Genomic DNA, 114,039 nt, shown 5'->3' on the forward strand with positions numbered 1-114,039 from the left:
AGACAAAGAGGGACGACGCCGGCCTGCGACTGGTCGCAGACGCACGACGGGCGGGGCCGGGGCCGTGCAGGGGAGTCCCCGCAGAACGACGAACAGATACCCGGGCACCACCGCGTACCGGCGGAACGTTCGTCGTTCGAGGAGACGCCCCGGAGGGGCACCGGACCCCCACCCACCGGGACAGACGCGCACCCCGCAGGGGACCCGCACCCACGGAGCGACCCGCACACCAAGCCCGTCCGGCGATTGAGGACAAAGACCCCAGCCCCGGACCGGGGCGAGGCCGAAGAACCCCGCTGCCGCCCGCCCAAGGGCCCCGCATCTCACGCCACAGGCACCCGCAGCGCGGCCAGCACCGGGAGGTGGTCGGTCGCCGCCGCCAGATCGGCGTCGGAGATCCCGGGCAGTCCGGCCGGGACCCCGCAGCCGAGCACCTCGATGCCGCCGGTGGCGAAGACGGCGTCGAGCCGCCTGTGCGGGTCGTACGACGGGAAGGTGTACTCGCCGCCCCGGGGCCGTACCGCCCAGCAGTCCTGGAGCCGCCCGGCGAGCAGCCGGAAGGCCCGCCCGCTCGGTACGTCGTTGAGGTCACCGGCCACCACCACATGGTCCACGTCCATCGCGTCCACGCTCTCCAGCAGCCGCGCCGCCTGGGCGCGGCGCTCCGTGCGATCAAGGCTCAGATGGCAGCTCAGCACGCCGATCCGGGTACCCGCGATCCGGACCACGGCGGTGGCGAAGCCCCTGCGGTGCAGTCCCGGGGTGAGCGGCAGCAGGATGTCCTCGGTGCGCTCCACCGCGGCACGCAGCGAGCAGAACAGCATGGGTCCGGCCGCGGTGGCCCCGCCGCCGAGGATGACCAGGTCGGTAGCGGCGGCGAGTCTGGCGGCCTGCTTGCGCCAGCGGAAGAAGCGCGGCGCCTCCTGGACCAGGACCAGATCGGGCGCGCAGGCACGGATGACGCGGGCCAGCGCCGCGCAGTCGTCGCGCATCGACCGGATGTTGTAGCTGAGCACCCTGACGACGGCCGAGCCGTCCTGCTCGGTACGGGAGTCGGGCAGCGACATCATGGCCATACGGTTCACGATACGGCGGACGCCCGCCGCACCCGGGAGGGGCGCGACGGGCGTCCGTCATATCCGTTGTGCCGGGCCGGATCAGCCCTGGCGGGCCAGGTCCGCCGCGCCCACGAGACCGGCCTTGCCGCCCAGTTGGGCCGCGAGCACCTGGGCGTGCGGGCGCCACTCGCCGCCGATCAGCCAGCGCCGGAACGACTTGCGGATCGGGTCGAGGACCAGTTCGCCCTCGTCCGAGACGCCGCCGCCGACGATGAAGGCCGACGGGTCGAAGAGCGAGGCGAGGTCGGCCAGTCCGGCGCCGGCCCAACGGGCCAGCTCGCGGAACGAGTCGACGGCCACCGGGCAGCCCTGCCGGGCGGCCTCGCTGATGTGCTTGCCCTCGATGCCCTCGACCGTGCCGTCGCCGAGCGCCAGCAGGATCGTGGCGTTCTCGGGGGTGGCGTTGGCGCGCTGCTTGGCGTAGCGCACGAGCGCACGGCCCGAGGCGTACTGCTCCCAGCAGCCCTGGCTGCCGCAGCCGCAGAGCAGCCCGTCCGGGACGACCCGGATGTGGCCGAACTCGGCGGCCACGCCGAAGCGTCCGCGGCGCAGCTTGTTGCCGATGATGATGCCGCCGCCGAGGCCGGTGCCGAGCGTGATGCAGATGACGTCGTCGTGGCCCTGGCCGGCGCCGAAGCGGTATTCGCCCCAGGCCGCCGCGTTGGCGTCGTTCTCGACAACCACCGGAAGGCCGACGCGCTGTTCGACCTTGTCCTTCAGCGGCTCGTGCCGCCAGTTGATGTTCGGTGCGAACAGCACCGTGGCCCGCTTGTCGTCGACGTATCCGGCCGCGCCGATGCCGACCGCCTCGACCGGGTGCCCGTCGCTCGCGCCGGACACCGCCGCGGCGATGGCGTCCACGATGCCTTCAGCCGTCGGCGGGGTCGGCACTTTGAAGGTCGAGAGGATGTGGCCCTCTTCGTCCACCACTCCTGCTGCGATCTTCGTGCCGCCGATATCGACGCCGATGGTGAGTCCCATGAATCCCTCAGTTCCGGTCGAGCCCCGCTGGGGCAACCGTACCCGAGGCGGGGCCCCGTCCTGTCGGTGCCGGTCAGTCCAGGTCGATGTGTTCCCCGGAGCCGGGCCCCTCATCGCGGGGGTCGGTGGGGTCTTCCGCCTTCTTTTCCGTGCCTGCGGGGTCCCCCGCGCCCTGGGTCCAGCGGCGTTCCTGGCCCTCGACTGCGGAGCGGTAGGCGGCGAGCAGTTCGCTGCCGGCTGCCGCGATGTGATCGAAAACGTCTGGATTGCGCTCGATGACGGGCTCGACGGCGGACTTCGCCTGCTTGATGACCTGCTGCACGGCACCCTGGGCCGCCACGCCGAACAGCGGCGTCGAGAGGGATCCGAGCTTGTCGGTCACGGCGTCGACCAGCTTGCGCAGCTCCTCGGCCGCGGACCCGGGCGGCGGGCCGTACTCGGCGCGGCGTCGGGCCTTCTCGGCGTCGAGGTCCTCGGCGCAGGCCCGTGCCCACGCGTCGTCGTCGGCGGGACGATCGGTGGCTTCACTCATGGCGGACTCCTGCGACGTGATGGGTCGGCGGACCGGCATCCGGACCCCTACCAACGACGGTACCCGAACGGTGGTACGCCGTTCAGCTCGTCCTGGGCCAGAGCGCGGGGTCCGGCGTGAAGCGGACCCGCAGCACCCCGTCCGTGAGGGCCGCGCCGGAGACGGTGCAGCGGCGCAGCGCGGACTCCAGGGGCACGATGCGGTGGAAGGGGCCGACGGTGAGCAGCAGTTCGCTGCCGCGCCGGACCAGGTGGAGGTCCTTCTTGACGGCGCCGGGAAGAGGCAGGCACCAGACGAGTACGGGGGCGGCGCCGTCTTGTCCTTCGGCGGCTCCGGCCTCCTCGGTCCACCAGGGGTCCTCGGCCCTGCCGCTGTCCCGGCTGTCCGGGGCGAGGGCCGGCGCGTCGTCCGCGAGGCCGACGAGATCGCCGAGGCCCCGCGGATCGCGGCCGAGGTGGGGCACCCGCAGCGGCGGGGCCTCTGCGGACGGTTCGTCGCGCCAGTGGCCGAGGCACTTCTCCTGCTGTGCGGCGAGCGCGGCGAACCAGGGGTCGGGCGAGTGCCGGGGCAGCACCTTGTTGGCCACCAGGGCATCGACCCGCAGCCCGTGCAGGGCCAGCCCCGTGCGGGCGCTGCGCAGGGCGCCCTCGGCGGCCGGGCCCGGTTCGGCGACCAGCCGGAGCGTGGTCGCGCGGTCCTCGATCAGCGTCTGGACCTCGGCCAGTTCGGCGTCGCGCCGGGCGGCGGCCTCGTACAGCCACTGGGCGGGCATGGGCACACCGGCGAGCTGCGCGAGCATCGGGCGCAGGGCACGGGCGGCCTGGCGTTCCTGGGGCAGCAGCCGGCGCAGGTAGCGGCGCAGCTGTCCGGGCAGGGCCAGCACCGCGAGGGCTTCGCGCAGCGGCGGCAGGTCGACGACGACGAGGTCGTAGCCGGCCCGGGACCAGTCGCCGTGTGCGGCGCGGCGCAGCGAGTGCAGCAGGGCGAGTTCGGCGCTGCCGGGGAGTTCGGTGAGTTCCTCGCTGTCCATGCGGTTGCCGCCGAGCAGGTCGAGGACGCCGGCCAACTGGTCCTGGAGCGCGAGGAGTTCGCTGCGGAAGTGGGCGCCGGAGTCGATCCGGACGGACCACAGCCCGTCGCTCACCCGCGTGGGTTCGGTGGCCGACGGGAAGCCCGGTATGGCGTCGGCGGAGATCAGCAGGGTGCGCCGGCCGTCGCGGGCGCCGGCCGCGGCGGTTGCCGCGGCGACGGTGGTACGGCCGGCGCCGCCGAGGCCGGTGACCAGGACCGTACGCACCGGATCAGCCCTTCGGGACGGACTCGACACGCTTCTTGAGGCCGGCCAGGGCGCGGTCGATGATGACCTTCTCGGCCTTGCGCTTGATCATGCCGAGCATCGGGATCTTGACGTCGACGGTCAGCCGGTAGGTGACCTCGGTGCGGTCGCCGTCACCGAGCGGGGCGAGCGCGTACGAGCCGTCGAGGGCACGCAGCATCTGGGACTTGACCAGGGTCCAGCTGACCTCGTAGTCGCCGATCCAGGTGTAGGCGAGGGTGTGGTCGTCCTTGATCGCGCCGGCGTCCAGGACGAGGCGGACCTTCTCGGCGCGGCCGTGGTCGTCGGTGCCGAGCACCTCGGCCTCCTTGACCTCGCCGGTCCATTCCGGATAGCGGTCGAAGTCGGCGATCACGCCCATGACGTCGGCCGGTGCCGCCTCGATCGTGATGCTCGAGCTGGTGTGTTCAGCCATCGCTGTGGCCCTCCAGTGCGGTGTACCGGTCGGTCGGCAGAGGTCTGCCGCCAGAAGGCTATCGCGTGAGCGCGGCGCCTTGCCCCAGGCCCCGGGCGAGCGGCGGCGCGGTCACCACTCCAGCGCCCAGGGCCGGCCGGTCGAGGCGAAGTGGCCGACGTTCACGCACTCGGTGGCGCCGATCCGCATCCGTCGGGACAGCGGCTGGTGGACGTGGCCGAACAGGGCGTAGCGGGGGCGGGTGCGGCGGATGGCGTCGAGCAGGGCCCGGCTGCCGCGCTCGAAGCGGCGCGCCACGGTGTCGTACGTCAGCTCGGGGACATCGGGCGGAATGTGTGTGCAGACCACGTCGACCTGGCCGATCGCCTCGATCTTGGCGGCGTACTCCTCGTCGTCGATCTCGTACGGGGTGCGCATCGGGGTCCGCAGGCCGCCGCCGACGAACCCGAAGACGCGGCCGCCGATCTCGACCCGGTCGCCGTCCAGGACGGTGGTGCCCGGGCCCGCGTACTCGGGCCACAGGCCGGGGATGTCGACGTTGCCGTAGGTGGCGTACGTCGGAGTGGGCAGCGCGGCGAACATCTCGGCGTATTGCTTGCGGACGGCCGAGACGATCGCGGCGTTGCGGTCCACCCCCGCCCACAGCTCCCGGCCGAAGTCCCGGGCCTCCTCGAAACGGCGCTCGGTGCGCAGGGCGACGATCCGGTCGGCGTTCCCGACGCCGAAGAGGTCGGGGAAGATGCCGCGCGAGTGGTCCGCGTAGTCGAGGAAAAGCACCAGGTCACCCAGGCAGACGAGGGCGTCGGCGCCGTTCCCGGCGCGGGCCAGCGCCTCGGTGTTCCCGTGCACATCACTGACCACGTGGACGCGGGTGCGCCTGGTACCGGAGGCTTCCGGGGTGTTCGGTCCTGCTCGCATGACGATCACCCTAGGACTCCGGCGTCCACGTGGGTAGAGGCGGCCGGACCTGCGGTTACCTCCGGGTGTCGACCGGGGTGCACTACTGTGCGGAGGAGGGCCACCGAATATGTGTGACGCATAAGACATCTGGCCTGAACCCCCTATCCGGAACCGAGTACCGGTGGGTAACGTCCGGGCAGTCCAGTCGTGCTCACCCCACTGAGCACCCCCGATCTTGGACCGCAGCCGGTGCGTCACACAGAGCCGTGGCACCGGAGCCCGATGAGGAGCAGCAGTCTTGCGCGAGTTCAGCCTTCCGGCCCTGTACGAGGTCCCCTCGGACGGCAACCTGACGGATCTCATCCGCCGCAATGCCGCTCAGCATGCCGATGTCGCGGTGATGAGCCGCAAAGTCGCGGGCGTCTGGACGGACGTCACCGCCACCCAGTTCCTGGCCGAGGTCAGAGCCGCCGCCAAGGGGCTGATCGCCGCCGGCATCGAGCCCGGCGACCGGGTCGCCCTGATGTCCCGTACCCGATTCGAATGGGTGCTGCTGGACTTCGCGATCTGGAGCGCGGGCGCCGTCACCGTGCCGGTGTACGAGACCAGCTCGCCCGAGCAGGTCCAGTGGATCCTCGGTGACTCGGGCGCGGTCGCGGTGCTGGTCGAGAGCGACGCGCACGCGCAGGCCGTGGGCTCGGTGCGCGACCGGCTGCCGGAGCTGCGCCATGTGTGGCAGATCGACAAGGGCGCGGTCGAGACGCTGACGGCGTCGGGCGCGGAGGTCTCCGAGGAGACCGTGGACCTGCGCGGCACGAGCGCCAAGGCCGATGATCCGGCCACCATCGTCTACACCTCGGGCACCACCGGCCGCCCCAAGGGCTGTGTGCTGACGCACCGCAGCTTCTTCGCGGAGTGCGGCAACGTGGTGGAGCGGCTGAAGCCGCTGTTCCGTACCGGGGAGTGCTCCGTACTGCTCTTCCTGCCCGCCGCGCACGTCTTCGGCCGGCTGGTCGAGGTCGCCTCCGTGATGGCGCCGATCAAGCTCGGCTGCGTACCGGACATCAAGAACCTCACCGATGAGCTGGCCGCGTTCCGGCCGACCCTGATCCTCGGGGTGCCCCGGGTCTTCGAGAAGGTCTACAACTCGGCCCGTGCCAAGGCGCAGGCCGACGGCAAGGGAAAGATCTTCGACAAGGCCGCGAACACGGCGATCGCCTACAGCCGCGCGCTGAGCACGCCGCAGGGCCCGGCCATGGGACTGAGGCTCAAGCACAAGATCTTCGACCGGCTGGTCTACAGCAAGCTGCGGGCCGTGCTGGGCGGACGCGGCGAGCACGCGATCTCCGGCGGCGCGCCGCTGGGCGAGCGGCTCGGCCACTTCTACCGGGGCATCGGCTTCACCGTCCTGGAGGGCTACGGCCTGACGGAGTCGTGCGCGGCCACCGCCTTCAACCCGTGGGACCGGCAGAAGATCGGTACGGTCGGCCAGCCGCTGCCCGGCTCCGTCGTGCGGATCGCCGACGACGGCGAGGTGCTGCTCCACGGCGAGCATCTGTTCTCCGGCTACTGGAACAACGAGACTGCGTCGGCCGAGGCGCTGGCCGACGGCTGGTTCCACACCGGTGACATCGGCACCCTCGACGAGGACGGCTATCTCGCGATCACCGGCCGCAAGAAGGAGATCATCGTGACGGCGGGCGGCAAGAACGTCGCTCCCGCCGTCATCGAGGACCGCATCCGGGGTCACGCCCTGGTGGCGGAGTGCATGGTCGTCGGTGACGGCCGCCCGTTCGTGGGCGCGCTGGTGACGCTGGACGAGGAGTTCCTCGGCCACTGGGCCGAGGAGCACGGCAAGCCCGTCGGCTCGACCGCCCTGTCGCTGCGCGAGGACCCGGAGCTGCTGGCGGAGGTGCAGCGGGCGATCGACGACGGCAACGCCGCGGTGTCCAAGGCCGAGTCCGTACGCAAGTTCCGCATCCTGGCCGCCCAGTTCACCGAGGAGGCGGGCCACATCACGCCGTCGCTGAAGCTGAAGCGGAACGTGGTGGCGAAGGACTTCGCCGACGAGGTGGAGTCGATCTACCGCGCCTGATCCCGGTTGTGCGGAAGGGGCCCGCAGGACGGGCCCCTTCCGCACAACCGGTCCCTCAGAGCAGTTCCCTGAGCCGCTCCGCCAGCAGGTCCCAGCGCCACTTCTCCTCGACCCAGGCGCGGCCCCGCTCCCCCATGCGCTGCCGCAGCTCCGCGTCGCCCAGCAGCGCCACGATCCGCTCCGCCGAATCCTCGGCCGAGCCCCCGCGCACCACCCACCCGGTCTCGCCGTCGAGTACGGCGTCCGGGGCGCCGCCCGAGTCGCCCGCCACCACCGGCAGCCCGGTCGCGGACGCCTCCAGGTAGACGATGCCGAGGCCCTCCACGTCGAGGCCGCCGCGCCGGGTGCGGCACGGCATCGCGAAGACGTCACCGGCCCCGTAGTGCGCGGGCAGTTCCTCCCACGGCACCGGGCCGGTGAACCGCACGGAGTCCCGCACCCCGGTCTCCTCGGCCAGCTTCTCCAGTTCCCGGGCATACGGTCCGCCGCCGACGATCAGCAGGACCGCGTCGGGCACCTCGGCCAGGATCGCCGGCATAGCGAGGATCAGGGTGTCCTGGCCCTTGCGGGGCACCAGCCGGGACACACAGACGACGACCGGCCGGTCGGTGAGCCCGAGCCCGGCCCTGACCCGGTCGCCGCCGGAGTCGGGGTGGAAGGTCTTCTCGTCGACGCCCGGCGGCAGCTGGACCATCCGGCCGGCGGCGGCCGGGGTGAGCGCGGCAGCGATCCGGGACCGGGTGTACTCGCCGAGGTAGGTGATCGTGTCGGTGCCCTCGCCGATCCGCCGCAGCAGCTGCCGGGAGGCGGGCAGCTGGGCCCAGCCGGCCTCGTGCCCGTGGGTGGTGGCGACCAGCCGGCGGGCACCGGCCCGGCGCAGCGCCGGTGCCATCAGCCCGAGCGGGGCCGCGGCGCCGAACCAGACGGACGTGCAGCCGTGTTCGCGCAGCAGTCCCACGGCGCGGCGGGTCACCCGGGGGGTCGGCAGCAGCATCGTCGTACGGTCGCGCACCACGGTGAAGGGCTGCTCGGCGTCGAAGGCGGCCGTGGCCGCCGCGCCCTCGGCGCCCCGCTTCCAGGTGGAGGCGTAGACGACGACCCGTTGCGGGTCCAGGCGGAGCGCCATGTTGTGCAGGAACGCCTGGATGCCACCGGGGCGGGGCGGGAAGTCATTGGTCACGATCAAGGTCTTGTCCATCGCCGCCGACAGTACCGGGCAGCCCCGGCGCCCCGCCGTCAGCGGCCCCGTTCCCTCCCCGTCGGCCGCGCCGGGCGGCTCCGTTCCCTCCTGTCGGCGGTACCGGGCGGCCCTGTTCCCTCCCCGTCGGCGGTACCGGGCGGCCCCGCCTGGTGCTCCCGCACAGCGAGGGCGGGCATCATGGCACCTCGTACGACGGACGGAACGGGTGAGGGCGGGTCATGACGGGTTCGAGCGGCACACGGCCGGCAGCCTTCGCGGTGTGGGCGCTCACCAGATCCCTGCTGCTGCTCTGCGTCATCAAGGTGATCACGCTGCCGGGTCCGGACGTGACGAGCGATGTGTCGGTGATCTACCACGGCTGGTACGACGTGCTGAGGTCGGGCGGCTATCCGCAGTCCGACATCACCTGGCAGTACCCGCCGGTCGCGGCGCTCGCGATCCTCTCCCCCGCCCTGCTGCCCTTCCTGGACTACGCCTCGGCCTTCTTCGTCCTGGCCTTCCTCTGCGACGCGCTGGTCCTGGGCCTGCTGCTGTACGCGGGCCGGGGCACCGCCCGGCGGACGGCCGGGGCGTGGGTGTGGGTGGCGGGGGTGCCACTGCTCGGTACGACGGCGTACGCCCGGTACGACGTGATGGTGACGGCCGTCGCCGTGGCGGCCCTGCTGGCCGGGATCCGGCATCCTCGGGTGCTGGGGGCGCTGGCGGCGTTCGGGGCGCTGCTGAAGGTGTGGCCGGTGCTGCTGCTCGCCGGTACGGCCCGTGGCCGCCGGACCCGGCTGGCGTGGACGACCGCGGCCGGGGTGGGGCTCGGGCTGCTGGTGGTGTGCACCGCGGCGGCGCCCGGCGCGCTGGCGTTCCTGGGGTTCCAGCGGGACCGGGGCACCGAGGTCGAGTCGCTGGGGGCACTGGTCTTCCATGTGGCGCGGCAGTTCGGCTGGCAGGGCCGGGTGGAGCTGCACTACGGCTCGATGGAGTTCCTCGGCCCGCACGTGCCACTGGTGAGCGCCCTCGCCCTGGGGCTGAGCGTCGCCGCGTTCGGCTGGCTGCTGGTGTGGCGGCTGCGCGCCCGCACGTTCGGGGTGAGTACGACGGCGGACGCGGCGTTCACCGCGGTACTGCTGTTCACCACCACGAGCCGGGTGATCAGCCCCCAGTACATGCTGTGGCTGGTCGGTCTGGGCGCGGTGTGCCTGGTCTTCCGGGAGAGCCGGATGGCGTGGCCGGCCGCACTGGTGCTGGTGGCGACGGGCGTCACCCAGCTGGAGTTCCCGCTCGGCTTCATCCATGTGGTGACCAGCGACGCGACGGGCGTGACCCTGATGTTCGTACGCAACGGGCTGCTGGTCGCCGCGTCCCTGCTCGCGTGTGCGCGGCTGTGGCGGGACACGGTGCGCGATCCGGCCGCCGCCGTCCGGACGGCGGGCCCGGCACCCGCCGTGTCCACCGCTGTCCCGGCCGCCGGCCGGGCACCGGTCGCGCCCCCGCTCAGCCGAGCCGGCTCGCCAGATACTCCCGCCAGCGCACCGTGAAGTCCTGCGGGGTCGTGCCGAGCACCTCGTGCAGGGCCTGCTCCACCGCACCGTCCCGTCCGGAGTGACCTCCGACGGCCCGGTAGAAGGCGTACAGCTTCTCCTCGCTCCAGTGGCCGGCGATGAGCTCGCAGGCCAGCCAGCCGCCCTCGTACGCCTTCGCCAGCCGGTCCGCGTCGCCCGCGAAGCCGAAGTCCTCGTCCGTGGGCAGCGTGGCGGGCACGTCTCCGTCGCGCACCGCGTCGGTGAGTTCGGGGGCGATCTCGGGGGCGGTGCGCTCCTGGTCCCGGTAGGCGGCCCAGTCCGCGAAGCCTTCGGAGAGCCAGGCCGGGGTGGCGGCCGAGGTGTCGGTCCTGGTGGCCACGTGGGTGGTCTCGTGGGTGAGGACGACACGCTGCCCGAAGGCGCCGAGCATGGCGTACGCCTCCGGATTGACGATCACCCGGTCGGCCGGTGTTTTCCCCGAACCGCCCGTCTCGCCGGTCGTCACCGCCGCTATGCCCCGGTAGTTGGCCGCTGGTGAGCCGAGCAGCTCCGCCATGTCCGTCACGGTGCCGGGCACCAGCACCACCACGCGCCCCGCCCAGTGCTCCGGCCAGGCCGCGGAGACATCGGGCACCGCCCGGTCCGCGGTGGCGGCGATCCCCTTCAGCTCCTCCCGGCTCCGGCCGACCCCCAGCACCAGGCTGTACTCGCCGCGCACCACCTCGATGTCGCCCTGCTCCCAGAGCTGACCGCCCCCGCCGTCGGCGGCCCGGTCGGCGGTGAGGTACCAGCGGCCGTCGTCCGGGTCGCGCTCCAGGTCGAGCACCCGGTCGACGGAGACCGGCGCGCTGTCGTAGCCCTTGATCCGGTACCCGAGCCGTACGTCGGCGGTGGCCCGGCCCGCCCCGTGCTCGGCGAGGTCCGTCACCCGGTAGGTCCAGGTGGCGAGCGGTACGTCCGCGAGATGGCCGAACTCCTTGCGCTGCGAGCCGCGCAGCGCGGTGGCGTCCGGGTCCACGACGGCGACGTAGGCCTCCTCGTCGTGGCCCAGCACGGCGGCGGCGCGGCGGTCCAGAGTGGCCCGGATGTCGCGGGCGGTGGTGTCGGGGGCCTTGTCGGCCGGGGCCGCGCAGCCCGCCGCGCACAGCAGCACGGCGAGCACGGCACCCGCCGCGCGCCGCCGTCCGCCGCGCGCCCGCCCCTCGGTACGCCCCTGATCAGCCACATGACCGAGGGTAAGGGCTGCCGGAGAGTCCGGACACGGGTGACCGGGCGGACGGGCCGCCGGGGACGTCAGACGCGGGTGACCGAGGAGACGGGCATCATGCCGACGGGGTCGTACCGGACCGGGGCGCCGGGGTACGGGGCGTGGATCACCTGGCCGTTGCCCACGTACATGCCGATGTGGCTGGCATCAGCGCGATAGGCGACCAGGTCGCCCGGCCGGGCCTCCGCGAGCGGGACCATGCGGCCGGCGTACCGCTGGGCCTGCGAGGTCCTCGGCAGGCTGACCCCGGCCTGGGCGTACGCCCACTGCATCAGCCCGGAACAGTCGAACCCGGAGGGTCCGTTCGCACCCCAGACGTACGGGAGGCCCAGTGCCCGCTGGACGGCCATGACGGCGGCCGCGGCCCGGCCCGCCCCGGCGGGAAGACCCGCCATCGCCCCGGCGGCCCCGTCGGGGCGACCGGTGCGTGAGGTCCGCTCGAAGGCGACCCGCTCGGTACCGGGGAGCTCCTTGAGCAGTTGCCTGGCCCGGTGGAGCTTGCGCTCGACGGTGCGCTTGTGCCGGCTCAAGGCCGCGCGGTTGCGTTCCAGGCCGGCGAGCGAGCGAGCGGCCTCCGCGTGGGTCTGGGCGAGTGCCTGCTCGGCCTTGCGCAGACCGGCCAGGACGGTGGCGCGGCGCTCGTCCACCCGGTCCAGGGCCGCTGCCCGGTCGAGATAGCTGTCGGGGTCGGAGGAGAGCAGCAGCACGAGCGACGGGTCGATGCGGCCGGCCCGGTACTGCTCCCGGGCGGCCGAACCGATCTCCGTCCGCATCAGGTTGATGCGCTCCTGGCCCCGGGCCGCGCGGTCCTGGGCCCGGCTCACCTCGCCGCGCAGCCGTACGACGTTCTCGCCGGCCTCGTTGTACCGCTCGGTGGCCCGCTCGGCCTCGGTGAGGAGGCGGTCGACCCGGGCGCCGGCGGTCCGGGGCGTGTCCTGGGGCTCGGCGTTCGCGGTGGCCGCGCCGAGCGTCGCCGCGGCGGTCGCCGCCGCGGCCGACATCACGGTCACCCGGACGCCCCGGCTCATGCCGGGCTGTGTGGAACGGCGATGGGACACCACAGGACGCCGTACCCCCTTCCGCTGTACGCAGACGTGTGCGGCCCCTGCCACCCGGGGCGGGCGGACCGACGAACGGGAGCCGCACAGCAGGCAGACAGTAGTCGCGTGATCACGGAGCGGACAAAGGCCGCGCCGGTCGGAGGGAGGCGCAAACAGTGACGCCCCGCCGGTGACCTGTGGTCTCCGGCGGGGCGGCTGTCAGTGAGGGGCGCGGGAATTCGCCCGTTCGGGCGTGGTCAGATGCGCACCGCGCCGTAGAAGCTGCCGATGGTGCTCATCGACTCGTAACGGACGAGCGTGCCCGAGCGCGGGGCGTGCAGCACGGTTCCGTTGCCCGCGTAGAGGCCCACGTGGGAGTTGCCGTTGAAGAAGACCAGGTCGCCCGGCTTCAGCTGGCTCTGCCCGATCCGCGTGCCCTGGTTGATCTGGGTGTACGTGGTGCGGGTGATGTTGGCACCGGCCTGGGCGTAGGCCCACATGGTCAGACCCGAGCAGTCGTAGGAGCCGGGGCCGGCCTGGCCGGGCGAGTACGGCTTGTTGAGCTGGGTGGCGGCGGCCCGGAGGGCGGCGCCGCCGAGACCCGAGGCGGGGGCCTCGTTGCCGAGGTCGACCCGGGCGGTGGCGGCGCGGCTGGCGCGCTGGTCGTCCGCGCGCATCCTGTCGCGCTCGGCCTGGGTGAGGGTGTTGAGCAGCTGCCGCGCCTGGGCGAGCTTGGCCTGCTGCTTCTTCTTCTTCTCACCGAGCGTCTTGCGGACGTCCGCGAGGTCGCTCAGCTTGTCCTGGGCCTCCTTGCGCTCCTGCGCGAGGGACCGCTGCTTCTCCTGGATCTTCGACAGCGACTCGGCCTGCTTGGCCGTCAGCTGGTCGAGCGCGGAGGCCTGGTCCAGGAAGCTGTCCGGGTCGGAGGCGAGGAAGAGCTGGACGGAGGGGTCGATGCCTCCGGAGCGGTACTGCGCGGCAGCGAGGGAACCGAGGCCGGCGCGGAGGTTGTTGAGCTCCTGCTGACCGCGCGCCACCTTGTCCTGGATCGCGTCGATCTGCTTCTGGAGCTTGTCCTGCTTCTCCTTGGCCAGGCTGTGCTGCTCGGTGGCCTTCTCCGCCTCTTCGTAGAGCTTGTCGACCTTCTCCTTGACCTCGCTCTTGGTCGGCTTCGGGTCGGCGTGAGCCGCCTGGGAAGTCAGAGCGACGGCCGCGGCGGCGGTCACGCCGAGCACGGTCACGCGAGTGCGGCTCGGTTGCTTGGGACGACGGTGGGACCCCACGAAGGCGATCTCCTTCTTCCTCGAGCCGCCTACCGGGTTCCGGGGGAGTCGAGATCCCCGGATCCGTGTGTGTCACGACCTCGGCGGTTCCTTCACTGCCACCCCGGATGGGTGATCAACCGTGCGAAGGTTCGAGGCCCGACCTTAGTGACCATCTTGTGATCAGTTCAAATCCTCACAGAAAAAATCTCGCTCAGAAGGTACTTCTTTACTCACATCACACAGGGCGTAGCGGCGAATTGACGGTCCGTTCCCTGATTTCCGGCAAGTCGCACCAACACGCGCTAGACGCGCGAAAGCCGCTTCAGGAGCAAGAGGGACGCAACGGGCCTGGCCCCCGCCTTGGCCACCCCGTCGGCCACCTCGCGGTCGGTGGAGACCACCACCACGGGACGTCCCGGCGGCTCGGCACGCGCCAGTTGACGGATGACCTCGTCCGCCGTGACACCCGGCTTGCTGAACAGCACCCGCACCCCGCGCGGCGGCGCGAGCAGCACCGGCGCGGCCAGCTCGGCCCCGTCGAAGACACAGGTCATCTCGGCGCCCGTCTGGGCCGCGAGCACCGACAGACCCCCCAGCAGCCGCAGCCGCTGCTTCTCCAGCGGCATCTGCGGATAGCCGGTCTTGGTGACGTTGTAGCCGTCCACGATCAGATGGGCCTGCGGCAGCGCGAGCAGTTGGTCCAGCAGCGCCGGATCGGTCTCCGAAAGGGCCCTGGCGGCAATGTCCTTGGGCGACATCCGGCCGGGCTCGACCGCGTCCACACTGTCCGCCGGACGCATCGAGGAGGGGGGCAGCGCCAGTTCGCGCCGCAGTCCGCCCGCCGCTTCGAGCACCGTGTCGAGCAGCAGCCGCAGCCGCATGTCCTCGACCGAGCGCCCTTCCCTCGCTGCCCTGCGGCCCGCCTCGACGGACGCCTCCGCCTCGCCGAGCCTCGTCCGCAGCCGGCGGGTCTCGCTCTCGGCCGCGGACACCTGCGCCGCCGTCTCGGACCGCAGAGCGTCTCCCTCGGCCTTGGTGCGCCGCAGCGCCGCCTCGCCGCGCTTCACCTCGTTGACCGCACTGCGGAGCTTGCGCTGGAGCGCGTCGGCCTCCTTGCGGGCGGCGTCCAGTTCGGCACGGAGCCGTTCGGTCTCGCTCCGGGTCTGGGCGCGGGCCCGGACGAGCTCCTCGCGCAGCCGTTCCAGCTCCAGCCGGGATTCCTCGTCGGCCCGCTCGGCGTCGGCCCGTTCGGCCTCCTCGCCGGCGGCGGCGACCAGCTTGACCCAGCCGGCCGGACGCAGCACATAGGCCGCGGCGGCCACGTCGACGGGATCGGCGGCGGCGGGCAGAGCGCCCGCCACCAGCGCGGCGGCCAGCTCCGGCTGGGTCTCCTTCAGCCGCTCACCGATGCGCCGGCGGAAGGCGGAGTCGCCCTCCAGCGCGGCCGCCATCGCGTTCCCGGCGAACTTGGCCCGCCGGGTCGGTGTGAAGCGGGCGTACTGCCGGAGCTGGGCGGGGAGTTCGGCGACCGTGAGACCGCCGAACGCGTCCGCGACCAGCGCGACGACCCGCCGCCGCACTCCTTCGGGCAGCGGGCGGTCGAGCGCCTCCACGGCATCGTCGGCCGCGTCGGCCGACGTGACGCCGTCAGCGGGCTGCTCCACCATCCGTCACCTCATTTTTTATGTCCGCACGGCCCCGTCAGGAGTCGGCACCCGGCCTGTCGACTAGTTCGATCTGGTCCACCGCGTTGCACCAACGACAGCGCACCGACTCGATGGTCTCACTGACCACCTCACGTTCCTCGACGCTGGACTCACCGGCCAGGTCGAGGTGGACGTATTCGACGACCTTGGACGACCGCGTCACGTCGAACCTCGTCAGGTTTCCGCAGAGCGTGCAGCGCCAGCGAGTCCCGTCGGTCGGCTGGGGAACCGTCGTCATGGTTGCGTCCTCTTTCGTCGAGCCGTGAGCTGCCGGACAAGGATCTCGCGGTGCGCCGTCGAACTGCGGATGTCCTCCGGTCAACCCTACGGCCTCGGCGCTTCCCCTCGGCACGGCGAGGCGGTCTGTCCGGTTCCCTCCGCTTGCGTCATGCTCTGTTCATGATCGATCGGCGGGCTGCGGCCGGCAGACTCCTGCGGGCGGCCACCTCGGGCGGGCCGCCGGTGACGTACGCCCTGATCGCCCTGTGCTGTGTGGCCTTCCTGATCAGCCCGCTCTCGGGATTCAACCCGGTCTACGGCTCCGCGGACGCCCTGCTCGCCGCCCAGGCCGGGTACTTCGAGCGCTGGGGCGTGATCCCGAGCGAGCTGTGGGACGGCTCGGCACACGCCGCCCTCACCCCGCTCACCGCACTGTTCGTCCACGGCAGCTGGCTGCATCTGCTCGGAAACATACTGTTCCTGTACGTCTTCGGGGCGATGGCCGAGGAGCGTATGGGCCACACCGAATTCGCCTTCTTCTACCTCGGCTGCGGCTACCTCGCCCTGCTCGCCTACGCCGCCGCGCACTCGACGTCCGACCAGACGCTCGTCGGCGCGTCGGGGGCGATCTCCGCCGTCCTGGGCGCCTTCCTCTACCTCTTCCCCAGGGCCCGGGTCACCAGTCTGTTCCCGTTCCTGCTGTTCCTGCCGCTGCGCTTCCCCGCATGGGTGGTGCTGGTCTTCTGGTTCGTCCTTCAGTGGCTGGCGGCCAAGGGCGCGGGCAGCGGGCCCGGGGTGGCCTACCTCGCCCATGTGGTCGGCTTCGCCACCGGCTTCCTCTACGCCTGGGGGCGCTACGGGCGCCGGGCCCGCGCCCTCCGCCCGGACCGGGCCGGATGAGGGAGCGGGTGTGATCCGGCCGCGAGGCCATAGAGTGAAGTCTCCAGCCACGGCCACCGAGGGAGAAAGCCAGCCGTGATCACCGCGATCGTGCTCATCAAAACCAGCGTGGACCGGATTCCCGAGATCGCCGAGGCCATTGCCGCGCTGGACAGCGTCAGCGAGGTCTTCTCGGTCACCGGTACGTACGACCTGATCGCCATGGTCCGAGTGTCCAAGCACGACGACCTCGCCGATGTCATCCCCGGCCGGATCAGCAAGATCCCCGGTGTCGAGGGAACCGACACCCACGTGGCGTTCCGTACGTATTCGCAGCACGACCTGGAAGCGGCCTTCGCCATCGGTCTGGACGCGTAACCGTCCACAGGTTCGGCCGGGTACGGACAGCTGTCCGTACCCGGCCGAACCTGTGATGAGGCCTCAGACCTGGGTGGCGGTGCCCCGGTCCGGGACGCAACGGCCTTCCTCGGTGCGGTACTTCCACTGGGCGCCCTCGCTCACGAGCTCCTTGACCGCCCGCAGGAAGCGCTCGATGTGCTCGTCCGGCGTACCGGCGCCGAAGCTGACCCGGATCGCGTTGAGGGACTTCTGACCCGGCTCCGCGTCCGGCGCGCCGCACTCGCCGACGTCCTGCGGGTCGCTGCCGAGCAGGGTGCGCACGAGGGGGTGCGCGCAGAAGAGTCCGTCACGCACCCCGATGCCGTACTCGGCGGAGAGCGCCGCGGCGAAGTGCGAGCTGTTCCAGCCCTCCACCACGAAGGAGATGACGCCGACCCGCGGGGCGTCGTCGCCGAACAGCGAGAGCACCTTGACCTGGGGGACCTCGGCGAGTCCGGCCCGGATCGCGGTGACGAGCCGCTGCTCCCGGGCGACCAGGCTGTCGAACCCGGCCTCGGTGAGCGCCTTGCAGGCGGAGGCGATGGAGTAGACGCCGATGACGTTGGGCGAGCCGGCCTCGTGGCGGGCGGCGGTGGTGTGCCATTCGACGTCCACCGCGCCATCGGCACGCCGGGCGACCGTACGGGACGCGCCGCCGCCGGCCAGGTAGGGCTCGGCGTCGCGCAGCCAGTCGGAGCGGCCGGCGAGGACGCCCGAGCCGAACGGCGCGTACAGCTTGTGGCCGGAGAAGGCGACCCAGTCGACGTCCAGCTCCGCGATGTCGACGGGGTGGTGCGGGGCGAGCTGGGCGGCGTCCAGCACGATCCGGGCGCCGTGGGCGTGCGCGGCGGCGGCGAGCTCCTTGACCGGCCACAGCTCGCCGGTGACGTTGGAGGCGCCGGTGACGCAGACCAGCGCGGGGCCGTAGGGGTCACGGTCGGCGAGCGCGCGCTCCAGCGTCTCGACGGCCTGGGCCGGGGTGCGCGGGGCGTTCAGATACGTCACCCGGGCGTCGCGCCACGGCAGCAGCGAGGCGTGGTGCTCGGTCTCGAAGACGAACACCTGGCAGTCGGCGGGCAGTACGGCGGCGAGCAGGTTGAGCGAGTCGGTGGTGGACCGGGTGAAGATCACCTGGTCCTCGGCGCGGCAGCCGAGGAACTCCGCGACGGTGACGCGGCTGGACTCGAAGAGGTCCGTGGAGAGCTGCGAGAGATAGCCGGCGCCTCGGTGGACGCTGCCGTAGTACGGGGCGTACGCGGCCACGTCGTCCCACACCCGCTGCAGGGCCGGAGCGCTGGCGGCGTAGTCCAGCGCGGCGTAGGTGACCTCGCCGCCGGTGACCAGCGGAACCGTCACATCCTTGCCCAGAACCGGCAGCGGGGCACAAACGGACCGGTCGGTGGCAGCGGTGAAGGCAGACATGACGAACTCCCGTAACAGGCAGGCGAATTCCGCGTGCCTGCGGACACGCGGCAGCACGGAAGGAAGAAAAAAGGGTGTGCGGAGGAGGGCCGAAAAGCCCTATCGCATTCGCGTGCTCACAAGAGGCTCCCTGAGGACCAGGACCCCACGGGTGGACATCTCACGATGTCGAGGGGTCCGCGCTTGCCGCAGACCTCGCTGCCTGCGGCCTGGTCTTCACCCGGGGCACCCCGCCACGGACGGAGGGTTGCCGGACAGCGGGCCGGGGCCGTAGTCGCTGTCACTCATGACCTGCACAGCATCTTGCCATACGTACCCGAACGCGCAAGGCGCAGTCCATGATCTGGACTGCGCCTCGCCTCACATCCGGTGCCACGCCCTCTCAGGCGTTGCTGGCCACGACCCATCTCTCCAGCGCCCGGCCCGCCGCGCCCGAGTCGATGGACTCGGCGGCCTTCGCCATTCCGGCCGTGAGCTGCTCGGTGAGCGTGCCCTCCCCCGGGTCCAGCGAGACGAGCGCCGCCGCCGAGTTGAGCAGGACGGCGTCCCGGACGGGCCCCGTCTCCCCGGCGAGCAGCCGGCGGGCCACATCCGCGTTGTACGAGGCGTCGGCACCCCGCAGCGCCTCCACCGGCACCAGGTCGATGCCGACGTCGCGCGGGTCGAAGGTCTCCTCGCGCACCTGGCCGTCCCTGGCGACCCAGACGCGGGAGGTCGCGGTGGTCGTCAGCTCGTCCAGGCCGTCGTCGCCCCGGAAGACCAGGGCGGAGTTGCCGCGTTCGGCGAGGACGCCCGCGACGATGGGCGCCATCCGCAGGTCGGCCACGCCGATCGCCTGCGCACGCACCTTGGCCGGGTTGGTGAGCGGCCCGAGGATGTTGAAGGTGGTCGGCGCGCCGAGCTCCGCCCGCGCCTTCGCCGCGTACCGCAGGGCGGGGTGGAACTTCACGGCGAAGCAGAACGTGATGCCCGCTTCCTCGGCCACCTCCACCACACGCTGCGGGGGCAGTTCCAGATTGACGCCGAGCTTGCCCAGCACGTCGGAGGAGCCGCTGGCCGACGACGAGGCGCGGTTGCCGTGCTTGACGACCTTGGCGCCCGTCCCGGCCACGACGATCGCCGACATGGTGGAGATGTTGACCGTCTTGGCCATGTCGCCGCCGGTGCCCACGATGTCGACCGTACGGCCGGGCACATGGATGGTCGTGGCGTGCTCGTACATCGCGCGGACCAGGCCGGAGACCTCCGTGACGGTCTCGCCCTTGGCGCGCAGCGCCACCGCGAAGCCGGCGATCTGCACATCGGTCGCCTCGCCGCTCATGATGCGGTCCATCGCCCAGGCGGTGTCGTCCTCGGTCAGGTCCTGGCCGCGCAGCAGGGGGGTCAGCACGCCGGGCCAGGAACGGGCCGCCACGCTGTCGCCGCCGACCGGGGTCACAACGTTCATGGTCCACTCCTGGGTCCACAGCCGATAAAAGGGATGTCACCACCCTATCGACCCCCGGGGACAGCGAAGAGCCCCGTCCACGCGGTGGACGGGGCTCCTGCTGTGGCGATCAGTTCAGGTGATCAGTGGTGGCCGTGGCCGCTGGTGATCTCCTTGTACTCCTCGGCGGTGGGCTTGGCGATCTGGTTGTTCTCGCCGTAGAAGCCCTTGCTGAGCTTGGCCCGCAGCTTCTGCACCGCGGACACCTTGCGCTCGACACCGTTCTCGTCGACCGTCGGGCCGATCTCGACCGGCTTGTACTGCTCGTGCGCGGTGAGCGTGTGCAGCTGCGCGGGTGCGAGCGGCTCGTGCACCTCGACGAACTCACCGTGCGGCAGGCGCTTGATGAGACCGGACTCGCGCCCGTGCAGCACCTTCTCCTTGTCCCGGCGCTGAAGGCCGAGGCAGATCCGCTTGGTCGCGATGAACGCGAGAACCGGTCCGACGAAGAAGAAGATCCGTACGAACCACGAGATCGCGTTCAGCGACAGGTGGAAGTGCGTGGCCCAGAGGTCGTTTCCACCACCCACGAGACCGATGAAGTACACCGTGATCCAGGCGACGCCGAAGGCCGTCCGGGTCGGGGTGTTGCGCGGGCGGTCCAGGATGTGGTGCTCGCGCTTGTCGCCGGTGATCCAGGACTCGATGAAGGGATACATCGCGATCGCGCCCAGGATCAGGCCGAAGAGCATCAGCGGGATGAACACACCCAGGACGAGTGTGTGACCCCAGAGGTTGATCTCCCAGCCCGGCATCACTCGGATCAGACCCTCGGCGAAGCCCATGTACCAGTCGGGCTGGGCGCCGGTGGACACCTGGTCCGGGCGGTACGGGCCGATGGCCCAGATCGGGTTGATCGAGGCGATGCCCGCGATGACGGCGATGACGCCGAAGACCAGGAAGAAGAAGCCTCCGGCCTTCGCCATGTACACCGGCAGCAGCGGCATGCCCACGACGTTCTTGTTGGTCCGGCCGGGACCCGCGAACTGCGTGTGCTTGTGGTAGAAGACCAGGATCAGGTGGCCCACCAGCAGACCGAGCATGATGCCCGGCAACAGCAGGATGTGGACCGAGTAGAACCGGGCGACGAAGTCGCCGCCGGGGAACTCCCCGCCGAACAGGAACATCGAGATGTAGGTGCCGACGATCGGCATCGACAGGATCGCGCCCTGGGTGAAGCGGACACCCGTACCCGAGAGCAGGTCGTCCGGGAGCGAGTAGCCGGTGAAGCCGGTGAACATACCGAGCACGAACAGCAGGAAGCCGAACAGCCAGTTGATCTCACGCGGCTTGCGGAACGCGCCCGTGAAGAAGACACGCATCATGTGCACGAACATGCCGGCCAGGAAGATCAGCGCGGCCCAGTGGTGGATCTGCCGGACGAGCAGACCACCGCGGACGTCGAAGCTGATGTTCAGGGTCGAGGCGTAGGCCTCGGACATCTGGATGCCCTGCATGGGCTCGTACGGGCCGTGGTACACGACCTCGTTCATGCTGGGGTGGAAGAACAGCGTCAGATACACACCCGTGAGGATGATGATGATGAAGCTGTAGAGGCAGATCTCACCGAGCATGAAGGACCAGTGGTCCGGGAAGATCTTGCGCATGTTGGCCTTGGCCAGGGAGTAGATCCCGAGCCGGCCGTCCGCCCAGTCGGCCACCTTCTCGCCGGCGGGCGCCTTGCGCTTCGTGTCGGTCGCAGTGCTCATCCGCGCTCCCAGAATGCAGGACCGACGGGCTCTTCGAAGTCACCGAGCGCCTGGAGGTTGCCCTCCTTGTTCACACCGATCCGCAGCTGCGGAAGTGCGTGACCGGCCGGACCGAAGATGACGCGGGCGCCGTCGGAGAGGTCGAAGGTGGACTGGTGGCACGGGCAGAGCACGTGGTGCGTCTGCTGCTCGTACAGGCTGATCGGGCAGCCGACGTGGGTGCAGATCTTGGAGAAGGCCACGATTCCCTCGTGGGCCCACTCGCGCTCGCGCTTGTCCTTGATGTTGTCCGGCTCGATGCGGATGATCATCAGCGCGGCCTTGGCGATCTGCACCTGGAAGTCGTGGTCCTCCTCCGTCAGGCCCTCGGGCATGGCGAAGGTCAGCGAACCGACGACGACGTCCTCGGGGCGCAGCGGCTGCATCGTGTTCATGTTGATGAGCTGCTTGCCCTCGGCCCACAGGGTCGAGCGGAGCTTCTTCTCCGGCAGCGGACCGAGGTCGCGCAGCAGCACCACACCGGCGAGCGGCACCAGGGCCAGCGCACCGAACATGGTGTTACGGATCAGCTTGCGCCGGCCGAACGCGGACTCCTCGGCACCCGCCGCGAAGTCGGCGAGAACCTTCGCCTTGACCTCGGGCTCGGCCGCGATCGCGTGACGGTCGTCCGCTACCTCCACGTCCGACATCAGGGTGCGCGCCCAGTGGACGGCGCCCGCGCCGATCGCGAAGAGCGCCACGCCCAGGGTCAGACCCAGGGAGAAGTTGAGCGCGCTCACATGACCGAACGGGAAGATGTAGACGATCTTGTCGACCGGGAAGATGACGTAGGAGGCGATGAAGCCGACCGTCGCCAGCATGGACAGCGTGAACATGAACGCGACCGCGCGCTCGGACCGCTTGGCGGCCCGCTCGTCGATGTCCTGGATGCGCGGCTTGTGGGCCGGCAGCCCCGGGTCGGCGAACGGGTCGCCCGCACCCTCTACCGCGCCGTGCGCGGCGTCCTGCTCTGCGGGCAGGTTCTCTTCTGGAATCTCTTGGCTACTCATGACTTCTTGGCCTTAGCGGTGTGGGCCGCGACCCAGACGGCAACTGCGATCAGTGCGCCAAGCCCGAAGATCCAGCCGAAGAGACCCTCGCTGACCGGACCGAGGCCACCGAGCGAGAGCCCGCCGGGGCTCGCCGACTCGGAGCCGTTCACGGTCTGGATGTACGCGATGATGTCCTTCTTCTGCTGATTGGGCATCGTCGAGTCGGGGAAGGACGGCATGCTCTGCGGGCCGGTCTGCATGGCCTCGTAGATGTGCTTCGGGTCCACGCCTTCGAGGCTGGGTGCGTACTTGCCCTTCGTCAGGGCACCGCCCTCACCGGTGAAGTTGTGGCACTGGGCGCAGTTGGTACGGAACAGGTCGCCACCCTTGGCGACGTCCGCGCCCTCGGGGCTGACCTCGCTCTTGGTCGGGACGATCGGGCCGGCGCCGAGCGACGCGACGTACGCCGCGAGCTGGTCGATCTCGGCCTGGGTGTAGATGACCTTCTTCTTCGGTACCTGGGCACCCGGCTGCTGTGCCGGCATACGGCCCGTACCGACCTGGAAGTCAACGGCGGCGGAGCCCACGCCGACAAGCTGGGGCCCGTCGGTGGTGCCCTGACCGCCGGTTCCGTGGCAGCTGGCGCAACCGACGGAGTACAGCTTCTTGCCCTCGTCGATGGCGAGGGACTGGGCGGTTTCGTCGGCCTGCGCCTTACTCGCGGGCGCAAACGCGGCGTACAGCCCCCCAGTAGCCGCAAGCGCGAGGAGTAGTACGACGACCGCCGCCAACGGATGGCGTCGTCGTGCGGAGAGCTTTTTCACGGATTACCCCGGTGTCAGGATCTTCTGCGTCGATGATGGTTCGGGTACGAGCCCGGTTACTTGATCATGTAGATCGTGGCGAACAGGCCGATCCACACGACATCGACGAAGTGCCAGTAATAGGACACGACGATGGCTGCGGTCGCCTGCTCATGGGTGAACCTCTTGGCTGCGTATGTCCTGCCCAGGACGAGCAGGAAGGCGATGAGACCGCCTGTCACGTGCAGACCGTGGAAGCCGGTGGTCAGGTAGAACACCGAGCCGTACGGATCCGAGGACAGCGAGAGGCCGTCCTTCTTCACCAGCTCCGTGTACTCGAAGACCTGGCCTCCGATGAAGATCGAACCCATCACGAAAGTGATCACGAACCAGGCGCGGAGCTTCTTCACGTCGCCCCGCTCCGCGGCGAAGACGCCGAGCTGGCAGGTGAGTGAGGAGAGCACCAGGATCGTGGTGTTCGTCGCCGAGAACGGGAAGTTCAGGGCGGACGCCATTTCCTTCCAGTGATCCGGTCCGGTCACCGATCGCAGGGTGAAGTACATCGCGAAGAGGGCCGCGAAGAACATCAGCTCGGAACTCAACCAGATGATGGTTCCGACGCTGGTGAGGTTCGGCCGATTGACCGACGGGTGCGCGTGCCCGGTTTCTACTGTCGTTGCTGTCGCCACGACCGACATTATGTCGGTCGCTTATCCCGCCCTCACTCCCGGGGGTGCCGTTCGGTGTGTCAGAGGGGTGTGTCCTCCCCGAACGGCCCATGGAACCGCTGTCCGAAGCGATGCTGACAGGCAGTCGGGCGGAGTACGATCCGCGCATCGGACCGCCCTCACGCACCGGGGGCACCGACAGCCCCGAAGACACGGATGTCACGGAGGAACCATGCAGCCGACCGCCACGGTCCTGGTCTACAGCGACAACGCACACACCCGTGAGCAGGTGAGGCTGGCAGCCGGGCGCAGGCCTGCCGCGGACGTACCGCAGGTCGAGTTCCTGGAGTGCGCCACCCTGCCCGCCGTCCTGGACGCGCTGGACCACGGAGGCGTCGATGTCTGCGTGTTGGACGGCGAGACGGCTCCCGCGGGCGGCATGGGTGTCTGCCGGCAGATCAAGGACGAGATCTTCCGCTGCCCGCCCGTGCTGCTGCTGATCGGGCGCCCCCAGGACGCCTGGCTGGCCACCTGGAGCCGCGCGGACGCCTCGGTGACCCTTCCGGTCGAGCCGGTCGAGTTCGCGGACGCCCTGGCCGCCCTGCTGCGCAGCAGGCTCTCCGTAGGGGCCTGAGGCCCGGCCTGTCCTTCCCTGCAAGGCGCGGCGCACCCCGGGCCGTCAGACCTGGGGGCGCAGCCGCGCCGCCCGGACCGTGTCGACACGGTCCGGCGTGGCGTCGTTGTTCAGCGCGCTGCCCTTCTGCCATTTGGCCCAGGACAGGTTCCAGTCGCCGTAGCCGTTGTCGAACGGCGTCATGGTCTCTCCCTCGCTGCCGACGACGGTGACGATGTCACCCTCACGGACGGTGTTGAAGAACCATTCGGCCTCACTGGTGCTCATGCCGGTGCAGCCGTGGCTGACGTTCGCGGAGCCCTGTGATCCGGTGGACCACGGGGCCGCGTGCACGTACTCGCCGCTCCAGGTGACCCGCGTCGCGTAGTACACCGGCAGGTCGTAGGAGTCCTCCGAACCCTCGGCGATACCGATGGACTCCCCGCGCATACGTACGTAGTACTCCTTGCCCAGCACGACCTTGACGCCGTTGCGGGTGGAGAAGCCCGGCTTGCCGGTGGTCACCGGAATGGTGTTGATCACTTCTCCGTTGCGCTTGACCGTCATGGAGTGCTCCGCGGCGTCGGTGATGGCCTCGATGCGGTCCCCGGTAGTGATCTTCAGCGTCTTCGTGGGGGCGCCGTACAGCGCGTTGGTCACCTTGATGCCCGTCAGGTTGCTGCTGACCTCGATGGTGGCCTTGGCCGGCCAGTAGTCCCTCGGCCGGTAGTGCAGTGTCTTGTCGTCGACCCAGTACCAGGAACCGGTCACGGCGGGCGTGGAACGCACCGTCAGGGCGCGTTCCACGGTGGCGCGGGAAGCTTTGTCGGCGACCGGGGCGCTGAGTACCGCGGTGACGGGCTGTCCGACGCCGTAGGTGCCCGCCTGCGGGCCGAAGGTGACCTTCAGGAACTTCTTTGCCGCTGCGGTCTCGAAGGAGAGCGTACGGCTGCCTGGGGCCCCGTCGTCGTCCTCCATGCTGACCTTGACGGTGTAACGGGTGCCCGCGGCGAGCGGGGCGGTGGCGTGCCACCGGTGGCCGTCGGCGTCGAGTTCGCCCGCCAGATGGCGGCCCTCGGTGTCAATGGCCGACACGTCGGTGATCCGGCCGTCGTCGCCGTCGACGGTGACTTCGAGCGGCTTGTCCGGATCGACCTTCTCGCCTCCGTCCGCGACGCTGGAGGCGATCTCGTCCGCCGCGTCGAACGGCTGTGCCGAGAGCGGATGGCCGTCGGAGTCCCCACAGGCGGTCGCCCCTGCGACCAGGGTCACGACCAGCAGAGTGCAGCTCACTACGGGACGGATGCGCGGCGTGTGGTTCATGAACCCACGCTAAGAAGATTCATCCGTTTCAGCGCGCCGGGTGACTGCAAACGGGGGGCCCGCACTTCTCGTGGAAGTGCGGGCCCCCCGTCAGGTGGAGCGGTGTCACCGGTGGAGCGGTGTCACTGGGTGCGGTTCTCACCGCGGTAGTACTCGAAGACCCAGCCGAACAGACCGATCAGAAGGACCGGGGCCGAGAAGTAGAGCAGCCACCAGCCGAAGACGACTCCCATGAAGGCGAGAATGCCGCCGACCGCCAGCGAGAGCGGCTGCCAGCTGTGCGGGGAGAAGAACCCCACCTCGCCGGCCTCGTCCGCCACATCGGCTTCCTTGTTGTCCTGGGCCAGCGCGTCGACCCGCCGGGCCGTGAAGGCCAGGTAGAAGCCGATCATGACGCTCAGGCCGAAGGCCAGGACGAGCGCGGTGGTACCGACCGGCTCCTTGGACCACACGCCGTACGTGACGGCGATGACGAGGATGAACAGCGCCAGACCGAGGAACATCTTGCCCTGGATCTTCACTTGCCCGCCTCCTTGCCGCCGGCGAGGGCCTTGTCACCCTCGGAGAGGTGATCCAGCTGTTCCAGCGCCGTGATCTCCGGGTGGTGCAGGTCGAACGCCGGGGATTCGGAACGGATCCGGGGCAGCGTGAGGAAGTTGTGCCGCGGCGGCGGGCAGGAGGTCGCCCACTCCAGCGAACGGCCGTAGCCCCACGGGTCGTCGACCTCGATCTTCTTGCCGTACTTGGCGGTCTTCCACACGTTGTAGAAGAACGGCAGGATCGACAGTCCGAGCAGGAACGAGGAGATCGTCGAGATCGTGTTCAGCGCGGTGAATCCGTCCGCGGCCAGGTAGTCCGCGTAACGACGCGGCATACCCTCGGCGCCCAGCCAGTGCTGCACCAGGAACGTGCCGTGGAAGCCGATGAACAGCGTCCAGAAGGTGATCTTGCCGAGCCGCTCGTCCAGCATCTTGCCGGTGAACTTCGGCCACCAGAAGTGGAATCCGGAGAACATCGCGAACACCACGGTGCCGAAGACGACGTAGTGGAAGTGCGCGACCACGAAGTACGAGTCGGAGACGTGGAAGTCCATCGGCGGCGAGGCCAGGATGACACCGGTCAGACCACCGAAGGTGAAGGTGATCAGGAAGCCGATCGCCCAGAGCATCGGTGTCTCGAAGGACAACGAGCCCTTCCACATCGTGCCGATCCAGTTGAAGAACTTCACCCCGGTGGGCACCGCGATGAGGAACGTCATGAAGGAGAAGAACGGCAGCAGTACACCGCCGGTGACGTACATGTGGTGCGCCCACACGGTCACCGAGAGGCCCGCGATGGAAATCGTCGCGGCCACGAGGCCGATGTAACCGAACATCGGCTTGCGGCTGAACACCGGGATCACTTCGGAAATGATCCCGAAGAAGGGCAAGGCGATGATGTACACCTCTGGATGGCCGAAGAACCAGAAGAGGTGTTGCCAGAGCAGTGCTCCGCCGTTGGACGCGTCGAAGATGTGCGCCCCGAATTTCCGGTCGGCCTCCAGCGCGAAGAGCGCCGCCGCGAGCACCGGGAAGGCCAGCAGGACCAGAACACCGGTCAGCAGGACGTTCCAGACGAAGATCGGCATGCGGAACATCGTCATGCCGGGTGCGCGCATGCAGATGATCGTGGTGATGAAGTTGACCGAACCGAGGATCGTACCGAAGCCGGAGAAGGCCAGACCCATGATCCACATGTCGGCGCCGACACCCGGCGAGCGGACGGCGTCCGACAGCGGGGAGTAGGCGAACCAGCCGAAGTCGGCCGCACCCTGCGGGGTGAGGAAGCCGGCCACCGCGAGGATCGAGCCGAAGAGGTACAGCCAGTACGCGAACATGTTCAGCCGCGGGAACGCCACGTCGGGCGCGCCGATCTGCAGCGGCATGATCCAGTTCGCGAATCCGGCGAACAGCGGCGTCGCGAACATCAGCAGCATGATCGTGCCATGCATCGTGAACGCCTGGTTGAACTGCTCGTTCGACATGATCTGCGTGCCCGGACGGGCCAGCTCGGCGCGCATGAAGAGCGCCATCAGTCCGCCGATGCAGAAGAACGCGAACGACGTGACCAGGTACATCGTGCCGATCGTCTTGTGGTCAGTGGTGGTCAGCCACTTGATGACGACGTTTCCCGGCTGCTTGCGCCGGACCGGCAGCTCGTCCTCGTACGAGTCGTCTGCTGCCGCGGCACCCTGAGGTTCATTGAGGATGCTCACAGTTTGTTCGTCTCCGCATTCCTGGCCGGGTCGGTCTGCTCGATGCCGGCCGGCAAGTAGCCCGTCTGGCCCTTCTTCGCGAGCTCCTTGAGGTGCGCCTGGTAGCGCTCCGGGGAGACGACCTTGACGTTGAAGAGCATCCGGGAGTGGTCGACGCCGCAGAGCTCGGCGCACTTGCCCATGAAGGTGCCCTCCTGGTTGGGAGTCACCTCGAAGGCGTTGGTGTGGCCCGGGATGACGTCCTGCTTCATGAGGAACGGCACCACCCAGAAGGAGTGGATGACGTCACGCGAAGTCAGGATGAACCGGACCTTCTCGCCCTTGGGCAGCCACAGGGTCGGGCCGGGGTTGCCGGTCTGCGGGTTCCGGTCTCCCGGGATGCCGGCGTCGTAGACGCCGTCCGCACCCTTGGGGAACTGCTCGCGGAACCGGTCCGGAATGGCGTCGAGCTCCTTGGGGACCTCGTTGCCCGTGGCGGCCGAGCCGTCCACGTTCTCGATGTAGTTGAAGCCCCAGCTCCACTGGTAGCCGACCACGTTGACTGTGTGGGCCGGCTTGTCGGAGAGCGAAAGGAGCTTCGTCTCGTCGCGCGCGGTGAAGTAGAACAACACCGAGACGATGATCAGAGGAACCGCGGTGTACAGCGCCTCGATGGGCATGTTGTACCGGGTCTGCGGAGGTACCTCCACCTTGGTGCGGCTGCGCCGGTGGAAGATGGCGCTCCAGATGATCAGTCCCCAGACAAGGACGCCCGTGGCGAGCGCTGCCGCCCACGAGCCCTGCCAGAGGGAAAGGATCCGAGGAGCCTCTTCCGTTACCGGTGTGGGCATACCGAGGCGGGGGAAATCCTGCCAGTTGTACGAACAACCGGAGGCCGTCGCCAGGACCAGGCCCGCAGTCAGCACCTGCGGCAGCTTCCGCCGCATCGGGCGCCGCGACAAGCGGTCGGAGCCGTTGGGACTCACGTAGCGCCTTCCCGAGAGTCTCGCCCGCACGGTCGGCGCGCCCGTCTCGCTGGTCGGTCGCCGGCCCTGACGCGGGCAGGGGTTTGGATGTTTATGCGGACCAAACCCTACTGGACGCTATTTGGGGTCGCGCGGGGAGGGTGCCCAACGCGCCGCCCGACTCCCCGAAGGGGTGGAATCCGGGGCTCCGGCCGCCATCTGACGCCCACTCTCCCGGGCGTCCGGGCAACCGGGTCCCGGGCCGCGCCCGGGACCCGGCTAGCGTGGCCGGGTGCCCTACTTCGACGCCGCGTCCGCCGCCCCCCTCCATCCCGTCGCCCGCCAGGCGCTGCTTGCCGCGCTGGACGAGGGCTGGGCCGACCCGGCCCGTCTCCACCGCGAGGGACGGCGTGCCCGGCTGCTGCTGGACGCCGCCCGGGAGGCGGCCGCCGAGGCCGTCGGCTGCCGTCCCGACGAGCTGACCTTCACCTCGTCGGGCACCCGGGCGGTGCATTCCGGAATTTCCGGAGCTCTCGCGGGACGTCGGCGTGTCGGCCGCCATCTGGTGGTGTCAGCGGTCGAACATTCGTCGGTACTCCATTCGGCCGCCGCTCACGAGAGCGGGGGCGGCACCTTCACCGAGGTCCCGGTGGACGGCACGGGCTCGGTCGACGCCCAGGACTACGCGAGCGCACTGCGCGAGGACACCGCGCTGGCCTGTCTGCAGTCCGCCAACCACGAGGTGGGCACCGGGCAGCCGGTGGCCGAGGTGGCCGCGCTCTGCCGGGCCGCGGGGGTACCGCTGCTGGTGGACGCCGCCCAGTCACTGGGCTGGGGGCCGGTACCGGCCGGCTGGTCGCTGCTGACGGCGAGCGCCCACAAGTGGGGCGGCCCGGCGGGGGTCGGGCTCCTCGCGGTGCGCAAGGGCGTACGTTTCGCGGCCCAAGGCCCCGCGGACGAGCGGGAGTCGGGGCGGGCCGCCGGGTTCGAGGACATCCCGGCGATCGTGGCGGCGGCGGCGTCCCTGCGGGCGGTGCGGGCCGAGGCCGCCGCCGAGTCAGTACGGCTGCGGGCCCTGGTCGACCGGATCCGGGCCCGGGTGCCGGAGCTGGTGCCCGATGTGGAGGTGGTCGGCGATCCGGTGCGACGGCTGCCGCATCTGGTCACCTTCTCCTGTCTCTATGTCGACGGGGAGACCCTTCTCCATGAGCTGGACCGGTCCGGATTCTCCGTGTCATCCGGTTCGTCCTGCACGAGCAGCACACTGACGCCGAGCCATGTGCTCAAGGCGATGGGGGTGCTCTCGGAGGGCAATGTCCGGGTGTCGCTGCCGGCGGGCACGTCCGACGAGGAGGTCGACCGCTTCCTGGAGGTGCTGCCTGCGGCGGTGGCGGGCGTACGGGAGAAGCTGGGCGCCCCCGCCTCGGGCACCCCCTCCCCCGCGGCGGCGCCCTCGCTGGTCGTCGACGCGCTCGGCAGGCGCTGCCCGATTCCGGTGATCGAGCTCGCAAAGGTGATCGGAGAGGTACCGGTGGGCGGGACGGTGACGGTCCTGTCCGACGACGAGGCGGCGCGCCTCGACATTCCGGCCTGGTGCGCGATGCGTGAGCAGGAGTACGTGGGCGAGGAGCCGGCGGACCGGGGCTCGGCCTATCTGGTCCGCCGGCTCTCCTGAACGCCCCTACACGAGATGCGTGCGCACCTCGGCCGCGGCCTCGTGTCCGTACGCCTTGGTGAAGCGGTCCATGAAGTGGGTGCGGTGCAGGGTGTACTCCTGGGTGCCGACCGTCTCGATGACCAGGGTGGCGAGCATGCAGCCGACCTGGGCCGCCCGCTCCAGGCCGACGCCCCAGGCGAGACCGGAGAGGAATCCGGCACGGAAGGCGTCGCCCACACCGGTCGGGTCGGCCTTGACCTGCTCCTCGGGGCAGCCGACCTCGATCGGCTCCTCGCCGACGCGCTCGATCCGCACGCCCCGGGCGCCGAGGGTGGTGACCCGGTGGCCGACCTTGGCCAGGATCTCGGCGTCGGTCCAGCCGGTCTTGGACTCGATGAGCCCCTTCTCGTACTCGTTGGAGAAGAGGTACGTGGCACCGTCGAGCAGGATGCGGATCTCGTCGCCGTCCATCCGCGCGATCTGCTGCGAGAAGTCCGCGGCGAACGGGATTCCCCGGGAGCGGCACTCCTCGGTGTGGCGGAGCATCCCCTCGGGGTCGTCGGCGCCGATGGAGACGAGGTCGAGCCCGCCCACCCGGTCCGCGACGGCCTTCAGCTCGATCAGCCGGGCCTCGCTCATGGCACCGGTGTAGAAGGAGCCGATCTGGTTGTGGTCGGCATCCGTCGTGCAGACGAAGCGGGCGGTGTGCAGGACCTCGGAGATCCGCACGGAGCCGGTGTCGACGCCATGGCGGTCGAGCCAGGCCCGGTACTCGTCGAAGTCGGAGCCCGCGGCGCCGACCAGGAGCGGCCGGGTACCGAGCAGGCCCATGCCGAAACAGATGTTGGCGGCGACACCTCCCCGGCGTACGTCCAGGTTGTCGACCAGGAAGGAGAGCGAGACCGTGTGCAGCTGATCGGCGACCAGCTGGTCGGCGAATCGGCCGGGGAAGGTCATGAGGTGGTCAGTGGCGATGGAGCCGGTGACTGCGATACGCACGGGAAGACTGCTCCTGCGGAGGTCGAGGGAAACGATGTCTGCGTTCCCGGGTCGGCATGACAGTTAACGCTACCGGGTTCCGGCAACTGGGCGAAGAAGGGAAAACTACCCGATAGTAGGGCTTTCCCCCTGAGCCCGGGGGTGCCTACGGTGCCGATATGCCGAACAACATCGCCCCGCGCGAGTCCGAGACCAGCCTGGCCGAGCTGCGCGGAGACTGCGCACGGATGGCTCCGCACTGGGTGGTACCCACAAGGATCGCCCCCACCCCTGTGACGCCTTCCCTCATTCACGGCGTGACCGTACCGCCCGCCTCGGCCCGGCTGATCGACGCGATGGCGGAGTACGGCGACTGACGGACGCGCTCCTCACCGCAGGAGGGACCGCCGGGCCCCTCGTCGCCGACCGGGACCGACGGGCCCTTCGTCGCAACTGCCGCCCCGGAAGGGAACCGTGTGCGCCCGCGCCCCGTCCCAACGGTGTCCGCACCAGCGGAACGGGCCCTCGGCCGGGCCTGACGTACGACGGCGAAGGAGCGAACCGGTGAGCACCGATCGACCCGACAACGATGTGACAGGCCCCCGGCGGCGCTCGCCGCTCGCCGTGGCCTCGGTGGCGGCGGCCGTACTCCTGGCCGGTGGCGGCGGCGCGTACTGGGCGATGGCGGCGGACGGCCACGGCGGCGGCGAGTACAGCGCCGCGGACCGCTCCGGCTCCACTCCCCCGCCCCTCTCCCTCGACGAGCCGGAGGGCGTGCCGGCCGCACCCTCCCCGCGCCCCTCGGCTCCCCCGCAGGGCATCGCGCCCGGTGAGCCCGACCCGCACGGCGGCCGGGTCGTCTACCGCGCGTCCGGCGCCCTGCCGGACGGCCCGGAGAAGGCGGCCGTCCAGCGCGCCACCGGGACCGTGACGGCGTCCGAGGTGGCCCGGCTGGCCAAGGCGCTGGGCGTGCAGGGCACCCCGCGGGCCGAGGGCACGTCCTGGAAGGTGGGTTCCGACGGGGACGGCTCGGGGCCGTTGCTGCGGGTGGCCGAACAGGCACCCGGGACCTGGACGTTCGCCCGGTACGGTTCCGGCGGCACCGACAACTGCGAGCCCGGGAAGTTCTGTTCGAGCAAGCGCGTGGCGCCGGGCGGCACGGGGACCCCGGTGAGCGAGAAGGCCGCGAAGGCCGCCGCGGCGCCGGTGCTGAAGGCGGTCGGCCAGGACGACGCCGCCCTCGACGCGCGGCAGTTGATGGGTTCGGTCCGGGTGGTGAACGCCGACCCGGTGGTGGGCGGACTGCCGACGTACGGCTGGGCGACCGGGATCCAGGTCGGCCCCGACGGTGAGGTGACGGGCGGCAGCGGACAGCTGAAGGGCCTGGAGAAGGGCGCGGAGTACCCGGTGACCGGCGCGGCCGACGCGCTGAAGCAGCTGAACGCCGCACAGCCGCCGAGCGGCCCGAAGACGGGCGACTGCGCCACCCCCGCACCCCTGGAGAACGGCGGAAAGCCGTCCGCCATGAGCTGCGGCGCCCGGACCGGGGCGGAGCCGGCCACGACGACGGTGACCGTCGACAAGGCGGTCTTCGGCCTCGCGGCCCGTTACGTCGAAGGCAGGCAGCTGCTCGTACCGTCCTGGATCTTCACCGTCGGGCCGGGCACGGGCGGTACCGGCGGCATCGTCACCCAGGTAGCGGTGGATCCGGCGTACCTGACGAAGGACGCCCCGGCCCCGAAGACCCCGGACGGCGGCGGAACGACGGAGTCCGGGCGCGCGATCCTGTCGTACGGCGCCGACGGTCGGACGCTCTCCGTGACGTTCTGGGGCGGTGCCTGCGGCACGTACGCGGCGAGCGCGAGCGAGGACGGCTCCACGGTGCGGGTGTCCCTGACGGAGACCGAGCCGGAGAAGGGCAAGGTCTGCATCATGATCGCCAAGGAGCTGACCCGCACGGTCACGCTGGACCGGCCGCTGGGCGACCGGACCGTGGTCGACGCGGCGTCGGGCACCCTGGTGCCGCGCGGCTGACGCACCCGCGGACACGTACGGCGGCGGCCCCGGGATCGGAATCCCGGGACCGCCGCCGTACCGCTCTGTCGCTACGCGCTCCAGCCGCTCTAGCTGAAGGAGTCGCCGCAGGCGCAGGAGCCCGTGGCGTTCGGGTTGTCGATCGTGAAGCCCTGCTTCTCGATGGTGTCGACGAAGTCGACGGAGGCGCCGCCCAGGTACGGGGCGCTCATCCGGTCGGTGACGACCTTGACGCCGTCGAAGTCCTTCACGACATCGCCGTCCAGCGAACGCTCGTCGAAGAAGAGCTGGTAACGCAGGCCCGAGCAGCCGCCGGGCTGGACGGCGACGCGCAGCGCCAGGTCGTCGCGGCCTTCCTGCTCCAGCAGGGCCTTGACCTTGGCTGCGGCGGCGTCGGACAGGAGGATGCCGTCGCTCACGGTGGTGGTCTCGTCCGATACGGACATCTGCTTCTCTCCCGGGTTGTACGGAGACTGCTTGCCGACGTTGCAACCGTCGAGGCCGCGGATTCATTCCGGGCCGAGCGCTTGCCTGTTCCATTCATGCTCGCACACCGGTCCCGCAGGCGGATGCGTCACATCGACGCTATCGGCATCGTCAAAGTGACGTGAAGCGGATATGATAAATAGCGTCAATTAGACGAAAAGGCTTCCCCCGCAGAGAAGAAAGGGTGCGTGACGTGACCACGGCCCACCCCGTCCAGGATCTCGACGTCCAGCCGACACCCCTCGCCCTGCTCCTGCTCGGCCGCGACGCCGATCCCAGGAGCGAGCGCGGAGTCGAATGCCCCGGCGACCTGCCTTCCCCTTCCGACCCGGACCTGGTGGAGCGCGCCCGCGCGGCCAAGGAGAAGCTGGGCGAGAAGGTCTTCGTCCTCGGGCACCACTACCAGCGCGACGAGGTCATCCAGTTCGCGGATGTGACCGGCGACTCGTTCAAGCTCGCCCGGGACGCGGCGGCGCGTCCGGAGGCCGAGTACATCGTCTTCTGCGGTGTGCACTTCATGGCCGAGTCCGCGGACATCCTGACCACCGCCGACCAGAAGGTCGTGCTGCCGGACCTGGCGGCGGGCTGCTCGATGGCCGACATGGCCACCGCCGAGCAGGTCGCCGAGTGCTGGGACGTGCTGACCGAGGCCGGCGTGGCCGAACAGGTCGTGCCCGTCTCGTACATGAACTCCTCCGCGGACATCAAGGCCTTCACCGGCCGCCACGGCGGGACGATCTGCACCTCGTCGAACGCGAAGCGCGCCCTGGAGTGGGCCTTCGAGCAGGGCGAGAAGGTCCTCTTCCTCCCGGACCAGCACCTGGGCCGCAACACGGCCGTGCGGGACATGGGGATGACCCTGGAGGACTGCGTCCTCTACAACCCGCACAAGCCGAACGGCGGCCTCACCGCCGAGGAGCTGCGCGACGCGAAGATGATCCTGTGGCGCGGGCACTGCTCGGTGCACGGGCGCTTCTCGGTGGAGTCCGTCAACGACGTGCGCGCCCGGATACCCGGCGTCAACGTGCTGGTGCACCCGGAGTGCAAGCACGAGGTCGTCGCCGCCGCGGACCACGTCGGCTCGACGGAGTACATCATCAAGGCGCTGGAGGCGGCCCCGGCCGGCTCGAAGTGGGCGATCGGCACCGAGCTCAACCTGGTGCGCCGCCTGGCCAACCGTTTCGCGGCCGAGGACAAGGAGATCGTCTTCCTCGACAAGACGGTCTGCTTCTGCTCGACGATGAACCGGATCGACCTGCCGCACCTGGTGTGGACGCTGGAGTCGCTGGCCGAGGGCAACCTGGTCAACCGGATCGAGGTCGACCCGGAGACGGAGAAGTACGCCAAGCTCGCGCTGGAGCGGATGCTGGCGCTGCCGTAGGGGCCTGCCCAAGGACGTGTCCGGACATGGGCGTCGGGGGACGGAGGGCGCGGGCTGCGGCGGTGACCGGTCGCGGCGCAGGCCGGCCCCTGCGCCGCGACCGGTCGTTGTCGTACCCGGCGCGGCCGTCAGAAGAACGGCCGCGCCGGGACGCACCTCCCGCGCCCGCCCGCCGCCGCCCTCACCGCGTGCGGGCCCGGACCAACGGGCCGCTCACGCCCCGTTGGTCCGGACCCGGCGGCCGGTTACGCACGCCCCGGTTTCCTCGTGTTCCCCAGGGGTGACGGCGTGGGCCGGCCGGCCGCCCCGGCTCTCCGCGATCCGCAGGGTGTCCCCCAGCGACTCGACGAGCCGGGCGCCCGCGAACCGCAGCTCCCGTTCGCCCACCACGGTCTCCGCCAGCAGTCCCCGGGCCTGCTCCAGGACGTATCCGGCCGAGTCGAGCAGGTCCGCCTCCACCTGGTCGGCCAGCCGCGACATCCGGCTGTCCGGGTCGTCGGTGCTCAGGTAGCACGGCGCGCCGCTCCGGCTGGTCCACGGGAGCAGTCGCATGGGCCTCCCGTCCGCATCGAACATCATGTCGTCACTGTCTCCGTTCGGGGAGCACTCGGGCCCCTGCCGCACCCGTTGGCTACGGTGTGTGCCGTAATCGTCGCGCTGTGGCGGCCTGATCAACAGGGCCTCTCCGTCCCGGCGTTCAGAACGGGACACCCGGAAGGCGCGCACCATGACGTTCAGGCCCCAGCCGCTCACTCCGTACCTCTCCGCCCGTCACTACTTCGGCTCCGAACAGCGCCGCCACCGCGAACGCGCGAACCTCTCCCTCGTCCAGCTGGCGGACATCCTCAACTCCAGCAAGAGCACACTCGCCCGGATCGAGACGGCGGAGCTGATGCCGCCGCCGGACATTCCGGGCCGGCTCGACGTGGCGTTCGGGACGGACGGCCACTTCCACGGGCTGTACGAGCTCGCCCGGCGCGAGATCCATCCCGACCAGTACCAGCGGTACATGGACTTCGAGTTCCGGTCCGAGGTGATAGAGCAGTACGGCGCGCAGGCGCTGCCGGGTCTGTTCCAGACCGAGGAGTACGCGCGCACCTTTCTCCGTTGCCAGGAGGATCTGAGCGACGAACAGGTCGAGGAACGCGTCACCGCGCGCATGTCGCGGCAGGAGCGCCAGCGTTCGGAGGAACCGCCGTTCCGGTGGGCGGTCGTCGACGAGGCCGTACTGCGACGGCAGATGGGCAGCCGGGCCTGCATGCATCAGCAACTGGCCTCGCTGCTGGAGCAGGTGGACACTCCGGACAGTAAGGTTCAGGTGATGCCGTTCAGTGCGGGGCCGCACTCGCTGCTGGGTGGCGCGCTGACTCTGCTGACGCTGCCCGACGGCACCGCGGTGGCGTACGAGGAGGGCATCCAGGCCGGTCATCTCTACGAGGATCCGGCGGCGGTGAAGAAGTGGCGGCGGCAGTACGAGGTGCTGCGCGCCAACTCCCTCCCCCTGGCCGAGTCGGCGGAACTGATCCGGACCGCGATGGAGGGCTACCGACCATGACCCACTCCCCCGAGCTGAGCGCCGCCCACTGGCGCAGCAGCAGCTACAGCAATTCCAACGGGGGCGAATGCGTCGAGATCAGCGACGACTTCCCCGGCATCGTCCCCGTACGTGACAGCAAGAACCCCGCCGGTCCGGCGCTCGTCGTCCGGGCAGCGGCCTGGAGTGACTTCGTCACCTCCCTCAAGTAGGGCGCGGACACAGCGGAACGGCCTGTCCCACGCGTGAGCGCGGGACAGGCCGTTCCTCGTTGCCGGGGCGGATCAGGCCTTCGCGGGCTCCGGCTCGTCGGAGGAGGACGAGGTCTCCTCCGAGGCGGCCGGGGCCGGGATGCCCGCCTTCCTGGCGCGCTTCGCGGCCTTCTTCTTCGCGCGGCGCTCCTTGAAGAGCTCCACCATCGCGTACAGCGTCGGCACCAGGAGCAGCGTCAGCAGCGTCGAGGTGACCAGACCGCCGATGACCACGACGGCCAGCGGCTGCGAGATGAACCCGCCCTCGCCGGTGACGCCGAGCGCCATCGGGAGGAGGGCGAAGATCGTCGCCAGGGCCGTCATCAGGATCGGGCGGAGCCGGTGGCGGCCGCCCTCGACGATGGCCTCGACGACGCCCAGGCCCTGGGCGCGGTACTGGTTGATCAGGTCGATCAGCACGATCGCGTTGGTCACCACGATGCCGATCAGCATCAGCATGCCGATCATCGCCGGGACGCCCATCGGGGTGCCGGTGACGATGAGCAGGCCGATGGCGCCCGTCGCCGCGAACGGGATGGAGACCAGCAGGATCAGCGGCTGGACGAGCGACCGGAAGGTGGCGACCAGCAGCATGAAGACGATCGCGATGGCCGCCAGCATGGCCAGGCCCAGCTTCATGAACGCGTCGTCCTGGTCCTGGGAGACACCGCCGATGGTGGCGGTGGCGCCGTCCGGGAGGTCCAGGGCGTTGATCTTCGTCTGGAGGGCGGTGCTGACCGCGCCGGTGTTGTCACCGGTGGGCTTGGCCGTGATCGTCGCGGCGCGCTGGCCGTCGATCCGCGTCATGGAGACCGGTCCGGGGACCAGCTTCACCTCGGCGATCGAGCCGAGCCTGACCTTGCCCAGCGGAAGGTTCTTCAGCTCTTCCATCGTGGTGGCCGGATGGGCCGACTTGATGACGACGTCACGCTCGGTGTCGTCCATGATCGCCTTGCCGCCCGGAGTGCCCTGCACGGCGCCGGAGACGGCCGCGCCCAGCGTGGCCTGGCTGTAACCGGCTTCGGCGGCCTTGGCGTTGGCCTTGACCGAGATGCGCGGGATGCTCTGCGCCAGGTCGCTCTGGACATCGGTGACGTCCTTGAGCTTCGCTACCTCGGCCCGTACCTGTTCGGACGCCTTCTTCAGGGTGTCCGCGTCGGCGGCCTTGACCACGACGCTCAGGTCCTGGCTCCCGAAGCCGTCGCCCGCGGCGATGGTGGTGTCACCGATGCCGTCGAGCTTGCCCAGGGCCTCGTCGATCCGGTCCTGGGTGGCTTCGTAGTCGGCGGAGTCCTTCAGGGTGACCTGGTAGGAGGCCTGGTTGGCCCCTGTGCCGCCGCCGAAGGCCGCCATGAAGCCGGACGATCCGACGGTGACCTGGTAGTCCTTGACGCCCTTGTCGTCGATGAGGACCTTCTCGACCTTCTTGGCCGCCTCGTCGGCCGCCGCCAGGCTGGTGCCCGGGGTGAGCTCCTGCTTGATGGACAGGACTTCCTGCTCGCCCGCGTCGAAGAAGTTCGTCTTCAGCAGCGGGACCATGCCGAAGGTGCCGAACAGTACGGCGACGGCGATGACGACACTGGTGATGCGGCGACGGGTGGCGAAGCGCAGCACCGGGACGTAGATCCGCTGGAGCCGGCTGCGGGCTTCCTTCTCCTCGGCCTCGCGGCGGGCCTTGTCCGGGTCCTCGGCGCTGCCCTTGGGGGCGCGCAGGAACCAGTACGACAGGACGGGGACGACGGTCAGCGACACCAGCAGGGAAGCCAGCAGGGCCGCGGTGACGGTCAGCGAGAACGAGCCGAAGAGCTGGCCGACCATGCCGCCGACGAGACCGATCGGCAGGAAGACGGCGACCGTGGTGAGGGTCGAGGCGGTGACGGCGCCGGCCACCTCCTTCACCGCGGTGGTGATCGCGGAATGGCGCTCCTCGCCGTAGCCGAGGTGGCGCTTGATGTTCTCCAGTACGACGATCGAGTCGTCGACGACCCGGCCGATCGCGATGGTCAGCGCGCCCAGGGTGAGCATGTTGAGCGACAGGTCACGGGTCCAGAGCACGATCAGCGCGAGGACCACGGAGAGCGGGATGGAGACCGCGGTGACCAGGGTCGAGCGGAGCGAGGCCAGGAAGACCAGGATGATGACGACCGCGAAGAGCAGGCCGAGCGCGCCCTCGGTGGTCAGCCCCGAGATCGCCTTGGAGACGGCCGGGCCCTGGTCGGAGACGACGGTGAGCTCGGCGCCGGATCCGAGGTCCTTGCGCAGGTCGGGGAGCTTGTCCTGGACGGCGTCCGAGATGGCGACGGCGCTGCCGTCCTTGTCCATCGTCGCCATGACGGCGAGGCTCGGCCTGCCGTTCGTACGGGTGAGGGAGACCGCCGTGGAGGGCTCCTGCTCCACCGTCGCGATGTCGCCGACGCGGACCGGCTTGCCGGGCTTGCCCGTGGCCGGGTCCTGGCCGGTGACCCGCAGGTCCTCGAACTGCTGAAGGGTGGTGAACGTGCCGCCGACCTGGACGGTACGGCTCTTGCCCGCCTCGGAGAACGATCCGGCCGGGACGGTCGCGCCGCCGGCCTGGAGCGCCTGGGCGAGCGAGGTCGCGTTCAGTCCGGCCGCCGCGAGCTTCTTGTCGTCGGGGGTGATGGAGACCTGGAGGTCCCGCACACCGTCGACGGCGACCTGGCCGACACCGTCGATGTCCTCCAGCGCGGGGACGACGGTGCGGTCCAGCTGGTCCGCGAGGGCCTGCTGGTCCTTGTCGGAGGTGACGGCGAGGACGACGGTCGGGATGTCGTCGGTCGAGCCGGCGACGACCTGCGGGTCCACATCGTCGGGCAGCTGGATGCGGGCGCGGTTCACCGCCTGCTGGATGTCCGCGACGAGCTGCTTGGTGCCCTCGTCGCCGAAGTCGAACGTCGCCATGATGACGGCGTTGCCCTCGCTGGCGGTGGAGGTGATGCCGGTGACACCGTCGACGTTCTTGATCGAATTCTCGAGCGGTTCGACGACCTGCTTCTCGACCACATCGGGGGACGCTCCCTGGTAGGGGGCGAGCACCGACACCATCGGAAGTTCGATGGTGGGCAGCAACTGCTGCTTGAGCTGCGGGATCGCGATCGCTCCGAATACGAGCGCGACGATCGAGATCAGCCCGATCAGGGCCCTTTGCGCGAGGCTGAATCTGGACAGCCAGGACATGGGTGGGTCTCTCTTCTGTGGCTTACGCGGCAGGTGGGCGGGTGAATCGGGGACAGACCCGGCCCGGCCGGCACTCGGGGGACGGGGCGGGGCTGAGTGCGTGCAGCTGCGAGGCAGCGGATCGAGCCATGGCGGAGCCATGATGATGGACGACAACGCCGCAGATCCGCGTGTTCGGCCCAGCGACGCCGCCCCCAGGTACCGGTCGGCTCCTCTACGATCGCTCATCGCCCGAGCGGAACGCGTCGGCCCCAGGTCGCTTTCTTATGCCGCGCATACCGCAGGTGGAGTACGCCGGGACTGCTCCCTCACTCCACCCGAGGACGAACAAGGCCCGATTCGTACGCGATTACCACCAGTTGGGCCCGGTCTCGCGCCCCCAGCTTCGCCATCGCCCTGTTCACATGGGTCTTGACGGTGAGGGGGCTGACCACGAGGCGCTCGGCGATCTCGTCGTTGGACAGTCCGCCCGCGACGAGCACCAGCACCTCACGCTCCCGGGTGGTGAGGGCCCCCAGGCGCGCGGAGTACTCGGCGGCGCCGGGACCCCCGCCGTCCGAACTGCCGCCCTGCGCGAGGAACGTGGCGATCAGGCCCTTGGTCGCGGCCGGCGAGAGCAGCGCCTCGCCGGCCGCGGCGATCCGGATGGCGTTGAGGAGTTCCTCCGGTTCCGCCCCTTTCCCGAGGAAACCCGAGGCACCGGCCCGCAGGGACCGCACCACGTACTCGTCCACCTCGAACGTCGTGAGCATGACCACGCGCACGTCCGCGAGTTCCGGGTCGGCGCTGATCATCCGGGTCGCGGTGAGCCCGTCCGTACCGGGCATCCGGATGTCCATCAGCACCACGTCGGCGCCGGCCGAGCGGGCCAGTTCCACGGCCTGCGCCCCGTCCGCCGCCTCGCCGACCACCTCCATGTCGGGCTCCGAGTCGACCAGCACACGGAACGCGCTGCGCAACAGCGCCTGGTCGTCGGCGAGCAGGACCCTGATGGCCGATGTCATGCGTTCTCCCCCGTCCGGCCCGCCGCGCCCGGAGGGTTGGGCTCCTGCGCGCGGGCTCCGACGGGCAGGATCGCATGGACCCTGAATCCGCCGCCGTAACGGGGTCCGGCGGTGAGGGTGCCGCCCAGGGCGGTGACCCGCTCCCGCATACCGAGGAGGCCGTGCCCCCCGCCGACGACGTCGTGGCCGGTGCGGCCGGCCGTTCCGCGTCCGTTGTCCAGCACCATGACCTCGGCCGTGGCCCCGACCCGTACGACGCTGACCTCGGCCTTCGCCCCGGGACCCGCGTGCTTGCGGACGTTGGTCAGCGCCTCCTGGATCACCCGGTACGCTGCCAGGTCGACGGCGGCGGGCAGCGGCGGGTCCTCCTTCGCCGCGCAGGCCACCTCGACGGGCAGCCCGGCCCGCCGCACGGTCTCCACGAGCTCGTCGAGGACGGCGAGGCCGGGGGCGGGTTCGGTCGGCGCCGTCGGATCGCCGGACTGGCGCAGCAGTCCGACGGTGGCCCGCAGCTCGTTGAGCGCGGAGCGGCTCGCCTCGCGGACATGGGCGAGCGCCTCCTTGGCCTGGTCGGGGCGCCGGTCCATGACGTGGGCGGCGACCCCCGCCTGCACATTGACCAGGGCGATGTGGTGGGCGACGACATCGTGCAGGTCGCGGGCGATCCGCAGCCGCTCCTCGGCCACCCGGCGCCTGGCCTCCTCCTCGCGGGTCCGTTCGGCCCGTTCGGCGCGCTCCCTGATCGCGTCGACGAACGCGCGCCTGGAGCGGACCGCGTCGCCCGCCGCGCACGCCATCCCGGTCCAGGCGAAGATCCCGAGATTCTCCTGGCTGTACCAGGGGGCCGAGCCGAAGAACATCGCGGCCGCGGTCAGCACGGTCATGGTGAGCAGCCCGACGCGCCAGGTCGTCGGCCGGTCGGTGCGGGCGGCGACGGTGCAGAGCGCGATGACGGTGCTCATCACCACGGGGGCCGGAGGATCCGCCGTCAGCAGCTCCACCACGGCCGGCGCGCCGGTGGCGGCGAGCACGGCCATCGGGCGCCGGCGCCGCCAGACCAGGGCGAGGGCGCCCAGCGCCATCAGGAACACGCTGCCGGCGGCGGGCGTGCGGGTGCCGAAGGTGGGCCCGTGGTGTGCGCCCGGATCGACGAACGATCCGATGAACATGGCCACGAACACGCCCAGGGCGAGCGCGCCGTCCAGCGCGAGGGGATGGTCGCGCAGCCAGTTCCGGACGCGCAGAACCCCGGTTCCGAGGGTGGTCACGTCAAGCTACGTTACGGCGTGTCGCGAGGAAATCGGGCCGCGCGGCCGGAGAACCGGCCGCGACCGCACACCACCGTGCCCAGCAACCGGCCGGGACCGCGCCTGCGCCGTGCCCGGCCAGAGGCCGGGGCCGCACAGCACTGTGCCCCGTCACCGGCCGGGGCCGGTCACGGGGCACAGAGGAGTGCGGGTGCTGGAGCTGCCGGCTGTCAGCCGGGGATCAGACCGTCGTCACTGAGCATGGCGCGGACCTCTTCGAGGGTCGCGTCGGGCGACGGAAGGATCAGCTCGGACGGCTCCAGGGAGTCGTCCGGCAAGGGCGTGCCGAGTTCGCGCACCCTGGCGAGGAGCGCGTGGAGAGTGGTGCGGAAGCCTGGGCCGTCGCCCCTCTCCATTTCGGCGAGCAGTTCGTCGTCGAGCTTGTCGAGCTCGGCGAGATGGCTGTCGGCCAGGGCTGCCTGGCCCTCCCCCATGATCCGTACGATCATGACGCTGCCTTAATTCTTGTCGAACTTGTGCGGGGACTGGGACTGCTGCTGCTGCGCGGCATCCTGCGGGCCGCCCTCGATAGCCTGCTTCGAGGTGGAGCCGCCCGCCAGTTCGGCCTTCATGCGCTGCAGCTCCAGCTCCACATCCGAACCGCCGGAGAGCCGGTCCAGCTCGGCGGTGAGGTCGTCCTTCGCCGTGCCGGTCGGGTCGTCCAGGGCGCCGGAGGCGAGCAGCTCGTCGATCGCGCCGGCGCGCGCCTGCATCTGCTGGGTCTTGTCCTCGGCCCGCTGGATGGCCAGACCGACGTCGCCCATCTCCTCGGAGATGCCGGAGAAGGCCTCACCGATCCGGGTCTGCGCCTGGGCCGCCGTGTAGGTGGCCTTGATCGTCTCCTTCTTCGTACGGAAGGCATCGACCTTGGCCTGCAGCCGCTGGGCCGCCAGAGTGAGCTTCTCCTCCTCGCCCTGCAGCGTGGTGTGCTGCGTCTCCAGGTCGGTGACCTGCTGCTGGAGGGCAGCGCGGCGGGACAGCGCCTCGCGTGCCAGGTCCTCGCGGCCGAGCGCGAGCGCCTTGCGGCCCTGGTCCTCCAGCTTGGACGTCTGGCCCTGCAACTGGTTCAGCTGCAGCTCCAGGCGCTTGCGCGAGGTCGCCACATCGGCGACACCGCGGCGCACCTTCTGAAGCAGCTCCAGCTGCTTCTGGTACGAGTAATCGAGGGTCTCGCGCGGATCCTCGGCCCGGTCCAGGGCCTTGTTTGCCTTCGCGCGGAAGATCATCCCCATACGCTTCATGACACCGCTCATGGGCTTCGCGCGCCCCCTTCTGACTTAACCGGTCTCCAGCACTCCAACAGAACCCACAGTACGGGCCCTGCCTCTATTACCGCACTGTTCGGGCGGCGATGGGGTCCTCCCCAAGGACGACTGCACCCGGTGACCACTCCCGCCCAGGGAGTAGGTGAAGGCCGGGGATTCCACTTCCGGCACCCGTATCGTCCCGCCCGGACACCGGCAAGGACGCAGGCCGTTGCCGGATCGTTCCCGGCCGGCCTGGGGTCGCGGCGATCGACCCCGTACCCTTGGGCCTTGTGTTTGGTAGCCGCTCCAAGGAAGAGAAGGCCCCCACCGGCAAGGTGACGGCGGACCTCTCCAAGATGCCCCGCGACCCGCAGGCCCCCAAAGGTCGCCCCACCCCCAAGCGCAGCGACGCCCAGTCGCAGCGCCGTCGCGCCTCCAGTGGCGCGCCGACCGACCGCAAGGAGGCCATGAAGCGCCAGCGCGAGGCGCGCCGGATCGACATGGCCAAGCAGCGCGAGGCGCTCGCCAGTGGCGACGAGCGCTACCTTCCGGCCCGTGACAAGGGCCCGGTGCGCCGCTTCGTCCGCGACTTCGTGGACTCGCGCTTCTGTATCGCGGAGTACTTCCTGCCGCTCGCCGTGGTCATCCTGATCCTCAGCGTGATCCAGGTGCGGGGCATCCAGAACATCTCGCTGCTGCTCTGGCTCGGCGTGATCGTGCTGATCGTCGTCGACTCGATCGGGCTCACGTTCCGTCTGCGCAAGCAGCTGAACGAGCGCTTCCCCGATACGCCCAAGCGGGGAGCGGTGGCCTACGGGCTGATGCGTACGCTTCAGATGCGTCGCCTCAGGCTGCCGAAGCCGCAGGTCAAGCGCGGAGAGCGGCCCTGAGTACGGATCTTCCCGGTACGGCCGGCGGGATGTCCGCGGGCCGTCCGGGTGATGCGGTCTCCGGTTTCGCGGGGGCCTCGTCGGCGTGGCTGAAGGGGCTCGGCGGACTGCGCAACACCGTGCGCCAGGAACTCGTCGCCCGACAGCTCGACGAACAGATCGCGGGCCGTTTCCCGGTGGGGCAGCGGTTGCGGATCCTTGATGTCGGCATGGGCCAGGGGACCCAGGCCCTGCGTCTCGCCCGCGCCGGTCACACCGTCACCGGTCTCGAATCGGACGCCGAGATGCTGCGGATCGCCCGCGAGTCGCTCGGCGGCGAACCGGCGGGCATCCGGGAGCGGGTCCGCTTCATAGAGGGCAACGGCCAGGACACCGGGGTCCACTTCCTGCCCGGCAGTTTCGACGTGGTGCTCTGCCACGGCGTGCTGATGTACGTCCAGGAACCCGACGCCATGGTGGCCGGTCTGGCCAGGATGCTGGCGCCGGGCGGCCTGCTGTCGCTCCTCGTACGGAACGCCGACGCGCTGGCGATGCGGCCCGGAATCGCCGGGGACTGGGACGCGGCACTGGCCGCGTTCGACACGGACCGGTACACCAACCGCCTCGGGCTTTCCGTGCGCGCGGACCGGCTCGACGCGCTCACCGCCACGCTCGCCGGGATCGCGGCGCCGCTGCACGCCTGGTACGGGGTGCGGGTCTTCACCGACAACGTGGGCAACGACGTGGAGCTGCCGGCCGCGGCGGAGCTGGAGCGGGTACTGGCGGCCGAGGACCGGGCGGGGCGGACGGATCCGTACCGAGGGGTGGCCGCGCTGCTGCATCTGTGTGGGGTGCGGGGCTAGCTTGATCTTCAACCAGGGCGGCGAGAGCTGAGCGGAGCCCGTCCGGCCGGCCCGGACGAGCCTCGTCCGGCGGATCGGGGCCGGGTTCGCCCAACAGGCCACCAATGGGGTTAAAGGCAATAATCCGGACATGGATGCCTTTCACCCCCGCAGCCGTGTGCGCCGGCTGCTGATGCCACTGTCCGCAGGTGTCTGTGCGATCGCGCTGGTGAGCGGTTGCTCCGACTCGAATTCCGCCTCCTCGACTTCCCACACCTCGAACGCCGCCGCGACAAAGTCCGGAGAGGCTCAGCAGGGCTCGACCTCGAAGGCCACCGGCGATCTGCAGGACGACTACGAGACCGTCATCAACAACGTGCTTCCGTCGGTGGTGCAGATCGACGCCTCCGAAAGTCTGGGCTCGGGCATCGTCTACGACACCAAGGGCCACATCGTCACCAACGCCCACGTCGTCGGCGAGGAGAAGACGTTCAAGGTCACCGTCGCCAACGGCGAGAAGGTGATGAGCGCATCGCTGGTCGCCGCCTATCCCGAGCAGGACCTGGCCGTCATCAGGCTGGACGACGTCCCGGACGGGCTGAAGCCCGCGAAGTTCGGCGATTCGGAGAAGGTCGCGGTCGGCCAGATCGTGCTGGCGATGGGCTCACCGCTCGGGCTGTCCAGCAGCGTCACCCAGGGCATCGTCTCGGCGCTCGGCCGGACCGTGAGCGAGAGCCGCTCGGGCGGCGGCACGGGCGCGACCATCGCGAACATGGTGCAGACCTCGGCGGCGATCAACCCCGGCAACAGCGGGGGCGCGCTGGTGAACCTGAAGAGCGAGGTCATCGGCATCCCCACCCTGGCGGCCACCGACCCCCAGATGGGTGACAGCGCGGCGCCCGGCATCGGCTTCGCGATCCCCGTCTCGATGGTGAAGACGGTCGCCGACCAGATCATCAAGAACGGCAAGGTCACCGACTCCGGCCGGGCGGCCCTGGACATCACCGGCCGCACGGTCGTCGACGACACCTACAAGCCGGCCGGGGTCGCGATCGTCAGCGTGACCAAGGGCGGGGCGGCCCAGAAGGCGGGGCTGCGGGCCGGCGACATCATCACCAAGGTCGGCGACGCGCCCGTCACCACGATCACGTCCCTGTCGGAGGCGCTGGCGTCCGACAAGCCGGGCGAGAAGGTCACCGTGACGTATCTGCGCAGCAACGCGACGAAGACGGCGGAGGTCACGCTCGGCGAGATCTGAGACGACAAGGCCGCTCCACCTCGGCGGTGAAGGGGCCGCAGGCGGTTCCGCCGCCGCTCACCGCGGAAGTCCGCCGGGCGGACCCTCACGGGTCCGCCCGGCGGTCGTCGCGGCTCGGATCAGAGGGTGCCGGCCGACCCGGCGGCCTCCGGGGCCTCGTCCGCGGCCGCTTCGCCCTGATCGGCCCGCAGGCTCATCGGGCCGTAGATCTTCGTCGTGTCGTCGAAGAGCGTCACCTGGTCCGCGCCGCCGTCGAGGAGTTCCTTCCAGTACTCACCGATCCAGGACTCCGCGTCGCCCTGTGTCGTGAACTCCTCCGGCTGCAGGGCCGGCTCCGTCTCCGTACCGTCGGACTTCTCGAACCGCCACGTCCACGCCATGTCCGCCTCCTGGGTCACTTTGTTCCGTCCGCAGCCTAGTGGTTACGACCAGTAACGGAAGAGGCCCGCTCGCGTCCGCCCACCCCCACGTCGCGCACCCGGTGCGGGGACGCGGGAGGATCGGAGCGTGGAACTGACTCTGCTCGGCACCGGAGCCCCCGACGGGCTGCCGCGGCCCGACTGTCCCTGCGCCGCCTGCGCCACCGCCCGAGGGGCGCGGGCCCGGGCCGCGACCGCCCTGCTGGTCGACGACGCGCTGCTGCTCGATCTCACCCCGGGAGCGGTGTTCGCCGCCGCGCGCGCGGGGCATTCGCTCACCGGCGTACGCCAGGTGCTGCTCACCCATCCGCACGACGGACCCGCCGTCGAACTGCCCGCCGGGCTGCCCCCGGCGGGCCGGGTACCGGACGGGCGGGAGCTGACGCTGATCAGCGGACACCGGGTGCGGGCCGTACCGATGGACGCACCGGGTACCGGGTACGAGGTCACCTCGCCGGACGGCGAGCGGCTGCTCTACCTGCCGCCGGGCGCCGCACCGGCCGGTCTCACCGACCGGATGGCGGAGCCGTACGCCATGGTCGTCGGTGACATCGTGGGACGGCCCGACGCGGTGGCCCGGCTGCGGGCCGTCGAGGCGATCGGGCCGGCGACCGAGGTGGTCGCCGTCCATCTGGACCATGACGCGCCGCCCGGCCCCGAGCTCGGCCGCCGGCTCGCCGCGGCCGGCGCACGGGCCGTGCCGGACGGGACGACGCTGACGGTCGGGGCGTACGCCCCCGCATCGGACGTTCCCCGGCGCACCCTGGTCACCGGCGGCGCGCGATCGGGGAAGTCGGTCGAGGCCGAGCGGCGTCTTGAGACGTATCCCGAGGTCGTGTACGTGGCGACCGGGGGCAGCCGGGAGGGCGACCGGGAGTGGGCGGCCCGGATCGGACTGCACCGGGAGCGCAGACCGGCTGCCTGGCGCACCGAGGAGACCTGCGAGCTGGCGGAGCTGCTGGCCTCGGACGGACCGCCGCTGCTGATCGACTGCCTGTCGCTCTGGCTGACGGACGCGATGGACCGGGTGGACGCCTGGGACGACGCGGCGTGGGCAGGGGGTGGGGAGAGCGCGCTGCGGGTGCGGACCGCCGAGCTCGTGGCGGCGGTCCGGGGGGCGCGGCGCACCGTCGTCGCGGTGACCAACGAGACCGGCTCCGGTGTGGTGCCCGCGACCGCTGCCGGGCGTCGTTTCCGGGACGAGCTGGGGCGGCTGAACGCCTCGGTCGCCGAGGAGTGCGAGCAGGTGCTGCTGGTGGTGGCCGGGCAGGTGCTGACCCTGCGCGGCTGACGGGCGGGCACAGGCCCTGCGCGGCTGACCCCGCGCGGCTGACGGGCAGGCTCACCGGCACGACCGAACGGAACGGAACCGAACGGAACAGGAGGAACGGACATGGCACGTGTGCGGCCGATGCTGGACGGGGTGCCGGAGACCCTGTTGTGGACGCTGTACAACCGGGCGTACGAGGCGGGCCGGCCCTATCCGGTGCTGGACGATCCGATGGCGCTCCGGCTGCTGACGGATCTGGACTATCCGTTCGAGGCGCGGTTCGGGATTCCGAATCCGTTCAACTCCCAGGCCCAGGGGCTGCGCTCGCGCTGCTTCGACCTGGCCGTGCGGGCGTATCTCGCCGACCGCCCGGACGCCACCGTGGTGGCGCTCGGCGACGGTCTGGAGACCGGTTTCTGGCGGGTCGACAACGGACGGCTGAACTGGCTGAGTGTGGAGCTGCCCGAGGTCGCCCGGCTGCGCCGCACCCTGCTGCCGCCCTCGGACCGGCTGCGGAACCTGGCCGGATCGGCGACCGATCCGTCCTGGCTGGACGAGATCGAGGACCCGGAGGGCCGGGGTGTGGTCGTCACGACGCAGGGGCTGCTCATGTATCTGCGTCCCGCCGAGGTACGCGGGATCCTGGCGGCCTGCGCCGAACGGCTGCCGGGCGGGATCCTCGTCCTGGACTCGATGGCCCGGTGGCTCGCGAAGGGCACGGTGGCGGGTACGTCGAAGGTCGGCGACATGACGATCCCGCCGATGCGCTGGGCGATGAACCCCGGCGAACGCGGGAAGCTGCGCAGCGCGCATCCGGGGATCACGGAGGTGCGGGCGCTGCGGCTGCCGCGCGGGCGCGGCGCGATGGGTGAGCTGATCCGGATCCAGAATCTGCTCCCCGGGCTGCGGACCCTCACGCCCGCGATCACGCAACTGCGGTTCGGGGACCGGGCGCCGCACTGAAGGGGAGCCGGAAATCGCGGCAGGTACTGTTCCGCAAGGGGCCCGCCGCCGGGCTCCCCGGCCCACCACGTATCGACCCGCGAGGCAGACCCCCGTGAATCTGGACGACTTCTCCGACCTGATCGAACGCCCCGACGGGGGTGTACGGCGAGATGCCGAGGAACGCCGGGAGCGGCTCATCGTGCCGCCGGGCGCCCTCGGCCGCCTCGACGAGCTGGGTGAATGGCTCTCGGCCGCCCAGCAGTCCGTGCCGGTCAGGCCGGTCCAGCAGGCCCGAGTGGTGCTGTTCGCCGGTGATCACGGGGTGGCGGAGCTGGGTGTGTCCGGCCGTGCGGCCGGCACCGCGCACGAGCTGGTGCGCGCCACGCTGGAGGGCTCGACGCCGCTCGCCGTGCTGGCCCGCACGTTCTCCGTGCCCGTACGGATCGTCGACGCCGGTCTGGACTGCGATCCCGCGCTGCTGCCGGAAGCGGTCGTCCGGACCCGGGTCCGGCGCGGCACCGGCCGGATCGACATCGAGAACGCCATGACGGTCGAGGAGGCCGAACAGGCGGTGCGTCTCGGCATGGCGATCGCCGACGAGGAGGCCGATTCGGGCACCGATCTGGTGGTGCTCGGCGATCTGAGCGTCGGCGGCACGACGGCCGCAGCCACCCTGATCGCGGCGCTCTGCGGGACCGACGCCTCGGTGGTCACCGGGCGCGGCGGTGCGGGGATCGACGACCTGGCCTGGATGCGCAAGTGCGCCTCGGTCCGTGACGCGCTGCGCCGCGCCCGGCCGGTGCTGGGCGACCAGTTGGAGCTGCTGGCCACGGTGGGCGGTGCGGACCTGGCCGCGATGACCGGCTTCCTGTTGCAGTGCGCGGTGCGCCGGCTCCCGGTGATCCTGGACGGTGTGGTCTGCGCGGCCGCGGCTCTGGTCGGTCAGCGGGCCGCGTTCCGGGCACCGGACTGGTGGCTGGCGGGCCAGCTGAGCGGTGAACCGGCGCAGGCGAAGGCGCTGGACCGGATGGCGCTCAACCCGCTGCTGGACCACGGCGTCATCGTCGGTGAGGGAAGCGGGGCATTGCTCGCACTTCCGTTCGTCCAGGCCGCGGCCGCGCTGGCTGCGGAGCTGCCCGAACGCGCGGCGGAGCCCTCGGAGGACGGCGCGCAGGACGACGGCGAGGGGGTTTCCGCGGACGGGGGGACCGGCCGGGCAGACCCGGCCGGGGAGTGACGGGCGGCAGCTGAGCCATCGGACTGCGGCCGCCCGGACACCGGCCGCAGAGCAGCCCCTCATGAAGCGCGATGCCCCATATGATCGCTTTTCATGGGAGAGGTCCAGTTGGCCAGCAAGGAACCCGGGCGGGCCGCCGTCCGGCCGCAGCACCCCGGACAACCGCGAAGCGCCGAACGGCCGCAGAGCACCGGAAGCCCGCAGAGCACCACCCGGTCGCGACGCGGCGCGGCCTTCGCCATCGGGTACCTGCGGGTCGTGTCGTTCCTCAATTTCCTGAGCGCCGTCTGGGTCACCTTCGGCCAGGATCTGCGACGCCACAACACCGAGGACTACTTCACGCCCTACCTGCTCACCGCGGGCTTCTCCTCAGGGGTCGTCGCACTGTTCCTCGCGGTCACGATGCGGCGGCGCAAACGGGCGGCCTGGATCGTCAACATGGTGCTGAGCGGGCTCACCCTGCTGCTCTTCGCCGCGGTGATCGGCTTTCCGGAGATCCGGCGGTACCCGCAGAACTGGATCTCGCTGGCACTGACCGCCGCCTTCGTCCTCGCGCTCGCCCTCGGCAGGCGTGAGTTCTACGCGAAGGGCGACCGGTCCAACCCGAGACTCGCGGTGCTGGTGGCCGTCGGCGGTCTGCTGGTCACCTCGCTGATCGCCGCCGGTCTGGTCACGCTCACCAACACCGCGCACGACGACCACCGTTCGACGTTCCTGGACCGCTGGCGCTACGGCGCGCTGCGGCTGGTCTCGGTCGCCGCCGACGACTCCAGGTTCTCCGGCATCTCCACTCCGGGCTGGGTGGACGTCGCCGTCAACATCCTGTCCACGCTGCTGCTCATCGCCGTCGTGTACGCGGCCTTCCGCGCCCGCCGCGCGGTCGACCCGATCACCCCCGGGGACGAGGGAGCACTGCGTGCGCTGCTCGACAAGCACGGGGAGCGGGACTCGCTCGGCTACTTCGCGCTGCGCCGCGAGAAGAGCGTCATCTGGTCGCCGACCGGGAAGGCCGCCGTCGTCTACCGGGTGGTCGGCGGGGTCTCCCTGGCCTCCGGCGATCCGATCGGCGACCCCGAGGCCTGGCCCGGGGCGATCGGACCCTGGCTGGCCGAGGCACGCGCGCACGGCTGGATCCCGGCGGCCATGGGAGTGAGCGAGGAGGGCGGCACGATCTACGCCCGGCACGGCCTCGACGCCCTGGAGCTGGGCGACGAGGCGATCGTGGAGACCGCCGAATTCACCCTGGAGGGGCGGGCGATGCGCACCGTCCGCCAGGCCTACAACCGCGTCGGACGGGCCGGTTACGAGGTGACCGTGCGCCGTCACGCGGACATCCCCGCAGCCGAGATGGCCGAACTGGTGCGCCGGGCCGACGACTGGCGCGACGGCGCGACCGAACGCGGCTTCTCGATGGCGCTCGGGCGGCTCGGCGACCCGGCCGACGGGCAGTGCGTGATGCTCGAATGCCGGGACACCGCCCAGGGCGGCGGAAGCGGTGAGCTGCGCGCCGTACTGAGCTTCGTCCCCTGGGGCCCGAACGGTCTCTCGCTGGATCTGATGCGCCGTGACCGGGACGCCGAGAACGGCCTGATGGAGTTCATGGTCATCGAACTCCTGCGACGCGCCGGGAAGATCGGCGTCACCCAGGTGTCACTGAACTTCGCGATGTTCCGTTCCGTCTTCGAGCGCGGATCGCGGCTCGGCGCCGGACCGGTGCTCAGGCTGTGGCGTTCGCTGCTCAGCTTCTTCTCGCGGTGGTGGCAGATCGAGTCGCTCTACCGCGCCAACGCCAAGTACCGGCCGATCTGGGAACCCCGTTACCTGCTCTTCGAGAAGAGCGCGGACCTGCCGCGCATCGCCATCGCCGCGGGCCGTGCCGAAGGGTTCCTGGAGGCGCCCGGACTGCCCAAGTGGCTGCACCGCGCCAGGCTCGGACCGCGTGGATGACCCCCCTGCGCGCGCTCGGCCGGGCCGCCCGCCGGGAGTGGGGCCCGCTGTGGACGACCGTACGCGCGGCGCTCGCCACCGAGCGGCTCCGGGCCGTCCCGGTGACCCTGGCCTCGGTCTGCCTGACGGCGCTGCTCCAAGTGGTGCAGAACCGGCCCTGGGGGTACGGCCCGGTGCAGACGCTCGGGGCGGTGCGGGCGGAGGATCCGCTGTGGGCCGCTCTGCTGCGTACGCCGCTCTCGCTGTTCGTCCCCGCGCTCGACCTGCCGGTCTGGGGTGCGCTGGTTCAGGTGCTGCTGGTGTTCGGGACCGCCGAGATCTGCCTGGGGCGGCGGCGGACGCTGCTGGTCGCGTACGCCGCGACGCTGGCCGGCACGGGGTACGCGCGCATCGGTGTCGCGGCGGGCCCCGACGGGTTCCTGGGCCTGCCGGGCTCCGACGCGCAGGTCGTCGACACCGGCCCCTCGGCGGCGGTGGTCGCCCTGGCCTTATGCGTCTGCTGGGCCCACCGGGCCCGGTTCACCGGGGCACTGGTGATCGTGGCGATGGTGGTGGAGATCGCGGTGAAGGACAACCTGGCGGGCAAGGAGCACCTGGCGGCCGTCCTGGCGGCGCTGGTGCTGTGCGCGGTCCCGGCCCTGCGCGGGCGGCGCCGGTCCCGCGGCCGTCAGGGTGCGCGGGACTCCCCCGGGGGTGTGGGGACCCGGTCGGGCGCGCCACCGATCAGATCCTGGAACCTGCGCCTCGGCCCCACCCAGCGGACGTCGTGGTGGTACGCGCGCAGCACCGCCCGGGAGCGGGCCCGGTGGCGGTTGCGGTAGAACCGCCTGGCCCACATCGAGGTCGGCCGGGCCAGCCGGACCGCCCCGACCAGGGCGACGAACGGGACCAGGGTGCCGACCACCGCCATCCGCACCTTGCCCTTGAACAGCGCGACGAGGACGAAGCAGAAGTTGACGACGAGCGTGAGGACGACGCCGAGCCGGCCCTGTTGCTGATCGTCGCTCAGGTCGTTCACACCGAGCGGGAGGAAGCCGCCGAGCACCAGCAGGACGAGGGCGGCGGTGAGCACCACGACCTCGACGCTCCGGCGCCCCTCCTCGGTCCAGTACACGTCGTCCAGATGCAGGATCAGGGCGAACTCGTCCAGCACCAGCCCCGCACCCACGCCGAAGACGACCGCACAGGCGCCGGCCGCGAAGCCGTGCTGCCCGCAGGCCACCGCCCCGAACCCGCCGACCACGCTCAGCACCACGCCCGGCACCACGTGGTGGATGTGCACCCCGCCCGGCGTGAAGTTGCGGAACGGCCCCTTGCCGGCCCGGATCATGCGGGTGATGACCCGGGTGACGGCGAAGGTCAGGACGAAGGCGGCCAGCGCCAGGAGCAGGGGCAGCTTCCCCGGCTCGACGATGTTCCGGTCGAACCAGTGACCCATCCCACCCACTCCCGAAAAGTCGATGACACACCACTCTGCGCCGATTTGGACAATCTAGCGGCCTCGCGCACCGATTAGCCTGCGCGCCGTGACCTCCCTGAACAGCCACGGCCTTCGTTTCGCCTTCGGCACCCTCACCGTGCTCCCCGTCCGCGTCAGCCGCTGGGACCGGGGAACCGCCCGGGCCGGAATGCTGTGCGCCCCCCTGGCCGGTCTTGTCGTCGGTGTGCTCGCGGCGGTTCCCGGCGGCCTGCTCCTGCTGTCCGGCTCGGGACCGCTGCTCGCCGCCGTCGCCTCCGCCGCCGTGCCGGCGGCCCTCACCCGGGGGCTGCACCTCGACGGTCTGGCGGACACCGCCGACGGTCTGGGCAGCGGCAAGCCGGCCGACGACGCGCTGCGGATCATGAAGCAGTCGGACATCGGACCGTTCGGCGTGATCACCCTGCTGTTCGTGCTGCTCGCCCAGGTGGCGGTCCTTCAGCAGCTGTACGCGCGGGACTGGGCGCAGGGTGCGGTGGCGGCCGTCGCCTCCGCCGTCGTCGCCCGGCTCGCCCTCACGCTGGCCTCCCGCCGGGGCGTCCCGGCGGCCCGCCCGGAGGGGCTGGGTGCGGCGGTCGCGGGCACGGTCCCGGCCGCGGGCGCGGTGGCGGCCGGGGCCCTGACGGTGGCGGCGTGCGCGGGCGCCGGCGCGCTGCTCGGCGGATACGGGGCGCTGCGGTACGCGCTGGCCGCCCTGGCCGCGCTCGCGGTGGCCCAGCTGCTGCTGCGGCACTGCGTGCGGCGCTTCGGCGGCGTGACCGGCGATGTGTTCGGGGCGCTGGCGGAGACGGCGGCGACGGTGACGCTGGTGGGGCTGGCGCTGGGCTGACCCGGCCCCGGCCCGTCGCGCGCCCGGCGGGACCCGGCGGCTTCCGGCCGGGCCCCTCGGCGTTCCGTCAGGCGCCCGCCGCCGGGCACCGCTCACGCCAGACACCGAGCTCGTACTTCTTGAGCAACGAGCTCAGCCCCAGCTTCCGGGACTGCGCGCAGAACCGCGCCACGGGCAGCTCGTACTCCACATGGAAGACCGCCTTGCCCGCCTTCACGAACGGGGAGAGCTCCTCGCACTCCTCGTACTGGGCGCACTGCTCGTTGACGGCGAAGTCGAATTCACCCACCAGCTCCGGGATCTGGGGCAGGTCGTTCTTCAGACCCACCGCGAGGTGGTGGCGGTGGGCGATGCGGGCGATCAGCCGGTTGTAGCGCAACTGGTCGGCGGCGGTCAGCGGGAAGCCGCTCGGGTTGCGGTAGCCGTCCATGTTGTCGGGCTCGACCGCGTCGAAGCCCTTCTTCGCGCACATGGAGATCCGGCTCTCCATCAGCGGCTCCAGGACCTCGGTGCGCCGGATGTCGAGCCAGCGCTCCCCCTTCCAGCCGTTGCCCTTGCCGAGGACGGCCGTGGGGAACCGCGCCGCGTCCGGGCGGAACTCCTCCCAGGCGCCGGTGGACAGGTAGCAGATGACCTTCCGCCCCTTGCGGTGCAGCTCGGCCACCCGCGCCGCGTCGTGGTCGAAGCCGTCGATGTCGTACACCGGGGCGTCCACCGTCGTGTCCAGCCGGCCGGAGAGCTGCCACTGCCAGTCGGTCCCCGGCTCCGGCTGCCAGCGCGCCGCGGCGGACCGTCCGGAGGGGGCGGACGACGGGGCCGGCGACGGGGCGGATCCGGGCGCCGAGGTGCAGCCGGCCAGCATCACCAACAGAATCAGTACGGTGACGCGCGACACCATCGGCCGGCCGGTCGCCCGTGCGGCCATCCGGTCGTTCATCGTTCCCTCCAAGGGCTGCCCGCCAACGCCGTTGCGTTCGCGGTCCGTTCCGCCGGGAAGATCATCCCGGTATGACAACCGTACGGCCGTCCTGGAGCGCTGAACGCCCGCCGCCGTAATCGGGCAGCAAAGGCGCGCGTAGGCTCATTCCCGGCACATCGCGGCGGCGTCTACGATGCGCCGGGCACGGTCGCCCCACCCCTCGGCCGAAAAAGAACTCAACGGAAGCGAGATTTCACCACCGTGACTGCTCTCACTCTCAGCACTGCCGGTGCGGCGACGCTGCGCGCCGACGCGCTCGTCATCGGCGTCGCCAAGGCCGCCGGCCCCAAGTCCGGCGACCTGGTCCTCGCACCGGGCGCCGAGGCCGTCGACAAGGCGTTCGGCGGAAAGCTCGCCGCCGTCCTGGCGACCCTGGGTGCCTCCGGTGCCGAGGGCGAACTGACCAAGCTCCCCGCGCCCGACGGCCTGAAGGTGCCGGTCGTCATCGCGGCCGGACTCGGCACGGTCCCGGAGGCGGACGGCTCGTACGACACCGAGGCGCTGCGCCGGGCCGCCGGCTCCGCCGCCCGCTCGCTCGCGGGCTCGAAGAAGGCCGGCTTCGCGCTGCCCGTCGGCTCCGTCGAGGACGCCGAGGCCATCGCGGAGGGCGCGCTGCTGGGCGCGTACGCCTTCACCGCCTACCAGGCCGGCGAGAACAAGCTCGCCCCCAAGGGCGCGAAGGCCAACAGCCCGAAGCTGCCGCTCGCCGAGATCGCCCTGCTGGGCGCCAAGCCCCGCGACAAGGCCTTCAAGGCCGCCGCCGAGCGCGCCGTCGCGGTCGCCGAGGAGATCAACCGCGCCCGCGACCTGATCAACACCCCGCCGAACGACCTGTACCCCGAGTCCTTCGCCGCCGTGGCCACCGCCGCCGGCAAGGAGCACGGCATCAAGGTGCAGGTGCTCGACGAGAAGGCCCTGGTCAAGGGCGGCTACGGCGGCCTGCTGGGCGTCGGCCAGGGCGCGTCCCGCGGCCCGCGCCTGGTGAAGCTCGCCTACACGCACCCGAAGGCGGAGAAGACCCTGGCCCTGGTGGGCAAGGGCATCACCTACGACTCGGGCGGCATCTCGCTGAAGCCGGCCGGCCACAACGAGACGATGAAGTGCGACATGGCCGGCGCCGCCGCCGTGTTCGCCACCGTCGTCGCCGCCGCCCGTCTGGGCCTGCGGGTCAACGTCACCGGCTGGCTGGCGCTGGCCGAGAACATGCCGTCGGGCAACGCCACCCGCCCCGGCGACGTGCTCCGCATGTACAGCGGCAAGACCGTCGAGGTCCTCAACACGGACGCCGAGGGCCGTCTCGTCCTCGCCGACGCGCTGACCCGCGCCTCCGAGGAGGCCCCGGACGCGATCGTCGACGTGGCGACCCTGACCGGCGCGATGGTGCTGGCCCTGGGCAACCGCACCTTCGGCATCATGGCGAACGACGACGCCTTCCGTACCTCCATCCACGAGATCGCCGACGAGGTCGGTGAGGCCTCCTGGCCGATGCCGCTCCCGGCCGACATGCGCAAGGGCATGGACTCCCCGACCGCCGACATCGCCAACATGGGCGAGCGGATGGGCGGCGGCCTGGTGGCCGGCCTGTTCCTTCAGGAGTTCGTGGGCGAGGGCATCGCCTGGGCGCACCTGGACATCGCGGGCCCGGCCTTCCACGAGGGCGCCCCGTACGGCTACACGCCGAAGGGCGGCACCGGATCCGCGGTCCGCACCCTGGTGAAGCTGGCGGAGCGCACCGCTGCCGGAGACCTCGGCTGAGCGGCTGCCTCTGGACCTGCCGATGATGTACGGCCCCGGGCATACGTCCGGGGCCGTACGCGTTGTACCCATGCCACAGCCGCAGCGGCCGCGCCGGGTTTCGCTCTCGACGAAATCCGGACGTCCCTACGCAGTGGTAACCCGCTGGGACGGACGATCATCCGTCTCAGACACGGGCCCCGCGTCCCGCCCACCGTCAACAAGTGCGAAGATGGGTTCTCGGCAGGACAGGGCCCCCACCACAGGGCCGAATGACAAAAGCGGCCGAACACCAGCCGACCGGCCGGTCACACCCCGATGACGGGGCCCGGCATCCGGCGCACATGCATGGAGGACGTGACGTGGCGAACGACGCCAGCACCGTTTTCGACCTAGTGATCCTCGGCGGTGGTAGCGGCGGTTATGCCGCGGCCCTGCGCGGAGCGCAGCTGGGCCTGGACGTCGCCCTGATCGAGAAGGGCAAGGTCGGCGGTACCTGCCTGCACAACGGCTGCATTCCCACGAAGGCCCTGCTGCACGCCGGCGAGATCGCCGACCAGGCGCGCGAGGCCGATCAGTTCGGCGTCAAGGCCACCTTCGAGGGCATCGACATGGCGGCCGTCCACAAGTACAAGGACGACGTGATCTCGGGCCTGTACAAGGGTCTGCAGGGCCTCATCGCGTCCCGCAAGGTGCACTACATCGAGGGTGAGGGACGGCTGTCCTCCGCCACCTCGGTGGATGTGAACGGCCAGCGCATCCAGGGCCGCCACGTGCTCCTGGCGACCGGCTCCGTGCCGAAGTCGCTGCCGGGCCTGGAGATCGACGGCAACCGGATCATCTCCTCGGACCACGCGCTGAAGCTGGACCGTGTCCCGAAGTCCGCGATCGTGCTGGGCGGCGGCGTCATCGGCGTCGAGTTCGCCTCGGCGTGGAAGTCCTTCGGCACCGACGTCACCATCGTCGAGGGCCTGAAGCACCTCGTCCCGGTCGAGGACGAGAACAGCTCGAAGCTTCTTGAGCGCGCGTTCCGCAAGCGCGGCATCAAGTTCAACCTCGGTACGTTCTTCCAGGGTGTCGAGTACACCCAGGACGGCGTCCGGGTGACCCTCGCCGACGGCAAGACCTTCGAGGCCGAGCTGCTGCTCGTCGCGATCGGCCGCGGCCCCGTCTCGCAGGGTCTCGGCTACGAGGAGGCAGGCGTCGCGATGGACCGCGGCTACGTCCTCGTCGACGAGTACATGCAGACGAACGTTCCGACGATCTCCGCCGTGGGCGACCTGGCCCCGACGCTCCAGCTCGCGCACGTCGGCTTCGCCGAGGGCATCCTCGTCGCGGAGCGGCTGGCCGGCCTGAAGACCGTCCCGATCGACTACGACGGTGTCCCGAAGGTGACGTACTGCCACCCCGAGGTCGCCTCCGTCGGCATCACCGAGGCCAAGGCCAAGGAGCTCTACGGCGCGGACAAGGTCGTCGCGCTGAAGTACAACCTCGCGGGCAACGGCAAGAGCAAGATCCTCAAGACCGCGGGCGAGATCAAGCTCGTCCAGGTCAAGGACGGTGCCGTGGTCGGCGTCCACATGGTCGGTGACCGTATGGGCGAGCAGGTCGGCGAAGCCCAGCTCATCTACAACTGGGAAGCGCTGCCGGCCGAGGTCGCTCAGCTGATCCACGCCCACCCGACGCAGAACGAGGCGATGGGCGAGGCCCACCTGGCCCTCGCCGGCAAGCCCCTGCACTCCCACGACTGATTCAGTCGACCGGGCGCGACGACCGACCACTTCCGCATTTTCGTTAGGAGCAACTGAAACCATGTCGGTTTCCGTAACCCTTCCGGCGCTCGGCGAGAGCGTCACCGAGGGCACTGTCACCCGCTGGCTGAAGGCCGAGGGCGAGCGCGTCGAGGCCGACGAGCCGCTGCTCGAGGTGTCGACCGACAAGGTCGACACCGAGATCCCGGCCCCCGCCTCCGGCATCCTGGCCTCCATCAAGGTCGCCGAGGACGAGACCGTCGAGGTCGGCGCCGAGCTGGCCGTCATCGACGACGGCACGGGCGCCCCGGCCCCCGCCGCCGCTCCGGCCGCGGAGCCCGAGGCCGCCCCGGCCCCGGCGCCCGCCGCCGAGGCACCCGCCGCCCCGGCCCCCGCGGCCGAGGCCCCGGCCGCCGCCCCCGCCGGTGGCGCCTCCGGCACCGACGTCACCCTCCCGGCGCTCGGCGAGAGCGTCACCGAGGGCACCGTCACCCGCTGGCTGAAGGAGGTCGGCGAGGAGGTCACGGAGGACGAGCCCCTGCTCGAGGTCTCCACGGACAAGGTCGACACCGAGATCCCGGCCCCGGTTTCCGGTGTGCTGCTGGAGATCGTCGTCGCCGAGGACGAGACCGCCGAGGTCGGCGCCAAGCTCGCCGTCATCGGTGCTCCCGGTGCCGCCCCGGCCGCTGCCGCTCCGGCCGCCGCCCCGGCACCCGCGGCCGCCCCGGCTCCGGCCGCCCCGGCTCCGGCCGCTCCGGCCCCGGCCGCCCCCGCACCGGCCGCTCCGGCTCCGGCACCGGCACCGGTGGCTCCCGCAGCGCCCGTCGCCGCTCCGGCCCCGGCCGCTCCGGCGCCCGTCGCCGCCGCCCCGGCTCCGGTGGCCCCGGCCGCTCCGGCCGCGACCTCCGGTGACGACGGCGCGTACGTCACGCCGCTGGTCCGCAAGCTCGCCGCCGAGAACGGCGTCGACCTGGGCGCGGTCAAGGGCACCGGCGTCGGTGGCCGTATCCGCAAGCAGGACGTCGTCGCCGCCGCGGAGGCCGCCAAGGCCGCCGCCGCTGCCCCGGCGCCCGCCGCCGCCGCTCCGGCCGCCTCCAAGGCGCCGAAGCTGGAGGCCTCCCCGCTGCGCGGTCAGACGGTCAAGATGACCCGCATGCGCAAGGTCATCGGCGAGAACATGATGAAGGCCCTGCACTCGCAGGCTCAGCTGACCACGGTCGTCGAGGTCGACGTCACCAAGCTGATGAAGCTGCGCAACAAGGCCAAGGACGCCTTCGCGGCCCGTGAGGGCGTCAAGCTCTCCCCGATGCCGTTCTACGTCAAGGCCGCTGCCCAGGCGCTGAAGGCCCACCCGGTCGTCAACGCCCGGATCAACGAGGACGAAGGCACGATCACGTACTTCGACTCGGAGAACATCGGCATCGCCGTGGACGCCGAGAAGGGCCTGATGACCCCGGTCATCAAGGGTGCGGGCGACCTGAACATCGCCGGCATCTCGAAGAAGACCGCCGAGCTGGCCGGCAAGGCCCGCGGCGGCGGCCTGACGCCGGACGACATGTCCGGTGCCACCTTCACCATCAGCAACACCGGCTCGCGCGGTGCGCTGTTCGACACCGTCATCGTGCCGCCGAACCAGGCAGCCATCCTGGGCATCGGCGCCACCGTCAAGCGTCCCGCGGTCATCGAGACCGAGGAGGGCACCGTCATCGGCGTCCGCGACATGACGTACCTCTCGCTCTCCTACGACCACCGTCTGGTGGACGGCGCTGACGCCGCCCGCTACCTGACCTCGGTCAAGGCGATCCTGGAGGCCGGTGAGTTCGAGGTCGAGCTCGGCCTCTGAGCACCGCGGCTGTAACCAGCCTCACCAGCGGCGCCCCCGTCCGGAACACTCCCGGGCGGGGGCGCCGCCGTATTGTCTAGACACGACCGGTCGCTCCGGCCGCCGAGTTGGTGCAGGCAGCACCGGTTTGCCCCGAAGGAGCCCCTCATGACCCCGCCCGTCGTCCACTCGCTGCGCGAACAGATCCGCGAGCACATCGTGGACGGGATCGTCAGCGGGCGCTGGAAGCCGGGTGAGCGGATCGTCGAGCGTCGCATCGCCACCGAGCTGGAGGTCAGCCAGACGCCCGTGCGCGAGGCGCTGCGGGAGCTGGAGACGCTCAGGCTGATCGAGTCGGCGCCCAACAAGGGCGTCCGCGTCCGCAACCTCTCCGCCGCCGATCTGGAGGAGAGCTACCCGGTACGGGCGGGCCTGGAGCAGATCGCCGCCGAGCTGGCGGCCCCGGGGCTCGGCGAGGACTGCTCGCTGCTCGCCCCGCACGTGACGGCGCTGTACGAGGCCGACCGGCTGGCGGACGGCGAGGCGCAGGTGCGCCACACGGTCGGGTTCCACCGGGAGATGGTCCGGGCGGCCGGCAACGCGGTGCTGCTGCACACCTGGGAGGGCCTGGGCATCGAGGTGTTCACGGCGCTCTCGATCCGCTGGCTGGGCACGGTGCAGAAGTCGTACGCCGAGGAGCACGAGGCGCTGATCGAGGCGTTCCTGCGCAAGGACCCGGACATCGGGGTCCTGGTCAAGGCCCATGTGCTGGGCTGCGCGCCGCGCGCCTGAGGCCGTCGCGCGCCACGGTGCGCATGCGTCGCACGGGGCGCTCACCTGTGCAGGTCAGTGCCCTTTTTGCCTGATAAATCCCGTCACTCCGTGCCCCGCTTCGCGGCACCCCATGCCAATTTCTTCATATCGAGAAGTTTTGCCTTTCATCCTTTGATCGATCATCGATCGGAGCCTTACAGTTCACTCCGCGGGCCCACCGGCCCCATCGCCCTGTCCTGCCAGTCAGGGACTTCTCCACCCCCCTCCTCACCGGAAGGCGGCGATCATGACCGACCCCGTAGGAAAGCTTCCGAGCGAGCTCGACCAGCTCCCGGACCGCGACCCGGAGGAGACCGCCGAATGGGCGGCCTCCCTGAATGCCGTCACCAAGGCCGCGGGCCCGCACCGTGCCGCGTATCTGATGCGCCGCTCGCTCCAGCACGCCGAGGGCGCCGGTATCGCGCTGCCCAAGCTGCTGGAGACCGATTACGTCAACTCCATCCCCACCGCCGCGGAGCCCGACTTCGACGGCGACCTGGAGATGGAATCGCGGATCACCGCGTGGAACCGCTGGAACGCGGCCGCGATGGTCACCCGTGGCGCCCGCTTCGGCGTCGGCGGCCACATCGCCACGTTCGCCTCGGCGGCCTGGCTGTACGAGACCGGCTTCAACCACTTCTTCCGCGGCAAGGAGGGGGACGGCTCAGGCGACCAGCTCTACATCCAGGGTCACGCCTCCCCCGGCATCTACGCCCGCGCCTTCCTCGACGGCCGGCTGAGCGAGCAGCAGCTCGACAACTTCCGCCAGGAGGCGGGCGGCGACGGTCTGCCGTCCTACCCGCACCCGCGGCGGCTGCCCTGGCTGTGGGAGTTCCCCACCGTGTCGATGGGCCTCGGCCCGCTCTCGGCGATCTACCAGGCGCGCTTCAACCGCTACCTGTCCGGCCGGGGCATCAAGGACACGTCGAACTCGCACGTCTGGGCCTTCCTGGGCGACGGCGAGATGGACGAGCCCGAGTCGACCGCCGCCCTCGCGCTGGCCGCGCGCGAGAAGCTCGACAACCTGACCTTCGTCATCAACTGCAACCTGCAGCGTCTCGACGGTCCGGTCCGCGCCAACTTCCGTGTCGTCCAGGAGCTGGAGGGCGCCTTCCGCGGCGCCGGCTGGAACGTCGTCAAGACGCTCTGGGGCAACGCCTGGGACGAGCTGTTCCAGCTCGACACCACGGGTGCGCTGGTGCGCCGGCTCCGTGAGGTCCCGGACGCGCAGTTCCAGACGTACGCCACCCGCGACGTCGCGTACATCCGTGAGCACTTCTTCGGCGCCGAGCCCGCGCTCGCCGAGCTGGCGAAGCTGCTCACCGACGCGAAGATCGCCGAGTGCTTCTACACCTCCCGCGGCGGCCACGAGGCCCGCAAGGTGTACGCGGCCTACCGTGCGGCCGTCGAGCACAAGGGCGCGCCGACCGTGATCCTCGCCCAGACGGTGAAGGGCTACACGCTCGGCAAGGGCTTCGAGTCCAAGAACGCCAACCACCAGATGAAGAAGCTGTCGATCGACGAGTTCAAGAGCATGCGCGAGCTGCTCGGTCTCCCGATCCCGGACAGCGCCTTCGCCGACGGCCTGGTCCCCTACGGCCACCCGGGCGCCGACTCCCCCGAGGTCCGTTACCTCCAGGAGCGCCGTGCCGCCCTCGGCGGCCCCGCCCCGGCCCGCCGGGTGCACGCGGTGGCGCTGCCCGAGCCCGAGGAGCGCGCGTTCGCCGCGCTCAAGAAGGGCTCCGGCAAGCAGGAGATGGCCACCACCATGGCCTTCGTCCGCCTGGTCAAGGACCTGATGCGGGACAAGCAGACCGGCAGGCGCTGGGTGCCGATCGTCCCGGACGAGGCCCGCACCTTCGGTATGGAGTCGCTGTTCCCGTCGGCCGGCATCTACTCGCCGCTGGGCCAGACGTACGAGCCGGTCGACCGCGACCAGCTGATGTACTACAAGGAGGCCAAGGACGGCCAGATCCTCAACGAGGGGATCACCGAGGCCGGGGCCATGGCCGACTTCATCGCCGCCTCCACGTCGTACGCGACGCACGGCGAGACGATGATCCCGTTCTACATCTTCTACTCGATGTTCGGCTGGCAGCGGACCGGCGACCAGATGTGGCAGCTCGCCGACCAGCTCGGCAAGGGCTTCATCGTCGGCGCCACCGCGGGCCGGACCACGCTGACCGGTGAGGGCCTCCAGCACGCGGACGGCCACTCGCACCTGATCGCGTCCACGAACCCCGCCTCGCTCAACTACGACCCGGCGTTCGCCTACGAGATCGCGGTCATCGTCAAGGACGGTCTGCGGAGGATGTACGGCCCCGAGGCCGAGAACGTCTTCTACTACCTGACGGTCTACAACGAGCCGAAGCCGCAGCCCGCGATGCCGGAGGGCGTCGAGGAGGGCATCCTCAAGGGCCTCTACCGGTTCAAGGAGGGCACGCCCGCGAAGGCGGACGCGCCGCGCGCCCAGCTGCTGGCCTCGGGTACGGCGATCCACTGGGCCCTCGAGGCCCAGGAGCTGCTGGCAGCCGACTGGGGTGTCACGGCCGACGTCTGGTCCGCCACCTCGTGGGGCGAGCTGCGCCGCGACGCGCTGGAGTGCGACGAGGCGCTGCTCCGGGGCGAGCTGCGGGTGCCGTACGTGGCCCAGGCGCTGGAAGGCGCACCGGGCCCGGTCCTCGCGGTGAGCGACTGGATGCGCCAGGTGCCGGACCAGATCAGCCAGTGGGTGGAGCAGGACTGGACCTCGCTCGGCACGGACGGCTTCGGTCTCTCCGACACCCGTGACGCGGCCCGCCGCCACTTCGGCGTCGACGCGCAGTCGATCGCGGTCGCGGCACTGGCCCAGCTGGCCCGCCGCGGCGAGGTGCCCGCGTCGGCGGTCAAGGAAGCCCGCGAGCGGTACGGGCTCTGACGGCCCGGAGGGCGGGGGTCCGGGCCCGGCCCGCTCCCCCCCGCCCTCCGCGCTGCCTGCCCCGCTCCGGCCGGGGCTCTGTCCCCCCTCGCCGGACGGGCTCGACTGCCCCACCGGGGCGCACATTCAAGCCCGTCCGGCGAGGGGGGACATCTTTTTGGGCCGGGGCCGGCCATCGAGGACATCCGTCCGAGCCCAGCCGGCGCTCGGGGTCATACCCGGCCCTCAACCGGCCCGGCCCGGGCCGGACACCCCTCACCACGGCCACAATGGCCGCATGCGTGCTGCCCGGCTCATCAGAATGGTGCTGCTCCTGCAGTCCCGCCCCGCCATGACCGCCGCCGAGCTCGCCCGGGAGCTGGAGGTGTCCGAGCGGACCGTCACCCGGGACGCCCAGGCGCTGTCCGAGGCCGGGGTGCCGGTCTACGCGGACCGGGGACGGGCGGGCGGGTACCGGCTCGTCGGCGGGTACCGCACGCGGCTCACCGGCCTCGCCCGTGACGAGGCCGAGGCCCTCTTCCTCTCCGGCCTGCCCTCCGCCCTGCGCGAGATGGGTCTGGAGGACGCCGCCTCCGCCGCCAGGCTGAAGGTGTCGGCGGCCCTGATCCCCTCCTTCCGGGACGCCTCCACGAGCGCCTCCCGGCGCTTCCACCTGGACGCGCCCGGCTGGTACCAGGAACCGGCCACCCCCGCGCTCCTGCCCGCCGTGGCCGGGGCCGTGTGGGACGACCGCGTGGTTCACGTCCGCTACCGCCGGGCCGGCCGGGACACCGGGGCGGAGCGCGAGCTGGCACCGTACGGGCTCGTCCTCAAGGCCGGTGTCTGGTACCTCTGCGCCCGCGCGGAGGACGACTTCCGGGTGTACCGGATCGACCGCTTCACGGCGGTGACCGTGTCGGACACCCGGTTCGTCCGGGACGAGAGCTTCGACCTGCCCGCCTTCTGGGACGAACGCGCGGCCCTGTTCGCCCGGTCGATCCTGCGGACCGAGGTCACCCTGCGGCTCTCGGAGGCGGCTGTGCGCCGGCTGCCGCACGTCGTCGACCGCGCAGCCGCCCGGGACGCCCTGGACGCGGCCGGGCCGCCCGGCCCCGACGGATGGGTCACGGTCGTCCTGCCGGTCGAGTCCCTGGACGTCGCCTACGGTCAGCTGCTGTCCCTGGGGCCGGGGTTGGAGGTACTGGGGCCTGTCGCCCTGCGCACCAGGTTCGCGACGGCCGCCGAAGCGCTGCGTGCGCTCTACCTCGGGACATGAGGCCGTAAGGCTTCATTTCGGCGTCTCCGCGTGCATCGGCCGCCTCAGGGGCAGATGCTGGACCCGTGATGGACGAGACGGAATTCTGGGAGCTCATCGACAGCACCCGCGAGGCCGCCGACGGCGACCCCGAGGACCATGCCGACCTGCTCGTCGACCGGCTGGTGCAGCTCGATCCCGATTCCGTGCTGGACTTCGCGCGACACTTCGAGGCCCGCTACAACCGGGCGTACCGCTGGGACCTGTGGGCTGCCGCCGCCGTACTGCTCGGCGGGGCGAGCGACGACGCCTTCGACTACTTCCGCTGCTGGCTGATCGGCCGGGGCCGGGAGATCTTCGAGGGCGCGGTGCACGATCCGGACAGTCTGGCGGAGCTGCTCGACGACTTCGACGAGGAGCTGGACGGGGACGCCGAGGAGCTGGGGTACGCAGCCGACGAGGCGTACGAGCAGCTCACCGGCGTGGTCGCGCCCGATCTCGGGCTGCCGCCCCAGGCAGCCGAGCCGGAGGGCACCCCGTTCGGCTTCGAGGACGACGATGCCCTGGCGGCGCGGCTGCCCGCGCTGTGGCAGCGCTTCGGTGCCACAGGCTGAGGCCCGGGTAGCCCCATGCCCGGCCCGGGGCTGCCCGGCCCGGGGCTACCCGGCCCGGGGTGGAGGGCCCGCGGGGCCGGCAGGGGCACAGGCCGAACACGTCGCCCGTCCGCCCGCCCGTCCGCCGTCACGGGCTCAGCGCGCGGCCCATCAGCACGTCGTCCACATAACGCCCGTGCAGAAAGAACTCTCCGCGCAGCACGCCCTCGACGACGAAGCCCTCGGAGGCGTACAGCGCGCGGGCGGGGCTGTTGTGCCCCAGCACGCGCAGAGTGATCCGGTTCGCGCCCTCCCCGCGCGCGTGGGCGCACGCGGCGCGTATCAATGCGCGGCCCGTGCCTCGGCCCCGCGCCCAGCCGGCGACGGCGAGTCCCTGTATCTGCCGGACATGTGTGTTGCAGGCCAGCGGGGTGGGCGGCACCACGCGGATGTAGCCGGCGATGACCGTCTCGCCCCGCGGGTTCACCGCCTCGGCAACCAGGACGTCCTGCGGCCGGTGCCGCTCGTCGAAGAACGGCTGGTACGGCGGCTGCGGACGGGGCATCACTTCGTGCAGCGTCGACCAGGTGCCCCGGTCGAGCTCTCCGAGTGCGGGGCCGTCCTCGGGGACGGCAAGGCGGACGGGCGACGCGGTGAAGACGGGAGGCTCAGCCATGGGCGCCACTGTGCCACGCCCCGTATCGCGTGAACCATGGGGCAGGATGGGCTCCATGCCGCACTCCCGTATCGCTGTCACCGGATCGACCGGACTCATCGGAGCGGCGCTGGTGCGCTCGCTGCGGGCCGACGGACATGAGGTGGTCCGGCTGGTCCGGCGCCCGGCGCGGTCCGGCGACGAGGTGGAGTGGGACCCCGAGCGGGGTTACGTCGACGTGGCCGGGCTGGTCGGCTGCGACGCCGTCGTCCATCTCGCCGGCGCCGGGGTCGGCGACCACCGCTGGACCGAGGCGTACAAGCGGGAGATCCGGGACAGCCGGGTGCTCGGCACGGCCGCGATCGCCGAGGCCGTCGCCTCGCTGGACGTACGGCCGAAGGTGCTGCTCTCCGGCTCCGCGATCGGTTTCTACGGCGACACCGGGGACCGCGCGGTCGACGAGGGCGCACCGCCCGGCGACGGTTTCCTGCCGTCGGTGTGCGTGGAGTGGGAGGAAGCCACCGCCGCCGCCGAGGAGGCAGGTGTGCGGACGGTGCACGCGCGCACCGGACTGGTCGTCGCCCGGGAGGGCGGCGCCTGGGGGCGGCTGTTCCCGCTGTTCCGCGCGGGGCTGGGCGGCCGGCTCGGCAACGGGCGGCAGTACTGGAGCTTCATCGCGCTGCACGACCACATCGCGGCGCTGCGGCACGTCCTGGACACCCCGGAGCTGTCCGGACCGGTGAATCTGACCGGGCCGGATCCGGTCACCAACGGCGAGGTCACGGCGGCGATGGGCCGGGTGCTGCGCCGGCCCACCCTGTTCACCGCTCCCGCGCCGGCGCTGCGGATCGCCCTCGGTGACTTCGCCGAGGACGTACTGGGCAGTCAGCGGGTGCTCCCGGGGCGGCTGCTGGACTCGGGCTTCGCCTTCGCGTTCCCCGGGATCGACGCCGCCGTCCGGGCGGCTCTGCGCTGACCCCGCGCCCCAAGAGCCGCCCTCCTTGCGCCGATTCGGGCGGCTGTGCGACCCCGTGCTCCGGTGCCCGGGGTCGCGCGCGACTGCGCATCGTCCCGCCGCCCTCCTAGCCTCATTCCGAACTCGCGCATTCCGGTGGTCTGTCGAGGGCAAGAGCCTCCCACCAGTTGCGCCGACTCTGGGAGGGGCTTGTGCTCAGCACGGCACACCACGCGGACGTCGTCATCATCGGGGCCGGTATCGCCGGCCTTTCAGCCGCCCACCGACTGACCAGTGCGGGAGTGAGCGTCAGCGTCCTGGAAGCCGGCCCCCGGGTCGGCGGCCGGATGACGACCGACGAGGTGGACGGGTTCCGGCTCGACCACATCGGACCGCTTCTCAGCACCTCGTATCCGGAGCTGTACGCGACGCCCGGACTCGACGGACTCGTCCTGCGCAACTTCGACCCCGGCGTACTCGTCCACAGCGAGGGCCGCCGCTACCGGACCGGGGAGATACGCGGCCCCCGGGGCTCACGCAGAGCGCGGGGCGCACTCAGGGCGGCACGCGCCCTCGCAAGCGCCCCCCGGGCGCCCTTGGGAGGAAGCCTCACCGGTGCCATGGGCGGGGCGATCGACCAGGCCCGGCTCGGCTCGGCGCTGGCCAGGCTCGCGGCCACCCCCCGGGCCCGTGTCCTGGCCCGGCCCGAACGTGCCGCGCTCGACGCCCTGTCCGGCCGCGGTCTGCCCCCGCGGACGTTCAACGGCTTCGTACGCCCTCTGCTCACGGCGCTGCTCAGCGACCCCGCGCTCATCACGTCGAGCCGGTGCGCCGATCTCGCGCTGCGCGGCTACGCGAGCGGCAGGCTCTGCGTACCGTCGGGAGGTTCGGCCACGCTGCCCGAACTGCTCGCGGCCACGCTGCCGCCCGGCACCGTACGGACCGGTGTGCAGGTCACCGCGGCGGACATCACCTCGGTGCGCACCGAGGAACATGGTGAACTGAGCTGCCGCTCCCTGCTGCTCGCGACCGGCGCGAGCGCCGCGGCCGAGCTGCTGCCCGGTCTGCGCGTGCCCTCCTTCCACCCGGTGACGGTGCTCCACCACTCCGCCCCCGCTCCCCCGCCGACCGGCGCCTCGCTGCTCCTGGACGCCGACAGCCCGGGACCGGTCGCGCACACTGCGGTGATGAGCGAGGTCGATCCCGCGCGCGCTCCACACGGCAGGACCCTGATCAGCTCGACGGTGCTCGGCACTCCGCCGGCCGAACTGGACCGCGTGGTCCGGGCCCACCTCGCGTCGCTCTACGGCACGCCCACCGACGACTGGGAGCTGCTGGCCACCCATCACGACCCGGAGGCGGTGCCCGCGATGGTGGCTCCGCACGACCCGCAGCGCCCGGTCCGGCTGCTCGCGGGCCTGTACGTGTGCGGCGACCACCGCGACACCGGCACGGTCCAGGGGGCCCTGTCCTCCGCCCGCCGCGCCGCCGATTCAATCCTCGCCGACCTGGGGGTGCGGCGGTCCGGGGAGAGCACCACGGCGCTCCGCGAAGCCGCGTAGATCCTTCCGGGGCCGTGTCCTGGGGCTGGCGGCCGTGCCCGCCGGGCACGGTCCCGTCCGGACATGTCCCCGTCCGAAGCCGTCTCACCTCAGGACAGCCCACCCCACACGGCCCCACGGCCCCACGGCCACACGGGCCCATCCCCACACGGAACCACGACCACCCGGCCCCGCCCCGGCGCGCGGGCCCACGACAACGCGGTCTCAGCCGAGCGCGGCCACCCGCTCGCGGTAGCCGCGGACCGCGGCGGCATCGCGGAAGGGTTCGAGGCGCCGCTCGAAGTCCCGTACGTACTCCGTGGCGCGCACCGACCGCATCTCCGTGGCCTGCTGCGCGGCTTCCGCGCCCAGCCGGCAGGCCTGGTCGAGCTCGCCGAGCCCGAGCCGGGCGGAGGCCAGGACCACCCGGCAGAACAGCCTGCTGCGGGCGTATCCGGGGGCGCGCAGCTGGAGCGAGCGCTCGGCGTGCTGCGCTGCGGCCCGGTACTGCTGGAGATCGCGGTGGCAGTGCCCGAACTCGTCTGCGAGCTGGGCCTCGTCGAAGTAGCGCGCCCAGTACGGCACCTCGTCGCCGGGGCGGATGGCCTCCAGCGCGCGTTCGGCCCGCACGAGGGAGGCCGCGCACGCCTTGGCATCGCCGAGAACGCCGTGCCCGCGTGCCTCGACGGCGTGCAGCAGAGCCAGTACGGCGTGGGGTGCCGCGGAGCCGACGCCCTGCTGGGCCACCCGCGCCAGCTGGACCGCCTCTCGTCCGTGCCCCAGGTAGACGGCCTGGCGGCTCATGGTGATCAGCACGAAGCTGCCGTAGACCCGGTCGCCGGCCGCCTGGGCCAGCCGTAACGCCTGGACGAAGTAGCGCTGGGCCAGCCCGTGGGCCGCGATGTCGTACGAGGTCCAGCCGGCCAGCCGGGTCAGGTCGGCGGCGGCGGCGAAGAGCCGCCGGCCGGTGGCCTCGCCGTACGTACCGCGCAGCATCGGCTCCGTCTCGTGCTCCAGGTACCGGACGAGAGCCTGCCTGGCGTGGCCGCCGCCGTAGGCGTTGTCCAGGGTGCGGAAGAGCTCGGCGACCGAGCGCAGGGCGGCGACATCACCGCTGCCGACCTTCTGGCCGGAGCCCTGATCGCCCTGCCGCTGCCGGGGGACCCCGGTGCCCAGCGGTGCCGGGGAGCCGCCGGGGGCGTGTGGTCCGGCGGGCCGGGACGGGGTGGGGCCGCGCAGGCCGTGCCGGACGCCGGGCACGTGCGTGCCGCTCTGCTCGGACATACCGGGCGTGAACCCGCCGTCGGCTCCGGTGAGGCCGCCCCCGGCGCCGTGCCTGCCGCTGGCCGCGCTGCCGTACGTCGCTTGCGGTCCCAGCGGTGTGCGCGGCCCGGAGTGCGTCTGGGCGGCCCCGTGCGCCCTGCCGGTGCCGCCTGCCGCCGCGGCGGCCTCGGCCACCCGTCCCACCCACTCGTCCGCCCGCCCGATCAGCCAGTCCCGGCTGGGGACGACCAGCCCCGCCGGGGTGAAGGCGATCTTCCGCAGCTCCACATGGCTGCCGGAGTCCTTGCGCCACAGTCCGCTGACGATGTCGACGGCCTCGGCGGGGGTGGCCGCGAACTCCAGGCCCGCGTAGACCGGCGCGCAGGCGTCCAGGCCCAGATCCTGCGCGGAGAGCCGCCTGCCGAGCCGCCGGGTGAAGACCTCGGCGATCAGTGCGGGTGTGGTGCCCCTCGGCTGCTGCCCGCGCAGCCAGCGGGTCACGGAGGTCTTGTCGTAGCGCAGGTCGAGGCCGTGTTCGAGACCGAGCTGGTCCACCCGGCGGGCGAGGCCGGCGTTGGAGAAGCCGGCCTCGGTGATGAGCGAGGCGAGTCGGCGGTTGGGGGTGCGCTGCGGGGGTCGTTCCGACATCAGCTGTACGGTCTCCTGCCTTCGGGGCCGGGCGGGCAGTCCCTGGGGCCTGCTCTGACGTGTCCCCGCGGCGTCACGGTGCTGGGCAGGCCCTGGGGAACGGCGCGAATTTAGCGGCCCACGAGGCAACCCCGGCCGCCATCGCTTCACATTCATCCGATCGTGTGAGGATTGAGGCGGCGCTGACGGGAACCACCTGCCGGGCCCCCGCTCCGACGCCGGTCGTACAGTGGCCGGAGGTGCGATTCGTTGCATGGTGACGTGACCGCCGGGGACATCCCCCGAGCCCGGCACCGCAAGTAGAGAGGCTGCTTCCGTGACTGAGCTTCGGTTCGTCCGTCTGGGATTCGGCGAGAACGCCGTCGACTACCAGGAGGCGTGGCAGAAGCAGCGCGAGGTGCACGCGGCACGGTTCGAGGACACCGTCCCCGACACCTGCCTGCTGCTGGAGCACCCGCCCGTCTACACGGCGGGCCGGCGGACGGCCGACAGCGAGCGCCCGCTGGACGGCACCCCGGTCATCGACGTGGACCGAGGTGGCAAGATCACCTGGCACGGTCCGGGCCAGCTGGTCGGCTACCCGATCCAGAAGCTGCCGCGTCCGGTGGACGTCGTCGCACATGTCCGCCGCCTGGAGGACGCCCTGATCCGTACGGCCGCCGAGTTCGGCGTCGAGACCAGCCGGGTCGAGGGCCGCAGCGGTGTCTGGGTGCTGGGCGATCCGGTCGAACAGCGCCCGGCGATCGGCGGCCTTTCGCTCGACTTCGACCCCCGGCTGCAGGACGAGGAGTTCGACGCCCGGCTGAACGGCCCCGAGTACGCCCCGTCCAACGCCGGCCAGCGCCGCGAGGACCGGAAGCTGGCCGCGATCGGCATCCGGGTCGCCAAGGGCGTCACCATGCACGGCTTCTCCTTCAACGTGAACCCGGACACCACCTGGTTCGACCGGATCGTGCCGTGCGGCATCCGGGACGCCGGGGTCACCTCGCTCAGTTACGAACTCGGCCGCGAGATCACGATCGCCGAGGTGCTCCCGGTCGCCGAGAAGCACCTCCGGGACATCCTGGAGAACGCCGACCTCGCCCCGCGTACGGTCGGGGGCAGAGACGATGCCGTGGCCACGGCCTGACCCTCGGAGCGCTCCTCCGGGAATAGGCCCTGTCGGCCACAGGTTGGGCAGACGTAAAGCCGTCTGAACTACGGGCGTACCCTGGTGTTCGCCGAAGAATCCAATGCAGGGAAAGCAAAGGGGAGTGCCGGAGTGTCCGCTGTCGCACCCGACGGGCGCAAGATGCTGCGCCTTGAGGTCCGGAACAGCCAGACCCCCATCGAGCGCAAGCCCGAGTGGATCAAAACCCGGGCGAAGATGGGCCCCGAGTACAACCAGCTGCAGAAGCTCGTGAAGAGCGAGGGCCTGCACACGGTGTGCCAGGAGGCCGGCTGCCCCAACATCTTCGAGTGCTGGGAGGACCGCGAGGCCACGTTCCTCATCGGTGGCGACCAGTGCACCCGGCGCTGTGACTTCTGTCAGATCGACACGGGCAAGCCGCAGGCGCTGGACCGGGACGAGCCCCGCCGCGTGGGCGAGTCGGTCGTCACGATGGACCTGAACTACGCCACCATCACGGGCGTCGCGCGCGACGACCTGGAGGACGGTGGCGCCTGGCTGTACGCGGAGACCGTACGCCAGATCCACGCGCTGACGGCGGAGCGGGAGGGCGGCCACACCAAGGTCGAGCTGCTGATCCCCGACTTCAACGCGGTGCCCGAGCAGCTCGCCGAGGTCTTCTCCTCGCGCCCCGAGGTGCTGGGCCACAACGTGGAGACGGTGCCGAGGATCTTCAAGCGGATCCGCCCCGGCTTCCGCTACGAGCGGTCCCTGGAGGTCATCACCCGCGCCCGCGAGGCCGGCCTGGTGACCAAGTCCAACCTGATCCTCGGCATGGGCGAGACCCGCGAGGAAGTCAGCCAGGCGCTGAAGGACCTGCATGACGCGGGCACCGAACTCATCACGATCACGCAGTACCTGCGGCCGACCCCGCGCCACCACCCGGTCGAGCGCTGGGTGAAGCCCCACGAGTTCGTGGAGCTGAAGGAGGAGGCCGACGCGATCGGCTACTCGGGTGTGATGTCCGGGCCGCTGGTCCGTTCCTCGTACCGCGCGGGCCGGCTGTTCCAGCAGGCCATGGAGCGGCGCGGCGCGGTGGCCCCGGCGCCGACCGCGTGACCCGGCCCGTGTGAATTCGGGCACAAGAAGATACTGAGCAGTAACGGCTGATCCGACGCGGCCCGTGCGCTCCTCGCAGGCCGGAGGCGCGTATGGGCCGCGTCGGCGTGCGCGGCGCCCGTATCAAGGTTTCATTGGTGTTTGACCGACCGGTCATGCGCTGGTAACACCGAGCGGTGACCCTGGATACACGCAGCGCGGTGGATCCCGCATCCGCCGTCGCCCCCGCGTGTCCCGTATCCAGTCCGCGCAGCACACTCCGCCCGCCGGGCACCCTCCGGTGAGCGCACCCGTTCCGAGGGGACTTCCACGATGCAGGCCGTGCCGGTACGCGCCACAGCCCTTCCGTCCGTCACCGACGCCCTCCGCGCCGTCGAGTCGCTGCTGCTGAGCAGCGGCCAGCGAACCGCCCGCCGAAACGCCTGGACGGCGGTCCTCGAGGACCGCCGCCGGGCCAAGGACCGGGTCGAGTCCGAGTACGTACTGGAGGCCGTGGCCGACCACCGTTCCCAGGCCACGTAAACTTCATTGCATGGCGAGGAAGGCAAAATCCACTGAAGGCGCGGACAGCGCCGAGAACGCGGGGCGGCTCAAGCAGATCGCCCTGACCTACAAGATGACCAGGCGGACCGACTCCAAGATCGGTCTTGTCGTCGCGGGTGTGGGAATCGTCACCTTCGGTGTCCTCCTCGCGATCGGTTTCCTGATCGACCACCCGATCTACCTGGGCATCCTGGGCTTCGTGCTCGCCCTCCTCGCGATGGCGATCGTCTTCGGACGCCGTGCCGAGCGAGCCGCCTTCGGGCAGATGGAGGGACAGCCCGGCGCCGCGGCGGCCGTGCTGGACCGAGTGGGCCGCGGCTGGACCACGACGCCGGCGGTCGCGATGAACCGCAACCAGGACGTCGTCCACCGTGCCGTGGGCAAGGCGGGCATCGTGCTGGTGGGCGAGGGCAACCCGAACCGGGTGAAGGGCCTGCTCGCGGCCGAGAAGAAGAAGATGGCCCGCATCGTGGTCGACGTACCCGTGCACGACATCATCGTCGGCAACGACGAGGGTCAGGTGCCGCTCAAGAAGGTGCGCACCAAGATGCTGAAGCTGCCGCGCGTCCTGTCCGGCCCGCAGGTGACGGCGGCCAACGACCGGCTGCGCGCGATGGGTGACCTGATGAGCAACATGCCGCTGCCGAAGGGCCCCATGCCCAAGGGCATGCGGATGCCGCGCGGCGGAAAGATGCGCTGAGCGGACTGAGAGAACGCACGAAGAGGGCGGGCCGCGAACCATCGGGTTCGCGGCCCGCCCTCTTTCGTCGGCCGTCGGTCCTCTTTCGTCGACCGGTCGGCCGTCGGTCCTCTCGTCGGCCGACGGCCGACCGGTCGTCGCTGTGGTGTCGCGTAAGTGCGGGACGCCGCCGTTACGCCGTCGGCCCGGGTACGGGGGCGGCACACGGCTCGCCCCCGTGCCGGATACGGATACGGATACGGATACGGATCAGAGACGGATCTGAACGGCGCGGGCCAGCCGGTCGTGCAGCCCTCGGCCGTCACGGTCCCAGACCAGGGCCGGGATCACCAGGCAGAGCAGCACGCTGCGCACCAGCACCCGTCCGAATCCCAGGCGCCCGCCGTCCTCGGCGACGACCTTGATGCCCATCAGGCGCTTGCCGGGCGTACAGCCGATGGTGCCTACGGTGAGCACACTCAGTACGAGAAAGATGCCGAGCGCCCAGTTCCCGGTCGCCTGCTGGTCACCGCGAGCGAACAGCCCGTATGCGATCAGCATGCACAGCGCCCAGTCGACGAAGATCGCGCCGAAGCGCCGGCCGAGCGGCGCCATGGCGCCCGGTCCCTGCTCGGGAAGCCCGAGCCGCTTGCCCCGGTACCCGAAGTCGGCGCCCATCTCCTCGGCGGCCGCGCGCGGCCCGGAGAGCCACGATCCGATTGCTTGCCTGTTGTCCACCCGACCACGGTACTGCGCCCGCCCGTGCCCCCTGCCGGGCGGGGGCCGGGCACGGCCCGGGACACCGCACCGAAACCGGTCCGGAACGCGGTGGGAACCGGCCGTCACGCCGGACACGAGGCGCCGCTCACACCCGGCCCGGTTAACTTCGGCGAAACAAATGGGTCATGCTTGAGAAATCCGGTCTGCCTATGGTCGGGTCCAGCGTGTGCCACCGCACTGGCCGCACAACGAGCTGCAACCCCGTCCCTCCCGGGCCGGGAGTAGGAGGAGTTGGATGTTCCAGAACGCCGACGACGTGAAGAAGTACATCGCCGACGAAGACGTCAAGTTCATCGACGTCCGGTTCTGCGACCTGCCCGGTGTGATGCAGCACTTCACCATCCCGGCAGCGGTCTTCGACCCGAACGAGGAGCTCGCCTTCGACGGCTCCTCGATCCGCGGCTTCCAGGCCATCCACGAGTCCGACATGGCGCTGCGCGCGGACCTGTCGACCGCCCGTGTCGACCCCTTCCGCCGCGACAAGACCGTCAACATCAACTTCTTCATCCACGACCCGATCACGGGCGAGCAGTACAGCCGTGACCCGCGGAACGTGGCCAAGAAGGCCGAGGCCTACCTCGCCTCCACCGGCATCGCCGACACCGCGTTCTTCGGCCCCGAGGCCGAGTTCTACGTGTTCGACAACGTCCGCTTCCAGACCTCGGCGAACGAGTCCTTCTACCACATCGACTCCGAAGCGGGCGCCTGGAACACCGGCTCGGAGGACAACAACCGCGGCTACAAGGTCCGGTACAAGGGCGGTTACTTCCCGACCCCGCCGGTCGACCACTTCGCCGACCTGCGTGCCGAGATCTCCATGGAGCTGGACAAGAACGGCCTCCAGGTCGAGCGCCAGCACCACGAGGTCGGCACCGCCGGCCAGGCCGAGATCAACTACAAGTTCAACACGCTGCTCGCCGCGGCCGACGACCTGATGCTCTTCAAGTACATCGTGAAGAACGTCGCCTGGCGCAACGGCAAGACCGCGACCTTCATGCCGAAGCCGATCTTCGGTGACAACGGCTCGGGCATGCACGTCCACCAGTCCCTGTGGGCCGGCGGCGAGCCGCTGTTCTACGACGAGCAGGGCTACGCGGGCCTCTCGGACATGGCGCGCTACTACATCGGCGGCATCCTGAAGCACGCCCCGTCGCTGCTGGCCTTCACCAACCCGACGGTGAACTCCTACCACCGTCTGGTCCCCGGCTTCGAGGCCCCGGTCAACATGGTGTACTCGCAGCGCAACCGCTCCGCCGCGATGCGCATCCCGATCACGGGCTCCAACCCGAAGGCCAAGCGCGTCGAGTTCCGCGCCCCGGACCCGTCGTCCAACCCGTACCTCGCCTTCGCGGCCCTCCTGATGGCCGGCCTGGACGGCGTCAAGAACAAGATCGAGCCGCCGGAGCCGATCGACAAGGACCTGTACGAGCTGGCTCCCGAGGAGCACGCCAACGTCCAGCAGGTCCCGACCTCGCTCCCGGCCGTGCTGGACGCCCTGGAGGCGGACCACGAGTACCTGCTCGCCGGCGGCGTCTTCACGGCCGACCTGATCGAGACGTGGATCGACTTCAAGCGGACGAACGAGATCGCCCCGATCCAGCTGCGCCCGCACCCGCACGAGTTCGAGCTGTACTTCGACCTCTAGACCCCATGATCCGGCCACCCGGGCAGATAGACGGGAAACCCGCCCTGAGCTGGGTAAACACTTCTCAGTGTTTCTCACCAGTCGCTGGTCCTTTCCATCCTCGTGCGTACCGGGCGTGTACCGGATCGCCCGATAGCTGACTGTCAGTCAGTTATCCAGAACATGAGCCCCGCCACTCTCCCGGGAGAGTGGCGGGGCTCAGTCATGCCTGGCGAGGCAGTGTCTCGGTGACCGTAGGCCTCCCACGAACGCCTCGTACGCGCTTAGCGTCTCGCTTGCACGATCAGCGTGCCGATGTGCCCGGTTGTCGGTGCGTCGAGGACCGACGCTTGTGCCTGGGCAAAGCCCGACCGAGAAAGGAAGCTCTGCCATCGGCGAGGCGTGTAGCTGTAGCGGTAGGTGAACATGGCGGGCCCGGCGAAGCCGCCCTTGTACATGCCCTGGGGGCCGTAGGCGCCGGGGATCGCCGGTGGGTGGGAGAAGGCGAATACGCCGCCGGGGTTGAGACGCTTGGCGACGAGAGGGAAGAGCTTGGCCGGGTCGGTGAACCAGGCGGCACCGAAGATCGAGTAGATCGCGTCGTACGTGTGGTCGCGGTCGCTGAGGTAGTCGAGGACTTCGGCGCACTCGAAGCGTGCCCCGGTGCCCCTCCAACGCTCTCGGGTCCTACCCACCATGATCGGGGACAGGTCCACGCCGGTGGCCTTGACGCCTTGCTCCGCGAGATGGGCCAGGGCGCGGCCGGTGCCGCAGCCGATCTCCAGGACCGTGGCGGGCGTGCCGAGGAGTTCGGGGCCGGGCCCGTGGCCGGTGTACTGGGTCCAACAGAAGGAGGGCTCTGCGTCCGGCTTGAAGGCGCTCTCGGCGTAGGTGTCCCAGAGTTCTCGTTCGGCGCCGATGTCGTGCTGTGCGGGCAACGGGTTTCCTCTGTGCGTTGGGCCGGCTGTCTGCCCCACGGCGGGACGTCGGTCCCGATGGCCGGCGGGGTCTTTGGTCCCGCCGTGGGGTTGCTCGACGGTGGGGTCAGTGGGAGTCGGGCACCTTGTTGTCACAGGGTGAGCAGCCGGAGCCGTCCACGGACCACAGCTCCTCGTCGGGGTTGAACCCGTTGGCGCGCAGCATGTCGGCGGTGCGGAGCACGATGCCGTCGCGGCGGCGCTGGATGAATGGTGCGTGGTGCTTGAACTCGCCGTTGTTGTAGGCGGCGAAGAAGGCGAACAGGACGGGGGTGTCCAGGTAGATCTGGTGCACTCCCTTGTCGACGAGCTTGCCGACGCCGAGGTGCCAGTCGGGGCGCTCGATCGACGTGATCATGTACATCACGGCGTTGCCGAGGATGCGCTCGGCCATGTCGCGAACCATCTCGTTGTCGCGCAGCAGCAGGGCGATCTCGCGATCCCACAGGGTCATGCCGCTGTCAAAGACGTTGGTCGTCAGGTGCGTCACGTGCGGTTGTGCCGCGTTGAGGAGGTCACGCGGGTCGCGGACATCAGTGGGTGCGGTGCGGGGCTCAAGGGCTGTGCTCACGTCGTGCGGTCCCTTCGCTTGGTGGGGAACGCTGAGGCTGTGGCCTTGCAGCGGTGGCACTGGCACATCGACATCGCGCCCGCCGTCAGCGGAGGGCCGCCCTCGCCCGCGTACAATGTGCGTGGCTCGGTGCGGGTTCCGTCGCTGCGGACCGTGCACACGCTGATGCTGATCGCCATACAGATGACGCTAGGAGCGGCCGGATACCGCGCTCTACCTTCTTGCACGACCTTGCATGCGAATTACTCAAGGGCGCTGATCACATCGGAGATGAGCGCTCTTGCGGGGGCTCCGTAGACGGCGTCCTTGCCCATTTCCCCGAATGCCTTCGCGTAGGCCGCGACCTCGCTGGGCGCGGTCACGTTCACGGCGGCCGTCAGCAGTTCGGAACTCACTTGCCGGTCGTCGAAGATGTAGAAGGCCTCCAGCGGCCACATCCGGCGCTCGGTGTCGATGGGGATGATGCCGAGGCTGACGTTGGGCAGCGCCATGACGGCGAGCAGGTAGCCGAGTTGGGAAGCCATCGTCTCGGCCGGACCGAGGCGGTACCGGAGCACCGTCTCTTCGAGCAGGAAAGCGAAGCGGTGATCTCCCTCGTGCAGGACTCCGGAGCGCTCTATGCGGGAGGCCGCGGCCTCCGGAGCGTCGTCGGGGGTGCCCTGGAAGCGGGCGATCGTCGACAGGAGCGCGGTCGCGTAGGACTCGGTCTGCAAGATGCCCGGCACCACGTTGGAACAGTAGATCCGGAAGCGTCTGGTGCGGGCGTACAGCGGGAGTACCTCGTCCTGGGCACGACGCATTCCGTGCCGGTGCAGCTTCTTCCAGTGCACGTACATCTGGTCGGCCTGCCGGTTGGCGGCCACCAGGTCGGCAGCTTGATCGTCGGCGCCGCACGCCGCGCACCAGTCCCGCACGTCCGCGTCCGAGGGCGGGGTCTTGGCGTTCTCGATCCTGGATCGCTTCGACGGGCTCCAGCCGCACCGAAGAGCCAGCTCCTCGCCGGAGAGTCCGGCGTCGCGCCGGATGTCCCGCAGTATCACCGCGAGGCGCTCACGGGCGGCCTGGGCGGCGGACAAGGGTGATGCTGTCATGTGGCCGGCTCTTCGGTCGCGCTGATCAGAGGGTGTACTTCTCGTGCGGGATGCCGCGCTCCCACACCGTCTCAAAGGCGCTCGCCGCAAGCTGGACGACGGCCGGCTCGGTGCACACCTCCCATTTGGGCTCGCTCCAATTCCCATCGCCTGCAAAGTGGTTGAACAGGACGGCGGTGCGGTCGAAGAGCCAGAAATCATTGCCCGGCAGAGCGATGTCCGAGGCTTGGCGGCGGGGAAGCCAGCGCACGTCTTCACCCGCGTGCACGTTGACGGAGGCGCCTGCGTGCTCGTACCTGATGTACGGAGTGACGGGCTCGGAAACGATGCGCGCCCGGCGCATGGCGACACCCCGGGCCGTAGTGCGGCCGATCAGGTCGACCCACGGCGTCCAGTATTCCGACTGGGGGTCGGTGTCACGTTCGCCTCTCCGCTCCCAGCGCTTGAAGTCGTCTGCCTCGTCGCCGACCCCGTACACGTCGCGCATTTCCAGGTGGCACGCGGAATGACGTGCTGCGGCGAGGAGCTCTTCAAAGCCTGGCGCGTCGCTCTGCGACATCACATGCCTCCCTGATCATCGCGACCATGCGAGCCGGAACCCGGACGACAGCCTCACCCTCCGGGATCCCGACCACATGCCCGGGCGCTTCGGTTGCGGCGCACTCGGCTTCGAGTTCTGGGCCCGGCTTCCAGCCCTGGAAGACAAGCTCGGCGCTCTCCTCGTCGACCCACACGGTGGGCGAACCCTGCTGCCCCGTGTCGGGGTCGATCCCGATGAACCGTAATTCCATGCCTGCCTCCGGTGTCGAGCCGATTGCACCGTCTTGCACGACCATCACCCTCACGGTCTGGGCGAGGCAAGAGCGCGGAGAGCTTGTGGCTAGAAATCGCCGAGCGTGGCGGTCGGCCGAACAGTCGGTGACAGCGACTTAGGCGGTCAGCCAAGAAGGTTCCACTCGAAAGCCACCAAGTAACCACACTGCGCGAACACCTCCCCCGCCGTTTCCAGGCAGTGCCGGATGTCGGTCGAGGGCTCGGTCTACGCCAGGGAGAAGTGTTCGGCTTCGGGCCCGAAGCGGTCGACTGGACAGCGAAGGCAGCGCACATCCGATACCAGGTGACCCACGATCGCGGCAGGCTCATATTTGCCCCTCAGAAGTGCAGCAACACCAAGGCGCCAGCTCGATGTTGGACTGCCGTGACGGCCTCGTCGCCTTCACGGGAGATCGGGATCTCGACCTCTTCATCGAGTGCGGCAAAAGACTCCGGGAAGTCGCCGCACACGTCCTCGTATGAGGGCCGCCACCCCGTGACCGGGGTCGCGGCCCTCCCGCGTTCGGGCCCGCCGCCGCCCGGAGGCCGGAGACCGGGCACACGGCGTCCGCGCCCGGGTCCTGCCCGCCGTCAGTGGCTGTGCATGATCTGGATGAGGTTGCCGCAGGTGTCGTCCAGGACCGCGACGGTCACCGGTCCCGCCTCCATCGGCTCCTGGGTGAAGCGCACCCCCAGTCCGCTCAGCCGGGCGAACTCCGCGTGGACGTCGTCCACGGCGAAGGCGGCGGCCGGGATGCCGTCCTTGACCAGCGCGGTCTTGTACGGCTTCACCGCGGGGTGGCCGTCGGGCTCCAGGAGGAGTTCGGTCCCGTCGGGGTCCTCCGGCGAGACGACGGTCAGCCAGCGGTCCTTGCCGAGCGGGACCTCGTCCTTCTTCAGGAAGCCCAGCACATCCGTGTAGAAGCGCAGGGCCTTCTCCTGGTCGTCGACGAAGACGCTGGTCAGGTGGATCCTCATGGTGTGCTCCCGTGTTGCCGTGGTGCCTGTCATGGAGTGGTGGAGTGTCTGCCACCACTGAAACCCAAGCCGGCCGGAAGGGCAGTTTCAGATGATGCGGAAGAGGTCGCCGGCGGCGTGGGTGTCGGTCAGGTCGTCGATGCCGCGGAGGTTGTCGCACAGGGCGTCCAGGACCGTGCCGGGTCCGGTGGCCTGCGGGGCGCCGACGGCCACACCGAAGGTACGGAAGCCGAGGGAGTGCCTGGCCTCGTTCCAGCTGCGCATCCACTGTTCGCTGATGTCGCACTCGCCGTCGGTGATCATCACGATGTCGCCGCGTCGGCGTCCCTCGGTGTTGAACTCCTCGTCCAGCAGCCTGACCGCAGCCGCCAGCGGGGTACGGAACTCGGTGCCGCCCCCGAAGAAGTGCTCGGCGAAGTCCAGCACGTCGGCGATCGCGGCGGGCCGGGAGGCCGGGAAGCGGCACACCTTCACCGAATCGTCGGAGGAGAACAGGATGCCGACGAAGTCGCGACGCGCCTGGCGGGCCTGGTCGAGCAGGGCCAGGGCGCACGCCTTGGCCCATGCCTCCCGGGTGACGCCGCCGGGCCCCGGGTCCTCCATGGAGTACGAGCAGTCGACGCACGCGATGATGGCGCCCTTGCCCGTCGTCTCCTCGCCTCGGCTGTCGTAGAGCATCAGCCGTGACTCGGCGAACCTCGCGGCGAACACGCTCCGCATGGCGGGCAGGCCGAGGTTGGCCAGTTCGGAGGGGATGAGCCGGGACAGGTCGTCGCCCAGGGTGATGCCGACGTATTCGCCCCGGGCCTGCTCGACCTTGCGGGCACGCTCCCCGGCCGCCATCTGCCGGAACCTGCCGATGAGATCCGCGAACGCCCCCAGCCGGCCCGCGCGCAGCCGTTCGGCGAGCCGGGCCCGTTCGCCGTACGGCATCCGTTCCAGCTCGCCCGGTCCCACGCCCCACGCGCGCATCAGCTCCGACTCCTCGCGGGCCTGCCAGGCGGCCTCGGCCGCCGCCTTCCGTGCCGCCGCACGAACCCCGGGAGCCGCCGCGGCCACCGCCTGTCCGGCGGACTGGGCCGCCTGCTGCGCGGCGGCACCGGCGGCCTCGGCCGCCCTGACCGCGTGTGTCAGGGCGGTGGCCGCCTCGTCCGGCACGGTGCCGTCGGCTTCCGTCCGCGCTGCGGCCTGCCGGCGTGCCTCGGCGACGGCCGCCTTCGCCGTGTCCTCGTTCCGCGCCGCTTCCTCGGCCCGCGCAGTCCGCTCCGCCGCGTCCCTGGTGCGCTCCAGCATCCGGCGCAGGGCGTCGGAGAGGGCGAGGACCGCCCCGGCGGCGGCGTACGGGTCGCCGGTGGTCTCGCGGCTCAGCCCGGCGAACTCCGGGCTGTCCGCAAGGGCCGTGACGACCAGGTGGTTGACGAGGCGCGAAGGGTCCATGGCGCCCTGTTCGCGCAGCCGCGGGCCGGATTTGCTGAGGGCCAGGAACACGTCCGCCACCAGGTCCTCGGTGTGGTCGTGGCGTGCGTTCAGGCTGTGTACGAGGTCCCGGAGGCCGGTGACCCCGTCGTGGACCTCGCGCCAGGCCATCGTGTCGAACCGGTCGGCGCACACCACGGCGGTGGCCGGCGGCCCGGCGGTGGCAGGGCCGAGCCGCTTCCCCGCACGGGCGGCCGGCTCGCCGGCGCCGTTCACGGCCGTGGGCACGTCCGCTCCCCCGCCGTTCAGAGCCGGGCCTGCACGATGCTCGCGTCCACCCCGAGCGCCTCGGTCAGGACGCGGGCGTGGACGGCGCGCCGGCGGATGATCACCTGCTCGACGGCGGTCGTGGAGCGTCCGGCGGTCCGGGCTTCCTGGTGGATCCTCTCCAGGAGCCGGCCGGCCCTGTTGAGCTTGGTCATGGCCTCCCTGATCGCCCAGTCGCTCAGGGCCTCGCGGGACTGACCGGCCTTCGCGTCGAGCTGTGCCTCCAGCTCCTCGATGGCGTCGGCGAGGTCGAGTGCCTCCCTGGCGTCGGGATTGACGAGGTGCAGCACCTCGCGCTCGACGGTGGGGCGTTCGGCGGGCGAGTCCCACAGGACGTGGGTGAGGACCGACAGGTCGCTCTCCCCCACCTCCTCCCGGCCGTCGAGGAACGCGCTCGCCTGGAGCAGCCGGACGGACTGGCGCCAGCGGCGGTCGGAGGCGATGAGTTCCTTGCGGCGCAGGGCGGCCCGCAGGGTGCACACGGCGTCCACGACGCTGTCAGGGACGCCCACGGCCGGCACGGCGCCGGTCACGGCGTGCTGGAGCTCGGCCAGTTCCACCGTGGTCCTGGTGCGGGTGACCGGGGCGGCGACGGCGGAGCGTACGAGCCCGGCGAAGTTGGACGGGTCGGCGAGATACCCGACTTCGAGCCGGACGAGCAGCCGGTCGTAGATCGCCGCGCTCTCGTCGCCGGTGGGCAGCTCGTTGGACGCGGTGATGGCGCTGATCAGGGGGCAGCGGATCGGCTCGCCCCCGTTCTCCGGGTGGTAGATCCGCTCGTTGAGCAGTCCGAGGGTCTCGTTCAGTGCCGCTGTCGAGCACTTGAAGATCTCGTCGATGAAGGCGATGTGCGCCGTCGTCGCCCGGCCGTCGAAGATCTGCCGGTACTCGCCCCGGCTCAGCGCGCCCACGTCGATCGGGCCGAACATCCGGGTCGGCGCGGTGAACTTGCTGAGCAGGATCTCCCAGTAGTTCGCCTGCCGGATCCGGCTCGTGAGCTCACGCGCCAGTTCCGACTTCGCGGTGCCGGGAGGCCCCAGGACAAGCGCGTGCTGACCGGCCAGCATCGCCACCACCAGCGTCCGGACGACCTCGTCCCGCTCGTAGAACAGCTCCGTCAGCTCACCGGTGACCGCCCGCAACCGCCTTGCCGTGTCAGGTGCCTGGGTGTCACTCATGGCGCGCACGGTACGCGGCCGCGGCGGCCCCGATCAACGCCTTCCGGTGCCGCCCGCCCCGTCGTCAGTGCCGCAGTGCCGTGCCCACCTCGGCCTTGACGTCGCCTTCGAGCGCGCGGTTGCTGCGGGCCGTGGCGTCCTTCGTCTTCCCGGCGGCCACGTCGTCGACCGTCACCACGACCACGTCGAGCAGATTGCCGCTCTTGTCCTCGAAGTTGATCTGCACGGCGTAGGACTGCGTCGAGGCGGTGCTGTTCGTCACGGTGATCTTCGAGGTGACGTGCCCGTCGTTGCCGGCGACCGGGGCATCCGCCTTGACGTCGTCGCCCGCGTTCACGCCGTCCTTGAAGCTGTTCAGCTTGTCCCCGGCGGCGGCCGTCGCCGAGGCGACCGCGTCGGCGCCCTCGGAGGCGAGGGAGGAGGCGGCCGAGGCCGCCTTGGACGCCGTGCTGGACGCGCTGTCCCCGTCGTCCGAGCACGCCGATGCCGTGAACGCCACCGTCGTCGCCACCAGTACCGCGGCCGCGCCCCGTAGGCCTCGCACCGTCATCGCGCCTCCCAGCACTTGTCCGTCGCCCTCAGTCAAGGCTCCGGCCGGTGGTGGCGCATGCGGTGCGGGCCGGACGAGTGAGGGAGCGTCGGCGGGGTCGCGGGCGGGGCGTGCGCCACCGAAGCTGGGGGGATGAGCGAGCAGGCCGCACCCCGCGATCCGCCTCCGCCGCCTCCGCGCCGGCGGCTGTGGCCGTGGGTGGTGCTGATGATCCTCGTGCTGCTCGCACTCGGGGTCGGCGCGGTCTCGGCGGTGCTGGCCCGTGAGGTCTCGGCGGACAGTGCGCGCACCGTGCACATCCGGTACGAGGTCACGGGCGCCGCAGATGACGTGACGCTGACCTACAGCACCTGGAAGGGCGAGGAGCTGTCGACCGCGCGGCTGGCCCTGCGGAGCCTGCCGTGGGCCGGGGAGGTGGACACGAAAGGGTTCATGAGCGGTGGTTCGTTCGTCGTCACGCTCGGGAAGTCCGGTGGTGACGTGGCCTGTTCGGTGACGGTGGACGACGGCACCCGCCGCACCGCCAGGGCCTCCGGAGCCTTCGCCACCGCCTCGTGCGACGGGTTCTGAGACGCGACCGCGCCCCCGGTCTCCCGGGGGCGCGGTCCCTGGCGGACGGACTTCCGGTCAGCGGCCGTAGCGGATCAGCGCGCGGACCATGCGGCAGGTGGTGTCGGACGGCGGGTGGATGGCAAGGCGCTCGGCGGCCGTGCGTATCCGGGCGTTGCTCGCGCTCGACGGGTGGTAGACACCGGTGTCGAGCAGGGCGATCGCCAGGCGCATGGCCTTCAGCCGGCGATTGTGGGAGACGTACCACTCACGGGGACGGCCGGCGGGGAGCGCCTTCTTCTTCAGGGGTGTGTGGAGCGGCTTGGTCGTGACTGCGGCTACGGCCATTGGCAACCTCCTGGCGCGGTGGTGGAACCCTCACGAACTACCCCTATTTTACTGCCCACCACTGACAATCGCCCCTGGCCAGAGGGGTTTTCGAGGGTCCATCGCGTATCTTTGGCCCCATGGAGATCTGGATCAATCCCGCCTGTTCCAAGTGCCGGAGCGCGCTGACCCTGCTCGACGCGGAGGGTGCCGACTACACCGTGCGCCGCTACCTGGAGGACGTGCCGTCGCCGGAGGAGATCCGGGCCGTGCTCGGCCGGCTGGGGCTGGAGCCGTGGGACATCACGCGGACGCAGGAGGCGGACGCGAAGGAGCTCGGGATCAAGGAGTGGCCGCGTGACGCGGATGCGCGGGAGCGCTGGATCACGGCCCTCGCCGGGCACCCGAAGCTGATCCAGCGGCCGATCATCACGGCCGAGGACGGCACGGCCGTGGTCGCGCGCACGGACGAGGCGGTCCGGGACGCGCTGGGACGCTGACCGGCGCCCGGCAGGACCCGCGCCCCGGCCGCGCCTCGCCCCGTCCGGCCGCGTCTCAGTCGCACGTCCGGCTGTCCCTCGGCCGCGCGTCGGGTGTCCATCGGCCGCGCGTCCGGCTGGGCATCAGCCGCCCGACTGTGCCTCGGCCTCCGCGAGCAGTTCCGTCAGCCGGAGTCCGAACCGTACGTCGCAGGGGTGCGCCTCCCCCGTACGCACCGATGCGGCCAGTGCGTCCACCGCCGCCGCGAACGCCGCGACCGCGCCGTCCCAGCCGGGCAGCCGGACGACGCCGTGCTCGCCCCTGAGCTCGATCCCCACCCCTGCCGCCGCCACCGGCGCCGCCAGCGTGAGCGTGACCGTGCTGGAGGCGCCGGAGGTGTGGCGCAGGACGAGGTGGTGGGTGCCGGAGGGACCGGCGGCGGCGGTCAGGGCGGTGACGTCGCCGAGTACCGGGATGAGGACCGAGAGCGCGTGCGGGCCGACATCCCACAGGCCGCCCTTCTCGCGGCGCCAGGGGGACGCGCCGTACTCGCTGTCCGCGCCCGGTGCCCACAGGGCGCCGATCCACTGGGCGTTGGCCGTGAACCAGCCGCCGCAGGCCTGCTGTTCGGCGATCCAGGCAGCGGTCTCCGGGGCGAAGCGCAGGGTGCAGAAGACGATCGAGGCCACCCGGGCCCGCCCGGCGGCCTCGGCGACCTCACGTGCGCCCTCGACCGTCGTGGCCACCGGCTTGTCCATCAGCAGATGGCAGCCGGCCGCCGCGGCCCGTGCGGCCAGGGGGGCCTGGACATCCGGCGGCAGGGCGAAGGCGACGGCATCGCTCGCGGCGAAGAGCTCGTCGAGTCCCGCGTCACCGGAGTACGCGGTGGTGCCGTGCGCGGCGGCCAGCTCCCCGGCCGCCCCGGCCCGCCGCCCCCACACCCCGCTCAGCACGGCACCGGGGTGGGCGGCCAGAGCGGGGGCATGGGTGTTACGGGCCCAGGGGCCCGTACCGACCAGGCCGATACGCAGGGGCGATGCGGGTGTCGTCATGGGACCAGTGTGCCCGGTGCGCGGCCGGGGCCGATGGGACCGCCGGCCCCCATGGACCACCGGGCCCAACGGGACCGCCGGGACCGACAGGATCGCCGGGACCGACAGGACCGACAGGACCGACAGGACCGACAGGACCGACAGGACCAACGGGACCAACGGGACCAACGGGACCAACGGGACCACACGGACCGCCGGGACCACACGGACCCATGGGGCCACACGGACCCATGGGACCGCCGCGCGCCACAGGGCCCACGGGGCTGCCGGGACCACCGAGGCCGCCTGGGCTGACGAAGCCGCCAGGGCCGTGCAAACGGGGTGGCGCCGGCGGCGGGCGGGCGGTTACGTTGGCGGGGCCGGCCGCGGGACTCCGGTGCGACTTCCGGGACTTGCCTCTGAAGCAATAATTTCGCTGTTCGCGCCCCCATTCCCCGGCCGGCTTCCGCTTGCGCGCACCGCCTCTCGGAACACCACGGGGAATCAAGGATGACGACCGAGAACCGAGCCGAGCGGGTCGCGGCCGAGGATGTGCTCCTCTTCGTCAACGCGGCCGTCACCGCGACCGGGCAGCGCGAGTTCCACTCGGCGGCTCGGCAGCAGCAGCTCTCGCTGGACTTCCTGCACGCGTACGTACGCGTCAACTACCGCCGGGTGTACGCCGCTTCGCTCGCCCTGGACATCAACGACCACAACTCCGCGCGCATCGTGCGGAGTCTGCTGGAGCACGCCGCCGACGCCTCGCCCGAGGAGAAGCGCACCGAGGGCCGGCTGATCGCGGCCCGGCTGGCGAAGCTGCCGCCGCAGCGCGTCTACCGGCTGTTCCGGGAGCTGCGCCGGGCCGGGGTCAACAACCGGCGCACCCGGGCGATCATGCGGGAGTGGGTGGCGGCGCGGCCCGATCCGGCGCACGACGCGGTGAAGTACCGCGCGGGGCTGAAGGCCGCGGTCCGCCATGCGCATCTCAGGCTCGACGACGGTGACGCCGTGCCCGGCGCGCCGCCGACCGACGCGTCGGAGACCGAGCTGGGGGCCTTCCTCTTCCGGCCCGGAAAGCTGCCGCGCTACCGGCACCGGCTGCTCGACGCCTGGCGCCGCGCCCACTACGAGCAGGGCGCCTACGACGAGCTGCCGTTCACCGTCGCCGAGGGCTTCGCCGCCCGGCGCGGTATGGAGCGCGAGGTGCTCCTGGAGCGGATGGCGCCCCGGATGACGCGGCTGGAGCGGCTGCGCACCCAGGCGCAGCGCGGTCCGGCCGACCGGCAGGAGCCCGCGGCAGGCGTCGATCTGACCGTGATGCCGCTGACCCGGCTCGCGCTGTACGTCCTGTCGTTCGGCACGGAGCCGCGCCTGCGCCATCGCGCGGAACTGACCCTCGCCCTGCGCACCGCGGCCCGCCGGGCCGCGGGCCCGCACGCGGGCGGCTGGGGGCGGGTCGCCGCGGTGCTCGACGACAGCTACTCGTCGTCCGGTTCGGGCGAGAAGCGGCGCCGTCCGCTCGCGGTGGCGCTGGCCTGCCACTTCCTGCTGGAGGCGCTCGCCGCTCCCGGCGCGTACGTCCCGCTGTGGACCTCCGGCGCGAAGGATCCGCTGCTGGTCGCGCCGCGCGGGCCGACGCCGCTCGGTATGCGCGTCCTGGACGCCCTGGAGCACGGTCCCGACCGGCTGGTCATCGTCTCGGACGGATGGGACAACGCCCCGCCGGGGCTCGCCGGCGAGGTGCTGCGGGTGTGGCGGGCCGGGCTGGACCCGGACCGGCACACGGCGGTGGTCCATGTGAACCCTGTATACGACGCGGGCGGTTTCGATGTGCGGCGGCTGTCGTCCGCCGTGCCGACCGCCGGGATCCGGGACGCGGAGGACCTGCCCGCGCTGGTGGAGATCGCGCAGTTCTCCGAGGGGCGCACCGGGGCCGCCGAGCTCTACGCGTATCTGGACCGGCAGGTCGCCCGGTTCGTGGGTGACGGCCCCGGGGGAGGACCGCTGTGAACAGGCTCGAAATGAGCGGGCTCACCACCCGCCCGTCGCAGGTGTGGGGCGGCGTCCGGCTCGTGCCGCTGGTGCGCGAGACACCGGTGGAGGGGCTGCGGCTGCACCGGGAGGTGTACGAGGGGTACGGGACGGGCCTGGTGGAGGTGGGCCCGCGTACGCACTACTCCTCGTACATCCCGCACGGGTTCGTCGCGGACTGGACGGGCGAGGGGGCGAACACCGCCGCGTACGGGACGCAGCTGAGCAGTCCGGGCGCGGGCGCCGCCCCTGCCAGGACCGTCGTGCTGCCGCGCCACCGTCATCACCGCATGGCCAAGCGGCAGCCGGGGAACCGGCTGCGCTTCCTGCCGCTGCATCTCGCGATGGAGGGCTATCTCGCGCTGCACTTCGGGGGCCCGTCGACGGCCTGGGAGGAGTGGTCCCGCGACGCGCTGCGCGAGGGTCTTTCGCCGCGCGCGGAGGACGCGTACCTGGGGTGGTCGGTGCGCGGGCTCGGTGACGCGCTGCGGGTGTTCGAGATCCATCCCGGTCAGTGCGGGGTGATGGTGTACACGGCCGACGCGCTCGCCGCCGCCTTCGTGGTGCCGCATCCCGAGGACTACCGGCTGCTGCACCCGACGCTGGTCGAGGACCTGTACGGGGAGCTGGTCCACCAGTACGCGATGTACGGCGCCCCGGTGGACGAGCACGCCGTCCGGATCGCGGACGGCCCGGGGCTGCGGACGCTCGCCGGTCTGCGGGCCGCGGCGCTGCGGCAGGAGCGGGAGTGGGGGGCGGCGCACGACGCGGTCTTCGCCCGGGAGCTGGTGGACACCTCGTACGGCTTCGAGCGGGTGTACCGGATGGAGTCGTTCACGCTGTGGCGGTTCCTGCCGCCGTTCCTGCGCAACCGGGGCGGGCAGCACATCGGCGAGACGATCACCGACCACAAGGGCCGGGTCGCCTATCTGAAGACCTTCCGGCTGTCCGATGCCCAGATCCGGCGCGGGCACCTGCTCCAGCAGCTCGCCGACGCGGAATGGATGCTGCCGCGCGCGGCGGCGGCGCTGGGAACCGGCCAGGAGGAACTGGTACGCCGGATCCGGGCCGCGGGCTTCGAGTCGCTGCTGCGGCACCGCGGCCGTTAAGGGGCCGCACGGCCCCCCGCACGGCCCTCCACAGCCTCGTTCTCGCGCGGGAAACGTCGGTAACACGGGGTTCACACGAGAGCAACGGCCGGGAAATCGCGTCTTGCGAAGCTGCGCTGCATAGACCGCAGCACCCGCAAAGGATGGCTTCCGTGACGTTCAAGGCTGAGTACATCTGGATCGACGGCACCGAGCCGACCGCCAAGCTCCGTTCCAAGACGAAGATCATGCCCGGTGTCCCGTCGTCCGATGTGGCGGAGCTGCCCATCTGGGGCTTCGACGGGTCGAGCACCAACCAGGCCGAGGGCCACGCCTCCGACCGGGTACTGAAGCCGGTCTTCACCTGCCCGGACCCGATCCGCGGCGGGGACGACATCCTGGTCCTGTGCGAGGTCTTCAACATCGACATGACCCCGCACGAGTCCAACACGCGGGCCGAACTGCGTCCGGTCGCCGAGCAGTTCGCCGGCCAGGAGCCGATCTTCGGCATCGAGCAGGAGTACACCTTCTTCGACGGCCACCGGCCGCTCGGCTTCCCCGAGGGCGGCTTCCCGGCCGCGCAGGGCGGCTACTACTGCGGTGTCGGCGCGGACGAGATCTTCGGCCGCGAGATCGTCGAGAAGCACCTCGACAACTGCCTCAAGGCGGGCCTGGCCATCTCCGGCATCAACGCCGAGGTCATGCCCGGCCAGTGGGAGTTCCAGGTCGGTCCGGTCTCCCCGCTGGAGGTCTCCGACCACCTGTGGGTCGCGCGCTGGCTGCTGTACCGCACCGCCGAGGACTTCAACGTCTCCGCGACGCTGGACCCGAAGCCGGTCAAGGGCGACTGGAACGGCGCGGGTGCGCACACCAACTTCTCCACCAAGGCCATGCGCGAGGGCTACGAGGCGATCATCACCGCGGCCGAGTCGCTCGGTGAGGGCTCGAAGCCGATGGACCACGTCAAGAACTACGGCGCGGGCATCGACGACCGGCTGACCGGTCTGCACGAGACCGCCCCGTGGAACGAGTACAGCTACGGCGTCTCCAACCGGGGTGCCTCGGTCCGCATCCCGTGGCAGGTCGAGCAGGATCGGAAGGGGTACATCGAGGACCGCCGCCCGAACGCCAACGTCGACCCGTACGTCGTCACGCGGCTGATCGTCGACACCTGCTGCACCGCGCTGGAGAAGGCCGACCAGGTCTGATCCCCCGGCAGCGGCCGTCCGTCCGTACGAGGGGCGTCCACCGTGGTCCGCGGACTCCGGTGGGCGCCCCTGTGCGCGTTCGGGGCACTGTCAGTGCGGTGTGCCAGTCTGGCCGCATGCTCGAAATCAAGGTCTCGGCCGAGAGACAGCAGACACACACCCGCCCTTCGGACCAGGAGCTCGACGGACTGGTGCGCCGGATCGGCATGGCCGGTGACCGCTTCCTGGTCGTGCAGCGAATACCGGATATCCCGGGCACGTTCATCCAGGTGTGGCGCGAGGGCGGCGGTGCGTACGACGTGGAGCACCGCGCCGGGGGCGCCGCCACCCATGTCCGCGCCCTCGTGGAGACACCCGGCGAGGTTGCCGCGCTGATGGCGCGCTGGGCCCGGCAGGAGGCCGGATGGGACGCGGGAATCGGCTGGGAGAGCGCCGGACTGCCGGAACCGGAGCCCGTACCGGAGATCGCGGCGGAGATCCACGAGCAGTTGGCCGAGCGGGTACGGGAGTTGCTGCGCGGGGGGTACGGCGGAATCGAGGATCTCGCCGCGGCGGCTGAGGACTACCTCGTGAAGGACGGCGTGCACCCGGTGACCCTCGCGCAGGCGCGGCTGCTGGTGGAGCGGCTGTGGATGGAGCGTGTCGAGGAGCAGCGGCAGTGGGCGGACGTGACGGATCCGGACCGTCTGGAGCGGGCGTTCGCCGTGCTGGACGGGCGGGGAATCACCGCCAGGGAGCACTTCACGTGCTGCCGTTCGTGCGGAGTCGGTGAGATCTGGGCGGAAGGGCGGGACGGTGCCCGGGGCTTCGTCTTCTTCCACTCCCAGGGTACGGAGCGGGCCGCGGCCGGGGGCGGACTGACCCTGTACTACGGCGGGTTCGACGAATCGGCCGGGACGTCCGCGGCGGTGGGACGGGAGGTGGCGGCCGTGCTGGGGGAGGCCGGACTGACCGTGGAGTGGGACGGTTCGCCGGACCGGGCGATCGAACTGACGGGCCTGGACTGGCGGAAACGGCTGGTGGGCTGAGGGCGGGGTGCCATCCATGGCAAAGGGTCCGTATCGACGGGTGGAAGAGGCCTGCTCCCCCGCCCTGTTCTCTGGTTCAATGGGGGGCATGGCCAGCATCCAGCACACCTCGACAGGTCGCAGCGACCTCGAGCCGTTCTGGCCTTCCCGTCAGCATCATGACTTCGACCGGGTGTGTTGCCGCGCGTGGAACGCGCAGGCCCTCTAACACCGCTCACCCCGGTCTTCGGTCCGCGCGCACGAAGCAAGTCCGTCCACAGACGACTCCCTCGCGCGAAAGAGCTGACCCTCATGGCGAACACCCGTACCTTCTCCGCCGCAGTCGCTGCCACCGCAGCGCCGTCGGCGACCGCTGCGACCGCTTCCGCCCGTCCCCCTTCCCCCAACCGGCACCGGCTGCGGGCCGTGGCCCGGGACGAGGTCGTCCGCCCGGCCGACGTCTCCGCGTTCCTGACTCCGGGCGCGACCTGGCTGCCCGCCCCCCAGCACACCCTGCCGGCGCTGCCGGGCCGGCCGCCGATGGTCGGTTATCTGGTGCTCGTCCCGGCCGACCAGCAGCCGGCCATCGCGGCCGCGGCCGCGGCCGCCCAGTACGTGGTGCCCGAGGTGCTGGAGGACAGGGGTGCCGGGCCGGTGCGGATCGACTCCGTCCAGCGCACCGCCGCGGTGAACGGGAACACGCTCGACCTCACCTACCTGGAGTTCGAGCTCCTGGCCCATCTGGTGGCGCATCCCCACCGGGTGCACACCCGCGACCAGTTGGTGACCACGGTCTGGGGTTACGGGCATGTGGGCGACGGCCGCACCGTCGATGTCCACATCGCCCGGCTGCGCCGCAAGCTGGGCGCCGAGCACCGCCGGTCCATCCAGACGGTGCGGCGCGTCGGCTACAAGTACGCGCCCTGATCCCACGCGGGACGGGTCCCGGCCGCGGCATGTACCGCGGCCGGGACCTGTCCCGCTCTTCCGTGACCGGCTGTGCGGCACCGGCCCGTCCCGCACGTCCGGGGTCAGCCGCGCATCACCGGGGCCGCTTCCCCCGCGCGCTCCGGCTCCGGCTCGCCGTGGTTCAGGTCCGGCAGGCGGCGCAGGGCGCGCGGGGTGCGCCAGTTCCGCTCGCCGAGCAGCGCCATGACGGCGGGCAGCAGGACCATCCGTACGACGGTGGCGTCCAGCAGCACCGCGACGGCCAGGCCGACGCCCATCTGCTGCATGTCCTGCATCGACAGCGTCCCGAAGACCGCGAACACCGCCACCATGATCACGGCCGCACCGGTCACCGCGCCGGCCGTGCGCCGGATGCCCTCGTCGATCGCGGCCCGGGTGGTCAGTCCCCGGCCGTGGGCCTCGCGGATCCGGGAGACCACGAAGACGTGGTAGTCCATCGAGAGTCCGAACAGGACCACGAGGACGAACAGCGGCATCCAGGACTCGATCGCGCCGACCCCCTCCGAACCGATCAGCGAGGCGCCCCAGCCGTGCTGGAACACGGCGGTCATCACGCCGTACGCGGCGGCCACCGAGAGCAGGTTGAGCAGGATCGAGGTCACGGCGATGACATAGCTGCGGAAGCAGAACAGCATCAGAAGGAAGGTCACGGCGGTGATGAAGAGGAAGACGGGCGCGATGCCGCGCTTCAGCTGGTCGTTGAAGTCCACGGACCCGGCCACCTCACCGGTGACGTAGGCATGGGCGCCCGTGCCGTCGAACGCGGCGGGCAGCCGGTCCTCCCGCAGTTCGGTCAGGCCGGCCCTGCCGTCGGGCAGCGGCACCTCGATCTCCGCGACGTTCCGGTCCCGGTGGACGGTCACCTTGTCGAAGCCGGCGAGTGCCTCGCGTACGGCGGGTGCCCCGATGTCGTCCGCCTCGACGACCACCTGGGCGGGGGCGGGGCCGCCGGGGAACGTCTCGTTGATGTGGCGGTAGGCGACGGAGAGCCGGGAGTCCGATCCGAACTGCTTCTCCAGACCGAGCGACTCGGTCCTCATGCCGAGGGCGGGCGCGGCAAGCACCAGCAGCACGACGACCGAGGCGGCGGCGAAGAACTTCGGCCTGGCCAGGACGGGCCGCAGCAGCTTCCCGGCGATCCTGCCGCTCTCCTTCCCGCCCCGCCTGTGACGGCGGTTCAGCAGCGGCACCCGTCCGGCGCCGGTCCGGTCGCCCAGCCAGGAGAGCAGTGCGGGCAGGACCGTCACGGAGCCCATCATCGCGATGAACACGACGATGATCGTGGCGAGGGCGAAGCCCTTGAACAGCAGGAGTCCGGACAGGAACATGCCGGCCATCGCGACCATGACGGTCAGCCCCGACACGAGCACCGACCGGCCGCTGGTCGCCGCGGCGATGCGCAGCGCCGTCTCGGCATCGCGCCCCGCGGCCCGCTCGTCGCGTTCACGGCGCAGGTAGAACAGGCAGTAGTCGACGCCGACGGCGAAGCCCATCAGGAACATCACGGAGTACGTGGTCTGGAAGAGGTGCAGCTGGTGGCTGGCGAGCGAGAGCAGACCGAAGGCCGCCAGGCACGCGGTCAGCGCGAGTCCTACGGGGAGCAGGGCCGCGACGACGGCCCCGAAGGCGACCAGCAGGATGCCGAGCGCCAGGGGTACGGCGGTGAACTCGGCCTTCTTGAAGTCCTCGGAGAGCAGATCGCCGAGCCACTTCCCGGCGCTGGCCTCGCCGAACTGGTGGACCGTGACGTCCGTCCGGTCCTCCTGGACCCCGGCCACGGCGTCCAGGACGGGCTGCACCCGGTCGGCGGAGGTGGCCGCGTCGCCCTTCATCTCGAAGGTGATCAGCGCGTCCTTGCCGTCCTCGGAGGCGACGGGCTCCGCGAGGCCGGTCACCTCGCCGGTCCTGCCGAGGGCGGCGGAGAGCTCCTTCGCCGCCGTACGCCAGCCGTCGGGCTCCGTCGACGACACCATGACGAGTTCGCCCGCCCGGTGGCCGAGCCCGGCGTCGGAGAGGATCTGCTCGGCGCGCGCCGAGTCGCCGGCGCCGTTCTCCGCGTTCGTCATCTCGACCATGCCCGAGGCGCCGCCGATGCCCGCGGCAAGGACGACGAAGAGCAGCCAGCCGAGAATGGCCGTCTTGCGATGGTGCGTGCTCCACACGCCGATACGTGCCGCGAGATTCCGCCTCATGGCGTTGTTCGCCCCCTGGTGTAGACGTAGCCGGACCTGACTCCCCCGAATCTAGGAATTCCGGCCCCGCCGCCCCAGCCGTCGAAGCCCCCACTCCGCGCGACACGGGGCGAGGTCACGGGGTGGTGGTAGGTACACCCCCCACCCGGTGGCGGGACGGCTGACGCCCTGGTCCCGCAGCGGGTCAGACTGGGTACGGACCGGGGCCGGGACGGCGGCCCCGCCGGGGAGTGTCCGGCGGATCACGGCCGGACAGGCGCCGGCTCGGCGACGGGAGAGGGATCAGGATGAACGCGACACGGGGACGGGTGAAAGCGGCGATGCTGGCCGCGGGGCGTGGGGTGGTGCTGTCGGTCGCCGCGCTGGCCGGATCGATCACCCTGTTCGTGCTGGCGGTGCTCTCGATCGCCTTCATCCCGCTGGGCATCGGCCTCGTGACCACCCCGTGGGTGCTGACGGCGGTCCGCGCCCATGCCAATCAGCGCCGGCTGCTGGCCGTCACCTGGTCGGATGTCCGTATCCCCGTTCCGTACCGGCCACTGCCGAAGGACGTGCGCGGCGGGTTCACCGGGCAGGTGGAGCGCACCACACTGATGCTGAAGGACCCGGCGACCTGGCGGGACATCCAGTGGCTGCTGGTCGACATGACGGCCGGCTATGTGCTGGCGGTCCTGGCGTCGGCGCTGATGGTCTATCCGGTGGAGGGTTTCGTCCTGGCGGCGGGGCTGTGGCGGGTCTTCACGGACGACCGGTACTGGTACGCGTTCGTCCCCGTGGACAGCCAGGCGTCCGGGCTGGCCGCCGCCGCGCTCGGAGTGGTGTTCTTCGCGACCGGGGTGCTGCTCGGCGAGCGGCTGCTGCGGGCCCACTTCCTCCTCGCCCGCTCGGTGCTGGCCCCCACGCACGAGCAGGAACTGGCCCGGCGCATCGACCGGCTGACCGAGACCCGGCACGAGGCGGTCGACACCGCCGCCGGCGAACTGCGGCGCATCGAGCGGGATCTGCACGACGGGGCGCAGGCCCGGCTGGTCGCCATGGGCATGAACCTCGGCACGATCGAGGCACTGATCGAGAAGGATCCGGCCCAGGCCAAGCGGCTCCTGGCGACGGCCCGCGCGTCCTCCGCCGAAGCCCTGACCGAGCTGCGCGATCTCGTGCGGGGCATCCACCCGCCGGTCCTCGCCGAGCGCGGTCTCGGGGACGCGGTCAGGGCGCTGGCGCTGCGGATGCCGATCCCGTCGGAGGTGGACGTGGAGCTGGGCGGCCGGGCCGAGGCACCGGTCGAGTCGGCCGCGTACTTCGCGGTGAGCGAGACCCTGACGAACGCGGCGAAGCACTCGGGCGCGGACCGGATCTGGGTGGACCTCCAGCACATCGACGGGATGCTGCGCATCTCGGTCACGGACAACGGGAAGGGCGGCGCGGTGGCCACGGGGGGCTCCGGCCTGAGCGGCATCGAACGCCGGCTCGGTACATTCGACGGCATCATGGCCGTCAGCAGCCCCGCGGGCGGTCCCACCATGGTGACCATGGAGATCCCTTGCGAGTTGTCCTAGCCGAAGATCTCTTCCTGTTGCGCGACGGCCTGGTGCGCATGCTGGAGGCGTACGACTTCGAGATCGCGGCCGCCGTCGAGACGGGGCCCGAACTCACCCGCGCCCTTGCCGAGTTGAAGCCGGATGTCGCCGTGGTCGACGTCCGGCTTCCGCCGTCCCACACCGACGAGGGCCTGCAGTGCGCCCTCGCGGCGCGGCAGGCCAGGCCGGGGCTTCCGGTGCTCGTACTCTCCCAGCACGTGGAGCAGTTGTACGCGCGCGAGCTGCTGGCGGACGGCAACGGGGCGATCGGCTACCTGCTCAAGGACCGGGTGTTCGACGCGGACCAGTTCATCGACGCGGTACGCCGGGTCGCGGCGGGCGGCACGGCGATGGACCCGCAGGTGATCTCGCAGCTGCTGTCGCGGCGCGCGCAGGACAAGCCGATGGGCGGGCTGACGCCCCGGGAGCGGGAGGTCATGGAGCTGATGGCCCAGGGGCGCTCCAACGGGGCGATCGCCTCGCAGATGGTGATCACCGAACGGGCGGTGGCCAAGCACACCTCGAACATCTTCGGGAAGCTCGGTCTGCCGCCGTCCGACGACGACAACCGCCGGGTGCTCGCGGTGCTCGCATATCTGGACCGGGGATAGGACGCACCGCGGGAACGCGCGTCCCGCGTGCGGGGAGGGCGTGCTGCGCGGACGCGCGTACTGCGGCGCAGGGCCGTGCTGCGCGGACGCGCGTCCGGACCGGGCCGGGGCCGGTCCGGACGCGCGGGCTCGGGGCCGGTCCGGACGCGCGGGCTCGGGGCCGGTCCGGACGCGCGGGCTCGGGGCCGGTCAGGAACCGGTCGGCGTGGTGGTGAGGTGCAGCGTGGTGGCGCCCAGGTACGGCTTCGCCCTGGACTCCAGCACCTTGACGCGGACGGCGGTCGCGGTGACGGCTTCCGGCAGCGGCAGGATGCGCTCGTGGCCGATGGTGGTGCCTTCGGCGATCCGCCGCCAGGTCCCGTCGGTCCGGGCCTCCACGGCGAACCGCTCGACCCGCTGACCGTGCCGGATGTCCTCGCGGACGGCCACCCGGTCGAAGGTGTACGGGCCCGGACCGCGGCCGCGCAGGTCGGTGCCGTAGATCCGGCGCACCGCGTCGCCGAAGGCGGTCAGTGACGCCACGTCCGCCTCGGCGATCCGGCCGTCGGGCGCGGGCGGCACATTGAGCAGGAGCGAGGCGTTGCGGCCGACGCTCTTCTCGTACAGGTTCATCAACTGTGCGGCCGTCTTGGGCTGTTCGTTCTCGTGGTAGAACCAGCCGGGCCGGTTGGAGACGTCGGCCTCGGCCGGGTACCACTGGAGGTAGCCGACGTCGGGGCCGAGGATCCTGGCCCGGGAGCCGATGTCGGCGTCCGTCGAGTCATGGGGAAGGCCGCCGAGCCCGGTCCAGGGGTCGGTGGCGTGCGGGGTGACGCTCCACTCGGTCTCGCGGGCGGTGCCCGACTCGTTGCCGACCCACCGGACGCCCTGCGGGCCCTGGAAGACGACCGTGTTCGGTGAAAGCGCCCTGACCATGTCGAACCACTGCTTGACGTCGTACTTCTGGGTGATGCCGGAGCCCGACCACGGGTTGGCGCCGTCGAGCCAGAGCTCCTCGACGGGGCCGTACTGGGTGAAGATCTCGTAGAGCTGGTTGAGGTAGTACGCGTCGTAGTCGTCGGCCTTCACCTCGAAGGTCGGCAGCTTGCCGCTCCTCACCCGGGCGGCGCGGTCGTCGCCGGGGACGAGGGTGGGGATCGTGCGTTCGGTCACGGCGCTGCCGTTGCCGAAGCGGCCCTGGCCGGCGGGGGCGCGGTCGCCGTCCTCCAGCGCCATCCGCTCGGGCAGGCTCAGCGGTTCGCCCTCGGCCTGCCTGGCCCGGATCTTCTCGACCCACTCGGCGTGCCAGGCGTGCGGGAGTTCGGCGCCGTCGGAGGGCGAGAGGTAGAGACCGACCTTCAGACCGGCCTTGCGCGCGGCCTTCACATAGGCGGCGACGACATCGGGGCTGCCGGGGCTGAGGGCGACCGAGTGGTCGGTGTAGCGGCTCGGGTACAGGACGAAGCCGTCGTGGTGCTTGACGGTGAGCATGACCTGCTCGGCGCCGGCCGCCTTGTAGGCGCGCATCCACTGATCGGCGTCGATGCTCTCCGGCGCGAACAGCTTCTCGTCCTCGGTGCCGGAACCCCACTCGCGGTCGGTGAAGGTGTTCATCCCGAAGTGCGTGAATGCGGTGACCTCCCGCTGCTGCCAGGCCAGTTGACCCGCCGTGGGGATGACGTTCGCCGCCTTCTCGATGATCCGCGCGGGGCTGTCACAGGCCTCGACCGTCATCTGCGAGGCGGGCCTCACGGGCGTACCGCACGGGGCGGCGGGCGAGGCGGACAGCGGGGATCCGGACTGCTGGGAAACGGGCTGCCGGGAAGCGGGCCATGGGGGAACGGACCGCTGGGGCGCGGACTGCTGCGCCGTGGCCTGTACGGGGATGAGCGCGGCGGCCGCCGCCAGTGCGAGCGCGCTGAGTACATGGGTGCGTCGTGCCATGGTTCCCTCCCATTCGCGACCACGAGTGGTCGGATCTCTCGGGTGCCGACGCGTGCATATTGCCGCAAGCGGTGGCCACCAGGAAGGGCACTTGCCACATACGTCCTATCTCTCATCCGCAAAGTCCAAGTCCTGCCCGTCCGTTCACCCGTTGAACCAGGCCGCCGTATCGAGTCGGAAGGCATCCGCGGGGGCCATGGCACGCAGGCCGGCCTCCATGTCCCGGACCCGCTCGGCCCCCAGCACCCGGACCCACTCGCCCCGCACCCGCTCGAAGCCCTCGGCGGACCGCGCGAGTACGTCGATCCCGCGCGGAGCCAGCCGGACCAGCTCGCGGCGGCCGTCCTGCGGATCGTCGACGCGCTCGACGTAACCGAGCCCTTCGAGCTTTTCGACGGTCTTGCCCGCGGCCTGCTTGGAGACCCCCAGCCGCCGGCCGATCTCGCTGGCCGTCGCCCCGTCACGACCCACGGCCTGGAGCGCGTAGCCGTACGCGGCCCGCATCTCGGGATGCCCCTGCCCGGCCAGCTCGCGGTGCAACTCGTCGATGACCGACCGGAATCCGGCGAACAGGAGCAAGGGCAGCTCGAAGCCCGCACCGTCCTCCGCGCCACGTTCAGCCATTGCGGAACTCGACAACCTGGTTGACTTTTTCGTCAATCACGTTGTCGAGTTTATCGCGAGAGGTCACCCATGCCCGCGTCCGCGTTCCCCGACCACACCCTCGAATCCGCCCCCGTCGCCGCCCGTCCCGCCATGGCGGCCGTGACGGCGAAGCAGGGCTATCTGCCGTCCGCCGTCGCCCGGCTCGCCCTGTCCCCGGAGCTGCTGAACGGCTTCCTGAAGACCAGCGCGCTCTTCGAGGCGACAAGCCTGGACCCGCTGTCCCGGGAGACCGTGATCATGACGATGGCCGACCGCAACGGCTGCCACCTCTGTGTGGCCATGCACACCGCGAAGCTCACCGCCCTCGGCGCCGACGCGGACGTCATCGCCGCGCTGCGGGACGGAAGCCCACCGCCGGACGAACGCCTGGAGGCGGTGAGGCAGTTCACCCTGTCGGCCATCGAGAAGAGCGGAGCGGTCGACGACGGGACGCTCCAGTCCTTCCAGGCGCAGGGATACACCTCCCGCAACGCGCTGGAAGTGGTCCTGGGTATCGGCGCCTACACCATGTCGACCCTGGCCAACCGGATGACCGCGGCGCCGGTCGATCCCCATCTGGCCCAGTTCGCCTGATCCTTCACCGCGACGACTCTCCCCACTCGCCGACCGGGCCCCGCATCGACGCCGTAGGGAACCTCATCCGCCTCCCCCATGAAGCCCGCGTTCCGAGCAGTTCCATGGGACGCACATCGCGCAGGAAACGCTCCACCCGGCCAACCGGGCGGTCATCGCCTCACCTCCACCGTCGACTGCTCCGAGGCGGTCACGGAAGAAGGCCGGGCGGGCCGGTGCCGCTCCCCCTGGGTGACCATCGCACGATTCGCTCGTTCTGCTGAACGTGCGCCCACTGCCAGAGGTACCGTCAGCCGCCCCCCGGTTCGCTGCGGAGCAGTCCGAGACCGCGCTCGTCGAGCACTACCCGCGGCTGGCCCGGCTCGGCTATCTCGTCCTGCCGCACTCGCTGAGCCGCGACCGGCGGGTGCTCGCGGCCCACGCGCTGGCCCAGCGGTCCCTGCTGGCGGCGCGCAGGGCCGGGGCCGCGGACGGCGGTACCGTTCCGCCGCCCCGCCTTCCCGGCCGCGCGGAGGAGCCCGATCCGGGCTACGCGTACGTCCGTCGGCAGGTGTTGCGGGGCGCGCTGGCGGCGGGGCGGCCGTCGTGTCTGCGGCGCCGGCCGCGTCGTGGCCGGTTTCCGGCCGTGCTGCCACTGGCCTGGGGGCTGCGGCTGTTCCCGCACTCCGGCGGCGCCGATGAACTGGCCCTGGAACAGCGCCTTTCGGCGGTCAGCGGCGCGGCTCGGGCCGCTCTCGTCCTGCGCGGCCTGGAGGGGATGGCGGACGGCGAGGTCCGGCGGGTGCTGTCCGAGGCGGGGGTGGCCGACCCGCACGGGGCGCTGATGGAGGCGGACGGGCTGCCGGCCCCGCACGCGCTGCTGGCCTCACCCGGCTTCGACCCCTGTTCGCTCCAGGCCCGGCCACCGGATCTGCCGCGCCGCCGCCGGTACGCCCGGGCGGCCGTTGCAGGTGTCGCCGCTCTGCTGGTGTGCGGGGCGCTGCTCGCCCTGCCGGGCGGGGGCTGGGGGCGAGGGGGCCTGTCGGCGCCGCTGTACGCGCGCAATCCGGCGGCCGAAGAGGCCCTGGATCCAGGGGCGTTGCGCATGGTGTCCGCGACGTTCTGGCAGCGCTCGTCGCGTACCGACTTCAGCGCCTGGCCCACCCGGGGCGATCGCACCGAGGACACCCGGCTGCTGCGGCGGGCGCTGCGGGTGTGGGCGCGGCCGGGCGGCGGTGTCCGGACGTCGGCGACGCCCCGGACACCGCAGGGACCTCCGACGGGGGCGGCGCAGCTGCTGTACGCGGGCGAGGTGGGCGCGTCCTCGGTCGTGCTGTTCTACGACGGGCTGCGGGTCGTGCGGTACGCGGAGCCCCGTGACGCCGACCCGTCCGAGGGCGCGGCTCTCGACTTCGCCCGGGTCGACGGGGCGGACATGACGTCGGCGGGCGCCCTGGTCGTGGAAAGGGCTGGGGGCGCGGTCCGCTATCTGACGGCGCCCTGGGTCCGGCGGGCACGGGTCCGGGATCTCCTCGCCCCGGACCGGGCGCCTCGCGTGCTGCACCGCTCCGCCGACGGGGTGACCGGCCCGGTGGCCGGGCCGATGACCGGGGCGACGGCCGGACCCGAGACCGGCAGCCCCGCGACCGCACCCGGCTGCCGCTCCTGGCCTGCCGTCGAGCTGGGCGACGACACAACGGTCCGGCTGCTGACGGATCTCGGTGAACTCGCCCCGGCCCGGCTGACCTCGGGCCCTCCGGCGCGGCCGCACGACGTCTCGGGGCGAGCGGAGTACGCGAGCTGGGCGCGGACCGCCTGTCTGCTGCCGTCCCTGCGCTCGCACGGGGTGCGCACGGTGAACTCCTGGGGGTACGCGTCGCAGCCGCTGCCCGAGGGGAACGGCACGGCCCAGTGGCTGTGCACCCGGGCGGAGACCTGGCGGGGCACCGGCAGCAGGGTCCTCGCCCAGTTCCAGGCCCCGTCCGGGCGGCCGTCGGGGAACGGCGGGCCACCCGGGGTGGTCGCCGCGCGTGCCGAGGACTCGCCGGAGTGCGGGACCCGGTCCCCGCGGGTGCTGGCGGGTGTGCTGTGGAAGTCGCGCGGCGGCCGCTGGTACGTACTCGCGGCGGGCAGCCCGCAGTTCGCCTCGCTGACCACGTCCGGCGGGGTGGCGGGGCAGGCGCGGGGGCGGCTGCTCGCGGTACCGGCGGGGGCGGGCGACCGGGCGCGGCTGACCGGGCGGCTGGCGAACGGCAGCCGGGTCGGGTCACTGCGCTGAGCACGCCGGGAGCGGGACACCGCGCCACGCGTGCGAAGGCGGGACACCGCGCCACGCGTGCGAAGGCGGGACACCGCGCCACGCGTGCGAAGGCGGGACACCGTGCCACGCGTGCGGAGGCGGCGCCTCGGTGCGGCAGTTCGCGCGGTTCCGTGGACGCACTCCGCCAAGTGCGCGGGGGGCGGACGCCGGATGAGGGTTCAGGAATTCCCCGCACGCCCCTGTCCCCCGGGCCTACCCCTCAGTACATTGACAACATGTCTAACACGCAGCCAGCGGCGGTCGCGTCGGAGCGAACCCCGCTCAAGGCCCGTCGGGTCTCCTTCGCCTGGGACAGGACTCCTCTGCACTGGTTGCCGGGCGATCCGTTCTCCACGCACACCATCAACGTGCTCCATCTGCTGCTCCCGGCGGGAGAGCGCTGGTTCATCCACGTCTACCGCCAGGTGCTCCCGTACATCCACGACGAACAACTGCGCCAGGACGTCATCGGGTTCATCGGTCAGGAGTCGATGCACTCCCAGGCGCATGACGATGTGCTCCCGCATCTGAAGAAGCTCGGCCTCGACCCGACCCCGTACACCGCTCAGGTCGACTGGCTCTTCGAGAAGATGCTCGGCGACCGGACGCTGCCGCCGGGCCGGGCGCGCACGTGGTGGCTGATGGAGCGGGTGGCGACGATCGCGGCGATCGAGCACTACACCGCGTTCCTCGGCGACTGGATCCTGAACGCCGATGAGCTGGAGCGGCGCGGCGCCGATCCCACGATGCTGGACCTGCTGCGCTGGCACGGCGCGGAGGAGGTCGAGCACCGCTCGGTCGCGTTCGATGTGTTCATGCATGTCGACGGCGGATACCGGCGGCGGGTGCGGACCTGGGCGACCGCGTTCACCGCGCTGGCCTTCCTCTGGCAGCGCGGCGCCCGGTTCTTCATGGAGAACGACCCGACCCTGCTGGACGGCAAGGCGTCCTTCGGGCAGTTCTACCGCAGCGGCCGGCAGGGAACGCTGCCCAGCACCCCCTCGATGCTGCGGTCCGTCCCGCGCTATCTGAGCCGTGGTTACCATCCCTCGCAGGAGGGCAGCACGGCACAGGCCGTCGAATATCTCGCCCACTCGCCCGCCGCGGTCGCGGCCGAGGCCCGTACGACGGAAGCCGGCTGACGATGTCCTTCCCCCACCCCCGTCTGCGTACCGTCGCCGTGGTGGCCGGCGCGGCGCTGCTCGCCAGGCGGGCGATGCGCCGCCGCATCGAGAAGTCCCCGCTGTGGCCGCTGCCCGCGCTGGAGGAGCCGGTCTCCGGCCGGTCGCAGCGCCGTTCCACCACCGGCCTGCGGCTGCTGATCACCGAGCGGACCACACCGGCGGACGGTGTCGTACAGCTACGGCTGGAGGGTCAGGACCTGCCGCCGTGGCAGCCGGGCGCGCATCTGGACCTCGTGCTGCCGTCCGGTCTGGTGCGTCAGTACTCGCTGTGCGGCGATCCGGCCGACATCGGCACGTACACCGTGGCGGCGCGGCTGGTCGAGGACGGGCGCGGCGGTTCCCGCGAGGTGCACGCGCTGCTCCACGAGGGCGGGGAGGTCGAGGTCCGCGGCCCGCGCAACCGCTTCCCGCTGACGGAAGCCCCCGCGTACGTCTTCGTGGCGGGCGGCATCGGCATCACACCGGTCCTGCCGATGCTGCGCGCGCTCGCCGCCTCCGGGGCGGACTGGCGGCTGCTGTACGGAGGCCGCAGCCGGGCGACGATGCCGTTCCTGGCGGAGATCGAGAAGCTGGGCGCCGACGGAGGCCGGGTCACCGTCGTCCCGCAGGACGAGGCAGGGCTCCCGGACGTGGCCTCCGCGCTCAAGGACGCCGCCGAGGGGACCGCGGTGTACTGCTGCGGCCCGGAGCCGTTGATGGACGCGGTCGCGGCCGCGCTCCCGGCCGGCTGCTCCCTGCACCTGGAGCGGTTCGCCGCGTCGGGCGCGGACGCCGCCGGGTCGGCGTTCGAGGTGGAGCTGCGCCGCTCGGGCCGCACCGTGCCGGTCGCGGCCGGGCAGTCGGTGCTCGCCGCCGTACGGGCCGAGCTGCCGCACCTCACGTACTCCTGCGAGCAGGGCTTCTGCGGGACCTGCCGGCAACCCGTCCTGGAGGGCGACATCGAGCACCGGGACGACCTGCTGACGGACGCGGAGCGGAGCGAGTCGATGCTGATCTGCGTGTCCCGGTGCCGGGGCGGGCGGCTGGTGCTGGACCTGTAGACCGAGCAGGTCGGTACCCTGTTCCTCATGACGACCGGGGTACGGCGCAGGATGGGCGTCGAGGAGCGCAGACAGCAGTTGATCGGCGTCGCGCTGGAGTTGTTCAGTCACCGGTCCCCGGACGAGGTGTCGATCGACGAGATCGCCGCAGCGGCCGGGATCTCCCGGCCGCTGGTCTACCACTACTTCCCGGGCAAGCAGAGCCTGTACGAGGCCGCGCTGCGACGGGCGGCCGACGAGCTGGCGACCCGCTTCCGGGAACCGCGCGAAGGCCCCCTGGGAGTAAGGCTGTTGCGGGTGATGGGGCGGTTCTTCGACTTCGTCGACGACCACGGCCCGGGGTTCGCCGCGCTGATGCGGGGCGGCCCGGCCGTGGGTTCCTCCACGGCGAACGCGATGATCGACGAGGTCCGCCAGGCGGCCTGCGCGCAGATCCTGTCCCATCTCGGCGTCGAGGATCCCCCGGCCCGGCTGGAGTTGGTCGTCCGGTCCTGGGTGTCGCTGGCCGAGTCGACGGCCCTGATCTGGCTGGACGGACGGAGGATTCCGCGTGCGGAGCTGGAGTTGCAGCTGGTGCACGACTTCGCCGCGCTGGCTGCCGTGAGTGCCGCGTCCAACGAGGAGATGGCGGGCATCGTGCTGCGGGTCCTCGCGCAGGAGCCGGCGGACGGGCCGTTCGGAGAACTGCTGGCGCGGCTCTCCTCGCTGGCGCCCGCCGTGCCGGCCGTGCCCGAGCAGCGGCTGCCGTAGCCGATCAGCTCCTGCCGTACCCGCGCCGCGGCTGCGGAAGCCGATCGGTTCCCGCCGTGGGACGGGTCGAGGTTCCGTGCCCGAGCAGCGGCTGCGGGAGCCCAGGTCAGTTCCTGCGGTGGGACGGGTCGAGGTCGCGCGTCTCGGCCGACAGGTACGGGGTCCGCCCGTCGGCCGGCCGGACGTACGCGGCCAGCAGCTCCACCACCGATTCCGCGAGCTTCGCCCGGAGCTCGGGGGTGCGGCCCGGTATCAGCGCGATGTCGATGTGCACGATCACGTCGCCGCCGGGCGAGTCCCCCACCACGGCCTCGTCGAGCCGGCGGAAACGGGTCTTGCAGCCGGCGATCTTCGTGCTGACCGTCTCGGCGACCAGCGGGTGCAGTGCCCCGGCGAAGCCGGTGCGGTCGAAGGTCTCGTCGAGTTCGGCGGAGTAGTCGACGGTGATCAGCGGCATGGCGGTCTCCTGGCTGGCGCGGGACGAGGGATGCGGGTGGTGATCATCCCTGAGGGCTGCCCCCCACCCTTCCCCGGCCCGGGGACGGCGCACAAGCCGGATTCACTATCTGAGCAGCTCGCCGTGGAGCGCCAGGGCCAGACCCGCCTCCGCGCTGTCGGAGCGGCCCCGTTCGTAGGCGCGCAGATAGGCGATGTCGCCCACGGCCGCGCGGGCCTGGCGTTCGCAGGCGTCGCGCAGCGGGCCCAGCTCCGGGGTGCCGCGGTGGGGGTGGCCGACCATCCGCCAGTAGACCTGCCCCGTGCCGTACACCCGGGCGGCGCGGGCGCCCTCGCCCTGGGCGGCGATCGCGGCGGCCAGGAGGTCCAGGCCGAGCGCGATACCGAAGGTGTCGCGGAGCCGGTGCTTGCCCGTGAGCATGGACCTGGCGTGCCCGGCGGCCGCCTCGGCCCGGCCCTGGAGCAGGGCGATCAGGGCGAGTTGGTAGTCGACATAGCTGAGGGTCCAGCACTCGTCCCTGGCCACGCAGGCAGCGCGCAGGACGACGGCCGCCTCGGCCGCCTCGGCCAGACGGCCGAGGCCGGTCAGGGCGAAGATGGTGATCAGGTGGCAGCGCAGCCGGTAGGCGGCCTCCAGCGGGGTGGCCGCGCCGGTGGTGCGCCGGACCCGGTCGGCCTCACGCAGCCCCTTCTCCGGTTCGCCCGTCATCAGATGGGTGAGGCCGCGCAGATAGGCCGCGGCGAGAATCCCCTCGTCGGTGCCGTCGTCGGCCGCCGCCCGTACGCACTCCTCGCCGATCCGCTCGGCGGCCGCGTAATCGCCCTGGAGCAGGACGCACATGCCGAGCACCCACAGGACCCGGGTGCGGTGCGGGCCGGCTGCCGGGCCGGCGTCCAGGGCACGCTGGGCGTAGGCCCGGTTCTGCGGGAGGTGGCCGCAGCAGCACCAGAAGAAGCCGATCCGGCCGGCCATCTCCTGGGCGGCGGCGGGGTCGTGGGCGAGCAGGTGGTCCAGGGCCGCGCACAGGTCGGCATGCGATTCGGCGATGCGGTGGTACCAGAGGATCTGGTCGTCGCCGGTCCAGCCCGCGTGGGCGCCGCGGGCCAGCCGGAGGAAGCAGTCGGCGTGCCGGTCGGCGGCGGCCCGTTCCTCGCCGAGTTCGGCGAGCCACATCCGGCCGTACTCGCGCAGGGTGTCGAGCATGCGGTGGCGGTCGCCGTCGCGGACGACGACGGACTTGGCGACGAGACCACGCAGGGCTTCCGGGACCGCGTCCGGGGTGAGCGGCCCCCCGGCGCAGACGGCGGCGGCCGTCTCCTCGTCGAAGTCGCCCCGCAGCACGACGAGCCGGGCCCAGAGCAGCCGTTCCAGCGGGGTGCACAGTTCGTGGGACCAGCCGATGGTGGTGCGCAGTGTGCGGTGACGCGGCGGCCTGAGTGTGGCGTCGGCGAACACGTCGAGGCGGGAGGCGAGCCGGCCGGCGATCTCCTGGGCGCTCCGGCGTCCGACGCCCGCGGCGGCGAGTTCGATGGCGAGGGGGATCCCGTCGAGGCGCCGGCAGATCTCGTCGGCTGCCGCGAGGGTGACAGGCTCGTCGAAGGAGGTGCCAGGGGCGGTGACCGCCGCGCGCTCCCGGAACAGGGTGAGGGCGTCGGCCGGGCCGTCGACGGGCAGCGGCTCCACGTCGACGGTCAGCTCGCCCTTCATGTTCAGGGGCTGTCTGCTGGTGGCGAGGACGGTGAGCCCGGGCGAGGTGGTGAGGATTTCTCCGAGGAGGTGCGCGCAGGCGGGGCGCAGGTGTTCGCAGGAGTCCAGGACGAGCAGGAGCTGTTTGTCCGCGAGCCATTCGCACAGCACGTCGGTGGGCATCCGCAGGGTGTGGTAGATCAGCCCGACCGCGTCGGAGACGGTGGCCAGGAGGAGTTCGTCGTCCTGGAGCGGCGAGAGGTCGGCCCAGCGGACACCGTCGCGGTACCTGGATTCCGCGCGCCCGGCCGCTCGGACCGCCAAGCGGGTCTTGCCTACTCCGCCGGTGCCGGTGAGGGTGGTCAGCCGCCCGGTGGCGAGCGAGTGTCCGATGCGGTCGAGTTCCGCCTCGCGTCCGACGAAACTCGTGGTCTCCTCGGGAATGTTGCTCGCCATCGTCACCGTCGCTGACCAGGTGGGCCGGCCGGCCCCGGCCCCCGCGCCCCGCACGGCACCGGCAGGCGATCGACGCCGGTGCGTGGAGGAGGGGGCCGGGACCGGCCGGGTGGAGTGGAAGGGCGTACCCGGGAGGGTGGTGATACGGCTCTCCCCGGCATGCTTGCCCACACGGTAGTCCCGATACGGTCAGCGCAGTGAAAACACCGCCACCGTGCGCCCCGGAACGGTGAAACTGCCCGAACTCCGCTCGTACGTCGACTTCTTGACGGTAAGATCCGCACCCGCCGCCTGGACCGGATGCAGGGCGTAGTTCTTTCCGGCCAGGGCTGTGACCTGCTGGGTGGTGGTGCCCGGTGCCGCGTTGAGGACGACGACGAGCCCGCCGAGCCGCATGGTGATGACGCCGGGCGTCTCGTCCTTGCCGGAGAGCGGGAAGGAGAGCGTGGACTGCACCTGTCCGGTGGTGGAGAGGCCGAAGTCCTTCTCCGTGGCGCGGATGGTGAGCAGGTCCTGGTAGGCGGCCGAGGCTCCGGTGATCTGGGCGCAGCCGGGGCTGATCGCGGTGTTGGTCAGCAGCGGCTCGGCGTAGGACCACTTGGCCGCGTTGTCCGCGGCGGGCGGCAGTCCTCGGCCGAAGCCGTTGCCCGCACGGCAGTCCCAGTGCAGGGCGTTGAACCAGTCGCCGCTGTCGAAGGAGTTGCGGTCCAGGGACTTGGAGCGCAGCAGGTCGGTGCCGGCCTGGGAGAGCGAGGGACCCTGCGAGAGGGTGGCCGTCGCCATGGCCAGGACCTGCATCCGGGCCCGGTCCGCTGCCGAGGTGCCCGCCGGGAGCTTGAAGGCGAGGGTGTCGTAGAGCGTCTCGTTGTCGTGGGCGTCGGAGTAGGCGAGGGCGTCACCGGGGGCGGCGGCGTAGCCGGCCGGGGCGCCGTTGTAGTCGACGCCCGAGCCCTTGACCGTGGTGCCGGTGGTGTCGGTGAAGGTGAAGTCGGCCAGGTTGCCGGTGAGCCCGACCTTGATCAGGTCCTGGTAGTGGAGGAGCCGGGCCTTCTGTTCGGCCTCGGTGCCGTTGTGGGTGGAGGTGTTGGGGTCGGTGTAGAGGCCGGTGGCGAAGCCCTGGACGCCGGGGTCCTCGTCGAACGGGGAGCCGCCGCGTACGGCGTCGCGGGCCCGGTCGGAGAAGGTGGCGATGCCGGTGCCGGCCATGTTCTTCTGGGTGGCCTGGACGAAGCGGGCGTCGTCGGCGATCTCGCCGAAGTTCCAGCCCTCCCCGTACAGGATGATCTTCTTGCCGTCGACCCCGTCCTTGGCGGGGGTCAGCGCGTCGAGTGCCTTGCGGACGGCCAGGATGTTGGCCTTGGGGTGGTGGCCCATGAGGTCGAAGCGGAAGCCGTCGACCTTGTACTCCCTGGCCCAGGTGACGACCGAGTCGACGACGAGCTTGCCCATCATGGTGTTCTCGGGCGCGGTGTTGGCGCAGCAGGTGGAGGTGGCGACGGTGCCGTCCTCCAGGAGCCGCTGGTAGTAGCCGGGCACGATCCGGTCGAGCACGGACTTGTCGTCCTGGCCGGAGGCGACGGTGTGGTTGTAGACGACGTCCATGACGGTCCGCAGACCGGCGCCGTTGAGGCCCTGGACCATCTGCCGGAACTCGACCGTGCGCCTGGTGCCGTCGGGGTCGGAGGCGTAGCTGCCCTCGGGGACGGTGTAGTGCAGCGGGTCGTAGCCCCAGTTGAAGGCGTCCTTCGCGGCGGCCTTGGCCACGCAGGCCTGCTGTTCCTCGGAGTCGGGGGCGTAGACGGACAGGTCGCAGGCCGGCTTCCGCTGGTCCGACTTCTTCTCGGGGATGGTGCCGATGTCGAAGGCGGGCAGCAGGTGGACGTAGGTGGTGCCGGAGCCGGCGAGCTGCTTGAGGTGCTTCATCCCGTCGGAACGGGTGTCGGTGAAGGCGAGGTACTCGCCGGGGTGCTTCGAGGTGGGGTCCGCGATGGAGAAGTCGCGGATGTGGAGTTCCTGGATCCGGGCGTCGCGCAGCGGTACGGCGGCGGGCTTGGCCAGAGCGCTCCAGCCCTTGGGCGCGAGCTTGCCGTCCTCCAGGTCGACCACGAGGCTCCGGGCGGAGTCGGTGGTCAGGGCGGTGGAGTAGGGGTCGGTGACCTTGTTGGTGACGAGCTTCTGGACGGTGGGCGCCCAGACGTTCACGACGTACCGGTAGGGCTTGCCGTTCCAGCTCCTCTTCCCGGTGACGGACCAGACGCCGGTGCGGTCGTCGCGCCGCATCGGGACGTTCCTGCCGTCGAGTTCGAGCGAGACGGTCCGGGCGGTGGGTGCCCAGACGGACAGCGTGGGCGTGCCGTGCCGGAAGACCGGGCCGAGGGCCGCGCCGCTCGCCCGCTCCCCGTAGAGGTCGTCGAGCACACCGGCGCTCTGGACGCCGGTGGCGGCGAGCAGGGCGCCGTTGGCGGCGCGCTGGGTGGCGATCAGCTGGCCGCGCAGGGCCTCGCGGACCCGGTCGCGGTCACGGGCGTCGACGGTGAAGGCCGGGTAGTCCTTGAGGTGCGGGTACTTCGCCTTCTGCGCGTCGCTCAGCGCGGACGGGGTGAGCCGCAGCCACTGGCCCTCGTCGGTCAGGGCCCCGTCGACGACGGAGATGCCGCCGCTCGGCGCGTACACGAGCTGCTGGCTGGTGGCCCCGGTGGCCTTCACCTTCCAGACGACGGTGTCGGCGTCGATCCACTGGGCCTCGGCCTTGGTGAGGTCGGGCGTGGGGACGCCGCCGGTCTGCGGGAGCAGGTAGCCGGCCGTGCCGCCGAGCATCCACACCTCGTGGCCGTAGGTGGCGAGGTCGAGCGACTGGTCGCTGGGCAGGTCCTTCTCGTCGCCCCGGTGCAGGATGTAGCTGAGGGCGGTGGCCCCGTCGGCGAGCGGGACCTCGAAGGTGAGGCCCGAGGCGTCCTTCTTCACCGGCTGGAGCGGCTTGGACCAGTCGGTCGGCTCCTTGGCGCCGGTCCAGGTGTGCAGGCCCCAGCCGTCGTAGTCGCCGTCGGCCCGGTAGTAGTGCAGGACGGCCTTGGTGGTGTCGGGTGCCGGGTAGGCGCCGTCGGGGGCGGTGTCGGCCTGTCCGTCCGCGCCCTGCTCGATCCAGACCTGTCCGGTCTTCGCGAGGTCGACGGCGCGCTCGGGTCCGTCGGCGGTGCCGGACTTCTCGACGGTGTACGGGACCGAGGAGGCGCCTTCCGGGACCTTGATCCAGGCGAAGGCTCCGTAGGCGTCGCGCCCGGTGAAGGCGGCGGTGGTCTCGCCGGACCTGGCCTGCCAGCCGTCGTAGTCGCCGTCGGCGCGCTTGTAGTGGACGACGGCGTAGTCGCGTTCGACGGCGACGGGCTTGGCCGGGGCGGGTGCCTGTCCGGCGGTGGACGAGGCGAGCGCGCTCGCGGTGCGGCCGGTGCGGTCGACGACCACGGCCTTGTAGCGCAGCGGTGTCCCGGCGGCGGTGGTGCCGTCGATGGTCTGGGTGACCTTGTACGGGGCGTGGTCGGCGGTGCCGAGGGTGGTCCACCCGCCGTTGCCGGTCTGGGCGGCGAAGACGACCCGGTCGAGGGAGCCGCCGTCGACGTCCGCGGTGAGCTCGACGGTGCCGGTGGCGCCGGCGGCCGGTGCCTTCAGCGTGATCGAGGGCCTGGCCGCGGGGGCGCCCAGGGTCTTCGCGGCGCGCAGCACGATGCTGGACAGGGCCGGGACGGTGACCGTGATCCTCTTGTCGGCGCCGCTGCGGACCGTACCGGAACCGCCGTACAGCGTACGGAAGTCCATCCGGGCGGACTCGGTCGGCAGCTCGACGGTCTTCGCCTCGGTGCCGTTGTTCGTGGCGACCACGTACTCGTTGCTGTGGCCGGGGTCGATGCGGGAGAAGGCGTAGACGGAGCCCTCGGCGTAGCGCTCGGTCTGGACGCCGTCGCGCAGGGCCGGGTTCTTCGCGGTCAGCTCGGAGAGGGCGGCGATGGACCGGT

At 71.3% G+C, this 114,039-nt stretch carries 98 protein-coding genes, 3 pseudogenes and 1 riboswitch (1 of these 102 only partly in view); of the genes and pseudogenes, 48 read left to right on the forward strand and 53 right to left on the reverse strand.

Going from position 1 to position 114,039, the window contains the following annotated elements:
* Positions 1-323: 323 nt before the first annotated feature.
* The 6 genes from ACZ4LX_RS09145 to ACZ4LX_RS09170 all read right to left on the reverse strand — a co-directional run bounded on the left by ACZ4LX_RS09145 (position 324) and on the right by ACZ4LX_RS09170 (position 5,300).
* The gene (locus ACZ4LX_RS09145; protein WP_467634804.1) at positions 324-1,076 is read right to left on the reverse strand and encodes an endonuclease/exonuclease/phosphatase family protein; all 753 of its coding nucleotides are present in this window, start codon (positions 1,074-1,076) and stop codon (positions 324-326) included.
* An 81-nt stretch (positions 1,077-1,157) separates the two neighbouring features.
* Positions 1,158-2,099: an ROK family glucokinase gene (locus ACZ4LX_RS09150; RefSeq protein WP_467634801.1), complete on the reverse strand. Its 942-nt coding sequence runs from the start codon at positions 2,097-2,099 to the stop codon at positions 1,158-1,160.
* A gap of 73 nt (positions 2,100-2,172) precedes the next feature.
* A complete protein-coding gene (locus ACZ4LX_RS09155) occupies positions 2,173-2,631 on the reverse strand; it encodes a DUF5304 domain-containing protein (RefSeq protein ID WP_467634798.1) in 459 nt (152 codons plus the stop codon).
* Between the two features lie 82 nt (positions 2,632-2,713).
* Positions 2,714-3,928, reverse strand: a complete 1,215-nt coding sequence (locus ACZ4LX_RS09160) for an ArsA family ATPase (RefSeq protein ID WP_467634795.1) — start codon at positions 3,926-3,928, stop codon at positions 2,714-2,716.
* Positions 3,929-3,932: 4 nt separating this feature from the next.
* Positions 3,933-4,382: an SRPBCC family protein gene (locus ACZ4LX_RS09165; RefSeq protein ID WP_467634789.1), complete on the reverse strand. Its 450-nt coding sequence runs from the start codon at positions 4,380-4,382 to the stop codon at positions 3,933-3,935.
* 111 nt (positions 4,383-4,493) lie between these two features.
* On the reverse strand, positions 4,494-5,300 hold the full coding sequence (locus ACZ4LX_RS09170) for a metallophosphoesterase family protein (RefSeq protein WP_467634784.1): 807 nt from the start codon (positions 5,298-5,300) through the stop codon (positions 4,494-4,496).
* 280 nt (positions 5,301-5,580) lie between these two features.
* On the opposite strand from ACZ4LX_RS09170, the gene ACZ4LX_RS09175 reads away from it, so the two are divergent.
* On the forward strand, positions 5,581-7,377 hold the full coding sequence (locus ACZ4LX_RS09175; RefSeq protein ID WP_467634779.1) for an AMP-dependent synthetase/ligase: 1,797 nt from the start codon (positions 5,581-5,583) through the stop codon (positions 7,375-7,377).
* Between the two features lie 55 nt (positions 7,378-7,432).
* Here ACZ4LX_RS09175 and ACZ4LX_RS09180 read toward each other — a convergent pair whose 3' ends face one another.
* On the reverse strand, positions 7,433-8,575 hold the full coding sequence (locus ACZ4LX_RS09180; protein WP_467634775.1) for a glycosyltransferase family 4 protein: 1,143 nt from the start codon (positions 8,573-8,575) through the stop codon (positions 7,433-7,435).
* A 221-nt stretch (positions 8,576-8,796) separates the two neighbouring features.
* Between ACZ4LX_RS09180 and ACZ4LX_RS09185 the strand changes: the two genes are divergently transcribed.
* Entirely contained in the window at positions 8,797-10,107 is a 1,311-nt protein-coding gene (locus ACZ4LX_RS09185) for a glycosyltransferase 87 family protein (protein WP_467634771.1), read from the forward strand.
* Here ACZ4LX_RS09185 and ACZ4LX_RS09190 read toward each other — a convergent pair.
* From ACZ4LX_RS09190 to ACZ4LX_RS09210, 5 genes are all read right to left on the reverse strand, one after another.
* Positions 10,064-11,317 carry a hypothetical protein gene (locus tag ACZ4LX_RS09190; protein WP_467634768.1) on the reverse strand — a complete coding sequence of 418 codons (1,254 nt, stop codon included), beginning with the start codon at positions 11,315-11,317 and terminating at the stop codon, positions 10,064-10,066. The two genes, ACZ4LX_RS09185 and ACZ4LX_RS09190, sit on opposite strands and share 44 nt — an antisense overlap.
* 68 nt (positions 11,318-11,385) lie before the next feature.
* Positions 11,386-12,420 carry a C40 family peptidase gene (locus ACZ4LX_RS09195; protein ID WP_467634765.1) on the reverse strand — a complete coding sequence of 345 codons (1,035 nt, stop codon included), beginning with the start codon at positions 12,418-12,420 and terminating at the stop codon, positions 11,386-11,388.
* Positions 12,421-12,656: 236 nt separating this feature from the next.
* Positions 12,657-13,682 carry a C40 family peptidase gene (locus ACZ4LX_RS09200; RefSeq protein WP_467634760.1) on the reverse strand — a complete coding sequence of 342 codons (1,026 nt, stop codon included), beginning with the start codon at positions 13,680-13,682 and terminating at the stop codon, positions 12,657-12,659.
* 284 nt (positions 13,683-13,966) lie between these two features.
* On the reverse strand, positions 13,967-15,331 hold the full coding sequence (locus ACZ4LX_RS09205; protein WP_467634754.1) for an NYN domain-containing protein: 1,365 nt from the start codon (positions 15,329-15,331) through the stop codon (positions 13,967-13,969).
* 34 nt (positions 15,332-15,365) lie between these two features.
* Positions 15,366-15,608, reverse strand: coding sequence for a hypothetical protein (locus tag ACZ4LX_RS09210; protein ID WP_014156692.1), 243 nt, complete (start codon positions 15,606-15,608; stop codon positions 15,366-15,368).
* Between the two features lie 224 nt (positions 15,609-15,832).
* Here ACZ4LX_RS09210 and ACZ4LX_RS09215 point away from each other — a divergent pair.
* Positions 15,833-16,568: pseudogene (locus ACZ4LX_RS09215) on the forward strand (rhomboid family intramembrane serine protease).
* Positions 16,565-16,846, forward strand: a complete 282-nt coding sequence (locus ACZ4LX_RS09220; RefSeq protein ID WP_136328375.1) for an Lrp/AsnC family transcriptional regulator — start codon at positions 16,565-16,567, stop codon at positions 16,844-16,846. The pseudogene ACZ4LX_RS09215 and the gene ACZ4LX_RS09220 overlap by 4 nt, the downstream one beginning before the upstream one ends.
* A 63-nt stretch (positions 16,847-16,909) precedes the next feature.
* Here ACZ4LX_RS09220 and ACZ4LX_RS09225 read toward each other — a convergent pair whose 3' ends face one another.
* The 6 genes from ACZ4LX_RS09225 to ctaE all read right to left on the reverse strand — a co-directional run bounded on the left by ACZ4LX_RS09225 (position 16,910) and on the right by ctaE (position 24,016).
* On the reverse strand, positions 16,910-18,289 hold the full coding sequence (locus tag ACZ4LX_RS09225) for an aminotransferase class V-fold PLP-dependent enzyme (RefSeq protein WP_467634750.1): 1,380 nt from the start codon (positions 18,287-18,289) through the stop codon (positions 16,910-16,912).
* 174 nt (positions 18,290-18,463) lie between these two features.
* Positions 18,464-18,581, reverse strand: a riboswitch (SAM riboswitch).
* 90 nt (positions 18,582-18,671) lie between these two features.
* Positions 18,672-19,736: an anthranilate phosphoribosyltransferase gene (gene trpD, locus ACZ4LX_RS09230; protein ID WP_467634747.1), complete on the reverse strand. Its 1,065-nt coding sequence runs from the start codon at positions 19,734-19,736 to the stop codon at positions 18,672-18,674.
* Positions 19,737-19,858: 122 nt separating this feature from the next.
* Positions 19,859-21,484 carry a cytochrome bc1 complex cytochrome b subunit gene (gene qcrB / locus ACZ4LX_RS09235; RefSeq protein ID WP_467634744.1) on the reverse strand — a complete coding sequence of 542 codons (1,626 nt, stop codon included), beginning with the start codon at positions 21,482-21,484 and terminating at the stop codon, positions 19,859-19,861.
* Positions 21,481-22,533, reverse strand: a complete 1,053-nt coding sequence (qcrA, locus tag ACZ4LX_RS09240) for a cytochrome bc1 complex Rieske iron-sulfur subunit (RefSeq protein WP_467634741.1) — start codon at positions 22,531-22,533, stop codon at positions 21,481-21,483. The genes qcrB and qcrA overlap by 4 nt, the downstream gene beginning before the upstream one ends.
* Positions 22,530-23,339: a cytochrome bc1 complex diheme cytochrome c subunit gene (qcrC, locus tag ACZ4LX_RS09245; RefSeq protein WP_467634737.1), complete on the reverse strand. Its 810-nt coding sequence runs from the start codon at positions 23,337-23,339 to the stop codon at positions 22,530-22,532. The genes qcrA and qcrC overlap by 4 nt, the downstream gene beginning before the upstream one ends.
* Positions 23,340-23,395: 56 nt before the next feature.
* Positions 23,396-24,016, reverse strand: coding sequence for an aa3-type cytochrome oxidase subunit III (gene ctaE, locus ACZ4LX_RS09250; protein WP_164399455.1), 621 nt, complete (start codon positions 24,014-24,016; stop codon positions 23,396-23,398).
* 202 nt (positions 24,017-24,218) lie between these two features.
* Here ctaE and ACZ4LX_RS09255 point away from each other — a divergent pair, with 202 nt between their 5' ends.
* A complete protein-coding gene (locus tag ACZ4LX_RS09255) occupies positions 24,219-24,620 on the forward strand; it encodes a hypothetical protein (protein ID WP_467634734.1) in 402 nt (133 codons plus the stop codon).
* Positions 24,621-24,665: 45 nt separating this feature from the next.
* Here the strand turns inward: ACZ4LX_RS09255 and ACZ4LX_RS09260 are convergent, their stop codons facing one another.
* The 4 genes from ACZ4LX_RS09260 to ctaC form a co-directional block, all read right to left on the reverse strand.
* A complete protein-coding gene (locus ACZ4LX_RS09260; protein ID WP_467634731.1) occupies positions 24,666-25,922 on the reverse strand; it encodes a L,D-transpeptidase in 1,257 nt (418 codons plus the stop codon).
* 122 nt (positions 25,923-26,044) lie between these two features.
* Positions 26,045-26,443 (reverse strand): cytochrome c oxidase subunit 4, encoded by a 399-nt coding sequence (locus ACZ4LX_RS09265; RefSeq protein WP_467634728.1) that lies wholly within the window; start codon positions 26,441-26,443, stop codon positions 26,045-26,047.
* On the reverse strand, positions 26,440-28,176 hold the full coding sequence (ctaD, locus tag ACZ4LX_RS09270; RefSeq protein ID WP_467634725.1) for an aa3-type cytochrome oxidase subunit I: 1,737 nt from the start codon (positions 28,174-28,176) through the stop codon (positions 26,440-26,442). The genes ACZ4LX_RS09265 and ctaD overlap by 4 nt, the downstream gene beginning before the upstream one ends.
* A complete protein-coding gene (gene ctaC, locus ACZ4LX_RS09275; RefSeq protein WP_467634720.1) occupies positions 28,173-29,141 on the reverse strand; it encodes an aa3-type cytochrome oxidase subunit II in 969 nt (322 codons plus the stop codon). Before ctaC ends, ctaD begins: the two co-directional genes overlap by 4 nt.
* Before the next feature lie 271 nt (positions 29,142-29,412).
* On the opposite strand from ctaC, the gene ACZ4LX_RS09280 reads away from it, so the two are divergent.
* Complete coding sequence (locus ACZ4LX_RS09280; RefSeq protein WP_467634717.1) at positions 29,413-30,795, forward strand: aminotransferase class V-fold PLP-dependent enzyme; 1,383 nt, start codon at positions 29,413-29,415, stop codon at positions 30,793-30,795.
* A gap of 6 nt (positions 30,796-30,801) precedes the next feature.
* Here ACZ4LX_RS09280 and ACZ4LX_RS09285 read toward each other — a convergent pair whose 3' ends face one another.
* A complete protein-coding gene (locus ACZ4LX_RS09285) occupies positions 30,802-31,776 on the reverse strand; it encodes a carbohydrate kinase family protein (protein ID WP_467634713.1) in 975 nt (324 codons plus the stop codon).
* 158 nt (positions 31,777-31,934) lie between these two features.
* Between ACZ4LX_RS09285 and ACZ4LX_RS09290 the strand changes: the two genes are divergently transcribed.
* Entirely contained in the window at positions 31,935-32,132 is a 198-nt protein-coding gene (locus ACZ4LX_RS09290) for a hypothetical protein (protein WP_467634710.1), read from the forward strand.
* Between the two features lie 187 nt (positions 32,133-32,319).
* Complete coding sequence (locus tag ACZ4LX_RS09295) at positions 32,320-33,789, forward strand: hypothetical protein (RefSeq protein ID WP_467634707.1); 1,470 nt, start codon at positions 32,320-32,322, stop codon at positions 33,787-33,789.
* 89 nt (positions 33,790-33,878) lie between these two features.
* On the opposite strand, the gene ACZ4LX_RS09300 is transcribed toward ACZ4LX_RS09295, so the two are convergent.
* On the reverse strand, positions 33,879-34,235 hold the full coding sequence (locus ACZ4LX_RS09300) for an iron-sulfur cluster assembly accessory protein (protein ID WP_018103583.1): 357 nt from the start codon (positions 34,233-34,235) through the stop codon (positions 33,879-33,881).
* A gap of 224 nt (positions 34,236-34,459) precedes the next feature.
* On the opposite strand from ACZ4LX_RS09300, the gene nadA reads away from it, so the two are divergent.
* Positions 34,460-35,656: a quinolinate synthase NadA gene (gene nadA, locus ACZ4LX_RS09305; RefSeq protein ID WP_467634702.1), complete on the forward strand. Its 1,197-nt coding sequence runs from the start codon at positions 34,460-34,462 to the stop codon at positions 35,654-35,656.
* A 213-nt stretch (positions 35,657-35,869) separates the two neighbouring features.
* On the opposite strand, the gene ACZ4LX_RS09310 is transcribed toward nadA, so the two are convergent.
* Positions 35,870-36,235 carry a hypothetical protein gene (locus ACZ4LX_RS09310; RefSeq protein WP_467634699.1) on the reverse strand — a complete coding sequence of 122 codons (366 nt, stop codon included), beginning with the start codon at positions 36,233-36,235 and terminating at the stop codon, positions 35,870-35,872.
* 148 nt (positions 36,236-36,383) lie between these two features.
* On the opposite strand from ACZ4LX_RS09310, the gene ACZ4LX_RS09315 reads away from it, so the two are divergent.
* Both ACZ4LX_RS09315 and ACZ4LX_RS09320 read left to right on the forward strand, forming a co-directional pair.
* Complete coding sequence (locus ACZ4LX_RS09315) at positions 36,384-37,211, forward strand: helix-turn-helix domain-containing protein (protein ID WP_467634696.1); 828 nt, start codon at positions 36,384-36,386, stop codon at positions 37,209-37,211.
* On the forward strand, positions 37,208-37,402 hold the full coding sequence (locus ACZ4LX_RS09320) for a DUF397 domain-containing protein (protein WP_467634693.1): 195 nt from the start codon (positions 37,208-37,210) through the stop codon (positions 37,400-37,402). Before ACZ4LX_RS09315 ends, ACZ4LX_RS09320 begins: the two co-directional genes overlap by 4 nt.
* 72 nt (positions 37,403-37,474) lie before the next feature.
* Here ACZ4LX_RS09320 and ACZ4LX_RS09325 read toward each other — a convergent pair whose 3' ends face one another.
* From ACZ4LX_RS09325 to ACZ4LX_RS09345, 5 genes are all read right to left on the reverse strand, one after another.
* Positions 37,475-40,636 (reverse strand): efflux RND transporter permease subunit, encoded by a 3,162-nt coding sequence (locus tag ACZ4LX_RS09325; RefSeq protein WP_467634689.1) that lies wholly within the window; start codon positions 40,634-40,636, stop codon positions 37,475-37,477.
* 308 nt (positions 40,637-40,944) lie between these two features.
* A complete protein-coding gene (locus ACZ4LX_RS09330) occupies positions 40,945-41,640 on the reverse strand; it encodes a response regulator (RefSeq protein WP_467634686.1) in 696 nt (231 codons plus the stop codon).
* Positions 41,637-42,908, reverse strand: coding sequence for a sensor histidine kinase (locus ACZ4LX_RS09335; RefSeq protein WP_467634682.1), 1,272 nt, complete (start codon positions 42,906-42,908; stop codon positions 41,637-41,639). The genes ACZ4LX_RS09330 and ACZ4LX_RS09335 overlap by 4 nt, the downstream gene beginning before the upstream one ends.
* A gap of 209 nt (positions 42,909-43,117) precedes the next feature.
* A complete protein-coding gene (gene pspAA, locus ACZ4LX_RS09340) occupies positions 43,118-43,396 on the reverse strand; it encodes a PspA-associated protein PspAA (protein WP_467634678.1) in 279 nt (92 codons plus the stop codon).
* A 9-nt stretch (positions 43,397-43,405) separates the two neighbouring features.
* Positions 43,406-44,188 carry a PspA/IM30 family protein gene (locus ACZ4LX_RS09345; protein WP_467634675.1) on the reverse strand — a complete coding sequence of 261 codons (783 nt, stop codon included), beginning with the start codon at positions 44,186-44,188 and terminating at the stop codon, positions 43,406-43,408.
* A gap of 296 nt (positions 44,189-44,484) precedes the next feature.
* Here ACZ4LX_RS09345 and ACZ4LX_RS09350 point away from each other — a divergent pair, with 296 nt between their 5' ends.
* From ACZ4LX_RS09350 to ACZ4LX_RS09360, 3 genes are all read left to right on the forward strand, one after another.
* Complete coding sequence (locus ACZ4LX_RS09350) at positions 44,485-45,084, forward strand: DUF3043 domain-containing protein (protein ID WP_467634670.1); 600 nt, start codon at positions 44,485-44,487, stop codon at positions 45,082-45,084.
* Between the two features lie 29 nt (positions 45,085-45,113).
* Entirely contained in the window at positions 45,114-45,926 is an 813-nt protein-coding gene (locus ACZ4LX_RS09355; protein ID WP_467634666.1) for a methyltransferase domain-containing protein, read from the forward strand.
* A 130-nt stretch (positions 45,927-46,056) separates the two neighbouring features.
* On the forward strand, positions 46,057-47,163 hold the full coding sequence (locus ACZ4LX_RS09360; RefSeq protein ID WP_467634663.1) for a S1C family serine protease: 1,107 nt from the start codon (positions 46,057-46,059) through the stop codon (positions 47,161-47,163).
* A 119-nt stretch (positions 47,164-47,282) separates the two neighbouring features.
* Here ACZ4LX_RS09360 and ACZ4LX_RS09365 read toward each other — a convergent pair whose 3' ends face one another.
* On the reverse strand, positions 47,283-47,543 hold the full coding sequence (locus tag ACZ4LX_RS09365; RefSeq protein WP_467634660.1) for a hypothetical protein: 261 nt from the start codon (positions 47,541-47,543) through the stop codon (positions 47,283-47,285).
* 127 nt (positions 47,544-47,670) lie between these two features.
* Here ACZ4LX_RS09365 and ACZ4LX_RS09370 point away from each other — a divergent pair, with 127 nt between their 5' ends.
* The 5 genes and pseudogenes from ACZ4LX_RS09370 to ACZ4LX_RS09390 all read left to right on the forward strand — a co-directional run.
* Positions 47,671-48,873, forward strand: coding sequence for a bifunctional adenosylcobinamide kinase/adenosylcobinamide-phosphate guanylyltransferase (locus tag ACZ4LX_RS09370; RefSeq protein ID WP_467634657.1), 1,203 nt, complete (start codon positions 47,671-47,673; stop codon positions 48,871-48,873).
* Positions 48,874-48,975: 102 nt separating this feature from the next.
* The gene (locus tag ACZ4LX_RS09375; RefSeq protein WP_467634654.1) at positions 48,976-49,815 is read left to right on the forward strand and encodes a class I SAM-dependent methyltransferase; all 840 of its coding nucleotides are present in this window, start codon (positions 48,976-48,978) and stop codon (positions 49,813-49,815) included.
* 94 nt (positions 49,816-49,909) lie between these two features.
* On the forward strand, positions 49,910-51,034 hold the full coding sequence (gene cobT, locus ACZ4LX_RS09380) for a nicotinate-nucleotide--dimethylbenzimidazole phosphoribosyltransferase (RefSeq protein ID WP_467634647.1): 1,125 nt from the start codon (positions 49,910-49,912) through the stop codon (positions 51,032-51,034).
* A 93-nt stretch (positions 51,035-51,127) separates the two neighbouring features.
* The gene (locus tag ACZ4LX_RS09385; RefSeq protein WP_467634641.1) at positions 51,128-52,981 is read left to right on the forward strand and encodes a phosphatidylglycerol lysyltransferase domain-containing protein; all 1,854 of its coding nucleotides are present in this window, start codon (positions 51,128-51,130) and stop codon (positions 52,979-52,981) included.
* Positions 52,978-53,712: pseudogene (locus ACZ4LX_RS09390) on the forward strand (hypothetical protein); the annotation flags it as partial. The gene ACZ4LX_RS09385 and the pseudogene ACZ4LX_RS09390, both read left to right, overlap by 4 nt.
* Here the strand turns inward: ACZ4LX_RS09390 and ACZ4LX_RS09395 are convergent.
* The gene (locus ACZ4LX_RS09395) at positions 53,649-54,419 is read right to left on the reverse strand and encodes a hypothetical protein (protein WP_467634636.1); all 771 of its coding nucleotides are present in this window, start codon (positions 54,417-54,419) and stop codon (positions 53,649-53,651) included. The pseudogene ACZ4LX_RS09390 and the gene ACZ4LX_RS09395 sit on opposite strands and share 64 nt — an antisense overlap.
* Positions 54,420-54,507: 88 nt before the next feature.
* On the opposite strand from ACZ4LX_RS09395, the gene ACZ4LX_RS09400 reads away from it, so the two are divergent.
* Positions 54,508-55,287, forward strand: coding sequence for an adenosylcobinamide-GDP ribazoletransferase (locus ACZ4LX_RS09400; protein ID WP_467634634.1), 780 nt, complete (start codon positions 54,508-54,510; stop codon positions 55,285-55,287).
* Positions 55,288-55,354: 67 nt separating this feature from the next.
* On the opposite strand, the gene ACZ4LX_RS09405 is transcribed toward ACZ4LX_RS09400, so the two are convergent.
* On the reverse strand, positions 55,355-56,224 hold the full coding sequence (locus ACZ4LX_RS09405; RefSeq protein ID WP_467634631.1) for an endo alpha-1,4 polygalactosaminidase: 870 nt from the start codon (positions 56,222-56,224) through the stop codon (positions 55,355-55,357).
* A gap of 243 nt (positions 56,225-56,467) precedes the next feature.
* Between ACZ4LX_RS09405 and ACZ4LX_RS09410 the strand changes: the two genes are divergently transcribed.
* From ACZ4LX_RS09410 to ACZ4LX_RS09440, 7 genes are all read left to right on the forward strand, one after another.
* On the forward strand, positions 56,468-58,021 hold the full coding sequence (locus ACZ4LX_RS09410; protein WP_467634626.1) for a leucyl aminopeptidase: 1,554 nt from the start codon (positions 56,468-56,470) through the stop codon (positions 58,019-58,021).
* 341 nt (positions 58,022-58,362) lie between these two features.
* Positions 58,363-59,751 (forward strand): dihydrolipoyl dehydrogenase, encoded by a 1,389-nt coding sequence (lpdA, locus tag ACZ4LX_RS09415; protein WP_467634623.1) that lies wholly within the window; start codon positions 58,363-58,365, stop codon positions 59,749-59,751.
* Between the two features lie 61 nt (positions 59,752-59,812).
* A complete protein-coding gene (gene sucB / locus ACZ4LX_RS09420; RefSeq protein WP_467634618.1) occupies positions 59,813-61,594 on the forward strand; it encodes a 2-oxoglutarate dehydrogenase, E2 component, dihydrolipoamide succinyltransferase in 1,782 nt (593 codons plus the stop codon).
* Between the two features lie 147 nt (positions 61,595-61,741).
* Positions 61,742-62,365, forward strand: a complete 624-nt coding sequence (locus ACZ4LX_RS09425) for a GntR family transcriptional regulator (RefSeq protein WP_467634611.1) — start codon at positions 61,742-61,744, stop codon at positions 62,363-62,365.
* Positions 62,366-62,633: 268 nt separating this feature from the next.
* Positions 62,634-65,303: a pyruvate dehydrogenase (acetyl-transferring), homodimeric type gene (gene aceE, locus ACZ4LX_RS09430; RefSeq protein ID WP_467634608.1), complete on the forward strand. Its 2,670-nt coding sequence runs from the start codon at positions 62,634-62,636 to the stop codon at positions 65,301-65,303.
* Positions 65,304-65,580: 277 nt separating this feature from the next.
* On the forward strand, positions 65,581-66,558 hold the full coding sequence (locus ACZ4LX_RS09435) for a helix-turn-helix transcriptional regulator (protein ID WP_467634603.1): 978 nt from the start codon (positions 65,581-65,583) through the stop codon (positions 66,556-66,558).
* A gap of 68 nt (positions 66,559-66,626) precedes the next feature.
* Positions 66,627-67,151, forward strand: a complete 525-nt coding sequence (locus tag ACZ4LX_RS09440; protein ID WP_467635705.1) for a DUF4240 domain-containing protein — start codon at positions 66,627-66,629, stop codon at positions 67,149-67,151.
* Positions 67,152-67,278: 127 nt separating this feature from the next.
* On the opposite strand, the gene ACZ4LX_RS09445 is transcribed toward ACZ4LX_RS09440, so the two are convergent.
* A complete protein-coding gene (locus ACZ4LX_RS09445) occupies positions 67,279-67,806 on the reverse strand; it encodes a GNAT family N-acetyltransferase (RefSeq protein ID WP_467634599.1) in 528 nt (175 codons plus the stop codon).
* Between the two features lie 55 nt (positions 67,807-67,861).
* Here ACZ4LX_RS09445 and ACZ4LX_RS09450 point away from each other — a divergent pair, with 55 nt between their 5' ends.
* Together ACZ4LX_RS09450 and ACZ4LX_RS09455 are read left to right on the forward strand one after the other, a co-directional pair.
* Complete coding sequence (locus tag ACZ4LX_RS09450; RefSeq protein ID WP_467634596.1) at positions 67,862-68,761, forward strand: TIGR01777 family oxidoreductase; 900 nt, start codon at positions 67,862-67,864, stop codon at positions 68,759-68,761.
* A gap of 191 nt (positions 68,762-68,952) precedes the next feature.
* Positions 68,953-70,302 carry an NAD(P)/FAD-dependent oxidoreductase gene (locus tag ACZ4LX_RS09455; protein ID WP_467634593.1) on the forward strand — a complete coding sequence of 450 codons (1,350 nt, stop codon included), beginning with the start codon at positions 68,953-68,955 and terminating at the stop codon, positions 70,300-70,302.
* A gap of 204 nt (positions 70,303-70,506) precedes the next feature.
* Here the strand turns inward: ACZ4LX_RS09455 and ACZ4LX_RS09460 are convergent, their stop codons facing one another.
* On the reverse strand, positions 70,507-72,192 hold the full coding sequence (locus ACZ4LX_RS09460; RefSeq protein WP_467634590.1) for a regulator: 1,686 nt from the start codon (positions 72,190-72,192) through the stop codon (positions 70,507-70,509).
* A 316-nt stretch (positions 72,193-72,508) separates the two neighbouring features.
* Here ACZ4LX_RS09460 and lipB point away from each other — a divergent pair, with 316 nt between their 5' ends.
* The 4 genes from lipB (at position 72,509) to ACZ4LX_RS09480 (ending at position 75,662) form a co-directional block, all read left to right on the forward strand.
* Complete coding sequence (gene lipB, locus ACZ4LX_RS09465; RefSeq protein ID WP_467634585.1) at positions 72,509-73,321, forward strand: lipoyl(octanoyl) transferase LipB; 813 nt, start codon at positions 72,509-72,511, stop codon at positions 73,319-73,321.
* Between the two features lie 132 nt (positions 73,322-73,453).
* Positions 73,454-74,419: a lipoyl synthase gene (gene lipA, locus ACZ4LX_RS09470; RefSeq protein WP_467634583.1), complete on the forward strand. Its 966-nt coding sequence runs from the start codon at positions 73,454-73,456 to the stop codon at positions 74,417-74,419.
* 312 nt (positions 74,420-74,731) lie between these two features.
* Positions 74,732-74,941 carry an SCO2195 family GlnR-regulated protein gene (locus tag ACZ4LX_RS09475; protein ID WP_467634580.1) on the forward strand — a complete coding sequence of 70 codons (210 nt, stop codon included), beginning with the start codon at positions 74,732-74,734 and terminating at the stop codon, positions 74,939-74,941.
* Between the two features lie 10 nt (positions 74,942-74,951).
* Positions 74,952-75,662: a DUF4191 domain-containing protein gene (locus ACZ4LX_RS09480; RefSeq protein WP_467634577.1), complete on the forward strand. Its 711-nt coding sequence runs from the start codon at positions 74,952-74,954 to the stop codon at positions 75,660-75,662.
* Between the two features lie 249 nt (positions 75,663-75,911).
* Here the strand turns inward: ACZ4LX_RS09480 and ACZ4LX_RS09485 are convergent, their stop codons facing one another.
* Positions 75,912-76,379: an RDD family protein gene (locus tag ACZ4LX_RS09485; RefSeq protein WP_467634574.1), complete on the reverse strand. Its 468-nt coding sequence runs from the start codon at positions 76,377-76,379 to the stop codon at positions 75,912-75,914.
* Between the two features lie 277 nt (positions 76,380-76,656).
* On the opposite strand from ACZ4LX_RS09485, the gene glnA reads away from it, so the two are divergent.
* Positions 76,657-78,066 carry a type I glutamate--ammonia ligase gene (gene glnA, locus ACZ4LX_RS09490; protein WP_467634570.1) on the forward strand — a complete coding sequence of 470 codons (1,410 nt, stop codon included), beginning with the start codon at positions 76,657-76,659 and terminating at the stop codon, positions 78,064-78,066.
* A 263-nt stretch (positions 78,067-78,329) separates the two neighbouring features.
* Here the strand turns inward: glnA and ACZ4LX_RS09495 are convergent, their stop codons facing one another.
* The 9 genes from ACZ4LX_RS09495 to ACZ4LX_RS09535 all read right to left on the reverse strand — a co-directional run bounded on the left by ACZ4LX_RS09495 (position 78,330) and on the right by ACZ4LX_RS09535 (position 85,946).
* On the reverse strand, positions 78,330-78,983 hold the full coding sequence (locus ACZ4LX_RS09495; protein ID WP_467634567.1) for a class I SAM-dependent methyltransferase: 654 nt from the start codon (positions 78,981-78,983) through the stop codon (positions 78,330-78,332).
* A 106-nt stretch (positions 78,984-79,089) separates the two neighbouring features.
* Positions 79,090-79,593, reverse strand: a complete 504-nt coding sequence (locus tag ACZ4LX_RS09500) for a hypothetical protein (RefSeq protein WP_467634564.1) — start codon at positions 79,591-79,593, stop codon at positions 79,090-79,092.
* A 242-nt stretch (positions 79,594-79,835) separates the two neighbouring features.
* Complete coding sequence (locus ACZ4LX_RS09505) at positions 79,836-80,684, reverse strand: helix-turn-helix domain-containing protein (protein WP_467634561.1); 849 nt, start codon at positions 80,682-80,684, stop codon at positions 79,836-79,838.
* Between the two features lie 25 nt (positions 80,685-80,709).
* Entirely contained in the window at positions 80,710-81,243 is a 534-nt protein-coding gene (locus ACZ4LX_RS09510; protein ID WP_467634558.1) for a DUF6879 family protein, read from the reverse strand.
* Positions 81,215-81,475: a hypothetical protein gene (locus ACZ4LX_RS09515; RefSeq protein ID WP_467635701.1), complete on the reverse strand. Its 261-nt coding sequence runs from the start codon at positions 81,473-81,475 to the stop codon at positions 81,215-81,217. The genes ACZ4LX_RS09510 and ACZ4LX_RS09515 overlap by 29 nt, the downstream gene beginning before the upstream one ends.
* A gap of 613 nt (positions 81,476-82,088) precedes the next feature.
* Positions 82,089-82,475 (reverse strand): VOC family protein, encoded by a 387-nt coding sequence (locus ACZ4LX_RS09520; RefSeq protein WP_467634555.1) that lies wholly within the window; start codon positions 82,473-82,475, stop codon positions 82,089-82,091.
* 87 nt (positions 82,476-82,562) lie between these two features.
* Positions 82,563-84,179, reverse strand: a complete 1,617-nt coding sequence (locus ACZ4LX_RS09525; RefSeq protein WP_467634553.1) for a VWA domain-containing protein — start codon at positions 84,177-84,179, stop codon at positions 82,563-82,565.
* Between the two features lie 17 nt (positions 84,180-84,196).
* Positions 84,197-85,396, reverse strand: a complete 1,200-nt coding sequence (locus ACZ4LX_RS09530) for an AAA family ATPase (protein WP_467634550.1) — start codon at positions 85,394-85,396, stop codon at positions 84,197-84,199.
* Between the two features lie 64 nt (positions 85,397-85,460).
* The gene (locus tag ACZ4LX_RS09535) at positions 85,461-85,946 is read right to left on the reverse strand and encodes a hypothetical protein (protein ID WP_467634545.1); all 486 of its coding nucleotides are present in this window, start codon (positions 85,944-85,946) and stop codon (positions 85,461-85,463) included.
* 132 nt (positions 85,947-86,078) lie between these two features.
* On the opposite strand from ACZ4LX_RS09535, the gene ACZ4LX_RS09540 reads away from it, so the two are divergent.
* Positions 86,079-86,516, forward strand: coding sequence for a hypothetical protein (locus tag ACZ4LX_RS09540; protein ID WP_467634542.1), 438 nt, complete (start codon positions 86,079-86,081; stop codon positions 86,514-86,516).
* Between the two features lie 57 nt (positions 86,517-86,573).
* Here the strand turns inward: ACZ4LX_RS09540 and ACZ4LX_RS09545 are convergent, their stop codons facing one another.
* Positions 86,574-86,843 (reverse strand): hypothetical protein, encoded by a 270-nt coding sequence (locus ACZ4LX_RS09545; protein ID WP_467634539.1) that lies wholly within the window; start codon positions 86,841-86,843, stop codon positions 86,574-86,576.
* Between the two features lie 119 nt (positions 86,844-86,962).
* On the opposite strand from ACZ4LX_RS09545, the gene ACZ4LX_RS09550 reads away from it, so the two are divergent.
* Positions 86,963-87,322: an arsenate reductase family protein gene (locus ACZ4LX_RS09550; protein WP_467634536.1), complete on the forward strand. Its 360-nt coding sequence runs from the start codon at positions 86,963-86,965 to the stop codon at positions 87,320-87,322.
* A 123-nt stretch (positions 87,323-87,445) separates the two neighbouring features.
* Here the strand turns inward: ACZ4LX_RS09550 and ACZ4LX_RS09555 are convergent, their stop codons facing one another.
* Positions 87,446-88,354, reverse strand: coding sequence for a Gfo/Idh/MocA family protein (locus tag ACZ4LX_RS09555; RefSeq protein WP_467634533.1), 909 nt, complete (start codon positions 88,352-88,354; stop codon positions 87,446-87,448).
* A 489-nt stretch (positions 88,355-88,843) separates the two neighbouring features.
* Between ACZ4LX_RS09555 and ACZ4LX_RS09560 the strand changes: the two genes are divergently transcribed.
* The 5 genes from ACZ4LX_RS09560 (at position 88,844) to ACZ4LX_RS09580 (ending at position 94,594) form a co-directional block, all read left to right on the forward strand.
* Positions 88,844-90,343, forward strand: a complete 1,500-nt coding sequence (locus ACZ4LX_RS09560; protein ID WP_467634530.1) for a hypothetical protein — start codon at positions 88,844-88,846, stop codon at positions 90,341-90,343.
* On the forward strand, positions 90,340-91,473 hold the full coding sequence (locus ACZ4LX_RS09565; protein WP_467634527.1) for an ARPP-2 domain-containing protein: 1,134 nt from the start codon (positions 90,340-90,342) through the stop codon (positions 91,471-91,473). The genes ACZ4LX_RS09560 and ACZ4LX_RS09565 overlap by 4 nt, the downstream gene beginning before the upstream one ends.
* Positions 91,474-91,625: 152 nt before the next feature.
* Positions 91,626-92,660 carry a glutamine synthetase gene (gene glnII, locus ACZ4LX_RS09570; protein ID WP_467634524.1) on the forward strand — a complete coding sequence of 345 codons (1,035 nt, stop codon included), beginning with the start codon at positions 91,626-91,628 and terminating at the stop codon, positions 92,658-92,660.
* Between the two features lie 116 nt (positions 92,661-92,776).
* A complete protein-coding gene (locus ACZ4LX_RS09575; RefSeq protein ID WP_467634521.1) occupies positions 92,777-93,688 on the forward strand; it encodes a DUF6891 domain-containing protein in 912 nt (303 codons plus the stop codon).
* Positions 93,689-93,979: 291 nt separating this feature from the next.
* On the forward strand, positions 93,980-94,594 hold the full coding sequence (locus ACZ4LX_RS09580) for a winged helix-turn-helix domain-containing protein (protein ID WP_467634518.1): 615 nt from the start codon (positions 93,980-93,982) through the stop codon (positions 94,592-94,594).
* Positions 94,595-94,698: 104 nt separating this feature from the next.
* Here ACZ4LX_RS09580 and ACZ4LX_RS09585 read toward each other — a convergent pair whose 3' ends face one another.
* On the reverse strand, positions 94,699-96,828 hold the full coding sequence (locus ACZ4LX_RS09585; protein WP_467634515.1) for an MMPL family transporter: 2,130 nt from the start codon (positions 96,826-96,828) through the stop codon (positions 94,699-94,701).
* 287 nt (positions 96,829-97,115) lie between these two features.
* Between ACZ4LX_RS09585 and ACZ4LX_RS09590 the strand changes: the two genes are divergently transcribed.
* Positions 97,116-98,384: a sensor histidine kinase gene (locus tag ACZ4LX_RS09590; protein ID WP_467634512.1), complete on the forward strand. Its 1,269-nt coding sequence runs from the start codon at positions 97,116-97,118 to the stop codon at positions 98,382-98,384.
* On the forward strand, positions 98,369-99,016 hold the full coding sequence (locus ACZ4LX_RS09595; RefSeq protein WP_467634509.1) for a LuxR C-terminal-related transcriptional regulator: 648 nt from the start codon (positions 98,369-98,371) through the stop codon (positions 99,014-99,016). Before ACZ4LX_RS09590 ends, ACZ4LX_RS09595 begins: the two co-directional genes overlap by 16 nt.
* 189 nt (positions 99,017-99,205) lie before the next feature.
* Here ACZ4LX_RS09595 and ACZ4LX_RS09600 read toward each other — a convergent pair whose 3' ends face one another.
* The gene (locus ACZ4LX_RS09600) at positions 99,206-100,729 is read right to left on the reverse strand and encodes an alpha-L-fucosidase (RefSeq protein ID WP_467635695.1); all 1,524 of its coding nucleotides are present in this window, start codon (positions 100,727-100,729) and stop codon (positions 99,206-99,208) included.
* Positions 100,730-101,083: 354 nt separating this feature from the next.
* A pseudogene (locus ACZ4LX_RS09605) lies at positions 101,084-101,563 on the reverse strand (MarR family winged helix-turn-helix transcriptional regulator); the annotation flags it as partial.
* 69 nt (positions 101,564-101,632) lie between these two features.
* Between ACZ4LX_RS09605 and ACZ4LX_RS09610 the strand changes: the two are divergent.
* The 5 genes from ACZ4LX_RS09610 to ACZ4LX_RS09630 all read left to right on the forward strand — a co-directional run bounded on the left by ACZ4LX_RS09610 (position 101,633) and on the right by ACZ4LX_RS09630 (position 107,430).
* Positions 101,633-102,178 (forward strand): carboxymuconolactone decarboxylase family protein, encoded by a 546-nt coding sequence (locus ACZ4LX_RS09610; RefSeq protein WP_467634506.1) that lies wholly within the window; start codon positions 101,633-101,635, stop codon positions 102,176-102,178.
* A 265-nt stretch (positions 102,179-102,443) separates the two neighbouring features.
* Positions 102,444-104,435, forward strand: a complete 1,992-nt coding sequence (locus tag ACZ4LX_RS09615) for a hypothetical protein (RefSeq protein WP_467634504.1) — start codon at positions 102,444-102,446, stop codon at positions 104,433-104,435.
* A gap of 257 nt (positions 104,436-104,692) precedes the next feature.
* Positions 104,693-105,598 (forward strand): metal-dependent hydrolase, encoded by a 906-nt coding sequence (locus tag ACZ4LX_RS09620; RefSeq protein ID WP_467634501.1) that lies wholly within the window; start codon positions 104,693-104,695, stop codon positions 105,596-105,598.
* 2 nt (positions 105,599-105,600) lie between these two features.
* Entirely contained in the window at positions 105,601-106,680 is a 1,080-nt protein-coding gene (locus tag ACZ4LX_RS09625; RefSeq protein WP_467634497.1) for a PDR/VanB family oxidoreductase, read from the forward strand.
* 27 nt (positions 106,681-106,707) lie between these two features.
* Positions 106,708-107,430: a TetR/AcrR family transcriptional regulator gene (locus tag ACZ4LX_RS09630; protein WP_467634493.1), complete on the forward strand. Its 723-nt coding sequence runs from the start codon at positions 106,708-106,710 to the stop codon at positions 107,428-107,430.
* 106 nt (positions 107,431-107,536) lie between these two features.
* On the opposite strand, the gene ACZ4LX_RS09635 is transcribed toward ACZ4LX_RS09630, so the two are convergent.
* The 3 genes from ACZ4LX_RS09635 to pulA form a co-directional block, all read right to left on the reverse strand.
* The gene (locus ACZ4LX_RS09635; protein ID WP_467634489.1) at positions 107,537-107,887 is read right to left on the reverse strand and encodes a 5-carboxymethyl-2-hydroxymuconate Delta-isomerase; all 351 of its coding nucleotides are present in this window, start codon (positions 107,885-107,887) and stop codon (positions 107,537-107,539) included.
* 105 nt (positions 107,888-107,992) lie between these two features.
* Complete coding sequence (locus ACZ4LX_RS09640) at positions 107,993-110,029, reverse strand: ATP-binding protein (protein ID WP_467634486.1); 2,037 nt, start codon at positions 110,027-110,029, stop codon at positions 107,993-107,995.
* A 189-nt stretch (positions 110,030-110,218) separates the two neighbouring features.
* Positions 110,219-114,039: the 3' portion of a pullulanase-type alpha-1,6-glucosidase gene (gene pulA / locus ACZ4LX_RS09645; RefSeq protein ID WP_467634483.1), read on the reverse strand. Its footprint extends 1,492 nt past the window's final position; the window shows 3,821 of its 5,313 coding nt (coding positions 1,493-5,313); its start codon lies beyond the right edge, outside the window; its stop codon occupies positions 110,219-110,221.

The sequence above is a fragment of the Streptomyces sp. NPDC026062 genome (genome assembly GCF_055568375.1).

Bases quoted from the DNA above. Each gene is read 5' to 3' on its own strand.
- ACZ4LX_RS09435 (WP_467634603.1), top strand. From the start codon at position 65,581: ATGCGTGCTGCCCGGCTCATCAGAATGGTGCTGCTCCTGCAGTCCCGC.
- ACZ4LX_RS09475 (WP_467634580.1), top strand. From the start codon at position 74,732: ATGCAGGCCGTGCCGGTACGCGCCACAGCCCTTCCGTCCGTCACCGAC.
- ACZ4LX_RS09630 (WP_467634493.1), top strand. From the start codon at position 106,708: ATGACGACCGGGGTACGGCGCAGGATGGGCGTCGAGGAGCGCAGACAG.
- ACZ4LX_RS09590 (WP_467634512.1), top strand. From the start codon at position 97,116: ATGAACGCGACACGGGGACGGGTGAAAGCGGCGATGCTGGCCGCGGGG.
- trpD (WP_467634747.1), bottom strand. From the start codon at position 19,736: ATGAACGTTGTGACCCCGGTCGGCGGCGACAGCGTGGCGGCCCGTTCC.
- ACZ4LX_RS09385 (WP_467634641.1), top strand. From the start codon at position 51,128: ATGGGAGAGGTCCAGTTGGCCAGCAAGGAACCCGGGCGGGCCGCCGTC.
- ACZ4LX_RS09310 (WP_467634699.1), bottom strand. From the start codon at position 36,235: ATGATGTTCGATGCGGACGGGAGGCCCATGCGACTGCTCCCGTGGACC.
- aceE (WP_467634608.1), top strand. From the start codon at position 62,634: ATGACCGACCCCGTAGGAAAGCTTCCGAGCGAGCTCGACCAGCTCCCG.
- ACZ4LX_RS09170 (WP_467634784.1), bottom strand. From the start codon at position 5,300: ATGCGAGCAGGACCGAACACCCCGGAAGCCTCCGGTACCAGGCGCACC.
- ACZ4LX_RS09405 (WP_467634631.1), bottom strand. From the start codon at position 56,224: ATGAACGACCGGATGGCCGCACGGGCGACCGGCCGGCCGATGGTGTCG.
- ACZ4LX_RS09355 (WP_467634666.1), top strand. From the start codon at position 45,114: ATGTCCGCGGGCCGTCCGGGTGATGCGGTCTCCGGTTTCGCGGGGGCC.
- ACZ4LX_RS09330 (WP_467634686.1), bottom strand. From the start codon at position 41,640: ATGACATCGGCCATCAGGGTCCTGCTCGCCGACGACCAGGCGCTGTTG.
- ACZ4LX_RS09210 (WP_014156692.1), bottom strand. From the start codon at position 15,608: ATGACGACGGTTCCCCAGCCGACCGACGGGACTCGCTGGCGCTGCACG.
- ACZ4LX_RS09315 (WP_467634696.1), top strand. From the start codon at position 36,384: ATGACGTTCAGGCCCCAGCCGCTCACTCCGTACCTCTCCGCCCGTCAC.
- ACZ4LX_RS09145 (WP_467634804.1), bottom strand. From the start codon at position 1,076: ATGGCCATGATGTCGCTGCCCGACTCCCGTACCGAGCAGGACGGCTCG.
- ACZ4LX_RS09185 (WP_467634771.1), top strand. From the start codon at position 8,797: ATGACGGGTTCGAGCGGCACACGGCCGGCAGCCTTCGCGGTGTGGGCG.
- ACZ4LX_RS09560 (WP_467634530.1), top strand. From the start codon at position 88,844: ATGACGACCGAGAACCGAGCCGAGCGGGTCGCGGCCGAGGATGTGCTC.
- ACZ4LX_RS09445 (WP_467634599.1), bottom strand. From the start codon at position 67,806: ATGGCTGAGCCTCCCGTCTTCACCGCGTCGCCCGTCCGCCTTGCCGTC.
- ACZ4LX_RS09300 (WP_018103583.1), bottom strand. From the start codon at position 34,235: ATGTCCGTATCGGACGAGACCACCACCGTGAGCGACGGCATCCTCCTG.
- ACZ4LX_RS09460 (WP_467634590.1), bottom strand. From the start codon at position 72,192: ATGTCGGAACGACCCCCGCAGCGCACCCCCAACCGCCGACTCGCCTCG.
- ACZ4LX_RS09325 (WP_467634689.1), bottom strand. From the start codon at position 40,636: ATGTCCTGGCTGTCCAGATTCAGCCTCGCGCAAAGGGCCCTGATCGGG.
- ACZ4LX_RS09625 (WP_467634497.1), top strand. From the start codon at position 105,601: ATGTCCTTCCCCCACCCCCGTCTGCGTACCGTCGCCGTGGTGGCCGGC.
- ACZ4LX_RS09260 (WP_467634731.1), bottom strand. From the start codon at position 25,922: ATGAACCACACGCCGCGCATCCGTCCCGTAGTGAGCTGCACTCTGCTG.
- ACZ4LX_RS09635 (WP_467634489.1), bottom strand. From the start codon at position 107,887: ATGCCGCTGATCACCGTCGACTACTCCGCCGAACTCGACGAGACCTTC.
- ACZ4LX_RS09365 (WP_467634660.1), bottom strand. From the start codon at position 47,543: ATGGCGTGGACGTGGCGGTTCGAGAAGTCCGACGGTACGGAGACGGAG.
- ACZ4LX_RS09585 (WP_467634515.1), bottom strand. From the start codon at position 96,828: ATGAGGCGGAATCTCGCGGCACGTATCGGCGTGTGGAGCACGCACCAT.
- ACZ4LX_RS09610 (WP_467634506.1), top strand. From the start codon at position 101,633: ATGCCCGCGTCCGCGTTCCCCGACCACACCCTCGAATCCGCCCCCGTC.
- ACZ4LX_RS09535 (WP_467634545.1), bottom strand. From the start codon at position 85,946: ATGACGGTGCGAGGCCTACGGGGCGCGGCCGCGGTACTGGTGGCGACG.
- ACZ4LX_RS09425 (WP_467634611.1), top strand. From the start codon at position 61,742: ATGACCCCGCCCGTCGTCCACTCGCTGCGCGAACAGATCCGCGAGCAC.
- ACZ4LX_RS09150 (WP_467634801.1), bottom strand. From the start codon at position 2,099: ATGGGACTCACCATCGGCGTCGATATCGGCGGCACGAAGATCGCAGCA.
- ACZ4LX_RS09290 (WP_467634710.1), top strand. From the start codon at position 31,935: ATGCCGAACAACATCGCCCCGCGCGAGTCCGAGACCAGCCTGGCCGAG.
- ACZ4LX_RS09640 (WP_467634486.1), bottom strand. From the start codon at position 110,029: ATGGCGAGCAACATTCCCGAGGAGACCACGAGTTTCGTCGGACGCGAG.
- ACZ4LX_RS09555 (WP_467634533.1), bottom strand. From the start codon at position 88,354: ATGACGACACCCGCATCGCCCCTGCGTATCGGCCTGGTCGGTACGGGC.
- ACZ4LX_RS09515 (WP_467635701.1), bottom strand. From the start codon at position 81,475: ATGGAATTACGGTTCATCGGGATCGACCCCGACACGGGGCAGCAGGGT.
- ACZ4LX_RS09505 (WP_467634561.1), bottom strand. From the start codon at position 80,684: ATGACAGCATCACCCTTGTCCGCCGCCCAGGCCGCCCGTGAGCGCCTC.
- ACZ4LX_RS09440 (WP_467635705.1), top strand. From the start codon at position 66,627: ATGGACGAGACGGAATTCTGGGAGCTCATCGACAGCACCCGCGAGGCC.
- ACZ4LX_RS09155 (WP_467634798.1), bottom strand. From the start codon at position 2,631: ATGAGTGAAGCCACCGATCGTCCCGCCGACGACGACGCGTGGGCACGG.
- ACZ4LX_RS09620 (WP_467634501.1), top strand. From the start codon at position 104,693: ATGTCTAACACGCAGCCAGCGGCGGTCGCGTCGGAGCGAACCCCGCTC.
- ACZ4LX_RS09600 (WP_467635695.1), bottom strand. From the start codon at position 100,729: ATGACGGTCGAGGCCTGTGACAGCCCCGCGCGGATCATCGAGAAGGCG.
- ACZ4LX_RS09320 (WP_467634693.1), top strand. From the start codon at position 37,208: ATGACCCACTCCCCCGAGCTGAGCGCCGCCCACTGGCGCAGCAGCAGC.
- ACZ4LX_RS09530 (WP_467634550.1), bottom strand. From the start codon at position 85,396: ATGAGTGACACCCAGGCACCTGACACGGCAAGGCGGTTGCGGGCGGTC.
- ACZ4LX_RS09165 (WP_467634789.1), bottom strand. From the start codon at position 4,382: ATGGCTGAACACACCAGCTCGAGCATCACGATCGAGGCGGCACCGGCC.
- ACZ4LX_RS09375 (WP_467634654.1), top strand. From the start codon at position 48,976: ATGGCACGTGTGCGGCCGATGCTGGACGGGGTGCCGGAGACCCTGTTG.
- ACZ4LX_RS09540 (WP_467634542.1), top strand. From the start codon at position 86,079: ATGAGCGAGCAGGCCGCACCCCGCGATCCGCCTCCGCCGCCTCCGCGC.
- ctaE (WP_164399455.1), bottom strand. From the start codon at position 24,016: ATGTCGGTCGTGGCGACAGCAACGACAGTAGAAACCGGGCACGCGCAC.
- ACZ4LX_RS09480 (WP_467634577.1), top strand. From the start codon at position 74,952: ATGGCGAGGAAGGCAAAATCCACTGAAGGCGCGGACAGCGCCGAGAAC.
- ACZ4LX_RS09450 (WP_467634596.1), top strand. From the start codon at position 67,862: ATGCCGCACTCCCGTATCGCTGTCACCGGATCGACCGGACTCATCGGA.
- ACZ4LX_RS09225 (WP_467634750.1), bottom strand. From the start codon at position 18,289: ATGTCTGCCTTCACCGCTGCCACCGACCGGTCCGTTTGTGCCCCGCTG.
- ACZ4LX_RS09580 (WP_467634518.1), top strand. From the start codon at position 93,980: ATGGCGAACACCCGTACCTTCTCCGCCGCAGTCGCTGCCACCGCAGCG.
- qcrB (WP_467634744.1), bottom strand. From the start codon at position 21,484: ATGAGCACTGCGACCGACACGAAGCGCAAGGCGCCCGCCGGCGAGAAG.
- qcrA (WP_467634741.1), bottom strand. From the start codon at position 22,533: ATGAGTAGCCAAGAGATTCCAGAAGAGAACCTGCCCGCAGAGCAGGAC.
- ACZ4LX_RS09520 (WP_467634555.1), bottom strand. From the start codon at position 82,475: ATGAGGATCCACCTGACCAGCGTCTTCGTCGACGACCAGGAGAAGGCC.
- ACZ4LX_RS09255 (WP_467634734.1), top strand. From the start codon at position 24,219: ATGCAGCCGACCGCCACGGTCCTGGTCTACAGCGACAACGCACACACC.
- ACZ4LX_RS09205 (WP_467634754.1), bottom strand. From the start codon at position 15,331: ATGGTGGAGCAGCCCGCTGACGGCGTCACGTCGGCCGACGCGGCCGAC.
- ACZ4LX_RS09545 (WP_467634539.1), bottom strand. From the start codon at position 86,843: ATGGCCGTAGCCGCAGTCACGACCAAGCCGCTCCACACACCCCTGAAG.
- ACZ4LX_RS09510 (WP_467634558.1), bottom strand. From the start codon at position 81,243: ATGTCGCAGAGCGACGCGCCAGGCTTTGAAGAGCTCCTCGCCGCAGCA.
- sucB (WP_467634618.1), top strand. From the start codon at position 59,813: ATGTCGGTTTCCGTAACCCTTCCGGCGCTCGGCGAGAGCGTCACCGAG.
- glnA (WP_467634570.1), top strand. From the start codon at position 76,657: ATGTTCCAGAACGCCGACGACGTGAAGAAGTACATCGCCGACGAAGAC.
- pspAA (WP_467634678.1), bottom strand. From the start codon at position 43,396: ATGATCGTACGGATCATGGGGGAGGGCCAGGCAGCCCTGGCCGACAGC.
- ACZ4LX_RS09180 (WP_467634775.1), bottom strand. From the start codon at position 8,575: ATGGACAAGACCTTGATCGTGACCAATGACTTCCCGCCCCGCCCCGGT.
- ACZ4LX_RS09575 (WP_467634521.1), top strand. From the start codon at position 92,777: ATGCTCGAAATCAAGGTCTCGGCCGAGAGACAGCAGACACACACCCGC.
- ACZ4LX_RS09360 (WP_467634663.1), top strand. From the start codon at position 46,057: ATGGATGCCTTTCACCCCCGCAGCCGTGTGCGCCGGCTGCTGATGCCA.
- ACZ4LX_RS09345 (WP_467634675.1), bottom strand. From the start codon at position 44,188: ATGAAGCGTATGGGGATGATCTTCCGCGCGAAGGCAAACAAGGCCCTG.
- ACZ4LX_RS09395 (WP_467634636.1), bottom strand. From the start codon at position 54,419: ATGGGTCACTGGTTCGACCGGAACATCGTCGAGCCGGGGAAGCTGCCC.
- ACZ4LX_RS09550 (WP_467634536.1), top strand. From the start codon at position 86,963: ATGGAGATCTGGATCAATCCCGCCTGTTCCAAGTGCCGGAGCGCGCTG.